Annotated in this window: 101 protein-coding genes, 6 tRNA genes, 1 other RNA gene and 1 other annotated feature (1 of these 109 running past the window's edge); of the genes, 30 read left to right on the forward strand and 78 right to left on the reverse strand. The window is 51.4% G+C overall.

Annotated elements, in window-relative coordinates; genetic code table 11:
• Positions 1 to 182: 182 nt before the first annotated feature.
• The gene (gene mltA, locus EHW58_RS03905; protein ID WP_370517824.1) at positions 183 to 1,262 is read right to left on the reverse strand and encodes a murein transglycosylase A; all 1,080 of its coding nucleotides are present in this window, start codon (positions 1,260 to 1,262) and stop codon (positions 183 to 185) included.
• Between the two features lie 235 nt (positions 1,263 to 1,497).
• Here mltA and EHW58_RS03910 point away from each other — a divergent pair, with 235 nt between their 5' ends.
• Entirely contained in the window at positions 1,498 to 1,722 is a 225-nt protein-coding gene (locus EHW58_RS03910) for a hypothetical protein (protein WP_152794895.1), read from the forward strand.
• A 30-nt stretch (positions 1,723 to 1,752) separates the two neighbouring features.
• Here EHW58_RS03910 and EHW58_RS03915 read toward each other — a convergent pair whose 3' ends face one another.
• The gene (locus EHW58_RS03915; protein WP_046074143.1) at positions 1,753 to 2,109 is read right to left on the reverse strand and encodes a DUF2850 domain-containing protein; all 357 of its coding nucleotides are present in this window, start codon (positions 2,107 to 2,109) and stop codon (positions 1,753 to 1,755) included.
• 252 nt (positions 2,110 to 2,361) lie between these two features.
• Here EHW58_RS03915 and argA point away from each other — a divergent pair, with 252 nt between their 5' ends.
• Complete coding sequence (argA, locus tag EHW58_RS03920; protein WP_370517825.1) at positions 2,362 to 3,687, forward strand: amino-acid N-acetyltransferase; 1,326 nt, start codon at positions 2,362 to 2,364, stop codon at positions 3,685 to 3,687.
• 15 nt (positions 3,688 to 3,702) lie between these two features.
• Here argA and recD read toward each other — a convergent pair whose 3' ends face one another.
• Both recD and recB read right to left on the reverse strand, forming a co-directional pair.
• The gene (recD, locus tag EHW58_RS03925; RefSeq protein WP_152794897.1) at positions 3,703 to 5,541 is read right to left on the reverse strand and encodes an exodeoxyribonuclease V subunit alpha; all 1,839 of its coding nucleotides are present in this window, start codon (positions 5,539 to 5,541) and stop codon (positions 3,703 to 3,705) included.
• Positions 5,538 to 9,119, reverse strand: a complete 3,582-nt coding sequence (gene recB, locus EHW58_RS03930) for an exodeoxyribonuclease V subunit beta (RefSeq protein ID WP_152794899.1) — start codon at positions 9,117 to 9,119, stop codon at positions 5,538 to 5,540. Before recB ends, recD begins: the two co-directional genes overlap by 4 nt.
• A gap of 247 nt (positions 9,120 to 9,366) precedes the next feature.
• Between recB and EHW58_RS03935 the strand changes: the two genes are divergently transcribed.
• Positions 9,367 to 10,977, forward strand: a complete 1,611-nt coding sequence (locus tag EHW58_RS03935) for a methyl-accepting chemotaxis protein (protein ID WP_152794901.1) — start codon at positions 9,367 to 9,369, stop codon at positions 10,975 to 10,977.
• A 130-nt stretch (positions 10,978 to 11,107) separates the two neighbouring features.
• Here EHW58_RS03935 and EHW58_RS03940 read toward each other — a convergent pair whose 3' ends face one another.
• From EHW58_RS03940 to EHW58_RS03950, 3 genes are all read right to left on the reverse strand, one after another.
• The gene (locus EHW58_RS03940; protein WP_152794903.1) at positions 11,108 to 13,354 is read right to left on the reverse strand and encodes a CehA/McbA family metallohydrolase; all 2,247 of its coding nucleotides are present in this window, start codon (positions 13,352 to 13,354) and stop codon (positions 11,108 to 11,110) included.
• A gap of 525 nt (positions 13,355 to 13,879) precedes the next feature.
• Complete coding sequence (gene recC, locus EHW58_RS03945) at positions 13,880 to 17,260, reverse strand: exodeoxyribonuclease V subunit gamma (RefSeq protein ID WP_370517826.1); 3,381 nt, start codon at positions 17,258 to 17,260, stop codon at positions 13,880 to 13,882.
• A gap of 134 nt (positions 17,261 to 17,394) precedes the next feature.
• Positions 17,395 to 18,078 (reverse strand): DNA-3-methyladenine glycosylase I, encoded by a 684-nt coding sequence (locus tag EHW58_RS03950; protein ID WP_152794905.1) that lies wholly within the window; start codon positions 18,076 to 18,078, stop codon positions 17,395 to 17,397.
• Between the two features lie 83 nt (positions 18,079 to 18,161).
• On the opposite strand from EHW58_RS03950, the gene EHW58_RS03955 reads away from it, so the two are divergent.
• From EHW58_RS03955 to pheA, 4 genes are all read left to right on the forward strand, one after another.
• Positions 18,162 to 18,470 carry a YebG family protein gene (locus EHW58_RS03955; RefSeq protein WP_046074135.1) on the forward strand — a complete coding sequence of 103 codons (309 nt, stop codon included), beginning with the start codon at positions 18,162 to 18,164 and terminating at the stop codon, positions 18,468 to 18,470.
• Between the two features lie 223 nt (positions 18,471 to 18,693).
• Positions 18,694 to 19,725 (forward strand): 2,3,4,5-tetrahydropyridine-2,6-dicarboxylate N-succinyltransferase, encoded by a 1,032-nt coding sequence (gene dapD / locus EHW58_RS03960; RefSeq protein ID WP_074213325.1) that lies wholly within the window; start codon positions 18,694 to 18,696, stop codon positions 19,723 to 19,725.
• A 394-nt stretch (positions 19,726 to 20,119) separates the two neighbouring features.
• A complete protein-coding gene (gene hpf / locus EHW58_RS03965; RefSeq protein ID WP_046074133.1) occupies positions 20,120 to 20,470 on the forward strand; it encodes a ribosome hibernation-promoting factor, HPF/YfiA family in 351 nt (116 codons plus the stop codon).
• Between the two features lie 259 nt (positions 20,471 to 20,729).
• Entirely contained in the window at positions 20,730 to 21,914 is a 1,185-nt protein-coding gene (gene pheA, locus EHW58_RS03970) for a prephenate dehydratase (RefSeq protein WP_152794907.1), read from the forward strand.
• 69 nt (positions 21,915 to 21,983) lie between these two features.
• Here pheA and EHW58_RS03975 read toward each other — a convergent pair whose 3' ends face one another.
• From EHW58_RS03975 to EHW58_RS03985, 3 genes are all read right to left on the reverse strand, one after another.
• Positions 21,984 to 22,673 carry a DUF3800 domain-containing protein gene (locus EHW58_RS03975; RefSeq protein WP_152794909.1) on the reverse strand — a complete coding sequence of 230 codons (690 nt, stop codon included), beginning with the start codon at positions 22,671 to 22,673 and terminating at the stop codon, positions 21,984 to 21,986.
• 418 nt (positions 22,674 to 23,091) lie between these two features.
• Complete coding sequence (gene tyrA, locus EHW58_RS03980) at positions 23,092 to 24,225, reverse strand: bifunctional chorismate mutase/prephenate dehydrogenase (protein ID WP_152794911.1); 1,134 nt, start codon at positions 24,223 to 24,225, stop codon at positions 23,092 to 23,094.
• Between the two features lie 3 nt (positions 24,226 to 24,228).
• Positions 24,229 to 25,305, reverse strand: coding sequence for a 3-deoxy-7-phosphoheptulonate synthase (locus EHW58_RS03985; protein WP_046074130.1), 1,077 nt, complete (start codon positions 25,303 to 25,305; stop codon positions 24,229 to 24,231).
• A 180-nt stretch (positions 25,306 to 25,485) separates the two neighbouring features.
• On the opposite strand from EHW58_RS03985, the gene EHW58_RS03990 reads away from it, so the two are divergent.
• Positions 25,486 to 27,183, forward strand: a complete 1,698-nt coding sequence (locus tag EHW58_RS03990) for a sensor histidine kinase (RefSeq protein ID WP_152794913.1) — start codon at positions 25,486 to 25,488, stop codon at positions 27,181 to 27,183.
• Positions 27,180 to 27,896, forward strand: a complete 717-nt coding sequence (gene btsR, locus EHW58_RS03995; RefSeq protein WP_152794915.1) for a two-component system response regulator BtsR — start codon at positions 27,180 to 27,182, stop codon at positions 27,894 to 27,896. Before EHW58_RS03990 ends, btsR begins: the two co-directional genes overlap by 4 nt.
• A gap of 13 nt (positions 27,897 to 27,909) precedes the next feature.
• Here btsR and EHW58_RS04000 read toward each other — a convergent pair whose 3' ends face one another.
• The 7 genes from EHW58_RS04000 to ffh all read right to left on the reverse strand — a co-directional run bounded on the left by EHW58_RS04000 (position 27,910) and on the right by ffh (position 33,641).
• Positions 27,910 to 28,296 carry a DUF2799 domain-containing protein gene (locus EHW58_RS04000; protein WP_077650551.1) on the reverse strand — a complete coding sequence of 129 codons (387 nt, stop codon included), beginning with the start codon at positions 28,294 to 28,296 and terminating at the stop codon, positions 27,910 to 27,912.
• 150 nt (positions 28,297 to 28,446) lie between these two features.
• On the reverse strand, positions 28,447 to 29,871 hold the full coding sequence (locus EHW58_RS04005) for a carbon starvation protein A (RefSeq protein WP_046074126.1): 1,425 nt from the start codon (positions 29,869 to 29,871) through the stop codon (positions 28,447 to 28,449).
• A gap of 214 nt (positions 29,872 to 30,085) precedes the next feature.
• A complete protein-coding gene (gene rplS / locus EHW58_RS04010) occupies positions 30,086 to 30,439 on the reverse strand; it encodes a 50S ribosomal protein L19 (RefSeq protein ID WP_046074125.1) in 354 nt (117 codons plus the stop codon).
• A gap of 28 nt (positions 30,440 to 30,467) precedes the next feature.
• Positions 30,468 to 31,223 (reverse strand): tRNA (guanosine(37)-N1)-methyltransferase TrmD, encoded by a 756-nt coding sequence (gene trmD, locus EHW58_RS04015; RefSeq protein ID WP_046074124.1) that lies wholly within the window; start codon positions 31,221 to 31,223, stop codon positions 30,468 to 30,470.
• Between the two features lie 25 nt (positions 31,224 to 31,248).
• On the reverse strand, positions 31,249 to 31,776 hold the full coding sequence (rimM, locus tag EHW58_RS04020) for a ribosome maturation factor RimM (protein ID WP_077666533.1): 528 nt from the start codon (positions 31,774 to 31,776) through the stop codon (positions 31,249 to 31,251).
• 28 nt (positions 31,777 to 31,804) lie between these two features.
• Complete coding sequence (gene rpsP, locus EHW58_RS04025; RefSeq protein ID WP_046074122.1) at positions 31,805 to 32,053, reverse strand: 30S ribosomal protein S16; 249 nt, start codon at positions 32,051 to 32,053, stop codon at positions 31,805 to 31,807.
• Positions 32,054 to 32,258: 205 nt separating this feature from the next.
• Positions 32,259 to 33,641 (reverse strand): signal recognition particle protein, encoded by a 1,383-nt coding sequence (ffh, locus tag EHW58_RS04030; RefSeq protein ID WP_046074121.1) that lies wholly within the window; start codon positions 33,639 to 33,641, stop codon positions 32,259 to 32,261.
• Between the two features lie 181 nt (positions 33,642 to 33,822).
• On the opposite strand from ffh, the gene EHW58_RS04035 reads away from it, so the two are divergent.
• Together EHW58_RS04035 and EHW58_RS04040 are read left to right on the forward strand one after the other, a co-directional pair.
• The gene (locus tag EHW58_RS04035) at positions 33,823 to 34,620 is read left to right on the forward strand and encodes an inner membrane protein YpjD (protein WP_152794917.1); all 798 of its coding nucleotides are present in this window, start codon (positions 33,823 to 33,825) and stop codon (positions 34,618 to 34,620) included.
• A gap of 101 nt (positions 34,621 to 34,721) precedes the next feature.
• Complete coding sequence (locus EHW58_RS04040; RefSeq protein WP_046074119.1) at positions 34,722 to 36,008, forward strand: HlyC/CorC family transporter; 1,287 nt, start codon at positions 34,722 to 34,724, stop codon at positions 36,006 to 36,008.
• Between the two features lie 149 nt (positions 36,009 to 36,157).
• Here EHW58_RS04040 and EHW58_RS04045 read toward each other — a convergent pair whose 3' ends face one another.
• From EHW58_RS04045 to EHW58_RS04095, 11 genes are all read right to left on the reverse strand, one after another.
• Positions 36,158 to 38,713 carry a LuxQ periplasmic sensor domain-containing protein gene (locus EHW58_RS04045; RefSeq protein ID WP_152794920.1) on the reverse strand — a complete coding sequence of 852 codons (2,556 nt, stop codon included), beginning with the start codon at positions 38,711 to 38,713 and terminating at the stop codon, positions 36,158 to 36,160.
• 3 nt (positions 38,714 to 38,716) lie between these two features.
• Positions 38,717 to 39,763 (reverse strand): substrate-binding domain-containing protein, encoded by a 1,047-nt coding sequence (locus EHW58_RS04050; protein ID WP_152795094.1) that lies wholly within the window; start codon positions 39,761 to 39,763, stop codon positions 38,717 to 38,719.
• 303 nt (positions 39,764 to 40,066) lie between these two features.
• Positions 40,067 to 40,585 (reverse strand): S-ribosylhomocysteine lyase, encoded by a 519-nt coding sequence (luxS, locus tag EHW58_RS04055; protein ID WP_046074117.1) that lies wholly within the window; start codon positions 40,583 to 40,585, stop codon positions 40,067 to 40,069.
• Positions 40,586 to 40,614: 29 nt separating this feature from the next.
• Positions 40,615 to 41,232 (reverse strand): hypothetical protein, encoded by a 618-nt coding sequence (locus EHW58_RS04060; protein WP_152794922.1) that lies wholly within the window; start codon positions 41,230 to 41,232, stop codon positions 40,615 to 40,617.
• A 14-nt stretch (positions 41,233 to 41,246) separates the two neighbouring features.
• On the reverse strand, positions 41,247 to 42,824 hold the full coding sequence (gene gshA / locus EHW58_RS04065) for a glutamate--cysteine ligase (protein ID WP_152794924.1): 1,578 nt from the start codon (positions 42,822 to 42,824) through the stop codon (positions 41,247 to 41,249).
• 97 nt (positions 42,825 to 42,921) lie between these two features.
• A complete protein-coding gene (locus EHW58_RS04070; RefSeq protein ID WP_077578926.1) occupies positions 42,922 to 45,771 on the reverse strand; it encodes a pitrilysin family protein in 2,850 nt (949 codons plus the stop codon).
• Between the two features lie 10 nt (positions 45,772 to 45,781).
• On the reverse strand, positions 45,782 to 46,204 hold the full coding sequence (locus tag EHW58_RS04075) for a YqaA family protein (protein ID WP_152794926.1): 423 nt from the start codon (positions 46,202 to 46,204) through the stop codon (positions 45,782 to 45,784).
• A 93-nt stretch (positions 46,205 to 46,297) separates the two neighbouring features.
• On the reverse strand, positions 46,298 to 47,254 hold the full coding sequence (locus tag EHW58_RS04080) for an NADP-dependent oxidoreductase (protein ID WP_077606151.1): 957 nt from the start codon (positions 47,252 to 47,254) through the stop codon (positions 46,298 to 46,300).
• 183 nt (positions 47,255 to 47,437) lie between these two features.
• A complete protein-coding gene (locus tag EHW58_RS04085; protein WP_152794928.1) occupies positions 47,438 to 48,568 on the reverse strand; it encodes a sodium ion-translocating decarboxylase subunit beta in 1,131 nt (376 codons plus the stop codon).
• Between the two features lie 9 nt (positions 48,569 to 48,577).
• A complete protein-coding gene (oadA, locus tag EHW58_RS04090; RefSeq protein WP_046074110.1) occupies positions 48,578 to 50,368 on the reverse strand; it encodes a sodium-extruding oxaloacetate decarboxylase subunit alpha in 1,791 nt (596 codons plus the stop codon).
• A 32-nt stretch (positions 50,369 to 50,400) separates the two neighbouring features.
• Positions 50,401 to 50,655: an OadG family transporter subunit gene (locus tag EHW58_RS04095; protein ID WP_077666525.1), complete on the reverse strand. Its 255-nt coding sequence runs from the start codon at positions 50,653 to 50,655 to the stop codon at positions 50,401 to 50,403.
• A gap of 210 nt (positions 50,656 to 50,865) precedes the next feature.
• Between EHW58_RS04095 and EHW58_RS04100 the strand changes: the two genes are divergently transcribed.
• Entirely contained in the window at positions 50,866 to 51,066 is a 201-nt protein-coding gene (locus EHW58_RS04100) for a hypothetical protein (protein WP_152794930.1), read from the forward strand.
• A 100-nt stretch (positions 51,067 to 51,166) separates the two neighbouring features.
• Here the strand turns inward: EHW58_RS04100 and EHW58_RS04105 are convergent.
• The 11 genes from EHW58_RS04105 to EHW58_RS04155 form a co-directional block, all read right to left on the reverse strand.
• Positions 51,167 to 51,243, reverse strand: a tRNA-Arg gene (locus tag EHW58_RS04105).
• A 26-nt stretch (positions 51,244 to 51,269) separates the two neighbouring features.
• A tRNA-Arg gene (locus tag EHW58_RS04110) sits at positions 51,270 to 51,346 on the reverse strand.
• A gap of 55 nt (positions 51,347 to 51,401) precedes the next feature.
• Positions 51,402 to 51,478 (reverse strand) — tRNA-Arg (locus tag EHW58_RS04115).
• A 31-nt stretch (positions 51,479 to 51,509) separates the two neighbouring features.
• Positions 51,510 to 51,602: transfer RNA gene (locus tag EHW58_RS04120), tRNA-Ser, on the reverse strand.
• A gap of 8 nt (positions 51,603 to 51,610) precedes the next feature.
• Positions 51,611 to 51,687 (reverse strand) — tRNA-Arg (locus EHW58_RS04125).
• Between the two features lie 24 nt (positions 51,688 to 51,711).
• Positions 51,712 to 51,804: transfer RNA gene (locus tag EHW58_RS04130), tRNA-Ser, on the reverse strand.
• A 199-nt stretch (positions 51,805 to 52,003) separates the two neighbouring features.
• Positions 52,004 to 52,201 carry a carbon storage regulator CsrA gene (gene csrA / locus EHW58_RS04135; RefSeq protein ID WP_046074107.1) on the reverse strand — a complete coding sequence of 66 codons (198 nt, stop codon included), beginning with the start codon at positions 52,199 to 52,201 and terminating at the stop codon, positions 52,004 to 52,006.
• A 442-nt stretch (positions 52,202 to 52,643) separates the two neighbouring features.
• Entirely contained in the window at positions 52,644 to 55,226 is a 2,583-nt protein-coding gene (gene alaS, locus EHW58_RS04140) for an alanine--tRNA ligase (RefSeq protein WP_152794932.1), read from the reverse strand.
• Between the two features lie 128 nt (positions 55,227 to 55,354).
• Complete coding sequence (locus tag EHW58_RS04145) at positions 55,355 to 55,822, reverse strand: regulatory protein RecX (RefSeq protein WP_152794935.1); 468 nt, start codon at positions 55,820 to 55,822, stop codon at positions 55,355 to 55,357.
• On the reverse strand, positions 55,822 to 56,871 hold the full coding sequence (gene recA, locus EHW58_RS04150; protein WP_046074105.1) for a recombinase RecA: 1,050 nt from the start codon (positions 56,869 to 56,871) through the stop codon (positions 55,822 to 55,824). Before recA ends, EHW58_RS04145 begins: the two co-directional genes overlap by 1 nt.
• Positions 56,872 to 57,003: 132 nt before the next feature.
• The gene (locus tag EHW58_RS04155; protein ID WP_046074216.1) at positions 57,004 to 57,489 is read right to left on the reverse strand and encodes a CinA family protein; all 486 of its coding nucleotides are present in this window, start codon (positions 57,487 to 57,489) and stop codon (positions 57,004 to 57,006) included.
• Between the two features lie 87 nt (positions 57,490 to 57,576).
• On the opposite strand from EHW58_RS04155, the gene mutS reads away from it, so the two are divergent.
• On the forward strand, positions 57,577 to 60,180 hold the full coding sequence (gene mutS, locus EHW58_RS04160; protein WP_227486508.1) for a DNA mismatch repair protein MutS: 2,604 nt from the start codon (positions 57,577 to 57,579) through the stop codon (positions 60,178 to 60,180).
• Positions 60,181 to 60,306: 126 nt separating this feature from the next.
• Here the strand turns inward: mutS and rpoS are convergent, their stop codons facing one another.
• From rpoS to rlmD, 13 genes are all read right to left on the reverse strand, one after another.
• Positions 60,307 to 61,281 (reverse strand): RNA polymerase sigma factor RpoS, encoded by a 975-nt coding sequence (rpoS, locus tag EHW58_RS04165; RefSeq protein ID WP_046074104.1) that lies wholly within the window; start codon positions 61,279 to 61,281, stop codon positions 60,307 to 60,309.
• Between the two features lie 101 nt (positions 61,282 to 61,382).
• On the reverse strand, positions 61,383 to 62,285 hold the full coding sequence (locus tag EHW58_RS04170) for a peptidoglycan DD-metalloendopeptidase family protein (RefSeq protein ID WP_152794941.1): 903 nt from the start codon (positions 62,283 to 62,285) through the stop codon (positions 61,383 to 61,385).
• Positions 62,286 to 62,319: 34 nt separating this feature from the next.
• Positions 62,320 to 62,940: a protein-L-isoaspartate(D-aspartate) O-methyltransferase gene (locus tag EHW58_RS04175; protein WP_046074102.1), complete on the reverse strand. Its 621-nt coding sequence runs from the start codon at positions 62,938 to 62,940 to the stop codon at positions 62,320 to 62,322.
• An 85-nt stretch (positions 62,941 to 63,025) separates the two neighbouring features.
• Complete coding sequence (gene surE / locus EHW58_RS04180; protein WP_046074101.1) at positions 63,026 to 63,763, reverse strand: 5'/3'-nucleotidase SurE; 738 nt, start codon at positions 63,761 to 63,763, stop codon at positions 63,026 to 63,028.
• A complete protein-coding gene (gene truD / locus EHW58_RS04185; RefSeq protein WP_152794944.1) occupies positions 63,747 to 64,781 on the reverse strand; it encodes a tRNA pseudouridine(13) synthase TruD in 1,035 nt (344 codons plus the stop codon). The genes surE and truD overlap by 17 nt, the downstream gene beginning before the upstream one ends.
• Positions 64,778 to 65,260 (reverse strand): 2-C-methyl-D-erythritol 2,4-cyclodiphosphate synthase, encoded by a 483-nt coding sequence (gene ispF / locus EHW58_RS04190; RefSeq protein ID WP_077578935.1) that lies wholly within the window; start codon positions 65,258 to 65,260, stop codon positions 64,778 to 64,780. Before ispF ends, truD begins: the two co-directional genes overlap by 4 nt.
• Positions 65,257 to 65,973 (reverse strand): 2-C-methyl-D-erythritol 4-phosphate cytidylyltransferase, encoded by a 717-nt coding sequence (ispD, locus tag EHW58_RS04195; protein WP_046074098.1) that lies wholly within the window; start codon positions 65,971 to 65,973, stop codon positions 65,257 to 65,259. Before ispD ends, ispF begins: the two co-directional genes overlap by 4 nt.
• 42 nt (positions 65,974 to 66,015) lie before the next feature.
• Positions 66,016 to 66,294, reverse strand: a complete 279-nt coding sequence (gene ftsB / locus EHW58_RS04200; RefSeq protein WP_046074097.1) for a cell division protein FtsB — start codon at positions 66,292 to 66,294, stop codon at positions 66,016 to 66,018.
• A gap of 157 nt (positions 66,295 to 66,451) precedes the next feature.
• Positions 66,452 to 67,750, reverse strand: coding sequence for a phosphopyruvate hydratase (gene eno, locus EHW58_RS04205; protein ID WP_046074096.1), 1,299 nt, complete (start codon positions 67,748 to 67,750; stop codon positions 66,452 to 66,454).
• A gap of 76 nt (positions 67,751 to 67,826) precedes the next feature.
• Positions 67,827 to 69,461, reverse strand: a complete 1,635-nt coding sequence (locus tag EHW58_RS04210; RefSeq protein ID WP_046074095.1) for a CTP synthase — start codon at positions 69,459 to 69,461, stop codon at positions 67,827 to 67,829.
• A 151-nt stretch (positions 69,462 to 69,612) separates the two neighbouring features.
• Entirely contained in the window at positions 69,613 to 70,410 is a 798-nt protein-coding gene (gene mazG / locus EHW58_RS04215) for a nucleoside triphosphate pyrophosphohydrolase (RefSeq protein ID WP_152794946.1), read from the reverse strand.
• A 50-nt stretch (positions 70,411 to 70,460) separates the two neighbouring features.
• A complete protein-coding gene (gene relA, locus EHW58_RS04220) occupies positions 70,461 to 72,677 on the reverse strand; it encodes a GTP diphosphokinase (RefSeq protein WP_046074093.1) in 2,217 nt (738 codons plus the stop codon).
• 76 nt (positions 72,678 to 72,753) lie between these two features.
• On the reverse strand, positions 72,754 to 74,085 hold the full coding sequence (gene rlmD / locus EHW58_RS04225) for a 23S rRNA (uracil(1939)-C(5))-methyltransferase RlmD (RefSeq protein WP_152794948.1): 1,332 nt from the start codon (positions 74,083 to 74,085) through the stop codon (positions 72,754 to 72,756).
• Positions 74,086 to 74,231: 146 nt separating this feature from the next.
• On the opposite strand from rlmD, the gene barA reads away from it, so the two are divergent.
• Positions 74,232 to 76,988, forward strand: coding sequence for a two-component sensor histidine kinase BarA (gene barA / locus EHW58_RS04230; RefSeq protein ID WP_152794950.1), 2,757 nt, complete (start codon positions 74,232 to 74,234; stop codon positions 76,986 to 76,988).
• 47 nt (positions 76,989 to 77,035) lie between these two features.
• Here barA and acpS read toward each other — a convergent pair whose 3' ends face one another.
• From acpS to rpoE, 11 genes are all read right to left on the reverse strand, one after another.
• Positions 77,036 to 77,416 (reverse strand): holo-ACP synthase, encoded by a 381-nt coding sequence (acpS, locus tag EHW58_RS04235; protein WP_046074090.1) that lies wholly within the window; start codon positions 77,414 to 77,416, stop codon positions 77,036 to 77,038.
• On the reverse strand, positions 77,417 to 78,148 hold the full coding sequence (pdxJ, locus tag EHW58_RS04240; protein ID WP_077638533.1) for a pyridoxine 5'-phosphate synthase: 732 nt from the start codon (positions 78,146 to 78,148) through the stop codon (positions 77,417 to 77,419).
• A 2-nt stretch (positions 78,149 to 78,150) separates the two neighbouring features.
• Positions 78,151 to 78,846, reverse strand: a complete 696-nt coding sequence (recO, locus tag EHW58_RS04245; protein ID WP_046074088.1) for a DNA repair protein RecO — start codon at positions 78,844 to 78,846, stop codon at positions 78,151 to 78,153.
• Between the two features lie 43 nt (positions 78,847 to 78,889).
• Positions 78,890 to 79,795 (reverse strand): GTPase Era, encoded by a 906-nt coding sequence (gene era / locus EHW58_RS04250; RefSeq protein WP_046074087.1) that lies wholly within the window; start codon positions 79,793 to 79,795, stop codon positions 78,890 to 78,892.
• On the reverse strand, positions 79,795 to 80,466 hold the full coding sequence (gene rnc, locus EHW58_RS04255; protein ID WP_046074214.1) for a ribonuclease III: 672 nt from the start codon (positions 80,464 to 80,466) through the stop codon (positions 79,795 to 79,797). The genes era and rnc overlap by 1 nt, the downstream gene beginning before the upstream one ends.
• 12 nt (positions 80,467 to 80,478) lie before the next feature.
• Positions 80,479 to 81,375 carry a signal peptidase I gene (lepB, locus tag EHW58_RS04260; RefSeq protein WP_046074086.1) on the reverse strand — a complete coding sequence of 299 codons (897 nt, stop codon included), beginning with the start codon at positions 81,373 to 81,375 and terminating at the stop codon, positions 80,479 to 80,481.
• A gap of 14 nt (positions 81,376 to 81,389) precedes the next feature.
• On the reverse strand, positions 81,390 to 83,186 hold the full coding sequence (gene lepA, locus EHW58_RS04265; RefSeq protein ID WP_046074085.1) for a translation elongation factor 4: 1,797 nt from the start codon (positions 83,184 to 83,186) through the stop codon (positions 81,390 to 81,392).
• Positions 83,187 to 83,264: 78 nt separating this feature from the next.
• The gene (locus EHW58_RS04270; RefSeq protein ID WP_077606142.1) at positions 83,265 to 83,762 is read right to left on the reverse strand and encodes a SoxR reducing system RseC family protein; all 498 of its coding nucleotides are present in this window, start codon (positions 83,760 to 83,762) and stop codon (positions 83,265 to 83,267) included.
• Entirely contained in the window at positions 83,759 to 84,742 is a 984-nt protein-coding gene (rseB, locus tag EHW58_RS04275; protein WP_046074083.1) for a sigma-E factor regulatory protein RseB, read from the reverse strand. The genes EHW58_RS04270 and rseB overlap by 4 nt, the downstream gene beginning before the upstream one ends.
• Entirely contained in the window at positions 84,739 to 85,371 is a 633-nt protein-coding gene (locus EHW58_RS04280; RefSeq protein WP_046074082.1) for an RseA family anti-sigma factor, read from the reverse strand. The genes rseB and EHW58_RS04280 overlap by 4 nt, the downstream gene beginning before the upstream one ends.
• Positions 85,372 to 85,403: 32 nt before the next feature.
• On the reverse strand, positions 85,404 to 85,985 hold the full coding sequence (gene rpoE, locus EHW58_RS04285; protein WP_046074081.1) for an RNA polymerase sigma factor RpoE: 582 nt from the start codon (positions 85,983 to 85,985) through the stop codon (positions 85,404 to 85,406).
• A gap of 332 nt (positions 85,986 to 86,317) precedes the next feature.
• On the opposite strand from rpoE, the gene nadB reads away from it, so the two are divergent.
• Entirely contained in the window at positions 86,318 to 87,934 is a 1,617-nt protein-coding gene (gene nadB / locus EHW58_RS04290; RefSeq protein WP_152794952.1) for an L-aspartate oxidase, read from the forward strand.
• An 81-nt stretch (positions 87,935 to 88,015) separates the two neighbouring features.
• Here nadB and EHW58_RS04295 read toward each other — a convergent pair whose 3' ends face one another.
• The 3 genes from EHW58_RS04295 to EHW58_RS04305 form a co-directional block, all read right to left on the reverse strand.
• Positions 88,016 to 89,848 carry a methyl-accepting chemotaxis protein gene (locus tag EHW58_RS04295; protein WP_152794954.1) on the reverse strand — a complete coding sequence of 611 codons (1,833 nt, stop codon included), beginning with the start codon at positions 89,846 to 89,848 and terminating at the stop codon, positions 88,016 to 88,018.
• Positions 89,849 to 89,973: 125 nt separating this feature from the next.
• Positions 89,974 to 90,282 (reverse strand): hypothetical protein, encoded by a 309-nt coding sequence (locus EHW58_RS04300; protein WP_152794956.1) that lies wholly within the window; start codon positions 90,280 to 90,282, stop codon positions 89,974 to 89,976.
• A gap of 52 nt (positions 90,283 to 90,334) precedes the next feature.
• Complete coding sequence (locus EHW58_RS04305; RefSeq protein WP_046074077.1) at positions 90,335 to 90,598, reverse strand: succinate dehydrogenase assembly factor 2; 264 nt, start codon at positions 90,596 to 90,598, stop codon at positions 90,335 to 90,337.
• A gap of 216 nt (positions 90,599 to 90,814) precedes the next feature.
• On the opposite strand from EHW58_RS04305, the gene ygfZ reads away from it, so the two are divergent.
• The 5 genes from ygfZ to EHW58_RS04330 all read left to right on the forward strand — a co-directional run bounded on the left by ygfZ (position 90,815) and on the right by EHW58_RS04330 (position 94,179).
• Positions 90,815 to 91,792 (forward strand): tRNA-modifying protein YgfZ, encoded by a 978-nt coding sequence (gene ygfZ, locus EHW58_RS04310; RefSeq protein ID WP_152794958.1) that lies wholly within the window; start codon positions 90,815 to 90,817, stop codon positions 91,790 to 91,792.
• Between the two features lie 3 nt (positions 91,793 to 91,795).
• Complete coding sequence (locus EHW58_RS04315; RefSeq protein ID WP_046074075.1) at positions 91,796 to 92,299, forward strand: aminoacyl-tRNA deacylase; 504 nt, start codon at positions 91,796 to 91,798, stop codon at positions 92,297 to 92,299.
• Positions 92,300 to 92,307: 8 nt separating this feature from the next.
• The gene (locus EHW58_RS04320; protein ID WP_152794960.1) at positions 92,308 to 93,279 is read left to right on the forward strand and encodes a LysR family transcriptional regulator; all 972 of its coding nucleotides are present in this window, start codon (positions 92,308 to 92,310) and stop codon (positions 93,277 to 93,279) included.
• Positions 93,279 to 93,815: a GNAT family N-acetyltransferase gene (locus EHW58_RS04325; protein ID WP_152794961.1), complete on the forward strand. Its 537-nt coding sequence runs from the start codon at positions 93,279 to 93,281 to the stop codon at positions 93,813 to 93,815. The genes EHW58_RS04320 and EHW58_RS04325 overlap by 1 nt, the downstream gene beginning before the upstream one ends.
• A gap of 118 nt (positions 93,816 to 93,933) precedes the next feature.
• Positions 93,934 to 94,179, forward strand: coding sequence for a DUF1107 domain-containing protein (locus EHW58_RS04330; protein WP_152794963.1), 246 nt, complete (start codon positions 93,934 to 93,936; stop codon positions 94,177 to 94,179).
• A gap of 99 nt (positions 94,180 to 94,278) precedes the next feature.
• Here the strand turns inward: EHW58_RS04330 and gcvH are convergent, their stop codons facing one another.
• From gcvH to EHW58_RS04350, 4 genes are all read right to left on the reverse strand, one after another.
• Positions 94,279 to 94,668 carry a glycine cleavage system protein GcvH gene (gene gcvH / locus EHW58_RS04335; RefSeq protein WP_321166657.1) on the reverse strand — a complete coding sequence of 130 codons (390 nt, stop codon included), beginning with the start codon at positions 94,666 to 94,668 and terminating at the stop codon, positions 94,279 to 94,281.
• Positions 94,669 to 94,830: 162 nt separating this feature from the next.
• A complete protein-coding gene (locus EHW58_RS04340) occupies positions 94,831 to 96,063 on the reverse strand; it encodes an FAD-dependent 2-octaprenylphenol hydroxylase (RefSeq protein ID WP_152794965.1) in 1,233 nt (410 codons plus the stop codon).
• Positions 96,060 to 97,250, reverse strand: a complete 1,191-nt coding sequence (gene ubiH, locus EHW58_RS04345) for a 2-octaprenyl-6-methoxyphenyl hydroxylase (protein ID WP_152794967.1) — start codon at positions 97,248 to 97,250, stop codon at positions 96,060 to 96,062. Before ubiH ends, EHW58_RS04340 begins: the two co-directional genes overlap by 4 nt.
• A gap of 57 nt (positions 97,251 to 97,307) precedes the next feature.
• Entirely contained in the window at positions 97,308 to 97,883 is a 576-nt protein-coding gene (locus EHW58_RS04350) for a UPF0149 family protein (RefSeq protein WP_370517827.1), read from the reverse strand.
• Positions 97,884 to 98,341: 458 nt separating this feature from the next.
• Between EHW58_RS04350 and zapA the strand changes: the two genes are divergently transcribed.
• From zapA to serA, 5 genes are all read left to right on the forward strand, one after another.
• Positions 98,342 to 98,647 carry a cell division protein ZapA gene (gene zapA, locus EHW58_RS04355; RefSeq protein ID WP_152794972.1) on the forward strand — a complete coding sequence of 102 codons (306 nt, stop codon included), beginning with the start codon at positions 98,342 to 98,344 and terminating at the stop codon, positions 98,645 to 98,647.
• Positions 98,648 to 98,650: 3 nt separating this feature from the next.
• A non-coding RNA gene (gene ssrS, locus EHW58_RS04360) (6S RNA) lies at positions 98,651 to 98,833 on the forward strand.
• 33 nt (positions 98,834 to 98,866) lie between these two features.
• Positions 98,867 to 99,466, forward strand: a complete 600-nt coding sequence (locus tag EHW58_RS04365) for a 5-formyltetrahydrofolate cyclo-ligase (RefSeq protein ID WP_152794974.1) — start codon at positions 98,867 to 98,869, stop codon at positions 99,464 to 99,466.
• Positions 99,467 to 99,522: 56 nt separating this feature from the next.
• A complete protein-coding gene (rpiA, locus tag EHW58_RS04370) occupies positions 99,523 to 100,182 on the forward strand; it encodes a ribose-5-phosphate isomerase RpiA (RefSeq protein ID WP_046074066.1) in 660 nt (219 codons plus the stop codon).
• 353 nt (positions 100,183 to 100,535) lie between these two features.
• Positions 100,536 to 101,768 carry a phosphoglycerate dehydrogenase gene (gene serA, locus EHW58_RS04375; protein ID WP_046074064.1) on the forward strand — a complete coding sequence of 411 codons (1,233 nt, stop codon included), beginning with the start codon at positions 100,536 to 100,538 and terminating at the stop codon, positions 101,766 to 101,768.
• Positions 101,769 to 101,839: 71 nt separating this feature from the next.
• On the opposite strand, the gene yaaA is transcribed toward serA, so the two are convergent.
• Both yaaA and EHW58_RS04385 read right to left on the reverse strand, forming a co-directional pair.
• Positions 101,840 to 102,613 carry a peroxide stress protein YaaA gene (gene yaaA / locus EHW58_RS04380; RefSeq protein WP_077666510.1) on the reverse strand — a complete coding sequence of 258 codons (774 nt, stop codon included), beginning with the start codon at positions 102,611 to 102,613 and terminating at the stop codon, positions 101,840 to 101,842.
• A gap of 94 nt (positions 102,614 to 102,707) precedes the next feature.
• Positions 102,708 to 104,132: a sodium:alanine symporter family protein gene (locus EHW58_RS04385; protein ID WP_152794976.1), complete on the reverse strand. Its 1,425-nt coding sequence runs from the start codon at positions 104,130 to 104,132 to the stop codon at positions 102,708 to 102,710.
• Between the two features lie 243 nt (positions 104,133 to 104,375).
• Between EHW58_RS04385 and EHW58_RS04390 the strand changes: the two genes are divergently transcribed.
• The gene (locus tag EHW58_RS04390; protein ID WP_046074061.1) at positions 104,376 to 104,555 is read left to right on the forward strand and encodes a DUF3545 family protein; all 180 of its coding nucleotides are present in this window, start codon (positions 104,376 to 104,378) and stop codon (positions 104,553 to 104,555) included.
• Positions 104,556 to 104,628: 73 nt separating this feature from the next.
• On the opposite strand, the gene ung is transcribed toward EHW58_RS04390, so the two are convergent.
• Entirely contained in the window at positions 104,629 to 105,312 is a 684-nt protein-coding gene (gene ung, locus EHW58_RS04395) for a uracil-DNA glycosylase (protein ID WP_046074060.1), read from the reverse strand.
• A gap of 597 nt (positions 105,313 to 105,909) precedes the next feature.
• Here ung and grcA point away from each other — a divergent pair.
• On the forward strand, positions 105,910 to 106,287 hold the full coding sequence (grcA, locus tag EHW58_RS04400) for an autonomous glycyl radical cofactor GrcA (RefSeq protein WP_046074059.1): 378 nt from the start codon (positions 105,910 to 105,912) through the stop codon (positions 106,285 to 106,287).
• 94 nt (positions 106,288 to 106,381) lie between these two features.
• Here the strand turns inward: grcA and thrC are convergent, their stop codons facing one another.
• From thrC to thrA, 3 genes are read right to left on the reverse strand one after another with little or no spacing between them, the layout of a single operon-like run.
• Entirely contained in the window at positions 106,382 to 107,665 is a 1,284-nt protein-coding gene (gene thrC, locus EHW58_RS04405; protein ID WP_152794978.1) for a threonine synthase, read from the reverse strand.
• On the reverse strand, positions 107,662 to 108,621 hold the full coding sequence (thrB, locus tag EHW58_RS04410) for a homoserine kinase (RefSeq protein WP_152794979.1): 960 nt from the start codon (positions 108,619 to 108,621) through the stop codon (positions 107,662 to 107,664). Before thrB ends, thrC begins: the two co-directional genes overlap by 4 nt.
• 2 nt (positions 108,622 to 108,623) lie before the next feature.
• Entirely contained in the window at positions 108,624 to 111,083 is a 2,460-nt protein-coding gene (gene thrA, locus EHW58_RS04415; RefSeq protein ID WP_152794982.1) for a bifunctional aspartate kinase/homoserine dehydrogenase I, read from the reverse strand.
• A gap of 24 nt (positions 111,084 to 111,107) precedes the next feature.
• Positions 111,108 to 111,224: a sequence feature (Thr leader region), on the reverse strand.
• A 165-nt stretch (positions 111,225 to 111,389) separates the two neighbouring features.
• Between thrA and aceK the strand changes: the two genes are divergently transcribed.
• The gene (aceK, locus tag EHW58_RS04420) at positions 111,390 to 113,129 is read left to right on the forward strand and encodes a bifunctional isocitrate dehydrogenase kinase/phosphatase (RefSeq protein WP_152794984.1); all 1,740 of its coding nucleotides are present in this window, start codon (positions 111,390 to 111,392) and stop codon (positions 113,127 to 113,129) included.
• A gap of 233 nt (positions 113,130 to 113,362) precedes the next feature.
• Positions 113,363 to 113,836, forward strand: coding sequence for a hypothetical protein (locus EHW58_RS04425; protein WP_046074054.1), 474 nt, complete (start codon positions 113,363 to 113,365; stop codon positions 113,834 to 113,836).
• A 13-nt stretch (positions 113,837 to 113,849) separates the two neighbouring features.
• Here the strand turns inward: EHW58_RS04425 and EHW58_RS04430 are convergent, their stop codons facing one another.
• Positions 113,850 to 114,332, reverse strand: a complete 483-nt coding sequence (locus EHW58_RS04430) for a putative 4-hydroxy-4-methyl-2-oxoglutarate aldolase (protein ID WP_152794986.1) — start codon at positions 114,330 to 114,332, stop codon at positions 113,850 to 113,852.
• 33 nt (positions 114,333 to 114,365) lie between these two features.
• Positions 114,366 to 114,788 carry a DUF3293 domain-containing protein gene (locus tag EHW58_RS04435; protein WP_046074052.1) on the reverse strand — a complete coding sequence of 141 codons (423 nt, stop codon included), beginning with the start codon at positions 114,786 to 114,788 and terminating at the stop codon, positions 114,366 to 114,368.
• A 434-nt stretch (positions 114,789 to 115,222) separates the two neighbouring features.
• On the opposite strand from EHW58_RS04435, the gene arcA reads away from it, so the two are divergent.
• Positions 115,223 to 115,343 carry the beginning of a two-component system response regulator ArcA gene (gene arcA / locus EHW58_RS04440; protein ID WP_046074051.1) on the forward strand. The gene runs 599 nt beyond the window's last position, so only the first 121 of its 720 coding nucleotides appear in the window; the start codon lies at positions 115,223 to 115,225; its stop codon lies beyond the right edge, outside the window.

Genomic DNA, 115,343 nt, shown 5'->3' on the forward strand with positions numbered 1-115,343 from the left:
TCTATCCGCCAATTTGGGCGTTGGTCGGTAGCGACCACTCTCTAACAAAAAAATATCGCGATCGCGGCCTACGGCCGCTTATCAAAAAGAACCCCGCCTAAAAAGGCGGGGTTCGTCAGCAATCTGAAGCGAGCGTTAGACGCTCGCTTTTTTATTTTCTAAGGGCCTCACCTAACCCGTTATTATGGCTGGCTCACCATTTGTGGCGCTAAGGCGTCCAGTTTCCAAACCCGACCAAAGTGCTTGTAATGCCCGGCTTGCTCGCCTGCTTTACGGCCCATACCATGATACAAGTCCAGATGATTCTCTTTCACCGCGCCACCGGTATCTAATGCCATCAGAAGCTTTAATACATGCTCGCCCGTCCATTTGCCTTGCTCATCCAACTGAGGCACTTCAGCCAGTAACACAGAGCCCATGGGTAAATAACGTCTATCCGCCGCCACTGACGCCCCGGCTTTCAATGGAATACCTGCCGTACCACTGACAGGATCAGCTGCCTTAGGGGTAAAGAAAACATAAGAGGGATTTTGCTCGAGTAATTCACGCACTTCATCTTTACGGTGGGCAGCCACCCACTCTTGGATCGCTTTCAGCGACATTTCTTCGCGCGGCACTTCCCCCCTCTCGATCAGTACTTTTCCAATGCTGACATAAGGGTGACCATTCTTGCCACCGTAGGCAAAATACTCCAGTTGGTCGTTATCGCCAAAATGCACAAAGCCGCTGCCTTGTACTTCCATAATAAAACTATCGATAAGGGAGGCGCTGTAGCCCAGCTCTAAGCCCTGCCCATCCAACGCCCCAGCATAGATAGCAGCACGGTCTGGACAGTCCTCACCACAAGGGGGCTTGGCGTAGACAGGATAGCGGAACAGGGCATCCGGTTGGTGACGCATCTCTATCACAGGAGAGAAATAACCGGTAAACATCACGTTACCAAAATCATCTCCCCCTGCCATTTGGTTCACCCCTAAGCCATAATCCGCAAGTGCCTCAATCTCGCCTCCCGCGTCCAACCAGGCTTGCAAACGCTGATAAACCGCTTGATGCTCCGCCACTAACGAGGGTGAGTTGGCAGTCACCTCCGCTAATTGCTCATTGAATAAACTAAAGTCTCGCGGGCTTTCAGAGACCACTTGTGGTACCGGGGTGAGTATCGATTCAAATCGCCCATCCACATATTGTTGGCCTCGGTCAGTGGGACGCATACACCCTGCGAGTGCCGCCACACACGCCATCACGACTAACGCTTTTTTCACACCATATTCCAATCAGTGAGTTAATAGCGCTAAGGCTCGCAAAAACCGCCCCGCTTCGCAATCAGTTCTCAACGTTAAGTTTGTAACTGTCTGCAAACCAATACAGATTTATTGTGACCCTATTCAGCTTACTTCCTTTACCAAAGCGACATTCATCAAAGTGTCATATAATTATTATGTACTATCCTTGCAACAAAACTGCATAGAAAGTGCAACATAAAGGAGTAAAGCAGCGATGGATTTAAAAGTTGGGCGTTCAACGCTACTTGATAGTAATGCAGTGGAGTACCAATGGATCCGGATGATGGCCAGCGAAGGCTGCACTCGCCAAGTGATTAATGCCAGTATTCAGCGTTGTCTGGGTGGTGATGCGCAAACCGCCGATCTCTTGCGAAAGGTGGCGACGAAACAGTGCTCGGTCAACGAGCTGCTCACCACGTTAGAATCACAGCACTACTGATCCAGGTCGCATTGGGGATAACACTTCCTCTTATGAGCGTTTATCTTTAGCAAAAAAAGATGTGTAGTGAGCAGGTTCAATACGCTCGAGCGTCTTTGCGTCTTCAACCCGATACAGGTAGGTTTCCGTTCCTATCGTGTATTTAAGCTGATCACCATCAAACTGGTACTCAGTGGTGGCGCGACTCCCATTGGTGTAGACACCATCAGGACGTATTTCAAATCGGTCGGCTGCATAAGGGGCCACATCTTGTTCTACCCATTCGCCATAAAGCTGTTTGTCTGTCATATGTGGCGCAAACAGCTCTGGGCGGGTGGCCACGGTAAAACTCACCCAGCCCAGTACGAGAACAATCACCAGCATGATAAATTGTTTGGTTAACCGCACGCTACAACCTCACTTATTGGTTTTATTGTGATTTTAACGAACTAACTGACCCACATTGATAAACCACTTGCGAATCTTGAGAGATAGTTCCCAAACATTGCGCGAATAATGATAAACGTAGAGCAAAAAACATCACGATGCAGAGTACATCCTTGCCTCTCCTCTGCAATTATCTACTTGCTTGGGGGTTGACACGCACCGAACAAAAAGAATAAAAAGGCAATATTAGTGAATAATTAAACGGATAAGCGCGTGAAAATAAGAAGTACCGCCCTGGTTAAAGGATTTCGCCAATCGGCGCCGTATGTCAATGCTCACCGAGATAAAACCGCGGTGATCATGCTTGGCGGCGAGGCCATGGCGGATGAGAACTTTCAAAATATCGTCAATGATATTGCGCTACTCAATAGCCTAGGCATGAAGCTGGTATTGGTCTTCGGCGCCCGCCCGCAAATCAATCGTGCTCTTAATCAGTACGGACTGGAAACGCCTTATCACAAAGGTATTCGCATCACCGACAGCCACGCGCTTGAAGTGGTCAAACAAGCGGCCGGTCAAGTGCAGCTCGACATTACGGCGCGTTTATCCATGGGGCTGAATAACACGCCCATGGCCGGCGCTCAGATCAATGTGATCAGTGGCAATTTTGTTATCGCGCAACCCTTGGGCGTCGATGAAGGAATTGATTATTGTCACAGTGGCAAAATTCGCCGCATCGATATTGATGGCATTCAGCGCCAGCTCGATCAAAACGCGATTGTGCTAATGGGGCCGGTAGCCAGCTCAGTGACGGGTGAATGCTTTAACCTCACCTCCGAAGAAGTGGCGACTCAAGTCGCGATTCGGTTACGCGCAGACAAGTTGATTGGCTTTTGCTCCGAACAAGGGGTCTTAAACCAAGACAATGAGGTGATTTCTGAGTTACTCCCTACCCAAGCCCAGCCACTTCTAGAAGCGAGAGAAGCAGCTGGCGATACTGGCTCTGGCACCAGTCGCTTTTTACGAGGCGCGATTGCCGCGTGCCGGGCGGGGATTACGCGTAGCCATTTGATCAGCTATAAAAAAGACGGCGCCTTGATCCAAGAGCTGTTCTCGATTGAGGGGATCGGCACCCAGATCGTGATGGAGCGTGCCGAAAAAGTGCGCCAAGCCCAGATTGACGATATCGGTGGGATCTTGGATTTGATCCGCCCGTTGGAGCAACAAGGGATCCTAGTGCGCCGCTCGCGAGAACAATTGGAGCAAGAAATCCCCCGCTTTACCATCATCGAACGGGATGGATTAGTGATAGGCTGCGCCGCACTCTATCCGTTTAGTGAAGCGCGCACCGGCGAGATGGCATGCGTCGCCATTCATCCGGATTATCGTGATGGTGACCGCGGCGTCATGCTCCTCAATCACCTCAAGCAACGTGCCAAAGCCAAAGGGCTCGAAACCATTTTTGTGCTCACCACCCACAGTCTGCATTGGTTTCTAGAACAAGGCTTTTTGCTCTCCGATGTATCAGCACTCCCCAACACTCGCCAAGAGCTGTACAACTATCAGCGTCGCTCTAAGGTGCTGACTTTAGCGCTTTAGCGGGTTTCGCGACGCTCAAGGGGCCAATAAGGCATCCGGCAAACCACTATAACGGGCGGTGCGTGCCCCCACACCGTGGCGCAGCACCGGCCAAGACGCGTAAAGATCAAGCTGGCGCTTCGCCCGCGTGATGCCGGTGTAAATCAGCTCGCGGGTGATCACCGGTGAAATAGTGGGCGGACACACCAGCACTGTGTGCGCAAACTCCGAACCTTGTGATTTATGCACCGTCATCGCAAATGCGGTTTGATGGGCGGGCAGACGGCTGGCAAGCAAATAGCGCACCTCGCCATCGTGGGTTTCAAACGCCACCCGGGTGATCCCCGCGTGTTGTACCGCAATCCCAATGTCACCGTTATACAGCCCCAGGGCATGATCGTTTTGCAAAATCATGATTGGTCGGCCGTGATACCAGGTGTCACGCTCTTTGGCGATCAGCCCTGCCGACTCCAAGTGCTGCTCAATGGCTTGGTTGAGGCCAGCGACGCCAAACGGACCTTCAGTCAATGCGCATAACAATCGAAATTGGCTAAAGGCACTCAGCACATCCACCATTGATGACGGAGTTTCGAGCCTCGCATTATCGAGTGTCGTTAAGTAATCGCGATATCCTGTCACCGCTTGTTGCATCAGGGTCTGATAGCTGTCATCACTCAACACATGGTGGATAATATCGCCATAGCCGCGTTTTAGCACCGCCCCCACCTCAGCCATTTCTCCTCGGTTCACCGCAAAGGCGAGCTGGCCAATGCCGGATTGGGCATCAAAGCGATAACTTTTGCGCAGCAGACACAGGGCACTGGCAATCGCTGGCGCGTGCGGGTTTTCAGGTACGTCAAAGCCTGTCAGTTGGCTTAAACGCGCGGCTTGCGCCGCTGGATAGCCCGCCTCGGCGTACTGACAAATATCCCCTAGCACCGCCCCCGCTTCCACAGAGGCAAGCTGATCTTTATCCCCCAGCAAAATAATGCGTGTTGAGGGCGCCAAGGCATCGAACAGCTGTGCCATCAAGGGCAAGTCCACCATCGAGGCTTCATCAACAATCAACACATCCGCATGCACGGGGTTATTTTTATGATGGCGAAACGCCACCCGCTGCGGAATCGCCCCTAATAATCGGTGAATGGTACTGGCTTGGGTCGGCAGCGCCGCTTTTACGTCATGATCAACAGGCAAGGCGGCAATCGCCCGCCCTAGTGATTCAGTCAATCGGTTAGCGGCTTTACCGGTCGGAGCGACCAGTTTGATGGTGAGCGCTGCAGACGTTGCGCGTTCAGCGTGGTGCGACGCCACCAGCGCCGCCAACAAACGGGCAACAGTGGTGGTTTTACCCGTGCCCGGCCCTCCCGAAATCACCGCAAACGGCTGGGTCAACGCGGTGGCTGCCGCCACTTTTTGCCAATCAATCTCCGCCTGTGAGGCGGCAAATAAGCTATCTAGGGTTTGTCTGGCCTCATTCGGTACCGATAGCGCCGTGAGGCGCTGGCGAATATGCCCCGCCACTTGCTGCTCGGCATGCCAGTAGCGATGCAAATACAATCGATGTCCGGCAAGCACCAAGGGCGTTGACTGCATCCCATCGGACACGACTGAGGCCTGCGCCAATTGCTCGCTTGGCGCTTGGCTATCAATATGTTCCAGCAAGGGCTGCCACGCGACATCGCTGGGTGGCTGCCACTGGTGAAAATCAAGGCAGACATGGCCTTTGCCCACTTCGCGACTCAACAGTGCCGCCCATACTGTGATAGCGGCCTTGTCTAACTGAGTTTCTTCTTCACCCATCAAACAAGCAAATTGCACATCAATCGCCCGCAATTCCCCACGCTGGTAAAGTGCCATTAATGCTTGCTTCATACCGACTCTCCAGCAAAGAGGTTGTCCAAGGCGTCAATCAGTGCCTTATCGGGACGGTGCGCGAATACGCCGGTCTCGCCGCTATCGCTGGCGCCCCGTAAAAAGAAATAAAACACGCCCCCCACATGGGTGTCGTAGTCATAATCTAGGATCCGCTGGCGCAAAAAGCGGTGCAACGCCAAGGTATAGATCTGGTACTGAAAGTCGTATCGGTGCGCGATCATCGCCTCTTTGAGCGCCTCAGGATGGTAATCGGCCACGCTATCCCCCAAATGGTTCGACTTCCAATCCAGCACGTAATACTTGCCATCGGCGCGGAAGGTTAAATCGATAAAGCCTTTTAGCATCCCGCGCGCCGTGTCAAAGGTGAGCTGGCCAGCGCGGGCAGACAATGCATCATACCGTGCGGCGAGTCGGTTCAGTCGCTGGCAGTCTAGTGCGGCCAAAGGCATCACGAACTCCATCTCAGTTAATCGACTGGCATTATCAATTTGGTTGAGCATCAACCCGTGCTCATTGAGCGGGTGTTTCAATACCTGTGTCATCCACTGCTGCAATATCGGGCACCACTGTGGGTCATAGTTTTCCAAGCTAAGATGATGGGTAATAAGCTCAGCGATTTCTTCACTCATCAAGTCGGCGGTAAAGTCCACTTCTTCAAATAAGGTGTGTAAAAAGGTACCGGCTCGCGCGCCTTTGGGAAACGCAAAAACCGACCAAGGATCCACCGCCACATCCGCCGTCTCCTCGTCAGCGAGATCATCGTCCGCGTCCAAGTCATAACTGGCCAATGTTGGTAAAGCGCTGATGTGATGGCTTTGTTTTAACAGCCCTGAGTAACTGGTTAAGCGCCACTGACGGTCAATCTTACCGTCGAAGTGACGCGCGCTTAGCGCTTCGTGCGCGCCCGTTTGAGGGGCATAACGGCTATCATCTGGCTCGGGTGGCGCGACCACAGCCACCGCATCGCTCGCGCTTGCTAATCCAGCCAAGCTCTCGGCCAGCAGGCTAGCATCACCGGCTTCTCCATGCTGGAGCAAATAGCCGAGGGCCGTTAAGTGCAAGGCCGAATCTTTTTGCCGACTGTTACCTTGTTTAAGAGGCGCACAGCCGATAAAACACCCATACACAGCGCGCGTGACCGCCACGTACAGCAAGCGGATATCTTCAGCCAGCCGCTCTTTTTCAGCCCGCTCTTTGCCTTCATCGACATTATCCAGCGCCAGCACCGGCTGATACTGTTCATCGTGATAAAACGGTTGGCTGCTTTCGCGATACTGACAAGCAAACGGCAAGTAAACCAGATCGTATTCCAAGCCTTTCGATTTGTGGATGGTGACGATTTGCACCAAATCACGCTCCGACTCCAACCGAACCTGCTGCTCTTCCGATTGTTGAGCCGGCTCGGCCATTCGCTCTTGTAGCCAGCGGATCAGCGCGTGTGGGTTGTCCAATTGCTGGCTGGCACTTTGCAGCAACTCCGCGATATGCAAAAAGTCGGTCACACAGCGCTCACCTTGCGGCATCGCCAACCAGTTTTCTGCCACTTGGCGAGCACTGGCGACTTGGCGAAGCATCGGCATCACGCCACGGCGCTGCCAGGTATCACGGTAATGGCTAAAGGCCACCACCTCTTGCTCCCACAAGGCTTCGTCTTGATTGAGTAACGCCAGCTGCTCGGCGGTCAAGCCAAATAAGGGGCTGGCTAGTGCCGCTCGCAACTTACGCTCGTTTTCAGGCTGCATCACCGCCACTAAGATGCGCTCAATATCGCTGGCGACGGGGCTGGCGAACACATTATCACGGTTGGAAAGATAGACAGACACCACGCCTTTTTCGGCCAGCGCTTGCTTGATCAGCTGTGCCTCGCGTCCGGTGCGCACCAACACAGCGATATTGTGCGGCTGAATGTCGGCTTGGCCGGAAGGCGTTTGTAGATAACTATTGCCCGCCACCGATTGGTTGAGCACTTGCGTGATATGCTGTGCGGTACTCACCGCTAAGGTCTGTTCAAAATCTTGCTTGCCACACAATTCATCCGGGCTGTGATGCCAAAAGGTGAGCGCGGGCTGCTCGTTTCCCTCCACCACCAGCGCTTTTTGTTTGGCGCTAGGCGAAGAGGCCACCGCTAAAAAGGGAATGCTGTCTTGATAGACAAACGGCGCCTTAGCACGTGAGAACAAGGCATTGACCCCGCGCACCATACCATCTGTCGAGCGCCAGTTAGTAGCAAGGTTGTAGTGATCACTCACCTGCGCACGGGCATGAATATAGGTGAAGATGTCGGCACCACGGAAGGCATAAATCGCCTGCTTAGGGTCGCCAATCATCATTAAGCTGGTGCGCTCCCCCCCTTCTTCTTGATCTTCGAATACAGGGGTATCGTCCGCCACTGGCGGCTGATAGACAGTGCTAAAAATCTGATATTGCAGTGGGTCGGTGTCTTGGAATTCATCAATCATTGCCACCGGATATAAGCTGCGAATACGTGCAGCCAACTGACCTTGGTTATCTTGGTCAAGTGCGCTGGCAAGTTGAGAAAGGAGATCGTCAAATGAGAGCCACCCTTGGCGGCGTTTTTCTTGGCGGAGCAGCTGCCGCACTTCTTTAATCGCCAGTGCGGTCAATCCCGGTTTTAACGTCGGCGGCTGATCAACCAATGCCTGAATGTGATCAAATAGCGCCAGACTCGGTGGCTCGGCTTTGCTCTTGGCCGCTAATGTCTGTTGGGCGAATTTTTCCAATTTGTCGGGTAATTGGTAATCAAGCGTCTCGGCATTGGCCCATTGTTCCATCGCATTAAGCCAATTCGCCAAATGATCTTTACGATAGCTACGGCCATCGAGCTTGGCGGCGCTGAGCTGGTCGGTGATCTGCTCCCCCGCCTCGCGCCATGCGCGCTTCACCGCATCAATCTTGGCAATCGCCGCTTGGTGTGCCGCCATGAGATCTTCGCCAAGATCAGGCGCCTTGACCGTGACAGCCGGTCCGGATAAATAGGGCGCAACCTCTTTTAATAAGGCCTCCGGCGCGGGCCAGTAGCTGCTCACCACACCGGCTAACGATTTAGGCAACGGATAAAAACGACGACGCCAAAAATCGGCCGCCGCGCGCGCTTTAATTTGTCGCTCGTCGGTGACAAATTCATGACTGAACAGGCTGCCCGATTCAAACGCATTTTGGGTCAGCATCCGCTGACAAAAACCGTGAATGGTATAGATAGCCGCTTCGTCCATCTGACGCTCGGCCTCTAACAGTCGCTGCGCCGCGGTTTTATGATCGCTTACCTCTGCAAGCAAAGGGCCAATGATAGGATCGCCACTCTCACCGCGCATAAAGGCAAAACGCGCCTCATGAATGCGACGCCGAATACGGTCTTTCAGCTCTTGGGTTGCCGCTTCGGTAAAAGTCACCACCAGTATTTGCTCGACACGGCACGGCGCTGCGCGGCCATGCCCAAGTAACAATCGCAGGTACAAGCCAGCAATCGTAAATGTCTTGCCGGTGCCAGCGGAGGCTTCGATTAATCGGACGCCATCAAGTGGCAAGGTGAGCGGGTTGAGGATCTGCGGTTCCATATCATTATTTCATCGCCTAGTCTGCCCGCTATTGTAGCAACCCCCTGGGGGAAAACATATTCTGACCGAGACAACCGTGCTGAGCTCGCTAAGATTTTCCTGCCCGACTCATTGACTTTTATTCATGCTTACACCTCTCAAATGATATTAATACTCATTATCATGACTTGATATTTAGTTTTAATTCTATTAATAATGGACTGCTTATAACTATCACTCATATAAAACTCATACAGGGAGTATCACCATGCCACTCATCCACCGACTCTCGGTGCGTAATAAGCTCTTACTTTTAGTTGGCTTAGCCGTATTAAGTCTCGTCAGTTTGGCCGCTTACCTTTCTTTTTCCCATTTTGAGGCCATCAAGCAAGAGCGCATCGCCCAGATGCACAAAAAGGTCGATATGGCATGGCACTATCTTGATGCTATGCACCGACAATACCCCAACCAAGACACGCCCCCCGAATCCGTTCTTCATGCTGTCAGCGCACTCAAATATGGCCAAACCGGCTACTTTTTTATCGTCGATCGCAATAATGTGATGATTGCTGGTGCCGAAAGTGCAGTAGGCAAAAACACGCGGCAAATTTTTGATGCCGATGGCCAATCGATTTTACCCGCTCTGACCCAGGCCGCTAATCAAGCTAATGGGGGGATCGCGCGGTATACGTTTCAAAAGCCCGGTAGTCATCAAGCGGTAGAAAAGCTCAGTGTGGTGAAGCGTTTTGGTCCTTGGGATTTAATGGTTGGTTCAGGGTTCTACTTGGATGACCTACGCGCACAGGCGTGGCAGCAAGCGCTCAACGCAGCAGGAGTGACAGCTCTGATTAGCGCGGTGATGATTGTACTTGCCAGTGCCCTTTCCCGAGCGATGCTGACACCGCTCATGGCGCTGCGCCATGTCATATCTTCACTCGCTGAGGGCGATCTTACTCAACGCGCGACCGTGTATGGTCGCGATGAGATTAGCGACATGAGTCAGCATACCAACCAAGCTTTGGATGCGCTGCAGCGGCTGATCTCGCAGGTAGATACCAATGTAAGCAAGCAGCATCAAGGTAGTGAAGAAGTCGCAAGCCTGGCTGCCAGCACCGCTCGTGCGGTTGAAGAACAAAATCGCACTCTCGACTCTGTGGCAAGTGCCGTCGAAGAGCTTTCTACCGCCGTACGTGACGTGCAATACCTTACCGAGTCGAATGCTTCTCAAACCGATAGCGCCACACAGCTCATCAACGATGTCGATAGCAGTTTGCAACGCGCTACCAGCGCGATGGAAACCGTGCAGCAACGCGTCGACGATACGTCTGAGATCTTACGTGAACTCGCCGACTCCACCCAACAAATCAGTGATGTGACTACCGTCATTAACACCATTTCCGAGCAAACCAACCTACTTGCCCTTAACGCAGCGATTGAGGCAGCACGAGCGGGTGAAGCGGGACGTGGATTTGCAGTGGTTGCCGATGAGGTTCGCCAATTAGCGCAATCCACGCAAGAGTCGACCACACGCATCAGTGATATTGTCGGCACGCTGCAAGCTCGGGCCGACAATGCAGTCAGCAGCATGGCGGATGGTCAACAACAAACACAAAAATGTGTCAATGACGCACAAGCGGCGCGTCGTGATATGGCCGCGTTGCAAACTCAGGTTCAAGAACTCGCCGCTTTGAATGGCCAAGTGGCGACTTCAACCACTCAGCAAGCAGCTGCCGCCGAGGAAGTGGCCAAGAACCTAGCAGCTATCACCGAAGTGTCTCATCAAAATGCCCAAGCCAGCGATGATACCCGTGAACTGACCGATAAAGCACTGTCACTCAGCCAGCGTGTAAAGCAAGGTCTCTCGCTATTTTCACACTGATAAAGCCCTAACAGTGAAAGGCTCACCAAGGCGACTTGGTGAGCCTTGGCGGTGAGCGATGACTCCCTAAAAAGCGAACATTAAAAAGGCCAGCATGGCTGGCCTTGGTTCATTGATTGAGACGTAACGCTTACGACTGAAGCCAAACTGGGTTGGTCCATGCCGTGCTGCCGTCTTTGTCTTCCACTTCTAGGTTGATCCAACCTTCTGCATCCGCAGGAATAGGCAGTGATAGCTCAAGGCGCTGTGTACTCTCTTCGGGGTTAATGGTGATGCTGTTTAGCACCTCACCACCTTGACCGATTAAGCGTACTTCTTTGAGACCATCCGCGGCGACTACATTGATATCCCATTTATCACCAGCCTTGGCGGTTTCACCAAACATGATGTTTTGTGGGTACAGAATGGGCCCCTGGGTGGCATAGCCGTGACCCGCTTTCAACGCTTTGGCAAAGGCGAGAGGCGTTAGCTCACCATCAACATTGGCCATCATACGAATACGACCGGTAAGCTGGTTCCACGCATCATGAGTATCAGTACCGGCTGTGAGGTACATGGCTTCGCCTTGATCCCAAAGCTTGTGCGCTTTTTCAAGGGTCGGCTCATTATCGACACGTGCGTTGAGCTCCATCAGGTCGAAACGATCGGTCTTACCACCCGGCACCGCATCCTTAGCGATATTGGTGAAGTAGCCATAATCGTTATATGGGTGGTTCATCGGCACCACTTCTGCACCCATCTCATGCGCAGCATCAATCAAGGTGTGCACGTCATCAGTACCCGGATCGACCGTCAGCGCAGCGCCATTGTCGATGGGGAATGGGTTCATGTGTCCCCACGATGGCGAGATCTCAATCGATGGAATAAAAGGTACGCCACGTTTTGCTGATAGGTCAGCAAACACTTTGTGATTAATGGTGGAGTCATGATCACTGATAAAGGTCAGATCCAAGTCAGTTGCCAACTGAGCACGCACTACGATTTCTGGAGGTGTTACCCCTTCCAGCACATTGCCGTGGTGGTGCAAGTCAGCGCCATACCAATGGTTACGGTTCGGGAAAGTCACCTGAGGCACTTTCACCACTTGTTGGTTGGTTTTGCCCGACTCGAGCGTTACCTCCAAAGTTTGTGATTCTGCAGTAAAGCCCGCACCGGCGTTAATGCCTAACTTGTATTCACCCGGTGCCAGTTTTAGCTCGGCATGGCCTGCAGGTAGTAAATCAGTGAAGAAGGTACGCTTACCCAAAAATTCAACCGGTGGCGCTTGGCCTTCAATGATAGTCACACGCGCATCTTTGGCGACACCAGAGGCCGCTTCTTCCACGTTAAGTGCAAGCGTCGCTGGGCTTTTCAGCGATGTGAAGTCCAATGTTTGTTCACTGTCAGCACTGACGGTAATGGATTGCGGTTGGCTATTCGCATGGCCTGTTGCCGTGCCATACACTTGGTACTTACCTTCTGGCAATGCCATGTTGTATTGACCCTCTTTAGCAAGGGTCCACGCGTATGGGTGACCGTCTTTTTCAATCATCACAATTGCATCGGCTGGCACGTTACCGTTGTCGGCGCGCAATTGGCCGCTAATGGTGCCCGTCGCTTCGCCATGACGCTCAGCTTCCGCTTTGACAATCGGTGCCATATCGCCGTTGGGAACAACCTGGAGCTTTGAGTCAAAGGTACGGGTCTCGCCCGCTTTAAGCGTGTGACCCAAATACATATCGCGGCCGTTATATTTGATGCGATCAAAATAAGGCGCATGCAGTGCGAACGCCCAATCACGGTCATACGCCACCATGCGATCGGCTAGGGCATTATCGGCCATCGCTTCTTCATTGCCTTCAAGGCCTGGTACCGCGAACTGATAGCCCGTATCCGGCCAAATCGTGTGGCCTGATTCTAGCTCAAGGTCGTCTTCGCCTTGGTTGCTCATCACGGTTTTGAGTCCAATCGAATCCGAGCCCGCTTCCAAGGTGTACCAAGTGGTAATGTCGACCTTGTCGAAGTTACGGCTCACTTTGATCACCGCTTTTTCATCGCTGTCTTCCACAATGTCAATCGACTTACGATCGTTCGGCCAAGCCGACCAGCTATTAGGGATGAAATCTGCAAAAGCGACTCGGTCTAGATCAATTTTGCCATTTTTCACCGCCGCGAGGTCCACCAAGGTACCACGTGGCACGCCCCATGGTGGCGCAGACTCAACCGCCAATGCGAACGCGACATGCTCATTTTTTACCGTGATGTCTTGGGCATGCGTTGCCTCGCCATCTGGGATTGCAGTCTTACCTTGAGTAATGCTGACGTCGGCGTGCGCTGAGGCACCCAACAAAAGGCCAGAGACTAAGGTTGCCACTGCGCTTTTTGAGAATTTATGCATGAAGGCACTTCCTTTTTTTCATGGTTTGTTATGTGAATTTTCGATGACATTGTGCGTTAAGTTAATTACACGTTCAAATAAAAAACATCGTAAAAACCCTACAAAACCACACATTTAATACGTCCACTAACAAATTAAAAAACCACAAGATACTGATATTGATATAACTTTTTCTGAAACCCACCATTCAAATGATCGTTTAAAAAATATTTAGACCCCAAATAGATTGACCCCTAACGAGGCGCAGGTCGCGCAATCTTTGACCAACAAATTGATAACAATTGTCGCACTAAACGCCGACGTATTGACGCACCTCCTGCTCACTCTTTAATGATATTTAGCGCGCACATTTAGATATTTACTCAACTATGATGAATAAAAACACAAGAAGAACATCAAAAATCATGCTTTTAAAGACAATCGATGCACAATAAAAAGCCAAGCATCAACTTGGCTAACAGGGGGAAGCGTGGAGAGGAAGAGACAGAGGCCACATCGCGCCTATGATGCGGACTTCACTGCATGCTAGTGTTTTTGTCGCTGCGCTAACATCGGCATTAAGTGGCGATCGCCTGTTGCTAACAGCGCTTGGCCGAGGCTTTCACGCCATTGCGGCCAAACACGGTAAACGTAAGGGTCTTGTCCTTCGCCAGGATTAAAGCCTCCCACAAAGGCATCGCGTATCGATTTCAGCGCTTTGTCTTGGCCGGTTTCACTGTTATCAAAGCCTTTTTTACTATCTCGAGCTTTTATCCCCGCCCCGACTGAGCTTGGCAGATAGGTAAGCGGCTGATTCAGTCCCTGTTGATAGTCTTCAACCAAGGCTTGTAGGTGTGCTCGCGCATCATCTTTGCTGAGTGGGGAAAACTCGATGGTTTCTTTCACTCCCACCAGCGTACTCGGCACGGCTTCGCCCATCGCGCATTGGCATAAATGATCAATCCATACCGCAAGCTGATGACGCACAGTCAGATCGCCACAATGAAAGCGAACCAAGCAGTCTTGATAACGCCGATTGAGCCAACCTTGCAGTTGTACCTCACCCAAGGCAGTAGGAAGGGTCAGATTGAGTTCAAGATCGGGGCGCGGCGCGGCGAGCAAAGGCGTCAAGCGTTGGTACATATCACGGATCACCATAACTTGCGTATCCAAGGTCAATTCGCCAAAGTACGCTAAGGGCAACTTGCCCTGTCCTCGCTGTCGGGCCATAAAATCCTGCACGCTTTGGGGGCTGTCATCGGTTTCAATAAAGTGGGCTAACAGCTGATCGCGCAGCTGAAAACGGTGCAAGGTATCTAAGCGAAAGGGTTCAAATTCTTCTAACGGCGCTTCTAACTGCTCAAAGAAGACTTTCAAGCGGCGTTGGAAAAAATAGCGCACGGGCAACCGCCAAAAGCGCTGCAACTCAGCCAACTCAATCACAGGATCGATATGGCTATCCGGATCAGGGCTTAATGCATCATCCATAAATGCCGGCAGTTGTGTCCCTTGCCCTTTGGCAGCCGGTAGCCACTCTTGCGCGTAGCTACCATCATGAGCAAACGCCTCTGGGCTAAAGGGAGTGAGTGGATGCGTCTGGATAAGCCTCTCTTCCAGCCGCTGACGTGACTGGACTTCGGGTAAGTCGCGGTCACCGGCCAAACAGTAGCCTTGGGTACAATATTCAAGCAGCTCGGTAACCAGCACCGACGGGACTTTTAAGCTGTTATCTTGCACTGAGCGCCCGACATAACTGATATATAAACGCTGCTGTGCTGACTGCAGCGCTTCTAAAAACAGGTAACGATCATCGTCGCGGCGCGAGCGATCTCCTGCCCGCGTGCGGCCCACCATTAAATCAAAACCGACGCTAGGCACAGTGCGTGGGTACACGCCATCATTCATCCCAAGCAAACACACCACATCAAAGGGAATGGAGCGCATCGGCATCAAGGTACAAAAGTTGACCTGACCGGCCAAAAAGCGCTGGCTGACTCGCTCGTTGTTGAGGCGGCCGTTAAAGTAATCGCGCACCACTGGCAAGGTTAGCGTGTGGGTAAAGGCAGCATCGCTAAGCTGTGTCAGCCAACTGTCTAACTGGGTACGGATCAATTTGACCGCTAACTCTTCATCCCCTTCAATGGCGAAGCAGTCATCCAGCATTTGGGTCAACCGCGCCACCCACGTCTTACCATCGCATTCAATCGCCAGTTGCTGCTGGTAGTGGATCAATGTGTCTATAAACAACCCTAACCGCCCTGCCAGCTCCGCATTAAGCCCTTGGACTTCATCATAAGGGACGGTGTCTGCAAACAAGCCGGCCTCACTCGGCATCGCGTAGCCGAGTAGCATACGTTTCAGGCCAAATAGCCACGTATTCTGATACTGCTCGGGCAAGGCAAATTGACTCGCGGTATGGGTATCAAGCCCCCAGCGAATGCCGGTTTCTTCCACCCACTGCTTAATCTGATCAAACTGTTGGCTGTCGATGGCAAAACGGCGCGACACCGCCGGCACCTCAAGAATTTCCAATAGTTCCGCCGCACTGCATCGACTATCAGGCAGGGTGAGCAGACGCAAAAAGGCGGCTAACACCGGGCTTTCTTGATCGGCGCTGCGATCTGAGATGGAAAAGGGAATAAAACGCTCACTCGGCGCATTACCAAACACCGCTTGAATGGCGGGGCTGTAGGCATTGATATCCGCCACCATCACAATCACATCGCGGGGGCTCAGTGATGGGTTGGCCTCAAACATCGCGAGTAGCTGATCGTGCAGCACTTCGACTTCGCGCATCGGGCTGTGACAGGCATGGATTGCGATGGAAGCATCATCTGGCTCGATTTCTGTTTTCGCCGCACTGGTTTCAGTCTGCTTGGGATCGCCTGGCTCATTCAAATCCAAAATATCGGCTTGGATGTGATGGAGTAGATTATCGCGGTTAATAGGTACAAAGCCGCTATCAATCTCATTACAGGCCATTTCCGAGAGCAGCAGTAAGTTATCGCGCCCTAGTTTTCCCATCGACGCCAGCAAGCTGTTCCCTACTTCACCGTGCTCGGGCTCATCAAGTCCCAGTGCCAATTGGCTCTCGGCGGGGATGTCTTCAATTCGGCTGATCTTATCCCGCGCCAATGCGGCACGTTTAGCCAGATAGCGCTTGTCGCGAATATCGCCCCAATAGTAACGGCATGGGTTGGTGAACATAAAATGCACCTCCACATGCTCGCCCAGTGCTTGCAACGCATCCAGATAGCGTGGTGGGAGCGCGGATATGCCAAATACAAACACCCTCTCAATATCAGCAAGCCCTTCAGGTTTGTGCTGATGGCTGGTTAAGGTATCGATAAACTCTTGATACAAGTTGGCGCGATGGTAAGGCGATTGGCCCAGCGCCAATGTGTGATCGTATAAGCGACGCCACAGTTTTTGCTGCCAAGGCTGCACATCGTCAAGCTCGGGTACCGGTTGCTCTTGCTCCCATGCCAGCACCCACTCGGGGCGATAGACCAAATACTGGTCGAAAATATCGGCCACTTTTTCGGCCAGCTGGTAGGCGCGTTGCTGATCCTGGCTATCTTCCAAATACGCGGCTAAATCAGCGAACTCTGGCGCATCCAGACAGCTGGGTAAGATGTCCATTAGCTTCCATGTCATCGCCTCTTTATTGAAATCACTGCGCTCAGGCACGCCATCCAACACCCGCACAAACAGCTGCCAGATAAAGGTAGCGGGAAGCGGGAATTCGACGTTCGCGACAATCTGCTGCTCATTGGCGAGTGCCATTTTTAACCACTGCGCCATGCCGGGGCTTTGCACCAGAATAAGTTCTTTTTGAAAAGGGTCAGACAGTGGTCGCTGTTGGATTAGGGAGACCAACAAGGACTTCAACAGATCGAGCTGATTAGAGTGATAAACAGTAAACACAAGGCGCTCACATGGGAAAGATAACTGGCATCGATTGTGGCCGATTGCCGTACTAAGCGCAAACCGCCATCGATACGCCGCGACCTCGCACACGACTTGTTAAGCGCGTGATGGCACAGCAAATCGCTGCGCGATTAAACGCGATTGTCACCCACACTGAATGCGATCAGCTGGCTGATATGGTTCAGTGAACGCCCCGACTCTTGCTGCCACTCATTAAATGCCTGTTGCGCTGCTTGCATCGCCCGCTTGGTCTCTCGACCGCTATCAACGATTTTAGTCGCGCGCAGGTAGTGCTCGATATCACGGGTGAACAAGAAGGTGTCCTTGCCCATTCGGCGCAAGGTATAAGCACCGGTATTACCGCCTAAACGCTTACCGTGCTTTTTTAAATACTGCCATAACCCGACAATATCTTCGCTGGGCCAATCGGCGACAAACTGGCTAAAACTGCCGTGCGATTGCTGCACGCGGTGGATCATTTCCGCGTTGTGCGGAATCGTCATCACCTTGGTAAGATGACGAATAATCGCTGGGTTGGTGGCTTTTTCTTCCCACATTTCCGGCGGCATCAGCAGCATTTTATCAATATCAAAGCCCCAGAACACCTCTTCAAATCCGGGCCATTTTTTACGCACTACCTGCCAACTAATCCCCGATTGAAACACCTTCTGGCTAAACGCTGCGAGCCAGCGATCATCTGGTATCTCACACAAGGCATGAGGCGCAAGCGGTGCCACCAACATGCGCTCTACCTCGCGTTGACCGCCTTTGCGCTCAGCGGCACGTTGATAAATGGTGCTAAATTTTTCTCTCATGTCACAATCATGGCCGGGTCAGTGGACAATGGCCCTTATCCTACTGTATAAAAAGACAGTAAATCAACGAAGAGAGGGTAATTATGGCCGTTATCGTCAAGTACGTGGTCGAACGCGAGGGAGAAGAAAAGATGACATTTACCTCCAAAGCTGAAGCCGACGCCTACGACAAAATGTTGGATATGGCGGATGCCATGTTCGATCTAATTGGAGAAAGCGAACTGGTAGACGACGAAGAAAAGCGTGAAGCCTTGTCGCTATACCTTGCTCAACACAAAGACTCGGTGCTTGAAGCACTGGGCGCAAAACGCAAGGCGGCAAAGAAAAAGCCGGCAAAAAGCGAGAACAAAGCGGACGAGAGTCGCGACGACAAAGACGCCGATGCGGCCTAAAGTTGTGATTGCTGACCCTTTTAGCATCCGCGAAAGAGCAAGCCCATTTGGCTTGCTTTTTTTATGCCTGTCTCCTGATGACTATGCATCAACATGAATCGGTGCGCTGACCTGTAACGGTTTTTGCCTCCGCCAGCCGTTAAGCGCTTCCAACCACCGCCGCTTGTCTTTAAGATGAAGTGTTTGATGTTTTAAGCCCAACGACACAAGGAGATTCCCCCCAATGGCAAGCTTTGCTCTGGCACTCGGTACCGCCACTCAAAACCAGGACGGTAAAATCATTGAAGCCTATTTCCCAGCGCCCCTGCTTAATCCTAGTGATGATCTGGTAAGTGCCCTAAGCGCGCTAACCGATTATAGCGCCGGTAATCAGGTACTAGAGGTTGCACCAGAAACCTGCGCTGCAATCAGTGAAGCCTTCGCCGCCGCTGGCGCTCAAAAGGCAGCTAACTTTGCGAGCAAGGCTCAACAAACCACACAGCCACTGGTGCTGGTTATTCTAGAAAACGACAGCAAACCCGCATCGGTGGCTGAAGGCTTCCTCAAGCTTCAGCTGATCTCGCACCGCTTAGTCAAACCACACGGTGTGGTGCTAGACGGACTCTTTGGCCTGCTGCACAACATCGCTTGGACCAACCAAGGCCCAATCGACTTGCCGGAACTGCCTGAGCGTCAGATGGAAGCGCGTCTGAAAGGCGAAACATTAACCGTTGAGTGCGTGGATAAATTCCCGAAAATGACCGATTACGTGGTGCCTGCCGGTGTGCGTATTGCTGATACCGCCCGTGTTCGCTTGGGCGCCCATGTGGGTGAAGGCACTACGGTGATGCACGAAGGCTTTATCAACTTCAATGCCGGCACCGAAGGCAAGAGCATGATTGAAGGCCGTATCTCTGCGGGTGTGATGGTCGGTCAAGGTAGCGATATTGGCGGCGGTGCATCCATTATGGGGACGCTGAGTGGCGGCGGCCAGATTGTGATCTCAATTGGTGAGAACTCACTGTTGGGTGCCAATGCTGGCCTTGGCTTCCCATTAGGCGATCGTTGCACCATCGAGTCAGGACTGTATGTCACCGCAGGCACCAAAGTCACCATGCTCGACGCTGACGGCAATGTGGTCGAAAGCATCAAAGCACGTGATTTGGCCGGTAAGTCGGACCTATTGCTACGCCGCAACTCAAAAACGGGAGCGGTTGAATGCTTAACCAACAAAACGGCGGTCGAGCTCAACCACGAGCTACACGCGAATAACTAATCAAGCCCGCTTTTAGTTCTTTTCAGAGGCGGCCAACTTGGTCGCCTTTTTTATGTCTACTTTGCTTGAATCACTATCGCGTCACCGCAATACGCCAAAAAGCACAAGCAGGTTTGTGGCACATTTTAACCACAAGCGAAAACGAGGAAAATAAACAGGCGCGAGGCGGCCCTGACTGGCGGGTAAATCAGCGTTCGTGACCTCTCCCAACGTAGCATTTTTGGCATTGAGTTCAAGGCTTTTCCGACCTTTTCGGTGTCAGGATTCGCAGGTGCTCACAGATCCTTCTATCGATATCCTTCCCCCCTTTAAACATGAGCTAAGTCACGTTATCAATAATGGAAAGCGGTAATCTGAAGATGAACCTAATACAGGGGAACAAAGAGGAAAGAGTATGAGAGTGGAAATTGCAGGCAAAAACATCGAAATCACTCCCGCCATCCGTGAGCGCATTGAAAGCCGCTTTGAAAAGCTGGCCAAGTGGCAGGTGGCACTCATCAATCCTCATGCTGTGATCAGTAAGGAGCCAAACCACCAGTTCAAAGTGGAAGCGAAAGCTGGGCTACCAGGTTCAACACTGGTTGCCTCTGCCGAAAGCGACGACATGTACAAAGCGATTAACGAGGTGGGCCAAAAACTCGAGAAGCAACTGAATAAGGTCCAACACAAAGGCGAAGCGCGCCGTAACGATAAGTCAGCCGCGACGGTTGCGATGGAAGAAAATCCAGCCGATGAGGAAATCTAACCCTCAGCGCAACACCTAACTCGCTAAACATGTTAGCCCCGGCCTCGCGGGGCTTTTTGATCCTTGACACGCCTGCCTGCGCCCCATATGGTTAATCCATGCGCAAACATAACAACACAACGCCCAATGCTGATTCTCGTTCGTTTTTTTCGCTTCTTTTTTATCTCGCCAACGCGGGAGGAAGCGTGCTAAGCCTAATCAGCCTGGCGCACTAACCTCCCAACCGGGAGGTTTTTTTGTATTAGAACAAGGATAATGTATGCCAGACACACCACGCCCACTGGATGAGATACGCACGCGCATAAGCCAGCTTGATCAAGAGCTGCTGACACTATTGGCCGAGCGCCGTCGCTTAAGCCTAGATGTCGCCAAAAACAAAGTCGCCGTGCAAAAACCGATTCGCGATCAAGCCCGTGAACAAGCCTTATTAGAAAAACTGGTGACCAAAGCGCAAGATCACCAGCTAGACGCCCACTATGTATTGAGTCTGTTTCACACCATTATCGAAGACTCGGTACTTATCCAGCAGCGCTATCTGCAAAACCTGGCCAACCCAGACAATCAGCGTCCAGTGGCACGGGTTTCTTTCTTGGGCAGCCAGGGCTCATATTCCTATCTCGCCGCGCGCCAATACTTTAGCCGCAAGCAAACCGAACTGGTGGAAATGGCCTGCGACAGCTTTAAAAAGGTGGTAGAAACGGTAGAAACTGGTCATGCCGATTACGGTATCTTACCCGTAGAGAACACCAGTTCTGGCTCAATCAATGAAGTGTACGATCAGCTGCAGCACACGCGTTTATCGATTGTCGGTGAGCTCACGCTGCCTATCGACCATTGCCTGCTTACCGTCGGTGACCAAGAGCCAAGTCAAATTGATACCTTGTATGCCCACCCGCAGCCGCACCAGCAATGCAGCGAATACATTGACACCTTGGGTAAAGTGAAGAAGATTTATTGCTCCAGCACCGCTGAAGCCATGCAACAAGTAGCGGATTTAAACCAGCCCAACGTCGCCGCGATTGGTCATGCGGCAAGTGGTGAGTTTTACGGTTTAACCGCGATTAAGAGCGAGATAGCCAACCAACAGCAAAATCACACCCGCTTTATTGTCGTGGCCCGCAAGCCGGTTAAAGTGTCGTCACTGACCCCTGCCAAGACCACCTTTATCATGTCGACCTCGCAGCAAGCTGGCTCCTTGGTGGAGTGTTTAATGGTACTGCGCGAGCGCGGCATCAATATGACCAAGCTCGAATCTCGGCCCGTGCTTGGCAACCCATGGGAAGAGATGTTTTACGTCGATGTTGAAGCTAATATGGCCAGCAACCTGATGCAAAGTGCACTGGACGAGCTCACCACCCTGACCCGTTACCTAAAAGTGCTCGGTTGCTACCCGTCAGAGACCATTTCCCCCACCGAAGTATCGCTGCCGGACAGCAACGAATAATCGCGAGTAGCCATTAACGCCAAAAGCCCACGATGTGGGCTTTTGGCGCTTTAATCATTATCATATCGCTTAAACCACCGTGTGAAGTCCATGCTGAACACCCCCAAAATAGTCAAATTTTCGCTCAATAAGGTCGAAAAACTGACCGTCCTTTTTTTCGTAATAACGAAACAACGCGTAAGCAATCAGGTCCGCGAGTTGAATCAATCTTGTTGCTTCAGAATCGATAAAGGCAGGGACTTCTGCCATATTCCTCAGCCGCCCCCAGTCATGACCATCGAGTTTAAACGCTTTAGCGAGTGCTTGAATCGGTGCTTCTTTGCTGCTCTTGTCAAAAAGAATCAGACCTCTTTGGGTATTATTGAAGTGAACATGTTGTCTGGCTAAGAAATGATCGAAGCGGGTTACAATTTGTTGAAAGGTATAATGAACCGGATCATTTGGAGAGATGGCACCTTTTCTTACAACTGATGCAAATATTCTAAATTTACGCCCATCAATTAAGCTAAGAGCCTGTTTGATCGCTTTTAGGCGCAACTCTTTATCAAACTTCCGCCAAAAGCCTCGCCCCGCAAGCATGGGGGCGCCGTGGAGTTCAACAGCGTGGGGGTCTTGTGGATTGAAGATTGCCGCGATTTTATCTAACTCAAGAGAAAGCCAATGTGCAGAGCGCTCGAACACACTAAAGCCAGCGAGAACAAAATGCTCTTGGTCTGCGCCACCAGGCGTGCCGGATTCATCTGCGTACAACAAAAACATATACGAACCCCTAAGATAATAGAGAGTCGCTACGAAAGGAAATGGGGGAAAGAAGGCGGCGGAAAGAGCTACGAGCTCAGCGCACTACAACAAGGCAGCACACCATAGATTGTTTCCAACCGCTCGATAACTATATCCCTAAATCACAGACTCTGCAACGATAGTTCTAATACGCTTTCGACCGCTTGCTGTAGCCTCAAACACGCAATAACCGTACATCTCATAGCGACGAAATAATACTTTCGAATCCGCTTAGACTACTACAAAGACTCACTTTTCCACGTGCGAGCCTGATTATAAATACCCTATCACTTTATCCATGCGATCCAGTTCTTAGTCCCTCATATCGATATACACGCTATCTCACTTTATCTGTGTGGCTCTCTACCCTCCTGCCCCCTTGAAAAGGTGAGCCTGACTAGGTCACGGTGCGGTGGGTGGCGTCGTTGGCTTGTCGCAACAAGCCTTGGCTTTCTTGTAAAAAGCGCGGGGCGTAGTCGCCAAACCAGTTTTCCACTTGCGCGAAGGCATCGACAAACGTGGACTTATCATGTTGTTCGAGCAAGTCAATCGCTTCCCCAAAACGCTGGTAAAAGCGTTTGATCATCGCCAGGTTTTGCGGCGAGGACATAATAATATCCGCATACAGACCCGCATCTTGGGCGAACAAGCGCCCCACCATGGCAAGCTCTAAGCGATAAATCGGTGAGCTTAGCGCGGTAAGCTGATCTAAATTGGGGTTTTCTTCTGCCAGATGGACCCCGTAAACAAACGACGTAAAGTGGCGCAGCGCTTGGATCAGCGTCATGCCTTCATCATGCTCGATGGCGCTGATCCGATGTAGCCCAGCGCCCCAAATCCGAAATTGCTCGAGCAACCATTGGTATGCCTCAGGATGTCGGCCGTCGCAATAAACAATCACCTGCTTGGCAAGGCTGGCCACATCGGGGCCAAACATCGGGTGTAGACCAACCACTGGGCCTGAATGCGCGGCTAACATCGCTTGTAGCGGACCTGATTTGATGGAGGTGAGATCCACTAATAAGCAGTCATCTGGCAGTTGGGTCAATTGATTAATGACCGCTTCCGTAACGTCAATGGGTACCGACACCACCACCATACCCGCGTCAGCCAGCAAGGTATCCGCATGCACCCAATCGTCTTTATCCAGCACAGTGACCTGATAGCCAGAAAGCGCAAACAAGCGCGCGAACAATCCCCCTAGCTGCCCTTTACCGCCAATGACTACGACCTGGCGTAAATCTGGGTTTAGACACTTAAAGCCAGAGTCGTTTTCACTGCTGTACGATTCGCGCATAGTACGACGCAGGACATCTTCAATTAAGTCTGGTGGCACGCCTTGCGACTGTGCTTCTTGACGACGCGAAGCGAGCATCGCTGCTTCACGGTCCGGCGCATAAATGGGCAAGCCATGTTGGCTTTTTACCTCTCCCACTTCTGCGACCAGCTCTAAACGGCGCGCGAGCAGGCTCACCATTTGTTTGTCGACATCATCGATTTGATCGCGCAATCGGCTCAGTTCTGCCACCATGATTTAGCCCTGTTGAATACGTTGTTGAAGAGAGGTTGCCAGCTCTTGGTGAGCATGACGCAACAATTGTTCGGTAGACGCCCAATCAATGCACGCATCGGTGATCGACACACCGTACGCCATCTCATCTTTCGGCAGATCCGCTGATTGGTTGCCAGCATTGAGGTGACTTTCGATCATCAAGCCAATCACAGAGCGGTTACCTTGTTTAATTTGATGGATCACATCTTCCGCCACCAGCGGTTGGCGACGATAATCTTTACGTGAATTCGCGTGGCTACAATCCACCATGAGAGACGGATTTAGTCCCGCGGCCTCCATTTGCTGCTCACATTCAGCGACGGAGACTGAGTCGTAGTTGGTTTGCTTGCCGCCACGCAGGATCACATGGCCGTTTGGGTTACCTTGGGTATTCAATAACGCTACTTGGCCGGCTTGGTTGATCCCCATAAACCGGTGCCCAGACGCAGCGGCTTTCATCGCATTGGTGGCGGTGGCCAGATTGCCATCCGTGCCATTTTTAAAGCCGATTGGCATCGACAGTCCACTGGCCATTTCACGATGGGTTTGTGATTCGGTGGTGCGCGCACCAATCGCCGCCCAGCTAAACAGATCGCCTATGTATTGCGGGCTGATCGGATCCAGTGCTTCAGTGGCCAGCGGGATCCCCATTTGCGCTAAATCCGTGAGCAAACCACGCGCTTGCTTTAAGCCAGACTCCACGTCAAAGCTGCCATCCAGATGCGGATCGTTGATTAAGCCTTTCCAGCCAGTGGTGGTGCGTGGTTTTTCAAAGTAAACCCGCATCACAATAAACAAATGATCACTCAGCTCATCCGACAAGGCTTTCAGACGACGCGCGTAATCTTTGGCCGCCTCAACATCATGAATGGAGCAAGGGCCACACACCACTAACAAGCGGTGATCGCGTTTGTGAATAATATCCGCCACGGTTTGTCGCGCTTGGCTGATCGCCGCACGAGTACTTTTTTCAATCGGGAACTGGGCACGGAGCTGCTCTGGTGTGAGAAGCACCTGCTCGTCACGAATGTGGATATTGGTTACCGAGTCTTGCTGCATAGCCTTGCCTTGAGTTGTTCATTAGGTTTTACACAGACAATACCAGGCTCTATTCTAAAAGCAATAGTGAGTGTATCATTTAATTTACTTAGTAAATTTAAGTTTACAGTCTAATTTAAGATAGAGTCTTAAACCGTCAATCGTTACTATAACCTATCCGTCATTTTTGTGTGGGTGGTTATGGCCCTGGTTCTTTCCCTCTTGCAGCAAATGAGCGTTTATCTAGTGATCGCCTATTTGCTGAGTAAAACGCCTGCGTTTATGCCACTACTGAGTATCTCAGGACGGCTGTCGCATAAAGTCGTTTGTTATTTCCTCTTCTCAGGCTTTTGTATTCTCGGCACCTACTTTGGTTTAAGTATCCAAGATGCGATTGCCAATACTCGCGCAATTGGCGCGGTGATGGGAGGATTACTGGGCGGGCCGGTCGTGGGGTTTTTGGTTGGGCTGACAGGCGGGCTGCACCGTTACAGTTTAGGCGGCTTTACCGATCTCGCCTGCGCTATATCGACGACCTCCGAAGGGTTAATTGGTGGTTTAATGCACCGCTACTTAGTGTCCCGCAACCAAACCAGCCGTTTATTTTCCCCTACCGTAGTGTTAGGGGTGACGTTTGTCGCCGAGCTGGTGCAAATGGCGATTATTCTCGCGGTGGCTGAGCCCTTTAGCCGTGCATACGAGTTAGTCAGCGCGATTGCTGCGCCCATGGTGATCGCTAACTCAGTCGGTGCCGCGATGTTTATGAGCATTATTGTCGACCGCAAAACCCTGTTCGAACGCTATTCAGCGGCGTTTTCCAGTAAGGCGCTAAAAATTGCTGAACGCTCGGTCGGTATTTTGAGTAGCGGCTTTAATCAGCAAAGCAGTGAACAGGTCGCCGCCATTATTCAACAAGAGACAGGGGTCGGCGCCGTTGCGATTACCGATCGCGAAAAGATCCTCGCCTTTACCGGGATTGGCGATGATCACCACCTGCCCGGTACACCCATTGCCTCAGATTACACCCGTCGCGCGATTGCCGATGATCAATTAATTTATATCGATGGCGCCGATACGCCCTACTGCTGTTCGCTATCACCTTACTGCAAACTCGGTTCAGTGCTGGTGATCCCTTTGCGCGGCGGTGATGGTTATGTGCTAGGCACGGTGAAACTTTATGAGCCTAAACGGAAACTCTTCTCGGCGATCAATGTCACCATGGGTGAGGGGATCGCGCGACTCCTCTCCAACCAGATTTTGACCGGGCGTTATCAGCGCCAACAAAGCTTGCTCACCCAAGCCGAGTTAAACTTGTTGCGCGCCCAAGTGAACCCGCACTTTTTGTTCAATGCCTTAAATACCATTAGTGCGGTGGTCAGGCGTGAGCCGGAACGTGCTCGCCAATTAATCCAGCACTTATCAACCTTCTTTCGCAGCAACCTCAAGCAAAACCGCGAAACGGTGTCGCTTGAGCAAGAGCTGAGTCATCTTGATGCGTACTTAGAGCTAGAACATGCCCGCTTTGCCGATCGTATGAGTGTTGAAAAGCAGATTGACCCGGCTATCTTACACGCGGTGATCCCAAGCTTTACCTTACAACCTTTGGTTGAAAACGCCGTGAAGCATGGGATCAGTCAATTGATGGCAGGCGGTAAAATTGTGATCCGTGGCTGGCAAGAAGGCGAATGCCTGTATTTACAAGTGGAAGATAATGCCGGGCTTTATCAACCGGCAGCACAACACTCAGGGCTAGGGATGCGTATTGTCGATAAGCGCGTGCGCGGGTTGTTTGGTAGCCAATACGCGCTGAAAATGACCTGTCAGCCCGATGTGTGGACGCGGGCAACCGTCACTCTTCCCTTAACCTATCAAGCCCCCAACAAGGAGAGACAGGGATGATCAAGGCATTGATTGTTGATGATGAGCTTCATGCGCGTGAAGCCTTGGAAGATGAGTTACTGGCACTCGGTGGCGTTGAGGTGGTTGGACAGTGCAACAATGCCATCGACGCGCTGAAAGCCATCAATCAAACCCGCCCCGATGTGGTGTTTTTAGATATTCAGATGCCTCGCGTGACCGGTTTAGAGCTACTCGCGATGCTCGACCCCGCCACCATGCCCAAGGTGGTGTTCGTGACCGCCTATGATGAATTCGCTGTACAAGCGTTTGAGGACAATGCATTCGACTATTTGCTCAAACCCGTCGAAACTGGACGATTGAAGAAATCACTGGAAAAACTCACCCGTGAGCTGAGCCAGAAACACGACTACCAAGTGATCACGCCCGCGTTGGATTTGCTCCCTTGCGCCGGACACAATCGAATTACGTTGATCCCTCACCAAGAGGTGGAGGTCGCACGTACGGCGCTAAGTGGGGTCGCGCTACTCACCGCAAAAGGCGAATCTACCACGCACCTTTCACTCAAGGTTTTGGAAGACAAAACCCCCTTAATACGCTGTCATCGCCAATACTTAGTGCATCCGGCCACTATCCGCGAAATCCAGTTACTCGACAACGGCCTTGCCGAAGTGATCACGCAATCTGCCTATGTGGTACCTGTGAGCCGCCGCTATCTCAAAACACTGAAAGACAAGCTGGGCTTATGCCAGTAACTCTCACCGCGCGTTAGTAGAAAAGCCCATTTGCTTGGCTTTGAAAGTCGTTGTAGCCGCGCTGCCACTCCATTCTAAAACGCTGAGAGCCAGGGCGACTTTCACACACGCCCATATAGGGGTTGCCATCTAATCCCAGTTGGTAGGCATGCTTGGGATCGCAATAGGCGTCAATACCATGAATATAGCCTTGCTCGTAATCGAGATAGTTGGCATTGATGGTCTCGCCAGCCTCAGAGGCTAACGTCCGCAAATCGCTTAACGAGCGCTGTGGCAACCCGCGCTGTCCATCTTGCTCGCCAAGTCCATACCAGTTCTGCTCATCAACCAAGCCTTGGGTAGTCGATGCGGCACATCCGACCAACAGTACGACACCCCATAGTGCAAAAAACGTTTTTATCATGCTAAACCCTTCCCCTACATAAAAAAGCCCCAGCAGAAGCTGAGGCTTAGATCTTAGCGTATTTGCGCAGATATTGCCGTAAGACCAATCATTTAGATAAAAATCAATCCATGGGCATACACGCTAGTCGCTCTGATGACATGACCATCATTTCTCATCCGCGATCAACTGTGGATTCGGTTTGTAGCCGACAAAGAAAGCGATAGTGGCAGCAATTGTCGCCCCCACGCCGATGATGGTAGCGATATTCATCGGTAGGCTAAACCCGATTTCAGCGTTAGCTAAGTAGGTAACAGTCACTGCGGTCATAAACATCGCCGGAATCGTGCACACCCAGTGCAACTTATCACGTTTAATCAGGTAAGCCGCCGCAGCCCATAGCATGATCATCGCGGTGGTTTGGTTGGCCCAGCCGAAGTAACGCCAAATCACGCCAAACTCCGCTTTGGTGATCAAAAAGCCCACCACAAACATGGGGATTGCAATCATCAGGCGCTTCACCATTGGTTTTTGCTGAATTTTCAGAAAGTCGGCGATAATCAGACGCGCAGAGCGGAAAGCGGTATCACCCGAGGTAATCGGCAGCACTATCACGCCTAAGACCGCCATAATGCCTCCCACGGTGCCAAGTAGCGAGGTAGAAACCTCATGCACCACCGCAGCCGGGCCACCGTTAGCCAGCGTTTGATTAAGCGCCTCACTCGACTCATAGAAGCTCAAGCCCAGGCTACACCAGATAAGTGCAATCACACCTTCACCGATCATCGCGCCGTAGAAGATAAAACGCCCTGACTTTTCATTTTGCATGCAGCGCGCCATCAATGGCGACTGGGTGGCATGGAAGCCGGATACTGCTCCACAAGCGATAGTAATAAACAGCAATGGCCACAGTGGTAGATCAGTTGGGTGGAAGTTAGTCGCAAAGTCTAGCCCTTGGCTGTAGAAGCTGTGATCGCTCACGGCCAAGCCGATAATCAAGCCGACCGACATAAAGACAAGCAAGGCACCAAACACGGGATAAAAACGGCCGATGATTTTATCAATGGGTACCACTGTCGCCAGCACATAATAGGCAAAGATAATACCCACCCACATCGCCACGCTCATCTCTGACAAGCTACCCAACAACTTGGCGGGACCGAGCACAAATACCACTCCGACCAACATCAAGAGCAACACCGCAAAGAAGTTCATAAAATGTTTAGCGAAGTTACCCAGATGCTCGCCGACCACAGAAGGCACAGAAGCGCCATTTGCGCGGACACTTAGCATGCCTGAGAAATAATCATGGACAGCCCCCGCAAAAATGCAGCCAAACACAATCCACAACATGGCTACAGGACCGTACAAGGCACCGAGAATCGGGCCAAAGATGGGACCTAACCCAGCAATATTCAAAAGCTGAATCAGGTAGACTTTTTTGTCCGACAGCGGCACATAATCCACGCCATCGTTCATGCTCATGGCCGGTGTCGCTTTTTGCGGCTTAGGCCCAAAGATTTTGGTAATGAAGGTGCCGTAAGTGAAATAGCCCACAATCAAGGTCACCACGCATAATAAAAACCAGGACATCGCTGTTCTCCGTGTCGTTAGCAGCTAAGCTGTCAATCTTTTAGTAGGGTACAGATGTCATTTTGCCTACATGGCCGCCACATTCATCTGCTTTGTCGGTGAGTGGTCGCATGGCCGAATAAACGGTTGTAAGAGCGGTTAAGCGGTTAGTTGAGGACAATAAAAAAGCCCGTCCAAGTGGACGGGCTTTTTGAGCAATAAACGCCGAGGGCGATTACTTCTTGTTAAGACGCTCTTTGATTCGAGCTGACTTACCAGAACGCTCACGCAGGTAGTACAGTTTGGCACGACGTACTGCACCGCGACGTTTAACAGTAATGCTGTCGATAACTGGCGAATGGATTTGGAAAGTACGCTCTACACCTTCACCGCTTGATACTTTACGTACGGTAAATGCAGTGTGTAGACCACGGTTGCGCTTAGCGATAACCACACCTTCATATGGCTGCAGACGCTCACGGTTACCTTCTTTTACTTTAAGCTGTACCAGGACAGTGTCACCTGCTTGAAACTCAGGCAGGTCTTTTTTCATTTGCTCTTCTTCGAGCTGCTTGATGATGTTACTCATTGTTTATAACCCTAGAATAAACTGAAACTCAATTTGATTCGGCACTTGCACGGTGTTCTTTTATGAACTCGGCAAGTAGTGATTCCTGTTCGTCAGTCAGAGCTAGGTTTTCCAGGAGCTCTGGTCGTCGTAGCCAAGTGCGACCTAGCGATTGCTTTAATCGCCAGCGACGAATGTCCTTGTGATTGCCGGATTTTAGCACCTCTGGTACCCCCAACCCGTCTAACACTTCTGGACGTGTGTAGTGTGGACAGTCTAACAACCCGTTAGCAAAGGAGTCTTCCTCTGCTGACGCCATGTCGCCGAGTACACCCGGTACAAACCGAGCAACCGCGTCCACCAGCGTCATTGCGGGCAGCTCGCCCCCACTGAGCACAAAATCTCCCACTGACCATTCTTCGTCTACATGGGTTTGAATAATGCGCTCATCTACCCCTTCATACCGGCCGCAAATCAAAATAAGTTTGTCATTGCTAGCCAGTGATTCAACCCCCGCTTGGTCGAGCTTGCGCCCTTGCGGAGAGAGGTAAACCACTTTCGCTTTATCGCCTGCGGCATGTTTGGCAGCGTGAATAGCATCGCGCAACGGCTCAACCATCATCAACATACCGGGGCCACCGCCGTAGGGTCGATCATCAACCGTACGGTGTCTGTCGTGGGTGAAATCACGCGGATTCCACGTTTCGACGTTTAACAGCCCTTTTTTTACCGCTTGGCCCGTGACTCCAAAATCAGTGACCGCTCGGAACATTTCAGGAAACAGGCTAATAATGCCAACCCACATATTTCCGCTCGCTTACCGTTGGAGTTTAAAAACCAGGATCCCAGTCAACTTCGATCCGTTGAGCAGTGCGATCAATTGACTTGATAACCTGCTCTTCAAGGAACGGAATTAAGCGTTCCTTTTTGCCAAAAGCATCTTTGAGGTTGGCTTTGACGACAAGTACGTCGTTAGAGCCGGTTTCGAGCATGTCAGTCACCGTACCGAGGTGGTAGCCTTTCGCATTCACCACGTCCATGCCAAACAGCTCACGCCAATAAAACTCTTCATCTGATAAAGCAGGCAGCGACTCAGTCCCTACTGCAATCTCAGCATTGGTCAGCATCTGCGCGTCTTCGCGCTGATCCAGCCCTTTGAGCTTGGCAACATACCCCTTGTTGTGGCGTTTCCAGTCTTCTAACTCGAAACGTTGCCACTGCCCGCGCACCTGGATAAACCAAGGAGAGTAGGCAAAAATGCTCTCAGCTTCTTCAGTGTAAGAAAAAATCTTGAGCCAGCCACGAATACCGTATGACGCGCCTAGCTTGCCAACCACGATAGTATCTTGCTCACTCATTTCTTCTTTTAACCCTGACACTGGAGACTTACGCTGCTTTCGCGGCGTCTTTAACTAGCTTAGCCACACGGTCAGAAACCGTTGCGCCTTCGCTAACCCAGTGGTTTACGCGATCCAGGTCAAGGCGTAGTTTCTCTTCCTGGCCTTGAGCTACAGGGTTAAAGAAACCGATTTTTTCGATGAAGCGACCGTCGCGCGCCTGGCGGCTGTCAGCTACAACGATTTGATAAAATGGGCGTTTTTTCGCGCCATGACGTGCCAAACGAATGGTTACCATATCGTCCTCATTTGCATTACTTAATAAAATTGGCCCCGTTTCGCGTAAGCAATGCGGGGCCTCGTGCCAAAATAAAGCTCGGGAATTTTACTCTTTATTGCTGTGAATGCAACTGGTTTAGTCAAATTTCCACCAGTTGTCCCAAGCCTCACAGCGAGTTGATCTGCCTGCCAGCACTGGGCTGACAGGCAAGTCCGCTATCTGATTAGCCCATGAATCCGCCAGGCCCACCTGGGCCACCACCCGGTGGCATCATGCCTTTCATTTGGCGCATCATGTTGCGCATGCCACCTTTTTGCATCTTCTTCATCATTTTCTGCATTTGGGTAAACTGCTTAAGAAGACGGTTCACGTCCTGTACTTGGGTACCTGAACCCGCAGCAATCCGCTTTTTACGCGACCCTTTGATAATTTCTGGACGCTGGCGCTCACGGGGTGTCATCGAGTTGATGATCGCTTCCATCTGCAAGAACATTTTATCATCAACGTTATCTTTCACGTTGTCGGGCACATTCGACATCCCAGGCAACTTATCCATCATGCCCATCATGCCACCCATGCCCTTCATCTGCTCAAGCTGGTCGCGAAAATCGGCCAAGTCGAAGCCTTTTTTCTGCTTAAACTTCTTGGCCATTTTCTCGGCTTTGTCTTTATCGACATTACGCTCGAGATCTTCGATAAGCGACAAGACATCGCCCATCCCTAAGATACGGGATGCCACCCGGTCAGGATGGAAAGGCTCCAGTGCGTCGGTTTTTTCACCCACACCCAGGAATTTGATCGGCTTGCCGGTGATATGGCGCACCGATAATGCCGCACCGCCACGGGCATCACCATCAACTTTGGTCAATACCACACCCGTTAACGCCAACGCGTCATTAAAGGCTTTGGCGGTATTTGCCGCATCTTGACCTGTCATCGCGTCAACCACGAACAAGGTCTCTACTGGGTTGACCGCACTATGAACGTCCTTGATCTCGTCCATCATGGCGTCGTCAACGTGCAAGCGACCCGCGGTATCGACAATCACCACGTCGTAGAACTTCAGCTTGCCGTGATCAACCGCCGCTTTGGCAATATCAACGGGATTTTGGTCAGCACTCGAGGGGAAGAAATCCACCCCGACTTCACCCGCCAAGGTTTCCAGCTGTTTAATCGCCGCAGGGCGATACACGTCCGCAGACACCACCAAGACTTTCTTTTTTTCTTGCTCGGTAAGCATCTTACCCAGCTTGCCCACACTGGTGGTTTTACCCGCCCCTTGCAAGCCTGCCATCAAAATCACTGCGGGCGGCTGGGCCGCGAGATCCAATTTTTCATTGGCATCGCCCATCACCGCTTCCAACTCGGCTTGGACAATCTTGATAAATTCCTGCCCTGGGGTCAGGCTTTTAGACACTTCAATGCCAACGGCGCGTTCTTTGACGCGTTTGACAAAATCACGAACCACAGGGAGCGCGACATCGGCTTCCAGCAGCGCCATACGCACTTCGCGTAGGGTCTCTTTGATATTGTCTTCCGTTAACCGACCACGGCCGCTCACATTTTTGAGCGTCCGGGATAAACGTTCTGATAAGTTTTCAAACATGCGTTACTCGCCCACTCGTCCTATTGGCCCATGATTTTTCATCTGGGTGCAATCGCTGTCGCGAAATTACTGAGATTATACCGCAATCCCCCCATCGCTTGCATGTATCGATAGCGACGAAGATTGAGGCAAGGTATACTCACACCTTCATTCTTATTGATTAACTGACTGATCGGTGACGATGGAAATTCTGACAGCCTTATTCGCATCAATGCTTTATCTGGCCGCCATTTTGCAGATCATCCCCGGCTTGTCCAGCAACAATCAAATTAGTGCGAAGCCGGTCTTTTTCACCGCCGTGGCTGCGCTGGCGCTGCATGCTTATTTGTTAAAAGACCTGATTTTATCCGGCACAGGACAGAATCTTAGCATGCTCAACGTCGCCTCCTTGGTGAGTTTTATCATTGCGATGATGACCACAGGGCTAATTTTTCGATTGCGGCTGTGGTTCTTGCTCCCGGTGGTTTATGCCTTCGCTGGGCTAAACTTGGCGAGCGCGACCCTGCTGCCCGGTGCCTTTATTACCCATCTCGAATCGCACCCAGAGGTGCTATTGCACATTTTTCTGGCGCTGTTCGCCTATTCAACCTTGATGATCGCTACGCTCTATGCGCTGCAGTTGGCCTGGTTGGATTATCAACTCAAACATAAAAAACGCCAGGTCATTAATCACAATGTCCCTCCTTTAATGATGGTGGAAAGACAGCTTTTCAACATCATTTTGGTGGGTCAGGTACTATTAACCTTCACTCTAATGACAGGATTTATTTTTGTCGATGATATGTTCGCGCAAGGGAAAGCGCACAAAGCCTTCCTTTCTATGGCCGCTTGGGTCGTGTATGGCGTTCTCCTTTGGGGGCATTATCAATCAGGCTGGCGTGGACGCCGGGTGGTCTGGTTTAGTATTGTGGGCGCTTTTCTACTCACTTTAGCCTATTTTGGCAGCCGTTTTGTCCGTGAGATTCTGATCGCGGGTTAAGGCAGCGCGCGCATCACAGAGGGCAACCGGCCCCAGCGCGTGACGGTAGTATACACTCGAGCATAGGCTCTGATTTTAAAACAAACGTAAGGAACAGTTCGTTGGACGACATATCGACGGGAATTTTAATTTCCCTTTTGGTATTGCTTATCGTCATTTCCGGTTATTTTTCCGGGTCTGAGACAGGCATGATGGCCCTTAACCGCTACCGGTTACGCCACCTTTCTAAATCAGGCCATAGCGGCGCTAAGCGGGTCGAAAAACTGCTCACTCGGCCAGACCGATTGATTGGGCTTATCCTGATCGGCAATAACCTGGTAAATATTCTTGCCTCGTCAATCGCGACCGTATTGGGGTTGCGTCTTTATGGCGATGCCGGTATTGCGATCGCCACCGGGGTACTGACGATGGTGATTTTGGTCTTCGCTGAGGTTACCCCTAAAACCCTCGCCGCCCTCTACCCGGAACGGGTCTCTTTTATCAGCAGTTTTGTACTGACCATTCTGATGAAAGTGTTCTATCCGTTGGTCAGCTTGGTGAACTTTATTACCAATGGCTTTTTACGGATACTGGGATTAGGCGCCAAGGCGGATGGCAAAGACAGCTTAAGCACCGAGGAGCTGCGCACGATTGTTAATGAGGCAGGGAGTCTGATCCCTCGCCGTCACCAGCATATGCTGCTGTCGATTCTTGAGCTAGAAGAAGTGACCGTGGATGACATTATGGTACCCCGTAATGAAATCACCGGGATCAATATCAATGATGACTGGAAGTCGATCATGCGCCAATTCACTCATGCTCCGCATGGACGGATGGTACTCTATCGCGACACCATCGACGAAGTCGTTGGCATGCTGCGCGTGCGCAAAGCGTACCGCTTAATGGTTGAGAAAAACGAATTTAACAAAGAAACGCTGCTTCGTGCCGCCGACGAGGTTTACTTCATTCCTGAAGGCACACCACTGAACGTGCAAATGCTGAAGTTCCAGCGCAATAAGCAACGTATTGGTTTGGTCGTTGACGAATATGGCGACATGATAGGTTTGGTGACCTTGGAAGATATTCTCGAAGAGATCGTGGGTGAATTTACAACATCATTGTCTCCAAGCTTGGCAGAAGAAATCACACCATTGACCGACGGTGGGTATCTGATTGAGGGCAGCGCCAATATTCGCGACTTGAATAAGAGCCTTAATTGGGCTTTACCAACCGATGGGCCGCGCACCCTCAATGGGCTCATCCTCGAACATTTGGAAGATATCCCTAACAACCGCTTAAGCGTGGAGATTGATGGCCACCATATTGAAATTGTCGATGTCGCAGACAATATGATTAAGCAAGTGAAGGTGTTGCCGGCTAAGCAACCACAAGCGAGTGTAAACAGCTAGTTGGGCACCTTCGCATCAGCCATATCACGGCACTAGCACGCTGAAAAAGCCATGCCATGAGATTAACGCACAAAAAAGGTGGGGTACTCCCCACTTTTTTGTGCTTGGCCCTTTTTAGGCCATCACCTGATCGCCCGTTACCACTGCCATCATGAAGAGCTGTTTTCCGTACAGGTATAATGCCGTAATGCTTCAATAAAGCTGGCCTCTTTGATCGGTTTCACAATCACATAGTCGGCACCTGCTTGATAAAAAGCCTCATGAACGTGACCGTACGCATCGGCCGTGCACGCATAAATGGGGACATCGAGGCCCAACGTTTTACGAATCGCTTTTGTCGCATCAATGCCGCCAAGCTTCGGCATATGATTGTCCATTAATACCAGATCATAATGCGCTTGTTGGAGACGCTCGAGGGCCTGCTCCCCATCTTTTACCCAATCAACATCAATCTGGTATTTTTTGCAAAAGGCTTGAGCCACCATGGCATTGATTTTGTTATCCTCGACCAGCAGCAACCGCTCTATGCCCAAAGACGCGGGGTCAAAAGGGTCGGCCTCTACGGTTTGCGCCGGTTTAGCGTGTGTCACAGCCACAGGCACAGTGACCATAAAGCGGCTACCTTTATCCGGCTCACTGGTCACATCAATCTCTCCCCCGAGCAAGTCGAGTAAGCTTTTCACGATAGATAAGCCCAAGCCACTGCCTCCGTATGTGCGCGTGACGCTGGAATCGGCTTGTACAAAGGGATCAAACAAGGATGATAGCGCTTGTTGGTTCATCCCCACCCCCGTGTCACTAACCTCTATATGTAAGCGTGTTTGCTCACCCGACTCGACTAATTTGATGGTCATCCCCACCTTGCCAACATGGGTAAACTTCACCGCATTGCTCATCAAGTTGAACAGGATCTGAGTCAGACGTGATTGATCAGAGCACACCATGGTGTCATCGGCGACGGGAGCATCAATGGTCAATGCAATTTGTTTGCTCTCACAAATCGGGGTATAGATATTCTCAACCGTGCGAATCATGTCGTGCAGATAAAAGTCGCCGTGCTCGATAGTCATCTTTCCTTGTTCAATTTTGGAAAGATCAAGCACATCATTTAACACAGTAAGTAAGTGCTCACCACTTTGATAGAGACTCCCTAGCAGCTCTTTTTGCTCTTTTTCTTTCGCCTTATCACTCAATATCTGGGTTATACCTAAGATACCATTGAGCGGCGTTCGAATTTCATGGCTCATCTTAGCCAAGAACTCAGACTTGGCACGGGCAGAGGCTTCTGCCGCCTCTTTAGCGCGTTGGCTTTGTTGCTCCGCCTCAATCAAAGAAGTGATTTCTTGCCCCTGCCCAATCACCGCTTTCACTTGGTTGTCGACCATTAACGGCGCTAAGTTCCAACGGTAAACTCGACGATCAATCTCGATATTCACCCCTTTTAAAATCGTCCCGTTTAATGCGCGTTGTAGGTGAGGGGTAATCGCATACATAAACTGGTCGTAGAGCCAACTAGAGGCATGGATTTGCTCGTCATAGTTAAGCTTTAGTTTGGCCGCGGGGTTAATACGTGTGATATCAAAGTGGGTGTCCCAAACGATGATGGGCGACAAGGCATAGTCAAACAGGTCTTGTAGGGAGCGCTCTTTTTCATACAAGGCATCAAATGTGGACTCCAGCGTCTTACCGATATGGTTAAACTCTTCAATATCCGAGCCCGCAAAAGGCAAGGTGCGCTGTCGCGAGCGCGCGCCTTGGGTATAACGCATCAATTTTTCCAATGAATCCGCGATGCGCGTTTGCACAAATCGGTTAACCCAGATCGCTGCCACGATAATCACCATCGTGGTCAGCAGCAGGTTAATCCCCATTTGCCGTTGCAGTGCCACCACATTGTCATTTTGCTGTGCCGACAACAGAGCAATTTTTGAAGGCTCACCGGCGATGCGTAACTTGGCTTGGCTCACCAAATAGTGGCGAAACGCCTGGCTCTCTCCTGGCGAGGGCAGCGTAAGGTCGCGACCAATCTCATCGTTGCTGCTCAGCGTCGAAGCGAGAGTGACATTATCTGCAGACAACCACACCGCTTGCGTGCCACTGGCGCGCTGCAAACTTTTGACAAACGAGAAGTTGCCATTAAGCATCACCACCACATATAAGTAGCCCCCCAACTTGCCGTTAGATTGAAACACAATCGGTGTGCGTCGCATTAACAGGTAGCTCTGCTCCATCTCTGTGGTGATGGTGGTTAACGCCCACCGATTAATCCCCCTTAACTGGAGGCGTAGCTGCTCTAACTGCTCACGATCAATACCATGAAAGAGGCTGCTACCGTCATGCCACAGCACCCGATCGTCTTTGGCGATAAAGCGGAAATCGGGGGTGTTGGCCACGTCTTGTTGCTCTTGTTCGATAAAATAGTCATCCAACGCCGCGCTGTTCTCATTCGCCACCATTGACTGCAGTGTCACACTCGCCGCATTGGTATTTTGATGAATTTGCAACGAGGTCAGGCGACTATCAAACACATTTTGCAACAGGCGAGACGTCTGCGTCAGCGTGCGGGTGATTTCTTGATTAATCCCCGCCAACGTCAGCTGATAACTCTGTATATACACCCCGGCCGTCACAAAGAGGAAGAAGACCACAATCAAACGGGTCAGTAATTGAGACAGTGACAGCTTCGGCGATCCCGATATGGCCATTTTTTAGTCCGAATACCTAAATGCTTTTTTCTTAAGTGCCTCTATTCGCTTGGGATCATCGTAGCGAGTGACCACTTCAAACCGCCCAGAATAGACCACAGGCACAGGTTGATGCTCAATGTCACGTTTGATCGCCTCGGCCATGGCGATACCTGTATCATCATTCATTCTCATCACAGTCACATCAAGTTGACCGGCGGCAATCGCGTCAAGCTCTGCTGAGCCACCTCCCCAGCCATTGAGTCCAACCGTGTCACGGCCTAGCTCATCGAGGGCCTGGACAGCGCCAAACGCGACGTCGGTTGCACACGCATAAATAAAGTCGAGCGTTGGATTATTGTTTAGCATCGCTTTGGCCGCCTGGTAACCCGACTCTCGGTCACCCTTGGTGTAATAGGCAGACAGCAAGTTGCTATCAGCGTGCGAGCTCATGGCTTCAATAAAGGTATCTCCCCGTGCATCACTGACATAACCTTGCGAAAAATAAAGCACCGAATAATTCACGCCTTCAGGATATCGCTCTTGGTAATAGGTTGCCAATGCACGGCTACCACGTTGGTGATCAAACCCCACATATAAGAATGGTTGATTATCTTGCCACGCTTTTACGGGCGTGGTGATGTTTTGCAAAATAAGCTTGGTTTTGTTCTGGGATAACACATGGTTAATAAACTTACGATGGCGCACACTGTTCAAGGTAAAAATGAGGTAATCGGCCCCATCACGCAGCGCCGCATACAACGAGGCACTTTGTTCACGAATATCGGTATTGGGGCGCGTCGTGACTTGTTGGAGCTGGTAAGGGATATTAAGTGCATTCAGCCGCCGCTCGAAGGCACGTACGTTACGTTGCCAGTAATCGGATATTTGCTCGCCTGGCACCACCACAGAGATTTTTATTGGCTCCATGGCACCTAAAAAAGGCACCGGCTCTGCTTGTACCTGAGCGTCCAATTCGGTGGTTAAGCTTTTTTGCTCAGGGTGCAGGGCAAGGTACTCATCGTAAGACCAAAAGCCATTGAGTGATCCGTGGGCACTGGACATCACCATCAGCAAGGTGAGCCCAGTCAACCAACGGAAAAAACGGATCGCGTCATTTAGGTGTCTGGTGCGTAAACTCACTTTTATCCCACAGCCTTTTTGTTTCCAAGTCAGTGTCAGCTTAGCGAAACCCGTGCACGGACGCAGCGAGAAAAGCGAGAAGCGTGCTTGATGAGGCAAAAAAGATGCAACAAAGCCTACACTTCCCAGGCATTTATCTAGCAATCAAGACAAAAAAGGGAGAAAGCCATGAATACCAAGAAAAACGGCAGCCCAATAAGGACTGCCGTTAACGTTCAAGACAGTGGCGCACTAGTCAACGCGCAACGTTTGTAGCATGGACTCAGGTAAGGAAAGATCATCGTTTTTATTCACGGTCACCCCTGCATCTATGATGGCTCGCGCGATATCTTTTGCCTCGCTGAGTGAGTGCATCTCATACGTCCCGCATTGATACTCGTTGAGCTCAGGGATCTTGTCTTGCGATGGCACAACCAGCACATCTTCCATCGCCAGTTCCCATGCTTTCGCCACCTCAGGCTCTTGGGGCTCCCCAATCAGGCTCATGTAGAAGCCAGTACGACACCCCATAGGAGAGATATCAATGATCTCGACCTTATCGCTGTTAAGGTGCTTACGCATAAAGCCGGCAAACAGGTGCTCGAGCGTGTGGATCCCTTTTTCCGTCAAGTGCTCTTCGTTAGGGCGACAAAAACGAAGATCAAAAACGGTAATCGTATCACCGCTGGGTGTTTGCATCGTTTTGGCGATCCGCACTGCTGGCGCATGCATACGTGTATGATCAACCGTAAAACTATCTAGTAGTGGCATCTTACCTCCTTTATTCCTCGCAGTGCCCCTTAAAATGGCCACCAGCTCAGATTATCCTCGAGTCGTTGTCGGCAACCTTTTAGCTGCCAACCGTAGTCCTTTGCTTGTTGTTCGACTTTACGCGCCACGCGTTTTAACCCGGGTTTCCCCTCAAACGAGCCGCGCTGAAATCCACCTCTACCTTCATGGTAAGCCAAATACTGGCGATACACATCCCATTTAGACACCCCGAGTTGGCGGTAGGTTGCATCGGTATACCAACCAATAAACTGCAACGCATCGGCAAAGTCAGTGCGGGAGCCGCCATTGTCTGTGGCTTTTTGATAATCAGACCAAGCCGGGTCTTGCGCCTGCGCATAGCCATAGGCACTGCTAACACGCCCCCACGGCAAGATGCCTAACACATAATCACGGGGTGGCAGGGCATCATGCACAAACGCGCTCTCTTGCTTGACGAACGCCATGGGCACTTGGATGGGCGTTCCCCAATCCGCTTCCATCTCAACCGCTGCTTCAAACCAATCTGGGTGTTGGTCGAAAATCTCACAGAGGTTATTGGGATTATCCGGTGGTGGCGTGGCACATCCTGATACCATCACCACGGTGAAAAATGCGCCAATATGACGGAAAAAGCGCTTCCTGCTCATCGTCGTCCGTCCAATTACCAGCTTTCGGCCATGGGCACGTCTTTAAAATAAGCATTCAAAAAAGCTTCAAAGCTTTGTGTATCGCTTTCTTCGACCGCTTTTTGACGCGCGACGCTCTCTTTGGCTTCTTGTAAAAACTCGGCATCACTGTGGATCTTGTAAGACACATCCGCTAGCGCCGCTTTATGGTCACGGGCAAGGCCTAGCCCTAGGCCGCCGATACCGCCTTGCGCGATCACGTCTGCCAGAACACGACCAGATAGCGTGAGTTCTGGGTTATCAAAACAGGCGATCATTTTATCACATACGGTTTCATAGCGATGGTCGTCGACCGCGCGATCCATGACTTTCGCCAACTGCTTAAGCTCACCCATCACTTGTAACCCCCACTCTGCTTGCGTCAGGGTCTCGCCCTCACATCCTGTTGTTAGGGTTAATCTTGGTTTGCGGCCTTCGAGTACAATCTTGTTCCAATTGTCACGCCAGCAATTGAGTTCAGGGTCGGTCATCGGCTCAGAAGGCGATAACGCACACCAGGAGACAAAGAGATCAAGAAAATGGATCTGATCCTCCTCAATCCCCACCGGGCTGTATGGGTTGACGTCCAAAGAGCGCACCTCAATGTACTCGACACCGCCTCGCTCAAGCGCTTCGGTCGGCTTTTCACCGCTGTCGGCATTCCGTTTGGGGCGTATAGGCGCATAGAGCTCGTTTTCAATTTGCAGCACATTGGTGTTGAGCTGACGATACGTATCGCCATCACGAATACCTAGCTTGGCAAACGCCTGTGAGGGAGTACGAATCGCGCTTCTTAAACCTTCAAGGTATTGTTCTAGGGTGTTAAAACCAATTTTCAGATCCGCTTGCGCATTATTGGTATACCCTAAATCACTCAAGCGCAGCGACGTTGCATAGGGTAAGTAACACGTACCTGACGGCATATGCTCAAAGGGCAACTGGCTTTGCGCATGCTTGATAAACGAGCCACATAACGCAGGTGACGCACCAAATAGATAAGGGATCATCCAACCATGGCGATAATAATTACGAATAAGATCAAAGTAACCTTGGGTGACTGACGCTTGGCTTACCGTGTCTGAGTGGTACAGATGCTGCCAAAATGTCTCAGGCAAAGAGATGTTAAAATGCACCCCTGAGATCACTTGCATCACACTGCCATAGCGATGCTTGAGCCCTTGGCGATACAAGGTCTTCATCCGCCCAATATTTGAGCTGCCGTATTGCGCTAAGGTGATATCGTCTTCGGATGCCACCACGCACGGCATTGACATAGGCCACAACTGTTCGTCACTCATTTGCTGATAGGTAAAGCGATGGATATCCTGCAACTCATCCAGCATCCCTTTCACCGACGTGTTAACAGGCGTAATAAATTCCAACAGTGATTCAGCAAAATCCGTCGTGATCCAACGGTGTGTCAGCGCGGATCCAAGTGTCTCTGGATGCGCCGTCTGCGCTAAATGGCCTGCTGGCGTAATGCGTAATGCCTCGCGCTCCAATCCGCGGCCAATCCCCTTTAATGCATCTGGGTTTTGCGCTAAACGCGCTAACCGTTGGGTAAAGTCAGTCAAAATGTATCTCTTATTTTTTTAAGCTGCGTGGCGGTCAATATAAACAAGCTATTACTCAAAAGCCATCACGCAGCGGAGTAAGTTTATCCAAATAGGCTTATCGGTAATCGAGCGCTAACGTGCGCACTGGCAAGCCAAGTTGACGTAAGCTATCACCAAGACGAGAAGCATCCCCGACCACAATAATTTGATAGTCGTTAGGATCAAACCAACGTGCCGCCTGGGCATTCAGCTGTTGCAATGAGATTGATTGCAATAAGGCTTTTTGTGCCTCTCGGTAGTTGTCGTCTAAATCAAAGGCTTCAATATGTGCTATCAAGCCTGCTTTTTCCCATGGCGTTTCATAACTCAGCGCATCACGCTGCCCACTCGATTGACGCAGATAGGCCAATTCTTGTGCCGAAAAGCCATTTTCTTGTGCATGCGCCATCTCTTGCCATAGCGCTTTAATCGCATCGTGCGTCGCATCAGCACGTACATCGGTACTGACTTCTATGGTGCCTGTCTGCCGGCCTCCATAAACACCACTGTGCGCACCATAGGTATAACCTTTATCTTGACGCAAGTTTTGATTCAGGCGCGCATTAAAATTGCCCCCTAAATTAAAGTTGGCCAAGCGGGTTTTAAACATCGGGCCGGTGGCATCGTATGGCATACCATGGCGCACCATACGAATACTGGTTTGTGGGGCTTGCGGTTTATCTACCAGCCAAATTTGTGCCTGGTCGTAGTCTTTCGGGACAGCACGCGCCACCTGAGCCGTAGGCTGCGTTTGCGCTTGCCACGGTGTGATCCGGTTAGCGAGATTGATCGCATGCTCACGAGAAAGGTCGCCCACCACAATCAATTGGCTGCCTCGCAATACGTAGTGCTGGCGATAGAAGTGTTTAACATCGTCAAGTGTCATCGCTGCAATATCTTCCGCGACGCCGCCCTCTGGCGCTCGGAAGGTGGCATCTTGATATAACAGCTGGTTTGTCGCTTGGCTGGCTAGCCAGCCTGCATCATCGGCGCGAGATGCCAGACCTTCCAACAACTGGGCTTTAACACGATCAAAATCTTCTTCTGCAAAGGTCGGCGCGCGCAAGGTTTTATTCACGAGTTTCAGGGTCTCACCCAGATGCTTTTTCAGTGATGTTACCGTGATTTGTGTATGGTAACTGTCCGCGTCGATATTGACTTGACTGCCCAGCTTGTCTAGGGCTCGAGTGAGCTCAGCAGCTGACATACCTGCCGCGCCCTCGGTCACCATGGTTGCCGTTAAGTTAGCGATACCTCGCTGATCGTTAGGCTCCATCAAGGTGCCGGCAGGTAAACGAAGCTGCAAGGTGACCGTGGGTGTCTCGCGACTCACTGTGCCTGCCAGATGCATCCCATTGTCCAAGTCGGCCCGATAAATGCGTGGCACATTAACCGTGACACTCCCATTAGGAGCCGGGATCTGGGTGCGATCGAAATTTTCTGGGGGTTCACGTCGTGCTAACGTGTCGTGCTGGCTTTGCGTCTGTGCCTGTTCATATTCTGGACGTTGATAGATAAAATTCGCGGGCGCAGCGACCAAGTCCGTCCGTCCAATAGGGACCACACTGGTGTTTACTGCGGGCTGATCTTTTATCCACTGCCGATAGCTTTCCATCACCTTGTCAGGGGTCACCGCATTCAGGCGTGAAAGGCGCTGATTCATACGGTTTGCATCACCGTAGAGCGTATAATCACTGGCCAGCTGTGAGACCTTACCGTCGACACTTTGTAGCGCAAAGATATTATCGGCTTCCACCATGGATTGGATTTGGTTGATATCCTCGTCACTGACGCCTTTTGCCTCAAACTGCGTCATGGTTTGCGCTAACAAGGTACGGATCTCAGCCAGAGATTGACCTTGGCGACCGACACCGTAGACCTCAAACGTACAAGCTAGCTCACCACACTGGTGCGATGCGCCTGCACTTAACAGCTGCCCCGTTTGTACCAGGGATTGATAAAGGACACTGTCACGCCCTTGCCCCAATACATTGGCCAGTACCCCCAGGCGCGTCGTGGTGTCCGTCTCAGGCACACTGGTAGGAAAGGTCATCACCAATACCGGTTGCGATACCTTATCTTCCAATGTCACAAAGCGAGAGCCGTCCAGCGTGACCGGTTGCGGTTTCGCCTCTGGTATTGATGGGCCTTGAGGAATATCACCAAAGTATTTTTTCACCCACGCTAAGGTTGTCTGAACATCAATGTCGCCACCAATGGTCAAGGTGGCATTGTTCGGCCCATACCAGCGCAGGAAGAATTGCTTGAGATCGCCAACATCGACACGGTTAAGGTCCTCAACATAACCAATCACCGGCCATGAGTATGGGTGACCCTCAGGGTAGAGTGCTTGATTAATGGTCTCGTTAACGCGGCCATACGGGACATTGTCTATCCGAAATGCCCGTTCGTTTTTCACCGTGTCACGCTGCACTTCAAATTTGCGCTGAGAGACCGCATCCAGCAAAAAGCCCATGCGATCAGATTCAAGCCAAAGGACACGCTCAAGCTCGTTGGCCGGTACGGTCTGGTAATACTGGGTGGTGTCGCGATTGGTCGAGCCATTGTTATAGCCCCCCACCTCTTTAATACGTTTTCCGTGATCATCTACGTGCTCAGAGCCTTCAAACATCATATGTTCAAAAAAATGCGCAAAGCCTGATTTTCCCGGCTCTTCTCGGGCAGAGCCCACATGGTAACGTACATCAACATTGACAAGAGGGTCGGAGTGATCCTCATGCAACAACACCGTCAGTCCATTATCTAATTCAAATTGCTGATACGGGACTTGCGCACTCCCTGGCGGAGGCGCGACGGTTTTAATCCAAGTGACGCCCTCAGGTGTTTGGGTTGGGGCTGAGCCAGTCAACTGGCATCCAGACAACACAGATAGAAAGAAAAACGTGGCAAGCAATAAACGTGGCATATGATAGTTCCTAACCCGCTACCCAACGGATTGAGATGACAATCACTAGGTAGCGCGATGCTTTTGCAACAAAGATAATCAGCCAGCACCAAGATTGCCGAAGGCGCAGCCAACCGGCAACCACGCAAAGCGGATCACCAACAATCGGTACCCAGCTTAATAGCAAGGCAGCATAACCATAGCGTTGCAGCCCAGCGAGCGCTCGGCGGTGCCATGATTGATGCGGTTGATAATCAGGCAGCCAACGCCCGATGGCGTAATTGGTCATGCCACCGAGTGTGTTGCCTACCGTGGCAATCGCCACAACGATCCCATCCGCGAATGAGTGCTGAGTTAATAAATACACCAAGTTGGCCTCAGAGCCACCTGGCAATAAGGTCGCACCTAAAAAGCTGGTGGCAAACAGCGTTGCCAGCAGCACCCAATCGTCCATTCGACCCCATGTATTATCATTGGTTCAGCGCGAACTCTCTACGACGCCACGGCCTCATCAACTCGACGAGAGCCGGAAGACGAAGCCCTGAGGTTAAGACGAAGGCATTTCCAACACACGTTTACCGCGAGTATGGCCTGCCTCGAGTGCGTAATGTGCCTGCGCGCCCTGCTCAAGCGGGTAGACCGCAGCGATATCGATCTTAAGTTCACCTTGGTCCAGCATATCGAGCAATCGCTGGGTCTGCCAAGTATTTGGATCAACCAACATACCTGTCGCCTTCAGCCCTCGCTCGGCAGCGGCGGAGGTAATGGTATCGCGCGTATTGGTGGGGACTGTGACGATACGCCCACCTGTTTTTAGGCTTGCTAATGCATCAATGGCGGTGTCTCCTCCCACCAAATCAATCACCAGATCAAATTCACCATTGCCGGTGGCCCAATGCGCTTGATGGTAATCGATCGGGGTCGCATCCAGTTGACGTAGAAAGGCATGATTGTTTTCAGAGGCAGTGGCATAAACCTGCGCCCCGAGACGCACGGCCAACTGCACCGCAAGGTGCCCGACGCCGCCGGCGCCCGCTAAAATCAATACTTTTTCATCACGCACCAGTTTGCCATGCTCAAGCGCTTGCCAAGCCGTCAGCCCAGCCAATGGCACTGCAGCGGCATCCACCATTGGCACACTTGGCGGTACTGTTGATAATAACCCGGCATCAGCGACCACATATTGGCTGTATCCCCCGCCTTCGGTCGGAAAGCCAATCATCCCAGCGACACGATCCCCAACATCAAACTTGCTTTCATTGGTGCCATTCGCCACCACAACACCTGCAACATCATAGCCAGGCACCCAAGGCAAATGATCGCGATTATGCTCAGCGGCCCAGCCGAGTCCGGCACGCGTTTTCGCATCAATGGGGTTAACGCCTGCAGCCTTCACTTGAATCAGCACCTGTTCTTCAGAGGGAGAAGGAATCGAACGGTTGACCGGGGTAAGTACCTCTGGTGCGCCAAATTCAGTGATTGCAAGAGAGAGATTGTTCGACATATTGACTCCTTTCGCATGCCATTGTGCTTATGCTGGCGTATACAGTAATGGTATTTGCCTTAACGAAGAGATTAAGCACAGAGCCATTGCAAAGCGTAAACCTCTAGTCTTAACAAAAAAAGCGGCAGACTCAATGCCTACCGCTATTTTCTTTTTATCTGCTTGGTGTCAAATCACTGACGGTTAGCCAACCAGCGCCAACAAAATACCGGCCGCCACCGCAGACCCCAGGACACCAGCCACATTTGGCCCCATCGCATGCATTAGTAAGAAGTTATGCGGGTTAGCATCCAATCCGACCTTGTTAACTACACGGGCCGCCATGGGAACCGCCGACACCCCAGCCGCACCAATCAATGGATTGATAGGGTCGCGGCTAAAGCGATTAAGGAGTTTAGCCATCAGTACACCTGTTCCCGTCCCGATGCTGAACGCGACTGCGCCCAATACCAAGATGCCTAGGGTTTCAAACTGGAGGAACTTGTCGGCTTCCAATTTGGAGCCCACAGCCAGACCGAGAAAAATGGTAACAATGTTGATCAGCTCATTCTGGGCAGTGCTCGATAAGCGATCCACCACGCCACACTCTCGCATCAAGTTACCGAGGCAGAACATACCAACCAGTGGCGTTGCCGAGGGCAAAAATAAGATGGTCATCATCAGTACCGCCAACGGAAACAGCACTTTCTCGGTTTTCGACACATGACGAAGTTGCTTCATCTCAATCTTGCGTTCACTTGCAGAGGTGAACAACTTCATGATCGGGGGCTGAATAATCGGTACCAATGCCATATAGCTGTACGCCGCCACGGCAATGGCCCCGAGCAAGTCCGGCGATAATCGACTGGCGAGGAAGATAGCCGTCGGCCCATCCGCACCACCAATGATCGCGATGGAGGCCGCATCTTGCAGGCTAAACGCCATGCCTGGCACCAAGTTAAGAAAAATGGCACCAAACAAAGTGGCAAAAATACCAAACTGTGCCGCCGCACCTAGCAACAAGGTGCGCGGGTTAGCAATCAGCGCGCCAAAATCGGTCATCGCCCCCACCCCCATAAAGATCAGGAGGGGGAACACGCCAGTATCAATCCCGACATGATAGACGTAGTAAAGCAGGCCGCCCGGCTCGTTAAAGCCCGCATTGGGAATATTCGCTAATATCGCCCCAAAACCGATAGGTAACAAAAGCAAGGGCTCAAAGCCGCGCCGAATCGCTAAAAAGAGTAATAGGCAGCCCACGGCAATCATTACAAGCTGTGGCCACTGGAAGTTTGCCAGTCCAGTTTCCGACCACAGGATCATTAATCCTTCCATGCTGCCCTCTTATCCTAAGTGCAATAACGGCATGCCAACGGTCACGGCATCGCCTTCTTTCACTTGTACATCTTGGACAGTGCCCGCATGGGCTGCCCGCACCTCGGTTTCCATCTTCATCGCTTCCAAAATGATTAGGACATCACCTTCCTGCACGTGCTCACCAGGGGTCACCATCACTTTAAAGATGTTGCCTGCCAAAGGTGCCGTTACCGGCTCAAGGTTGCTTGGTGCGGCTTGAGGGGCTGGCGCACTCGCCGACGCTGACACCTGACTCACTGGCTGAATGTCACCCAGCGCCCCATCTGGCCCTACATCTACCTGATAGACCTGGCCGTTAACACGCACACTATAGGTTTCCACGTCGCCACTGCCTGATGGCTGAGGAGCGGCGGACGCAGAGGCTGGCTCCCCGGTTGGTGCCGGTTCAAATGCTTCAGGGTTACCTCGGTTTTGTAAGAACTTCCATCCCACCTGCGGGAACAGGGCGTAAGTCAGCACATCATCAATGGTCTGCTCCGCCAAGGTGACATTCTCGGCCGCGGCTTTGTCGGTCAGTGTTTGGGTCAGGGCATCCATTTCCGGTGCCAGTTTATCGGCAGGACGACAAGTGATCGCCTCTTCGCCGTCTAACACGCGAGCCTGGAGGGTGGCATTAACCGGCGCGGGGGCTTTCCCATACTCCCCTTTCAAAAGGGCTGCCGTTTCTTTGGTAATGCTCTTGTAGCGCTCACCGGTTAGCACGTTAATGACCGACTGAGAGCCGACAATTTGCGAGGTCGGGGTGACTAAGGGGATATAGCCTAAATCTTCACGAACCCGAGGAATTTCCTCTAACACCTCGTCCATTTTGTCGGCCGCCCCCTGCTCTTTGAGCTGGCTCTCCATATTGGTCAGCATGCCACCGGGCACTTGTGCTATCAAAATACGTGAGTCGACCCCTTTGAGCTGCCCTTCAAATTGCGCGTACTTTTTGCGCACAGTACGGAAATAAGCCGCAATCGACTCTAGCTTGTTCAGATCAAGCTGCGTGTCACGCTCAGTGCCTTCGAGCATCGCCACCACGGTTTCCGTCGGCGTATGTCCGTATGTCTGGCTCATGGAAGAAATGGCAGTATCGAGTACATCCAAGCCTGCTTCAACCGCCTTGACGGCTGTGGCCGTCGATAGCCCCGTCGTCGCGTGGCAGTGCAAGGATAAGGGGATATCACAGGCTGCTTTGATGCGGCTTACAAGCTCGTGTGCTTCATAAGGTTTTAATAAACCAGACATGTCTTTAATGCATAACGAGTGGCAGCCAAGATCTTCCAACTGTTTGGCCAAATCTGTCCAAGTGTCCATGGTGTGCACTGGACTGGTGGTGTAGGAGATCGTGCCTTGCGCATGCGCACCGACATCCACCGCCGCCCCCACTGCTGCTTGGAAGTTACGGACATCATTCATGGCATCAAAAATTCGGAACACATCCATGCCATTTGCATGTGCGCGCTCGACAAATTTGTGCACCACATCATCAGCGTAGTGGCGATAACCTAACAGGTTCTGACCACGTAGCAGCATCTGCATCGGGGTATTTGGCATCGCTTTTTTGAGCTCTCGCAAGCGTACCCAAGGATCTTCACCCAGATAGCGAATACAAGCATCAAAGGTCGCCCCACCCCAGGTTTCCAATGACCAAAAACCAATTTGATCCAGCTCGGCAGCAATTGGCAACATATCGTCCAAACGCAGACGTGTGGCAAACAACGACTGATGGGCATCGCGCAATACCACATCGGTAATAGCTAACGGCGTAGACATAACAAACTCCTTTTTTATATGTGCCTGACCACTCAACGGTGACGTTGGCGGTACTGCTGAACAGCCACAGTAATAGCGGCAATCACATCCGATGACGGCTGTGATGCGTCAGGTGCAGCTTGGGCTTTGGGCTGAGCGGCCGCGTTCGCCGCGGCAGGTGGGATAGGGTCGCCAAAACGTTCCAGTTGGCGGACCAAAAAAATTAATATCGAGAGAAATACAAACACAACAACCATGCCAGTTAACATCAGCATCATTGCCTGTTCTAAAAGCGGGCCTAAATCCATGATTTTCTTCCTTGTCACACTCACTCTTGCTTACATCGAAGCAGTGATTGCCCCCGTTATTATCCATTTATCTTGGTGGCAAATTCATCATCGGCGTTCAAAATACTAACAATTCGCATAAATGACAATCTGACTATTGCGTTTTTGTTACCTCATAGCGTCCGTTAATGGGCCTTTTCACTCACTGATTAAAAAAGACGGATCAACGGGATGTTTATGCAAACTCACGGTCAGCAGGCGAATAACAACGGCGAGCGGCTGCGCGCGACTGTCGAGAAAAGCAATGCCAGCCTCACGACTGTGGCACTTATGGAAAAAGCGTTTTTCCGAAAGCGACCAAGATCGTTGATAGCCGGGCACGACAAACATTCCGGGACGATAAACAGCCAGAAGGTAAACGTGTTGAAATAAGAGGACGTCACAGAAACGAGGATGAAGACGCGAAAACGGTCGGTTTTGCCCGATTGGCGACAAGTCATGTCGCGAGGCGATGTGCGAAGGGGAGCCAAAATGGCGCGTCCGGGAGGATTCGAACCTCCGACCGCCTGGTTCGTAGCCAGGTACTCTATCCAGCTGAGCTACGGACGCGCTGACGGATTGGCTAAGATTGAAGATGGCGCGCTCGGGAGGATTCGAACCTCCGACCGCCTGGTTCGTAGCCAGGTACTCTATCCAGCTGAGCTACGAGCGCGTGTCGTCAATCTTACGTTCATCATGAACAATCTTGCGGGTCTTCCGTGAAGAGATGGCGCGTCCGGGAGGATTCGAACCTCCGACCGCCTGGTTCGTAGCCAGGTACTCTATCCAGCTGAGCTACGGACGCACATCTTACTACAAGGCAGGCTTGTAAATCATGGCGGTGAGGGAGGGATTCGAACCCTCGATACGGCTACAAACCGTATACTCCCTTAGCAGGGGAGCGCCTTCAGCCACTCGGCCACCTCACCACAAGTAGTGGCGCGTCCGGGAGGATTCGAACCTCCGACCGCCTGGTTCGTAGCCAGGTACTCTATCCAGCTGAGCTACGGACGCGCATCTATCTTGCTTGCAACAACATGGCGGTGAGGGAGGGATTCGAACCCTCGATACGGCTACAAACCGTATACTCCCTTAGCAGGGGAGCGCCTTCAGCCACTCGGCCACCTCACCGTCGCTGCGGGTGCACATATTACTTTGAGCCACATATATGTCAAACACTTTTCTGGCAAAAATCGTCTTGCCACCAACAAATGGACAATTATCACCCACAGCCCGATTTTATTGTTGGATTTATCGCCGTTTCATTCTGATTTTATGGGAAAAGCGGCGATAAAAAAGGCCGACCTGTGGTCGACCTCTTCTTGCCTTGTTAGTAGTCGCTCTGACCACCTGAAGGCGCGCCTTTTTCGGCCTGAATACGCATGTAGATCTCTTCACGATGAACCGAAACATCTTTCGGTGCATTCACACCAATACGGACTTGGTTACCTTTTACACCCAATACAGTGACAGTGACTTCATCACCAATCATCAAGGTTTCGCCCACACGGCGAGTTAAAATCAGCATGCTTCTACTCCTTGAGTATCAATCTTTTACTTATTCAATTAGTGTCTGAGCCAGATAACCCGCCAGCGTATCGGCCCGTTACCTGTGATCGTTGGATTCTTTCCCTGCTCATGATGCCAATACGGGCGCTTACTCGCGTCCGTATTCCACACTATGGCCGAATTATCACACCATATCCAGAAAAGGGCAGAGAAATTTACTGTTTTATCATCATGCCGTTAGCCGTGGAGGCGATTGACCTGAGATAACAGTGTAAGAGAAATCTGTACTGCATTGGCCAGCGTGGCGACAAAATCTAACCAATATCACGTCTTACCGCTGACACAGCGCTTAAGGCGTTGCACTATACAGAATCAGAAAAAAAGTGCAATTATTAATCTAGATCACAAAAAAGGGTCGCAATACGCGACCCTCTTGAGTTTTCAATAAAAACAAAAGTGTATTACAACTGCTCAGTGAGCCATGTCTCTGCTGAGGCTAGCGCGCTAGGCAGTGCACTCACATCACTGCCCCCCGCTTGCGCCATATCAGGACGACCACCGCCTTTGCCACCCACTTGTTGCGCGACAAGGTTGACCAGTTCACCCGCTTTTACCGTGCCGGTCAAATCCTTGGTGACACCCGCAATCAGGCCGACTTTGTCATTGGCCACATTGCCGAGCAGCACGATACCGCTACCCATTTGGTTTTTCAGATCATCAACCATACTACGTAGCGCTTTGTTATCCGCGCCATCAAGTTGGCTAATCAACACTTTTACCCCGTTTAGCTCACGGACTTGATTGATCAACCCAGCACTTTCTTGTGCGGCCAATTTCTGCTTAAGCTGCTGAATTTGTTTTTCTAACGCTTTCGCTTTGCTCTGGGCATCGTCAAGTTTGGCTTCATAGTCCGCCTGTTGCTGATAGACGCTATCAATGGCCGCTTGCCCGGTAATGGCTTCAATACGACGCACACCGGCCGCGATACCCGCTTCCGAGACGATTTTAAACATCCCAATGTCACCCGTACGCGTCGCGTGTGTCCCGCCACACAGCTCGATAGAGAAGTCGCCCATGCTTAATACGCGCACTTGGTCATCGTACTTCTCACCAAACAGTGCCATCGCCCCTTTTTGCTTGGCAGCTTCGATATCCATCACCTCAGTCTGCACGGGGCTATTTTCACGGATTTGCTGATTCACGATCCGCTCAACCGCTTTGAGTTCGTCAGCGGTGACAGGTTCAAGGTGTGAGAAGTCAAAACGCAAACCATCAGGCCGGACGAGCGAGCCTTTCTGCGCAATGTGCTCCCCCAGTACCTCACGCAGCGCGGCGTGCAGTAAGTGGGTGGCGGAGTGATTCATCGCTACCGCGTGACGACGCTCTGCATCGACGCGGGCGGTTGCTTGTGTCCCGACACTCAGTTGCCCTTCCGACAAGCTACCGTAATGCGCAATGGCTTGCCCCGCTTTTTGGGTATCCGTCACGGTAAATTGCCCTTGGTCTGTTTCTATCACCCCTGTATCACCACACTGGCCACCAGCCTCGGCGTAGAAAGGGGTGTGGTCAAGGATCACGACCGCTTTATCGCCTGATACCAGGCTATCAACGGTGTCTCCGTCGACAAAAATCTCAGTGATCTGACCGCTGCCTTCTGTCCCTGTGTAACCACAAAAATCCGAGCCATGCTCCACTTTTATCGCTTGGTTGTAGTCAGTGCCAAACTGCCCGGCTTCCCGCGCGCGCTGACGCTGGGCTGCCATCGCCGCTTCAAAGCCGGCTTCATCAATACGATAACCGCGCTCACGCGCAACATCGTTAGTTAAGTCTGCTGGGAAGCCGTAAGTGTCATAGAGTTTGAAGACAGTTTCGCCATCCAACTCGTCACCCTTAACCTTGTCCAAAGCCTCTTCCAACATCAACATGCCACGCTCAAGCGTGCGGCCAAAGTTGTCTTCTTCAATCTTAAGGACTTTTTCCACCATGGTTTGCTGCGCACGCAAGTCTTCACCTGCCGTCCCCATGATGGTGGCGAGAGGACCAACCAACTTGTAGAAAAACGCGTCTTTGCTGCCGAGCTTGTTACCATGACGAACCGCGCGGCGAATAATACGGCGCAACACATAGCCCCGCCCTTCGTTCGATGGCATCACACCATCAACAATCAAATACGCACAAGAGCGGATATGGTCTGCCACCACGCGCAAAGACTGGTTAGTCAGATCTTCAACCCCGATGATCTCCGCGACTTGCTTAATCAATTGCTGGAAAACATCAATTTCATAGTTGGAATGGACGCCCTGCTTGATGGCCGCAATCCGCTCAATCCCCATGCCGGTATCCACTGATGGCTTAGGTAAGTTCTCCATCGTACCGTCAGCTTGACGATTGAATTGCATAAAGACGATATTCCAGATCTCAATGAAGCGATCTCCGTCTTCTTCTGGCGTGCCTGGAGGACCGCCCCAGATATGCTCACCGTGATCATAAAAGATCTCACTGCATGGTCCGCATGGCCCAGTATCGCCCATTTGCCAAAAGTTGTCTGACTCGTAAGGCTTACCGCCTTCCTTATCACCAATACGCACAATGCGATCCGCAGGCACGCCAATTTGCTGGTGCCAAATATCGAACGCTTCGTCATCGGTTTTGTAAACAGTCACCAGTAGCTTTTCTTTTGGCAAGCCAATCGTTTCAGTCAAAAACGTCCACGCGTACTGAATCGCATCTTGCTTGAAGTAATCACCGAAGCTGAAATTGCCGAGCATTTCAAAGAAGGTATGGTGGCGCGCGGTAAAACCGACGTTTTCAAGGTCGTTGTGTTTGCCGCCCGCCCGCACACAACGCTGTGCTGACGTTGCACGCGTGTAGTCACGCTTTTCAACCCCTAAAAAGGTGTCTTTAAACTGGTTCATTCCTGCGTTGGTAAACAAAAGCGTTGGGTCATCGGCAGGCACGAGCGACGAGCTAGGCACAATCTGGTGCCCTTTGCTTTCAAAGAACTTGAGAAACGCTGTACGGATCTCATCAGTGCTCATATACATTGGCTAATCCTGATAATCGAATATTGCGTTAGCAACCAGATATGGTCGTGACGCGATGGAAGCATGGTTTTATTTACGCCATTGTAAACAACCGATCGCGTGCGGAAAAGAGACAGAGTGGGATTGGTTTAGAAATGCGTGTCCGGATCGTCGTGACTGAGTGCGTATTGGATTTGATCAAAGTTAAAGCCACGTGACTGTAAAAAGCGCATGCGTTTGGCTTTTTCCTTTTGCTCGGCAGGCGGAAGGCGACCATCGAGATCGGCATATTTACGCTCTGCGGTCTCTCTGGCTAGCGCATACCAGTCAACCTCCTGCTCCTGTTCGGCGCGTGATAATAACTCAGTGTCGATACCTTTTCGCTTGGCGTCTTGGCAAATACGTAACCAGCCATGGTGTTTACTCACACCTTGGCGCAACAAGCTGGCCGCAAAGCGGGCATCATCCAACCACCCACGCGCCAGACACTGCTCCAGCGTGATGTCGATGGTGTCTTGGTCAAAGCCGCGTTGCGACAGTTTTTGCTGCAGTTCGTGAACAGAGTGGTCACGGCGGGCCAATAAACCCACCGCGACCTCTTGGCACGACGCGGCCATTACAGCTGGTCGTCCTCGGTTTCTGCTTCCGCGTTCGCGTCTACCGCTTCGTTATTTAGTGCGGTTTGCAGTAGCATCTCACGCAAGGTGGTGTCGATTTCTTCAGCGACGTGCGGGTTTTCTTTTAGGTATTTACATGCGTTTGCTTTGCCCTGGCCAATTTTATCGCCTTTGTAGCTATACCAAGCACCAGCTTTTTCTACCAGCTTGTGTTTTACGCCCAAGTCCACTAATTCACCTTGCAAGTTAATGCCTTGGCCGTAAAGGATTTGGAACTCAGCTTGTTTGAAGGGTGCAGCGACTTTGTTTTTTACTACTTTGACGCGGGTTTCGTTCCCCACCACTTCGTCACCTTCTTTAATCGCACCAATGCGGCGAATATCCAGGCGAACCGAGGCGTAGAATTTTAACGCGTTACCCCCAGTCGTGGTTTCTGGGTTACCAAACATCACACCAATTTTCATGCGAATTTGGTTGATGAATACCATCATGGTATTGCTGTTTTTGATGTTGGCTGTGAGCTTACGCATCGCTTGTGACAACATACGCGCTTGCAGACCCATGTGTGAGTCGCCCATCTCGCCTTCAATCTCAGCTTTAGGTGTCAATGCCGCTACCGAGTCAATGACGATCATATCGACAGCGCCCGAGCGTGTCAGTGCATCAGCGATTTCCAACGCTTGCTCACCGGTATCTGGCTGAGAGACCAAAAGGTTATCGATATCCACACCCAGCTTGCGCGCATAAATAGGGTCAAGGGCATGCTCAGCGTCTATAAAGGCACAGGTCTTACCCATTTTTTGTGCTTCGGCAATCGCTTCTAGCGTCAGCGTCGTTTTACCTGATGACTCTGGGCCATAGATTTCGATAATACGACCAAAAGGCAGGCCACCTGCACCTAGGGCGATATCGAGAGACAAAGAGCCGGTCGATACGGTTTCGATGTCCATAGTGCGGTCATCACCCAGACGCATGATTGAGCCTTTGCCAAATTGCTTTTCGATTTGTCCGAGTGCGGCTGCGAGCGCCTTTTCTTTGTTATCGTCCATTTCAGTCTCCAGGAAATAAAACGCTATCGCTATGCGATGAAAGCTATCAGTAATTGGGGCTAAGTATACTGTCCATTTATACAGTGTCTAGCCCTGTATAGAAAAAATCTTTGTGATGCGACACGCCTCCAGTTACGGAGACAAGCGCATGAGAGCATGTGACAACGCGTGCACGACCGTTTGTTCACGGACCGCGCGCCTATCACCCTCAAAATGACACACTTCAGTGTCGGTTTCGCCGCCATGCCAAGCCCATGCGAACCACACGGTGCCAACAGGTTTATCCGCACTGCCACCACTCGGGCCGGCGACACCGCTAACGGCAATCGCCAAGTCAGCGGCAGCCTCATTAAGTGCGCCCTCTGCCATGGCCGTTACCACAGGCTCACTGACCGCGCCGTATTGGGTCAATAAATCGTCTGGCACATGCACCTGTTGATGCTTAGCCTGGTTGCTATAGGTGACCCAAGCTTGCTGAAACCACTGCGAGCTACCCGGCACGTCCGTCAAGCAGTAAGCAATACCGCCACCGGTGCAAGACTCTGCGGTGGTCACCGTTAAGCCCGCATCCAATAAGGCGTCGCCGAGTTGCTTTGCTAGCGAGAATAACTGTTCCACCATTCACTCCTTTTGTTTAGGGTGAAGAAACCGGTACCGCAACTTTACCCTTTGCCGTACGATCACGTATTCTACCTACCCTTTTCAATGTTCCATTTTGCAGGTCTAGTCGTGACAGTACAAGCGCTCGAAAAGCACACCCCTATGATGCAACAGTACCTCAAACTCAAGGCGCAGCACCCTGAAGAACTGCTGTTCTATCGCATGGGGGATTTTTACGAACTCTTTTACGACGATGCCAAACGTGCCTCTCAGCTTTTGGATATCTCGCTGACTAAGCGCGGCAGCTCAGGCGGTGAACCGATCCCCATGGCGGGTGTGCCCTTTCATGCCGTAGAGGGGTATTTAGCCAAGCTGGTGCAGCTGGGAGAGCCGGTGGCGATTTGTGAACAGATCGGTGATCCCGCCACGAGTAAAGGCCCGGTTGAGCGCCAGGTGGTGCGAATCGTCACCCCCGGTACGGTATCGGATGAAGCGCTGCTTAGCGAGCGGGTTGATAACTTGGTCGCCGCACTGACCTGTCATAACGACCAATTTGGTTTTGCCACGCTAGATATCACATCAGGGCGCTTCGTGCTGACCGAACCTGCCACCTACGAGCAAATGCAAGCGGAGCTGCAACGCACGCAACCGGCAGAGCTGCTTTACCCCGAAGACTTTCCCTACCCTGATTTACTTGCGGTGAGCCGCGGCGCAAGGCGTCGCCCCATTTGGGAGTTCGATCTCGACACTGCTCGCAGTCAACTGACCGGTCAATTTGGCACGCGCGATTTAGTCGGTTTTGGCGTGGAAGACTGTACGCTGGGGCTATGTGCCGCTGGCTGTGTGTTGCAGTACGCCAAAGAAACCCAACGCACCGCGCTCCCCCATATTCGTGCCATCATCAAAGATCAGCAAGACACCGCTGTGGTGTTAGACGCTGCCACACGGCGCAATTTAGAGATCACCCAAAACCTCGCTGGCGGCACCGACAATACGCTGGCTGACGTTTTGGATCGGACGACGACGCCGATGGGCAGTCGCTTACTGAAGCGCTGGCTCCATCAACCTCTACGCGATAGCCATGTACTCAACCAACGTTTGGATGCAATCGGGGCATTGCTTGATAGTGGCCTACACTCGGAATTAAGTGCAGCACTCAAACCTGTCGGCGACATTGAACGTGTACTGGCTCGCTTGGCAATGCGATCCGCCCGTCCGCGTGATATGGCAAGGCTGCGCACCGCATTAGCACAGCTGCCCGAGGTACAGACATTGCTTACCGAGCTGGATCACGGTGCGTTTTCCGATTACCTCACTGCCACCACACCGATGCCAGAGCTGCAAGATTTGCTCACCCGTGCAGTGGTCGATAACCCGCCGGTGGTGATCCGTGATGGCGGTGTGATTGCGCCAGGTTACAACGCGGAACTAGATGAATGGCGCGACTTATCGGAAGGCGCATCACGCTACTTAGAAGAACTAGAAACCCGCGAGCGCGAGCAATATGGCATCGATACTCTGAAGGTGGGTTATAACCAAGTCCATGGCTTTTACATCCAAATCAGCCGCGCGCAAAGCGATCGGGTGCCGACACACTATGTCCGCCGGCAAACGCTTAAAAATGCAGAGCGTTACATTATCCCCGAATTAAAAGAGCACGAAGATAAAGTCTTAAGCTCTCGCTCTAATGCGTTAGCGTTAGAGAAGCGTTTGTGGGAAGAGTTGTTTGATTTGTTACTGCCACACTTGGCCCAGCTGCAACATGCCTCTGAAGCGCTCTCTGGGCTCGATGTACTATGTAACCTCGCCGAGCGAGCAGATACACTCAATTATCATCGCCCCACCCTTGGCGACAAACCGGGGATCAATATTGAAGCCGGTCGCCATCCTGTGGTTGAACAAGTGATGACTGACCCTTTTATTCCCAACCCCATCACCTTAAGTCCTGAGCGCCGAATGTTGATCATTACCGGTCCTAATATGGGAGGTAAATCCACTTATATGCGCCAAACCGCGTTGATCACCTTGCTGAGTCATATTGGTGCTTATGTGCCCGCCGATCGTGCAACCATTGGGCCCGTCGATCGCATTTTCACTCGTATTGGTGCCTCTGATGATCTCGCTTCCGGCCGCTCCACATTTATGGTGGAAATGACAGAAACCGCCAATATTCTCCACAATGCAACTGCTAACAGCTTGGTGTTGATGGACGAGATTGGCCGCGGTACCAGCACCTACGATGGCTTATCTTTGGCGTGGGCCAGCGCGGAATGGTTGGCAGAGAAAATCCAGGCAATGACCTTATTTGCCACCCATTATTTCGAACTCACTGAACTGCCAGGGCAAATGGAAGGCTTGGTGAATGTGCACCTTGATGCCATGGAGCATGGCGATGACATTGCGTTTATGCACGCGGTTCAAGAAGGGGCAGCCAGTAAGTCTTATGGTCTGGCCGTGGCGAGCCTCGCTGGCGTTCCCAAGCCGGTGATTCGGCGCGCCAAGCGTAAACTGGCACAACTAGAGCAAAGCGGCCAACATACCATTAATGCTGAACAAACGGTCGGTGATCCAGCCCCCGCTCAGCTCGCCTTACTGCCTGAACCCAGCGAGCTGGATAACGCAGTCGATGCGTTAACCCCTGATGAGATGACCCCGCGGCAAGCCTTAGACGCCCTCTATGCCCTCAAGGCGTTACAGCAATCTCGCTAATCAGCCGCGCCGTCATCTTGCGAACCATCATGACCGCCAATAAAAAGGGACAGCCATCGCTGTCCCTTCATTTGCGTCTATGATTGTCAGTCTAGCGCTATGACTGATGCGAGATTGACAGCGCGTTTATTGCTCAACGTTAAAGAGCGATTCAATGCTCAGTCCTTGATGCGTCAGCATGTCGCGCAAGCGGCGTAGCCCTTCCACCTGGATTTGACGTACTCGCTCGCGAGTCAAACCAATCTCACGCCCCACATCTTCCAGCGTTGACGCTTCGTGACCCAAAAGCCCGAAACGACGTGATAACACTTCTCGCTGCTTAGGGTTAAGCTCTTGTAGCCACTGCACAATCGACTTTTTCATGTCATCGTCTTGTGTGGTGTACTCTGGGCCGTCTTGCTTCTCATCTGGAATGATGTCTAGCAAGGCTTTTTCTGAATCGCCGCCAATTGGGTTATCCACAGAGCCAATACGCTCGTTAAGACGAAGCATCCGGTTCACGTCTTCCACTGGCTTATCAAGCTGCGCCGCGATGTCTTCAGCGGTCGGTTCATGGTCAAGCTTTTGCGCCAGCTCGCGCGCCGTGCGCAGATACACATTCAGCTCTTTCACCACGTGGATAGGCAGGCGAATGGTACGCGTTTGGTTCATGATGGCACGTTCAATGGTTTGACGAATCCACCAGGTTGCATAGGTTGAAAAGCGGAAGCCGCGTTCAGGGTCAAACTTCTCCACCGCACGGATCAGGCCGAGGTTTCCTTCTTCGACCAAATCGAGCAGCGCTAAACCACGGTTAGAATAGCGACGTGAGATTTTCACCACCAAGCGAAGATTACTCTCAATCATACGCTTGCGAGCAACCTCGTCACCGCGCAGCGCTCGACGTGCGTAGAGCACCTCTTCTTCAGCGGTAAGCAGCGGTGAAAAGCCAATTTCGCTGAGGTAGAGTTGGGTGGCATCAGAGGCCTTTGAAGTGGCCGCTTGTTGCTGTACTGCCTCTTCGACTTCTTCGAGCACCTCGTCAGCTTGAGCTTCCACGGTGTCGAATTCAACGTCTTGGTTCAAGCCGTCCAGTTTCTTTGCGGTATTTGTTTGGCTCATAGCGCCTCCCTTATGACGTAGCAGCTAAGCAGAACGCATTTCTGCTTATACCGGCCCCGTCACATTGGTGGCTGCGGCGATATCACCTTGGTTACCCTGTGCTACCGCTTTGGCAGATAATGTAACGGATTGACCGATTTTCCTTTGTAGCGAATTTCAAAATGCAACCGAACACTGTTTGCACCAGAACTGCCCATGGAAGCTATTTTATGCCCCTTTTTGACAGCTTGGCCTTCTGAAACGTAAAAACTATCGTTGTGCGCATAGGCGCTTAGATAATCATCATTGTGTTTCACTATTATTAATTTACCGTAACCCCGAAGCGCACTGCCGGCGTACACGACTTTTCCATCTGCCGCTGCCTGAATGCCCTGTCCTCGTTGTCCAGCAATATCTATGCCCTTATTGCCTCGCTCTGTGCTAGAAAATCGGGACACCATCCGGCCTCTGGTTGGCCATTGCCAGCTTATCTGTTGGTTAGATGGGCTGGCGGTCCGCTTGTTAACAGCTTGTTTACTTTTTTCTTTCGTTTGACTGTACCTCGACGATGACCCCGATTCAACGCCTTTTGTGCGTTCAGTCGCGGTTTTAGACTTCTTTTTTTCCTCGAATTTGCTAGGGTTGGCGCTTTTTCTAGAAGATGCTGCTGCCACGCTCGCGCTTGCAGCTGACGTTGTGGCAGAGGCCACATTTGTCGCGCCTGATGTGGATTGGGCCACGTCAGGGCGTTGGTAGGCGGGCTTCCACAAAGCCAGTGTCTGCCCGGGATAAATGGTATAGGGAGGCTGTAGATTGTTGTGTTCGATGATGTCGTCGATATCACGATCCGTGATATAAGCGATATAGTAGAGGGTATCGCCTTTCTTCACTTCGTAATAACTGCCGCGATAGCTGCCTCTATCAACGCTGGTATAGTCTGGTGTCACGCTGGATACCGGTGCCGGCCCTCGCCAGGAACAACCAGATATAACCACTAACAGTGACAGAAAAAGCGCGATTTTCATCTGTTTTTAAACACAGCTCCATCTCTGAGACAGTTTATGCCAGCTCACCTGCCACCAGGGGAACAAATTTAACCGATTCAACCGTCTCGGTGTGAAAAGTGGTGCCTTGGCGAGTGACGCGCATCAATATTTGCTCATCATCACCAATCGGAATAAGCATCACGCCGCCATCATTGAGCTGATCGCACAGCGCGTCGGGCACGTGGGCCGCGGCCGCTGTTACCATGATCGCATCATAAGGGCCCTTCGACGGCCACCCTTGCCAACCATCTCCATGTTTTGTCGACACATTATAAATATCTAGCTGCTTTAAGCGCCGTTTGGCCAGCATTTGTAATGGTTTGATCCGCTCGACAGAATAAACATGATCAACCAAGTTAGCGAGGACCGCTGTTTGATAACCCGATCCGGTGCCAATTTCCAAAATGCGACTATCGCGTCGCAAATTGAGCAATGATGTCATCTTAGCCACGATATAAGGTTGTGAAATAGTTTGTCCCCATCCAATAGGTAACGCATTGTTACCATAAGCTTGGTGGGTCATGGCTTCAGAGACAAATAAATGCCGAGGCACCGCCTGCATGGCGTTTAGCACATCGGTGTCAGTCACACCTTGTTGCTGCAAAAATTGAATAAGTGATTGCGCTTGACTCAACGTCTGCTTCCTTTATCACTGAGTATAAGTCTATTGAAAAGGTTGCCGCCTCAATGCGGCTCACCAACGATGACGTGTTTGCCGCCTACTCACTTAACCATTGTGAAAACACGCCTAGGGTATCATGGGCGGTTAAGTCTACCTGCAGTGGCGTAATAGAAACGTACTGCGCCGCAATGGCGTGAAAATCGGTTCCCGGCCCTGCATCTTGGGTTTGACCTGGCGCACCGACCCAGTATATCGGTTTGCCCCGCGGATCGCTTTGTTTTATAACGTCTTCGGCATGATGACGGGCGCCAAGACGTGTCACTTTCCACCCCTCTAGGCTATCGATTGGCACATCGGGCACATTAATATTAATGAGGCGGTGACTGGGCGCGGCATGGCGCTGGTTCTTGGCTAAGAATTGTTTCACTACATGTGCAGCTGTCTCAAAGTGTTGGTGACCACATAGTGAGACTGCAATAGCTGGCGCGCCCAGGAAAAAGCCCTCTGTCGCCGCGGCCACTGTCCCCGAGTAAAGCACATCATCACCGAGGTTAGCACCATGGTTAATCCCAGTGATCACAAAATCAGGCTCCCAGGGTACCAATTGCCGTAGCGCCAAATGCACCGAGTCTGTGGGGGTCCCCTGAACCGCATAACGCTGAGGTCCAAGTTCGCGCACGCGTAAGGGGTTTTCCAATGTGAGTGAATTTGACGCGCCTGAACAATTACGATCCGGCGCGGCCACCACCACATCTGCGATGGTCGATAACGCTTCGGTCAAGGTTTGGATCCCTTGAGCATGGTAACCGTCGTCGTTACTAATCAATATTCGCATTGTGCTCTCCTTGTGGGCTCGCGACGACTAACTCTCGCATCACCGCGGTGGCAAATGCGCCCGCGGGTAAAAAGAAACTCACGGTTAAGGTGTCAGCATCGTGTGTCCAAGTCATCTCTTGCGGCAGTAAACACAACACACGACGGTCATGACGCATGCGATTATCACGGATCACGGCTAATAGCTCAGGCTCTTTGTCGACCACCGCTTGCTCAAAGTGCTGTGCTTGCCCCTCAGTGGGCAACGCATTATCGCCGGTCAGAGGGCCGGTGATCGCAGAATGACACTGCCCTGCCTGCTCAACCAAGTACGTTTGCTGCTGCGTGTCGAGACACAGGTCACCCGCCAAGGTAGAGGTAAAGGCATCCGCCTCTATTCGTGCAGAGACGACTTGATTAAACAGCAGCGACCGGGCTGCTGAGAGATAAAAACTACGTTTGCTTTTGTCACGGACTTTTTTCTCTCCACGTCCCCAAGCGCGTGCCATCTCAACATTATTGCCATCACGGCCAAAGCGCTGTGCACCAAAGTAATTGGGCACGCCCTGCTCGGCTATCGCGGCTAAGCGCGGCACTAAAGCCTGTGGCGACGCCAGATCACGAATGCAGAGCGTGAACTGATTGCCGGTCAGATCGCCAGGACGCAATTTATGCTGATGCCGGGCTGTCCCTTCAATGCTCACAACGCCTGGATGATTTTGGACAAACGCCGCTAAATCCGGATCCGCTTTGCCTGGCAAATGAACACTGAACCATTGCTCTGTCACGGCGTGACGATCTTTAAGGCCCGCCCAGCTCACTTGCCGCGAGCTAACCCCACAGGCTTTTGCCAGCTCATTGGCGACGTATTTGGTATTTTCACCACGCTTTTTAATTCGCACTAAAAAGTGTTCACCTTGACCTGATGGGGTGAAACCCAGGGATTCTGAGACAATAAAATCGTCCGGTGACGCTTTTAACGTTCCTGACTGTGTCGGTTGGCCATGTAAGTAAGCCAAGGGCGCGAGTAAGTCTGTCATACGGCCTCTTTGTTTAATAGCACCACCGCCTCACAGGCAATGCCTTCTTTGCGTCCGGTAAACCCCAAACGCTCTGAGGTGGTGGCTTTGACGTTAACCGCATCCACCGTCACACACAAATCACTGGCGATGGTTTCACGCATTGCGTCGATATGTGGGCCCATTTTAGGCGCTTGCGCGATGATAGTGATATCTGCATTGCCCAAGCAATAGCCTTTGTCTTGTACTTTGCGGTAAACGTCGCGCAGCAGCATACGGCTGTCGGCGCCTTTCCACTCATCACTGGTGTCTGGGAAATGCTGGCCAATGTCACCGGCAGCAATCGCGCCCAACAGGGCATCACACAGTGCATGGAGTGCCACATCACCGTCCGAGTGCGCAAGCAACCCTTGCTCATAAGGCACAGCCACACCACCAATGATCACCGGGCCATCACCACCAAATTTGTGTACATCAAACCCATGTCCAATTCGAATCATGATTTGCCTTCTTGTTGTGAAAGGTAAAACTCGGCCAACCACTTATCCTCAGGGTGGGTGACTTTTATGTTGCTGGCACTGGCAGGGACCAGCACAGGCTTCCCCCCAAGCGCTTCAACGGCAGACGCTTCGTCAGTCACCTGATCGCCTGCCACATTAAGTGCCTGGATTAGCGTTTGGGTTAAAAACATTTGTGGGGTCAATGCATGCCAAAGCGCCTCACGCTCGACAGTGTGAGCCACCTGCCCTTGCGCGTCCGCACGCTTCATGGTGTCTCTAACCGGCGCCGCGAGTAAGGCGCCATCAGGGTGAGATTGCGCCTGTCTAATCAAGGCGTCGATATCGGCATGCGACACACAAGGGCGTGCGGCATCATGCACCATCACCCATTGCGTATTGACCACATCGAGTCCAGCTTGCACCGACGCGGCACGCGTCGCTCCACCCAAGACCACACGCACATTCGGACGCTCACTCAAGCGAGTGTGCGCAAAGTAGCTATCGTCAGCACCAATGGCGATGATCACGTCAGCCACGGCAGGGTGAGAGAGTAAACGCTCAACGGTATGCTCAATCAACATTTTGCCGGCTAGAGGGAGGTATTGTTTCGGGCAGCTAGCTTGCATCCTGCTGCCGACACCTGCGGCAGGTACCACGGCGCTTATTCCGGGCTGTAAAGCGGTGTTGTGCTGCAAAGGGGGTTGTTCGACCACAAGTTATCTTCTTTGGTTGTACCGCCAGTCAACGGCTGTCAGTTACTGGGATTTATCGACTAATCGGAAAAATGTCTCGTCCGGCTTTATCATGCCCAGCTCGTTGCGTGCGCGCTCTTCAATCGCTTCTTGCCCACGCTTCAAATCCGCAATTTCTGCGTACATTTGCTGGTTACGCTTAACGAGTTTTTGGTTGGCTTGTTGCTGTACGGCGACATTGGCTTCAATTTGCCAATAGTCTGTCACGCCATTTTTACCCAGCCACAGTTCGTACTGCAGCCACACGAGCGTGAGAAACAGTGCAACCGATAGCAGCCTCATACCTGTACTCCTTCCAATATCGGCTCAGGGTATTCACACCCTGATTGACTAACCGCATAGGCTAGCGGATCCGCTGGCTGGTGTCATGGTTTTCCTAAATGAAAAAAGCCGCCCCGTTAAACGGGACGGCTTTTGGCAAAAAGTGCTTAAGTGCCGATTATTGGCCTTTCACTTCTTTTAGACCATTAAATGGTGCTTTTTCACCCAGCGCGTCTTCAATACGGATTAGCTGGTTGTACTTAGCCACACGATCAGAACGGCTCATCGAACCGGTTTTGATTTGGCCTGCAGCCGTACCAACCGCCAAGTCAGCGATGGTGGCGTCTTCTGTTTCACCTGAACGGTGAGAGATCACGGCTGTGTAGCCTGCGTCTTTCGCCATCTTGATCGCCGCCAGCGTTTCGGTCAGAGAACCGATCTGGTTGAACTTGATCAGGATAGAGTTCGCCACACCTTTGTCGATACCTTCTTTGAGGATCTTGGTGTTGGTTACGAACAGGTCATCACCCACTAGCTGAAGTTTATCACCCAGCAGTTCAGTTTGGTGCTTAAAGCCATCCCAATCTGACTCGTCTAGGCCATCTTCGATAGACACGATTGGGTATTCTTCAGCCAGTTTTGCCAAGTAATGGTTAAACTCTTCTGAAGAGAAGGTTTTACCTTCACCTTTCATGTTGTAGATGCCTTGCTCTTTGTCATAGAACTCAGACGCCGCACAGTCCATCGCAAGAGTGATGTCTTTACCCAGCTCGTAGCCCGCTTGCTCAACCGCTTCTTTAATCGCAGCCAGTGCAGCAGCGTTTGATTCTAGGTTCGGTGCAAAACCACCTTCGTCACCCACGGCAGTGCTTAGGCCTTTGGCTTTCAGTACTTTTGCGAGGTTGTGGAATACTTCCGCACCGATGCGCAGTGCTTCTTTCAGGGTTTTCGCGCCAACAGGCTGGATCATGAACTCTTGGATATCAACGTTGTTATCCGCGTGCTCACCACCGTTAAGGATGTTCATCATTGGCAGAGGCATTGAGAACTGACCAGCTGTGCCGTTTAGTTCAGCAATGTGTTCAAACAAAGGCATGCCTTTCGCAGCCGCGGCTGCTTTTGCGTTAGCAAGAGACACCGCCAGGATAGCATTCGCACCAAATTTAGATTTGTTGTCAGTGCCGTCGAGATCGATCATCACTTGGTCGATATCGGCTTGGGCTTTCGCGTCTTTACCTTGTAGGGCTTCGGCGATTGGGCCGTTAACCGCTTCAATCGCTTTTAGAACGCCTTTACCCATGAAACGTGACTTGTCACCATCACGCAGTTCTAGCGCTTCGCGAGAACCCGTTGATGCACCTGAAGGTGCTGCCGCCATACCAACGAAGCCACCTTCTAGGTGTACTTCAGCTTCAACGGTTGGGTTACCGCGTGAATCGATGATTTCACGGCCTAGAACTTTAACGATCTTAGACATTGTGATTCCTCTCGTCTGTCATTGTTTTTAAAAATAAAAGCGGCTGCCTACGTTCAGGCGACCGCTCGAATCTCGTTTATAGCTCACCGCGCTGTTTTTTGCCTGCCGCCGCAACAAACCCGGCAAACAGTGGGTGACCATCACGTGGTGTCGACGTGAATTCTGGGTGGAACTGGCACGCAACAAACCATGGGTGCTCAGGGTTCTCGATGATCTCCACCAGCTTTTTATCTGCAGACAAGCCTGAGATTGAAAGCCCCGCTTTTTCTAGCTGCGGACGCAATAAGTTGTTCACTTCATAACGGTGGCGATGACGCTCGTGGATCTGCGTGTTGCCATAAAGCTGGTGTGCTTTAGACCCTTCCGTAAGATGACAAAGCTGTGCGCCAAGACGCATGGTACCGCCCAGATCAGAGGTTTCACTGCGCTCTTCCACTTTGCCTTCTTCATCCACCCACTCGGTGATCAGACCCACCACTGGGTATTTACTCTCTTTGTTAAACTCGGTCGAGTTTGCGCCTTCCATACCCGCGACGTTACGCGCGTATTCAATCAGGGCAACCTGCATTCCTAGGCAAATGCCGAGATACGGCAGTTTATTTTCACGCGCATATTGTGCCGCCAGGATCTTGCCCTCTACACCTCGGTCACCAAATCCACCTGGTACCAAGATAGCATCCAAGTCTTGCAGCATTTCCGTGCCACGTGTTTCAAGATCTTGCGAGTCTACATACTTGATGTTGACGGTGAGACGGTTTTTCAACCCACCGTGCTTCAACGCTTCGTTGACAGATTTATACGCATCCGGCAACTCGATATATTTACCCACCATACCAATGGTCACTTCGCCCATTGGGTTGGCTTCTTCGTAGCTGACCTGTTCCCACTCTGACAGGTCAGCTTCCGCCGCTTCAATGCCAAAGCGGCTGCAAACCAGATCATCCAAGCCTTGAGAGCGGATGAGTGATGGGATTTTGTAGATAGAGTCTACGTCTTTCATGGTGATCACGGCTTTTTCTGCCACATTACAGAACAGCGCAATTTTCGCGCGCTCATTGGCCGGGATCGGGCGCTCACTACGACACACCAGTACATCAGGCTGGATACCAATCGATAGCAGCTCTTTCACCGAATGTTGCGTTGGCTTGGTTTTCACTTCACCCGCGGCCGCCAAATAAGGGACCAGAGTCAAGTGCATAAACATGGCATGTTCGCGGCCGACTTCAACGGTCAGCTGACGAATCGCTTCTAAAAACGGCAGCGACTCAATGTCGCCCACTGTCCCGCCGATTTCGACAATGGCAATATCGTGACCTTCACCACCGGCGATGATGCGGTCTTTGATCGAATTGGTGATGTGTGGAATCACCTGAATGGTGGCTCCCAGGTAATCTCCACGGCGCTCTTTGCGCAGTACATCCGCATACACACGACCGGAGGTAAAGTTATTACGCTTGGTCATTTTGGTGCGGATAAAGCGCTCGTAGTGGCCGAGATCAAGGTCGGTCTCTGCGCCGTCTTCCGTGACGAATACTTCCCCGTGTTGGGTAGGGCTCATTGTCCCTGGATCCACGTTGATATAAGGGTCGAGTTTCATGATGGTGACGTTAAGGCCACGCGCTTCAAGAATGGCTGCCAATGAGGCTGCAGCAATACCCTTACCGAGGGAGGATACAACACCGCCCGTAACAAAAATGTAGTTCGTCGTCATGCTAAACCTGAGAGTTGGATTTAGAGGAAATTAATGAAGTTCTGGACGGGACATTATGATACCAGACCCCATTGACTCCCACAATGTGAAAGCTACCACACACCCTGGTGTTTTTAATTGTCACAAATCAATTATGCCAATTACAGGATATTTACTTATTCGCCTTTTTGACGGCCTGCCATGCCGATTCTAGTTCATCTAGCTGACATTGTTGAATGTTTTTTTCATTATCACGTAAGTGGTTTTCAACCTTACGAAAGCGAGATTCAAATTTTTGGTTGGCACGGCGTAGGGCTTGCTCGGCATCTGTCCCTAGGTGGCGAGCCAAATTTACCACCGCGAATAACAAGTCCCCGACTTCTTCATCCACACGCGCCTGATTGACAGAAGTTTGCGCCAGCTCTTGCTCGACTTCTTCAATCTCTTCCCGCACTTTATCTATCACAGGGGCGACAGTCGGCCAATCAAAGCCCACACGTGCACAACGCTTTTGCAATTTATACGCTCGTATTAAGGCGGGTAAGCCTTGTGTCACCCCATCGAGCACACTTTCCGGTTGCACAGAGGACGATTTCTCGGCGCGCTCTTTCGCTTTGATACCTTCCCAATCTGGTGCCATTAAAGGCTTTCCCTGCGCATCTTTGGGACCAAAAACATGAGGATGACGACGGATGAGTTTGTCGCAAATGCCGCGCACCACATCCTCAAAATCAAAATGGTTTTCTTCCCGCCCCAATTGACTGTAGAACACAATTTGAAAAAGTAGGTCACCGAGCTCATCTTTTAGGTCTGACCAGTTTTCACGTTCAATGGCATCCGCCACTTCATAGGCTTCTTCTAGCGTATGAGGCACGATGGAGGCGAAGTGTTGCGCGTTGTCCCAATCACAACCTTTGTCGGGATCACGTAAGGTAGCCATAATGGTCAGTAATTGCTCGATAGGAGCCATAAAAGCATTCCTTCTAAAAAAACGCCCTGTCGAGACAGGGCGAAGGATGATTAGCGAAGACGTTTGGCCTCGACCACATCTTTTACTTGTTCAAGCCGGTTAACCACGCGGCTCAGGGTGTCGAGATCGGAGATTTCTAAATCAAAATCCATAATAGACATTTGTTTTTTGTAATCCACGCGACTTTGCATGCCCGCTACGCGTGCTTTTTCATTGCTGAGCACGGTATTGATGTCTTTGACCAACCCGGTACGCTCATTGGCAGATAAGCGGATCCGCACATGGTACTGACCAATGTGCCCTTTACCCCAAACCGTGGCAATAATGCGCTCGGGCGCGTGATGACTCAGTTCGTTGAGTTGCTCACAATCAGCGCGGTGCACAGAGATACCCCGCCCTTGGGTGACAAAACCTTTGATCTCATCACCGGGTAATGGCTGACAACAACGCGCAAGGTGAGTCATTAAGTTATCAACCCCCTCCACAACCACTGCATCACGGTGCGCCTTGCCCGTATTCGGCTTTTGCTCACTTTGTTGCAGCTTCTCTAAAAGCTGTTGCTCTTCTTCTTCAAGACTTGGCTTGTTAATCAGGCCATTGATATGGTTAACCACCTGATTAATACGCAAATCACCGCTACCAACTCCCGCGTAGAGCTCATCCAGTGTATTCACATTAAAGCGTTTGAGCGCGAGTTGAGCGTCTTTGCTGGTACCACCGATTTTTTGCAGCTCGGTATCCAAAATCTCTTTACCCGCGGCAATGTTCTTATCTTTATCCTGTTTGCGGAACCAAGCATTGATTTTGGCGCGTGCCCGGCTCGAATTCACAAAGCCATGGCTGGGGTTTAGCCAATCTCGCGAGGGGTTGGGCTCTTTTTGGGTAATGATTTCTACCTGGTCGCCCATTTGAAGGTGATAAGTGAACGGGACAATACGCCCTTCCACTTTCGCTCCGATACACCGATGCCCTACCTCGGAGTGAATATGGTAAGCAAAATCCAACGGCGTGGCGCCGCTGGGTAAGTCCACGACATCGCCGCGCGGGGTAAAGGCATAAACCCGGTCGTCAAACACTTGGCTGCGCAGCTCATCGAGCATTTCACCCGAGTCTGACATTTCTTCTTGCCATGCCAACAGTTTACGCAGCCAGGTAATTTTCTCGTCGTACCCACTGCGCCCACTGGCCGCCCCTTCTTTATACTTCCAGTGTGCAGCGACCCCAAGCTCTGCATCATCGTGCATTTGTTTGGTGCGGATTTGAATTTCTACCGGTTTACCTTCCGGCCCCAGCACCACAGTATGAATGGATTGATAACCATTGGGTTTCGGGTTGGCGACGTAATCATCAAACTCTTTGGGCAGATGGCGGAATTTGGTGTGCACGGCCCCTAACGCGGCGTAACAATCTTGTAGCTCTTCTGCGATGATGCGTACCGCACGCACGTCAAACAACTCGTCAAACTGCAGGTTCTTTTTCTGCATTTTACGCCAGATGCTGTAAATGTGTTTGGGGCGACCATAAACTTGCGCATTGATGTTGGACGCTTCCATCGCCTGCTGCAGATCGTCGACAAAATCAGTGATGTAATTTTCGCGATCAATCCGTCTTTCCGCGAGTTGCTTGGCGATTTGTTTGTAGGTTTGCGCATGCTGGTAACGGAACGCGTAGTCTTCCAACTCCCACTTTAACTGACCAATGCCTAACCGGTTAGCCAGGGGGGCATAAATGTTGGCGCTCTCTTTTGCCGCTTGTTGGCGGACAGATTCCTCCGCCTCTTTCACTTCGCGTAAATGGCAGATGCGCTCCGCCAGCTTGATCACCACGCAGCGAAAGTCTTCGACCATCGATAACAGCATACGACGTACGTTATCAACCTGAGACGAGGTCGCTTCTGTCTCGGTTTGGGTATTTAAGTGGCGAATGGCCGCCGTCTGTTGTACCCCTTCTATCAGTTTGACGATAGAGGTTGAGTAAGCGTCCGCAAGGGTATCGAGGCTGATAAGCTCCGCCTCAACCACGGGGAAAAACAGGGCTGCCAATAAGGTATCAGCATCCATGCTCAAGGTGACGAGGATTTCAATCATCTCCCGGCCACGCCATAGTGGCTGGCTGAGCACGGCTTCATCGTCGCTCAATGTTCGGCAGTATTGATAACCATCTACCAACGCCTGAGTGGTTGAGGGATCTTGCCCTAACCGTTGAACCCAGGTATTGAGATCAAACGCTTCGTCTTCGTGTAGGTGGGCTTCTCGTACCGCAACCATAACCGTTCCTATCCTTATCTCTCGAGTGACAAGAGAGGCGTATCCGTATCGACAGGCCACGAGGGCCAAACTTGTATTATGCCAACCGTTTGGTGACAGGCATGAACAAAGCCATCGACTCCATGTGTCCTGTTTGTGGAAACATATCCAACATACCAAGCGTGACCAGCTGATAGCCATTATCGAGCAATACGCGCGCATCACGTGCTAGCGTGGCAGGGTTACAAGACACATACACAATATGTGAAGCCTTAGATTGTGCCACAAAGTCTATGACACCAGCAGCCCCCGCACGTGCCGGATCGAGTAAGATTTTGGTAAAATCCTGTTGCGCCCATTCACCCATCAGCGCGTCACTGTTCAAGTCAGCTTGGTAAAACTCGGCGTTCTCACAGCCGTTTTTTGCCGCGTTATTCGCTGCTTGGTCCACCATAGCTTGCACACCTTCAATGCCTACCACATGTTTCACACGCTTAGCCATTGGCACGCTAAAGTTACCCAAGCCACAGAAAAGATCCAACACGCGATCGTCTTGCTCAAGGGCGAGCCAGTCAAGTGCTTGCCCTACCATTTCTTGGTTGACCTTCGCATTGACTTGAATAAAGTCACTGGGCGCAAACGCCAATTGACAACCTGCCACATTATAATAGGGCGCAGGCCCGACAAGGCGCTCCGGTGCCATGTCGCCTTGATACAAATACAGTGTGCAGTCTTGCGTCTGTGCCCACGCCATTAACGCGTGGCGATCGTCGTTGTGCAAGCCCTTAGTGGTACGCAGTGAGACCACTGATGTGTTGTCAGCGTCAATGACGTCTAAGTGTCCCAATACACGACGGCCACGCAGGCTTTCTAAACAAGGGCGTAAGCTAGACAGGAGGCGGTTGAGTGGTGCGCTTAACACCGGGCACTGATTCACTGTGATGATCGCGCTTCGTTGACGGGCGCGAAATCCCATCGCCAATGCCCCTTTTTTATCCACCTGCAAGCTGATCCGCGCACGACGACGATAATGCCAAGCCGCATCTTCTATCGGCGTTGACAGCGTTATCTCATCACCTGCAAATTTTTGCATCAACTCATTGAGCGTTTGCTGCTTGTGTGCGACCTGTGCTTGGTGATCCAAGTGTTGAAGACTACAGCCCCCACACTGTTGGTAAAGAGGACAACCAGGCTCAATACGCTGCGCGGCCTGGTTATCCAACTTAATTAATTGACCGCGCGCATATTGACGCTTTTGTTCGGTCAATTGCACCAAGGCTTGTTCGCCGGGCAAGGTTCCCGGGACAAAAACAGGTTTTTTCTGCAAAAAACCCACTCCGTCACCATGATGGTCCAAGCGTTCTATGGTCAGCAGTTGATGCTTTTGCTCAACCTTTTTCTTTTTCTCAGGCTTAAAAAAGCGCGCCATTATCGATTCCAGTGTTAAAAGCTTGTCGCCAAGCCAGTCAAGAGATCCTGCCAGTGGGAGTTGTGATAGTTCGCTGACTATTTTGTGATTGAATCATGTACACTGACGGCTAAATGTCGTGATTATTTTCCCATAGTTTATCTAGCATGACCAAATATGGCCTCCGCACCCGTGTCTCTGTTCTGACCATTGCCCCAACGTTGATTGTCGGCCTATTACTGAGCGCGTTTTTTACCAGCACCCGCTACCAAGATCTTGAACAGCAACTGACGGTCACCGGCTCTGCGATCATCGAGCCACTGGCGATTGCCAGCGAAGTCGGATTGAAAAATGATAGCCGTGAAAACGTACGCCGGCTAATTGGCTTTGCGCACCGCCAGCACTCACAGTTTGTGCGCAGTATTGCCGTGTTCGACCGACGTAACGAGCTATTTGTCACCTCGAACTATCACCGCGATCTTGCCATGCTCTCGGTTAACAGTGGCCAACCTATCCCCACACAACTGCAGATAAGCCAACAGCAGGATACCTTGATTCTGCGCGCCCCTATTTTGGAGATTGGTCGGTTTACCCCTGGCCTCAATGTTGAGCGACCGCTGGGCTATATTGCCATGGAGCTAGATTTGAGCTCGGTGCGGTTAAAGCAATACCAGGAGATGATCACCGCACTGGTGATGGTTGCTTTGGGCGGAATATTGTCATGCTTCTTTGCCTATCGCTTAATTGCGGATGTCACCCATCCGATTGGTAACATGGTGACCTTAGTCGATAGAATTCGGCGCGGCCATCTTGATGTCAGGATTGAGGGTGAGTTACTCGGTGAGCTCGACACCTTGAAAAACGGTATCAATGCGATGGCTATTTCGTTGTCGGAATACCATTTAGAAATGCAGCAAAGTATTGATCAGGCGACCTGTGATCTGCGCGAAACCCTCGAGCAATTGGAAATTCAGAATGTTGAACTCGATATCGCCAAGAAAAATGCGCAAGAAGCGGCGCGGGTTAAATCTGAGTTCTTGGCCAACATGTCGCACGAGCTACGTACCCCACTTAACGGGGTGATTGGCTTTACGCGTCAAATGCTCAAAACCGAGCTCAGCAGCAGCCAGCGTGACTATTTGCTCACCATTGAAAAGTCGGCTAATAACCTGCTCACCATCATTAATGACATCCTCGACTTCTCTAAGTTAGAAGCAGGCAAACTGCTGTTGGAAAACATCCCGTTTGATGTTCAAGACATGCTCGATGAAGTGATGCGACTGCTTGCGCCGATGGCGCACGAGAAAGGACTAGAGCTCACCTTGCGGACCGATGCGCGTATTCCTGCAGGGGCCGTGGGCGATCCACTCCGTATCCAACAAGTGCTGATAAACCTGATTGGGAATGCCGCCAAGTTTACTGAGCGCGGGAATATTGATGTCAGTGTCGATCTCAAGCAGCTTCACGATGAAACCGTTGAGCTACAGTTAATGGTTAAAGATACTGGCATTGGCATTTCCGAACGCCAGCAAGCACAGCTTTTCCAAGCCTTTAGGCAGGCGGACGCCAGCATTTCGCGTCGCTATGGTGGTACTGGCCTTGGCCTAGTGATCACACAGAAACTGGTCCAACAAATGGGCGGTGACATTGGTTTTACCAGTCGCCTTCACCAAGGCTCAAGTTTCTGGTTTACCCTGCAGCTCACGCAGACCGATTTGCCAGTTTCACAACCGCTCGACATTGAACCTTTGGTGGGTCGCGACATCGTGATCGTTGAGCCGAATGCGCGCACTCGCGAGATTTTGCGTAAGCGGCTGACGCAAGTGGGGCTGAATGTCGACACTGCATCTGGCACCAATGTGCTGACGGACCGTCACTATCACTTTGCCTTGCTCTGTTTCGACGCGGGAAGCATGCCGAGTCTTGATGCCATGCAACAAGCGGTGCAGGTCTGCGAGCAGCAAGCGCAATCAGTGGTAGTGTGTTTGCCAACCACTGAGCTAGAAGCGTCTGAGCATCTATTAAAAGCCGGGGTCAGCGCCTGTATTGCCAAGCCTATCCCTCAACGTAAACTGCTGGAGGCATTAATCGGGTCCCCTGAGGCGACGCCTTTACCCTTGCCTAAGCCAAGTGCATCACAAAAAGCGCCTTATACGGTAATGACCGTCGATGATAATCCAGCCAACTTAAAGCTGATCACTGCCTTGCTGGCCGAACGGGTCGAGAAGGTGATCACCGCAGAAGATGGGGTGAAAGCGGTCGCGCTTGCCCACCAACAAGCGTTTGATATTATTTTGATGGACATCCAAATGCCAGAGATGGACGGTGTCACCGCTAGCCAAGAAATTCGCAAAGCGGGATTCAATCAGCAAACACCGATTATTGCGGTGACCGCCCACGCGATGCCCGGTGAACGTGAGCGTCTCCTTGAAGCGGGGATGGACGATTACCTGACCAAGCCAATTGAAGAAGCCATGTTAGAGAGTACCCTCGCACGCTGGCTGCATCTTGATGAGGCGGCCTCTCAAGCGCAAAGTATCCCATCGCCAAGCCCGTCAGCCAACCAAGATCAAAGTGTGCGACACCTAGATTGGCAGCGCGCGCTCAATCAAGCGGCAGGCAAAACGGATCTGGCGAAAGAGATGCTAACCATGTTATTGGCCTCGTTTGACTCGGTGAAAGAGGCCGTTGAGCAAGCATTGGCCGGAGAGTTAGAGAGTGATCAGTTATGGCACGCTATTCACAAGCTCCATGGGAGTTGCGCGTATAGCGGTGTCCCGCAGCTAAAAAGCTTGTGTCATGAGCTCGAAACCCAACTAAAAGCAGGCGCGGATATGGCTGCTATCGAGCCAGAGCTGTTAGAGCTGCAAGATGAAATTGCGCACATTGAGCAATTGGCACCACAATACTTGGGTACCTCATAAAACATCGAACGCCACACCGCGTGAGGTGCAGCCATACAGCAGTAAGCTTATGCGGTTTCTAGCACCACATACGCGATGGCATACGCTTTTTCATCAGAGAGGGTGAGCCAACACTGTGTAATGCCACGCACCTGCGCCAGTTCCGCGGCTCGGCCCGACAAGCGCAAGGTAGGTTGGCCCGAGGCCTGGTTGGTGATAATAAAGTCGTGGAACGTTACCCCGTTGGCAATGCCGGTTCCAAGCGCCTTGGCGGCGGCTTCTTTGGCGGCAAAGCGCTTGGCGAGGAAACGTCCAGGCGCGTGATGGCGCGCCAGATTGGCTTGCTCAGGCTCGGTTAAGATCCTGGCAGCAAAGCGTGGTTGGCGCGCGAGGGCTTTTTCAACACGCGCAATCTCAACAATGTCAGTACCAATTCCAGCAATGGCCATTTAGCGACGCGCCGCTTCCATGATCGCTTTCATATCCGCGACGGCTTTTTGCAAACCATCAAACATGGCACGGCCAATGATCGCGTGACCAATATTCAGCTCATGCATTTCTGGCATCGCCGCTATCGGCGTGACGTTATGATAGGTTAAGCCGTGGCCCGCATTCACTTTGATACCCAAATCGACCGCATAACTGGCCGCCGCTGAGATTTTCTTCAACTCGGCTTGGCGATCATTGTCATTGGCGGCATCGGCGTAATGCCCGGTGTGCAGTTCAATAAACGGTGCGCCACATTGGTGAGCGGCTTCTATTTGTGTGCGGTCGGCATCGATAAATAAGGAAACCTTAATCCCCGCTTCGCTCAACGTTTGCGTGGCGGCTTTGACTTTATCCAGCTGGCCCGCGACATCGAGGCCCCCTTCGGTCGTCAGCTCTTCACGCTTTTCTGGCACCAAACATACAAACTCAGGCTGCGTCTCCAAGGCTATTTCGACCATTTCATCGGTGACCGCCATTTCCAAATTCATCCGGGTTTGCAAGGTTTCTTTAAGCAAGCGAACATCACGATCAGTGATGTGGCGGCGATCTTCACGCAAATGAACCGTGATCCCAGCCGCGCCTGCACGCTCTGCCAACTCAGCGGCATGAACAGGATCCGGATACGCGGTGCCACGCGCATTGCGCACTGTCGCGATGTGATCGATGTTCACACCTAAGTAGATTTTATCCATGATTATTTCCTTCTAAACAATTCTCTGCTTTTGAGCGGCTTGGGGCCAAGATATGGCTTGAGCGCCATACGAGTAAAACGCTTTGCGGCACGTAACTGAGCGACCGTCTCAAAGTGACGCGTCGCCAACGCACGCAGATCGGCCCCCGTAAATTGTCGGTGTTGGCTTTTCATGATCGATGCCACAAAGCCTTGCTGCTCGCGATACAAGTACGTCATGTTATCGTTAATCGGGTCACCGCTGCCAGCACAATGAAGAAAATCAACCCCATAGCCCAAGGCTTCTAATAACGCGAGTTCAAAACAACGCAGGGCTGGCTCAGGATTATTGTAGCGAGCCAGCTGGGTCAATGCGGTCACATAGTCATGAAATAACGCCGGGTAAGGCGTGTGAGGCTCCAGCACACGCATCACCAGCTCATTGAGGTAAAAACCGGAATACAGGGCATTGCCTGATAGCGGCAGGGCGAGGCCTGTGGCTTCGGCACTGCGTAAAGTGCGCAGTTCACCACGTCCCCCCCATTTGAGCAGCAAAGGGGTAAAAGGCTGCAAGGCACCTCTTATCGCCGAGCGTGGCCGACGCGCCCCTTTGGCAAGCAGAGTCACGCGCCCCTCGTGCTCAGAAAAGATATCCAAAAGCAGACTGGATTCACTGTAAGGGCGCGTATGCAATACAAAGCCGCGTTGAAACCCGTCCACTCACTCTCTCCTCCTGGCATGGGTACCTGAATCAGTGGGTCACTTAGAGATCGTCGATATAACCGAGGCTGCGTAGCGCGCGCTCATCGTCGGCCCAACCTGACTTCACTTTTACCCAAAGCTCAAGGTAAACCTTGCGCTCATACAGCTCTTCCATGTCTAGACGCGCTTCACGGCCAATGCGCTTGATCTTTTCGCCGCCTTTACCAATGACCATTTTCTTTTGGCCATTGCGCTCAACCAAGATCAAACCATTGATATGAAACCCGTCCGTTTCTGGGTTGTAGTCAAAGCGCTCGATTTCGACGGTGACCGAGTAAGGCAGCTCCTCACCGGTAAAGCGCATCAGCTTTTCGCGGATAATTTCAGAGGCCATAAAGCGCTGAGAGCGGTCTGTGACGTATTCTTCAGGGAAGTAAAACTCACTTTCCGGTAACGCGTCGCGTACCTTCTGTTCAACCACATCGATATTGGTGCCGTGTTTCGCGGACACCGGGATCACGTCAACAAACTCCATCTTTTCCGACAAGGTTTGAAGGTGTGGAAAGAGCTCGGTTTTCTCTTTCACATTATCGACTTTATTGACCAACAAGACCGTTGGCAGACCAGAGCGCGCTAACTTGTTGAGCACCATCTCGTCGTCTTTGGTCCAATGGGTGCCATCGACCAAAAATAACACCAGTTCGACATCGGTTAATGAGCTGTTCGCCGCACGGTTCATCAAGCGGTTGATCGCGCGCTTTTCTTCGATGTGCAGCCCTGGGGTGTCCACGTATACCGCTTGATAGTTATCACGGGTATCCACCCCCATGATGCGGTGACGTGTGGTCTGCGGTTTCCGCGAAGTGATCGACAGCTTTTGCCCCACTAAGCGGTTCAGTAATGTTGATTTGCCGACGTTCGGACGGCCTACAATGGCAATAAAGCCACAGCGCTGTGTATCAGTCATTATGTTAACTTCTGTAATGCGAGTTCTGCAGCCGCTTGCTCTGCCTTGCGACGGCTGCTGCCTTTTCCAATCACAGAACTCTCCAGTCCTGATACTTGGCACTCTACCGTAAATTCTTGGTTGTGTGCCTCACCACGCACTTTCATCACCGTGTAAGACGGCAAGGGTTTGCGTTTACCCTGTAGGTGTTCTTGCAGTCGGGTTTTCGGATCTTTTTGACTCGCGCCAGGCTCAATGGTCTCGAGGCGGTGTTGATACCACTGCAGGATAATCTCCTGCACTCGGTTGATATCACTGTCCAAAAAAATCGCGCCAATCAAGGCTTCGACGGCGTCAGCGAGAATCGAGTCACGACGAAACCCGCCACTTTTAAGTTCTCCTGGGCCAAGGCGCATCACTTCGCCCAGAGAAAACTCACGTCCGATCTCCGCCAAGGTGTTACCACGCACCAAGGTAGCACGCATTCGGCTCATGTCGCCTTCGTCCACTTTCGGAAAACGGTGGTAAAGATCCTCGGCAATCACAAAGCTCAAAATCGAGTCGCCTAAAAATTCGAGACGCTCGTTATGGGTGCCATTGGCACTGCGGTGCGTTAACGCCAATTCGAGTAATGCAGCGTTGCTAAATTGGTAGCCGATATCACGCTGCAACTTATCTGTTAGTTTTGTCATCATAGTCCAGAATTAATCAATTCCACCAATACGGTTAAAGCGAATGCCTGTCGGTACCCACGATGGTAGCCAGCTATCATTGGGGCGCTCAAATTCAAAGCTAACCCAAATAGCAACCGCTTTGCCCACGAGATTGCGTTCAGGGACGAAGCCCCAGAAGCGGCTATCCGCGCTGTTATCACGGTTGTCACCCATCATAAAATAGTGCCCGTCTGGCACGACCCAGCGGTTGACGCCCGGACGTGGCTGATACGCGCTCACCCGATCTTGCTTTTTAGGGTGCACCAAAATCTGATGCGACTGCTCCCCTAACTGCTCCTGCGCTTGCACAAGGTTGATGCCCGCTTGAATAAACTGGCTCGGCTGAATATCGTCAATCGGCACCGGCTGACACTGAGATTCGCCCTTGGGCTGAATACATAGGCGCTTATCTTCATACACAACCGTATCGCCCGGCAGCCCGACCGTGCGCTTAATGTAATCGATATTGGGTTGAGGCGGGTATTTAAATACCACGATATCACCGCGCTCTGGTTTACCTGTCTCGACAATTTCAGTGTGGAAGGCAGGATCACGTAAGCCATAGGCAAACTTTTCCACCAAGATAAAATCCCCGACCAATAAGGTCGGCATCATCGATCCGGATGGAATTTGAAACGGCTCATAAATAAATGAGCGCAGCACCAGTACCACCGCGATCACTGGAAAAATAGACGCCATGTTTTCAACCCAACTCGGTTGAGGCGCCACTTTAGCAACTTGTTCGGCATCCAGTTCACGCGCTGACACCTTGAGGGTTTCCCCTGCCGCTTGGCGGCGGCGCGGTGCCCAACGGTATTTATCTAACGCCCAAACAATGCCGGTGACCAAGGTCACCAGCACTAAAATCAAAGAAAACGTATTGGCCATAATGGAATCCGTCGTTATTTATCTTTGCCCACGTGCAAAATGGCCAAAAAGGCTTCTTGCGGCAGCTCGACATTACCGACCTGCTTCATTCGCTTTTTACCTTCTTTTTGCTTTTGCAGAAGCTTTTTCTTACGGCTCACGTCACCGCCGTAACATTTCGCGGTCACGTTTTTACGTAGCTGTTTCACCGTCGAGCGCGCAATAATGTGATTACCAATCGAAGCTTGGATGGCAATATCAAACTGCTGACGAGGAATAAACTCTTTCATTTTTTCCACCAGCTCGCGACCACGCGGCTGTGCATGAGCACGGTGAGTGATAATCGCCAGCGCATCGACGCGTTCACCGTTTAGGAGGATATCCACCCGCACCATGTCAGATACTTCATAGCGCTCGAAGTTATAATCTAACGACGCGTAACCACGTGAGGTCGATTTAATCCGGTCAAAGAAATCGAGAACCACTTCGGCCATCGGAATGTCATAGGTCAGCGCAACTTGGTTGCCGTGATAGACCATATCGACTTGCACACCACGCTTTTCCACACACAGTGAAATGACGTTACCGACAAACTCACTCGGCACCAAAATATTACACCGCGAGATCGGTTCACCAATGGTTTCTATGTCATTGATAGGTGGCAGTTTGGATGGGCTGTCGACGTAAATGACCTCGCCATCATTTTGGGTCACCTCGTACACCACGGTCGGAGCAGTAGTGATCAGATCGAGATTATACTCGCGCTCCAACCGCTCTTGGATGATTTCCATGTGCAGCATGCCAAGGAAACCACAACGGAAACCAAAGCCCAGTGCCGCAGAGCTTTCCGGCTCAAAGAACAAGGAAGCATCGTTAAGGCTCAGCTTATCCAAGGCATCACGAAAACTTTCGTAATCATCCGATGAGATGGGGAACAGACCCGCATAAACTTGCGGCTTCACTTGTTGGAAACCTTCAATCCGCTTTTCACAGCCGTTTTTAGCATGGGTGATGGTATCGCCCACTGGCGCGCCGAGGATATCTTTGATCCCACAGATCACCCAACCAACCTCACCGGTTTGCAGACCATTGAGCTCTTTACGCTTAGGCGTGAAAATACCAATACTGTCCACGTTCCATTCTTGGCCCGTGCTCATGATTTTCACTTTGTCGCCTTTTTTCAGCGACCCTTCACGGATGCGCACCAAAGAGACCACGCCGAGGTATTTATCAAACCAGGAGTCAATAATCAGCGCTTGCGTTGGCGCGTCAGGATCGCCTTCAGGTGGCGGGATCTGGCGTACAATGTCTTCAAGGACATCATCAACACCCATGCCGGTTTTCGCCGAACAGCGAGTGGCGTCAATGGCCTCAATACCGACGATGTCCTCAATTTCTTGCGCGACGCGATCTGGATCAGCAGCCGGCAAGTCAATCTTATTCAGAACAGGAACCACTTCCAGATCCATATCAATGGCGGTGTAGCAGTTGGCGAGCGTCTGTGCTTCAACCCCTTGTCCTGCATCGACCACCAGCAAAGCACCTTCACACGCCTTGAGCGAGCGTGACACCTCATAAGAGAAGTCAACGTGTCCTGGCGTATCGATGAAGTTGAGCTGATACACTTCGCCGTCTTTGGCTTTGTAGTTCAGTGTCACACTTTGTGCTTTGATGGTGATACCGCGTTCACGTTCCAGATCCATTGAATCAAGAACTTGATCTGCCATTTCCCGGTCAGTTAGGCCGCCACATACTTGAATCAGTCGGTCAGAAAGTGTCGACTTACCGTGGTCAATATGGGCGATGATCGAAAAGTTACGAATATGCTTCATGTGTTGGTGTGACTTACTCGTTATCAATAAGAATGGGATCCTAAGATCAAGTGAGCGGGATTCTACCGAAAATAGTGGCTAGTCGCTATCCTGCTGTGTGGTATTTATTACCGCCAAGTCAGAGACGGGCTCCCCCATCACGCGTAACAGTTGAGGCTGTTGCTGCTCTTGGGTACCGATACGCGGTGCAAGATGACGCGCAAGGCCGACGCCAACCGCTCCCAGCCCTAGGCTTAGCGCGATAACGCCACCCTCCCCGCTGCCGGCGAGCGTGGCGAACAAAAATTGCCCGAGCAGTGCCCCCGTTAGCATCATGACTAAAGGAACCATGTAGACCAATAACGCGGAGCGTAATAAGGTCGCCTCACCTAAGCCGATTTCAACTAAGGTGCCGGCCGGCAGGGGTTTTGGGGCACGTACTTTAAGGTGTTTCACCTTACCAGGAAGGGCTTTGGACACAATACCAGTGCCACATTGACTTTGTGACTGGCAGCTACCGCAACTGGTTTGCTGCTGGCAGGCCAATGACAACCAACCATCTTGGTAACCGGTAACTTCTGCCAATGCTTTGATCATGGTTCAACCTTCTGTTCTGACTTGCTCGCAGGCATATCAGTAATACGGACAGACTCCGCCACTCGTTTAGCTGTCTCAGGAGGAATATCGCCGACCACCGTGATTTCTGCATTGCCACTGGTCACGCTATGCAGTGTGCGCCGACCTTGGCGAACAATCTGCTTACGCACCGAGACATCATCGGCTTTGGCAAGATACACAGAAAAGCTGAACAGACCATCACTAAACATCTGACTCTCGACCGCACGTTTAGTCATCATCAAACGGTGACGATTGCTGTATACAGGTTCAAACCCCTCAGGTAACGCGGTGACCTGCCAATCTAAGTCGGAGCGCTGCGTGGTTTGTGGCAAGGTCAGTACCGGTGGCAATGCCAGCTCAGCCAGCTTTTGCATTGAGGTACTGATTTGTGAAGAGACGACCAACGACAACGCACGATATTGCTCAAGCGGATCGCCATCACGGTCGAGCAAATCCGCCCTGACAGGCAGTTTGCTGTTCTCATCTAACCATAATACATACGAATAACGCTCTCCGTCTTTCGGGGTAATCCGAACCACTTGGCAATCCATCCCCGCTTCACGCGCGTGCCCCATAGAGACAAAATCATAATGGTTAGCCAGCACATCGATATCGGCTTGGATAAGCGTTGGCAAAGGCGCAACCATATGATCACTGGCAATGGTGAAAGGGTCGTAGCCTGGTTCAAAATAGCTGATTTCACCGCCTCGACGGATGACTTCTCGCGGCGGGCCACTTAAATACATGAGGTGGCCGTAGGCATCATCCCCAACTTGGGCATGACGAAAGCGAAGGGGTTCGAGACTATTTTTACCTACCAAGATGTAGGACACTTCATAATCTAGGGTGTCGCTTGCGGTATCCATTTGATGTAACAAAGCCTCGGCAGAAGGTTCGGCCGAGGCTTGCGCAGACATCAAACTGACCAGCGCAAGCGCACCGATCAGAATTTTTTTCATTGATTATTACTGCTTGTCGACGGTGCCATTGTCTGATGGTTAGACAGCCTATCCTTATTCAAGCGCAGCTGCAATTCATAGTCTTTGAGCATGGCATTGACGCGGCGACGCTGCTCCATCAACTCGGCCTCAGAAGGTGTGGCACGTAGATCGTCACGGCTTAAGCTGACCGGCTCCGCAGCCCCTGCAAAAGGAATCGTTTCTAGTACTGGCGGTTGGGTTTGCGTGCTGGCCACCGGCGAACTCGCATCAGACTGATTATATTGCTGCACACCCACGATCACGGCCAACGAGACACACGCGGCAACGCTTACCTGTGTCAGCTGCTGCAGCCACCCTGGTAAGTGACGACGCGCCTTTTCAGGACGCGGCTGTGCTTCGTGCATGGGGAGCACGTTATTATCAAGGTGATCGCCTTGATAAGCAGGTTCTGCTTCCAGCGCGGACGCTACAGAATCGGCAATGTTCCATTGCAACGAGCTGGGTGCCTCACCACGCATCACATCGCGAATGGTGCTAAAACTCCCCCAAGCCTGTTGCGCGTTATCATCTCGCTCAATCTCGTGGATGACTGCCGTATCCACCAGTTCGCCATCTAACAACGCTGAAATTTTTTCTCTATCCGTCATTCAAGTCACCGTCATGCAGCCAGTAAAACTCGTTACCGTTTCATCAGTGGCCGGATGCGTTTTTCAACCGCTTCACGCGCTCGGAAAATACGCGACCGCACCGTACCGACTGGACAATCCATTACCTGTGCAATTTCCTCATAGCTGAGCCCATCGAGCTCCCGTAAGGTAATTGCGGTTCTTAAGTCGTCAGGCAGTGTTTCTATGGTCGAAAATACCACCTGTCTCAATTCATCTGACAACATCAAGTTTTCAGGGTTCGATATTTCTTTTAAAGAACCCCCACTTTCGTAATTTTCTGCTTCGTCGGCATCAATATCACTGCCTGGCGGACGTCGTCCTTGTGCCACCAAATGGTTTTTCGCGGTGTTCACAGCAATGCGATACAGCCAAGTATAAAACGCACTCTCGCCACGAAATCCCGGCAATGCGCGATACGCTTTGATAAACGCCTCTTGCGCAATATCTGGAATATCACCACTGTGTGTACCGACATAGCGGGCGATAAGGTTACATACCTTATTCTGATATTTGACGACTAACAGATTGAAAGCTTGCTTGTCACCATTCTGTACACGTTCTATTAGAACCTGGTCGGTTAGCTGCTCGCCCATTCGAGCGTTTACTCCTTGGTTGATCTTTCCGCCCGATTATCGAAATTCTAGGCCCGACGTTGTCAGAGCGCGGTTAAACCCGCTTGCGAGCTTTCGCACACGATTCGATAACCCAGCCGGCGAAAAGTTCCTCACCATGTTGGTTTTATTATGCGTTGAATCACATTACTGTGACGGAATGGTCAAAGAATGTCTCTTTGACTGAGGGCATTGTCGCCCGAACCATACCATGGTTGCAAACTTTCACCCAAGCGAGACGGGATTTGATCTTACCGCGCGCAGCCACGTCAAATTGGTGTAACATTGGGGGCGCAGAAAGAGGATTAGGGATCATGACGACCACAACTCAGGAACATCAATGTGACGTGCTAGTCATCGGCAGTGGTGCCGCAGGCTTGTCACTGGCGCTCCGCTTAGCGCCGACCCACAAGGTGATTGTATTAAGTAAAGGCCCGCTCAGCGAAGGGGCAACGCTTTACGCACAGGGCGGTATTGCCGCGGTGTTTGACGAACAAGATTCGGTAGAATCTCATGTCGAGGATACCCAAATCGCGGGCGCAGGTATCTGCGATACCCAGGTCGTGGACTTTATTGCCCGCAATGCTAAAGATTGTGTGCAGTGGTTAATTGATGGCGGTGTCCCGTTCGATCAAGAAGATAGCGACGACGACACCCCTCGGTATCATTTAACCCGTGAAGGCGGCCATAGCCACCGCCGTATCTTGCATACCGCCGATGCGACCGGAATGGCCGTGCAAAACTCGCTTCAAGACAATGTGCGCCAACACCCTAATATCACCCTGCTTGAACGACACAATGCGCTGGATATTATCACCCGTAAAAAAGTCGGATTAGGTGGTCCAAACCACGTCCTCGGCGCCTACATCTGGAACCGAAACCAAGAAGTGGTTGAGACCGTGCGCACCAACTATGTGGTACTCGCCACCGGAGGGGCCTCGAAAGTTTATCAATACACCTCCAATCCCGATGTGTCATCCGGTGATGGCATCGCCATGGCATGGCGCGCAGGTTGTCGTGTCGCCAACCTAGAATTTAATCAGTTTCATCCAACGTGTCTGTACCATCCAGACGCGCGCAACTTTTTGCTCACTGAAGCACTGCGCGGTGAAGGCGCTCACCTTAAACGCCCAGATGGCTCGCGCTTTATGGCGGAATTCGATTCACGCGGCGAGCTTGCCCCGCGTGATGTGGTTGCCCGTGCGATTGACTACGAAATGAAGCGCCTTGGCGCCGACTGTATGTATCTCGACATCAGCCACAAAGACCCTGAATTTGTGATCAAACACTTTCCCACCATCTACGAAAAGCTCAAGCAATACGGCATCGATCTGACTAAAGAGGCGATCCCTATTGTCCCAGCCGCCCACTATACTTGCGGTGGCGTGATGGTGGATAAAAACGGCACCACAGACTTACCCGGCTTATACGCCATTGGGGAAGTGAGCTACACCGGCTTGCATGGCGCGAACCGTATGGCATCTAACTCGCTACTCGAATGTGTGGTTTATGCATGGTCAGCCGCTGAGCATATTAAAGCACACTCAGGCCATATCGAGCCGCATACTGCGCTCCCCCCTTGGGATGAGAGCCAAGTAATTTGTTCCGACGAAGAAGTGGTGATCCAGCATAACTGGCATGAGTTACGCCTGTTTATGTGGGATTACATGGGCATTGTCCGCTCAACCAAACGGTTGGAGCGTGCGCTACGCCGTATCGAACTGCTCAAGCAAGAAACACATGAGTATTATGCTAATTTCCGGGTCTCAAACAATCTACTGGAGTTGCGTAACCTTTTACAGGTGGCAGAGCTCATGGTTCGTTGTGCCATGCAACGTAAAGAAAGCCGAGGCCTTCACTACACCATTGATTACCCTGAGCCTAACGAGCAATCCGGCCCTACCATATTAACGCCGGATCAGCCCTGTTAGCGGGTTTTGATTGCTCCCTCAGCCCTGAAATGAAGAAGGCCAGCCTCACGAGGCTGGCCTTTTTACTGGATATCATCGCGGTTATTCGCTTTTAAACTCGCTCACCGCACGCTCAAGGTGTGCGGCTTCTTCGGCCACCTTGTGTGCCGCTTCGCGGTTCTGGTTGGCGCGTTCAGTACTGTTTTGCGCAATATCTTGAATATTGTGCACGTTTTGATTGACTTCTTTTGCCACCGAGCTTTGCTGCTCGATCGCCGTGGCAATGTGGGTGCTCATATCCATGATGTTTTGCATATCTTCCATGATCTGCGAGAGCTCTTGCGAAGCCGCTTCCACCTTACCCACGGATGTTTCCCCGTCTTCTCGGCTTTGCTCCATGCGTTCGGACACCGACTGGGTTTGCTCTTGCAACGAGGTGATAATACCAGAAATTTCATCAGTCGATTCGCGAGTACGTGTCGCCAGCTGTCGCACCTCATCAGCGACCACCGCAAAACCACGCCCTTGCTCGCCGGCGCGCGCCGCTTCAATCGCCGCGTTAAGCGCCAGCAAGTTGGTTTGCTCGGAGATATCTTTAATCACGTCCAGCACCGAGCCAATGGTCTCAGACAGCTTACTCAGTTCAAGCACCTCGTTGCTGGTATTACTGAGGGTTTCTGCCAGTGTCATGATCATCGCTTTAGTGTCATCCACCACTTTTTGTCCGTTCTCCGCACGGCTTAAACTGGTGCGCGCATTCTCCGCAGCCTGATCGGTATTACCCGCAATATCGCGAATGGTGCTTTCCATCTCATTCATCGCAGTCGCGGCATGAGTGGTTTCATCTAACTGGGTAGCCATGGCGGCCCCAGTGGCTTCAGTACGGGATTCAACTTGCTCTGCACTTTGATTAAGCGCTTGTATGGCGCGACTCACATCCAAAACCATGGTTTGGATACTGCCGAGCATCTGGTTAACGTCTTTCGCCATGAGGGCAATCTCATCACGACCGTTTTCGTCAGCTCTCAAGGTCAGATCCCGCTGCTGTGTAATGGCGGCCATTTGCTCACTAAATCGGTAAATACGCTGTTGAATGCCACGGTTCATCCACAACGAAATCGCTGTCATCACCAGTGCCAGTATCACCACCACCGATCCGGTCATCATCACGGTCTGTCTTAAGGCTTGCGAAATGGCCTGCTCATACTCTTTACTGAGCACATCGAACATTTCCTCAACTTGGTGGGTTTTCCCCCGGATTTGCCCCAGTAGGCCTTTGTCTGCCGCTAGCCCTAATGTCTTTTTCTGCGCGACAATCTTGTCCACTTGCGCCTGATGCGCTTGAAATAAAGCGAGCAGGTCACCGCGAAGGTAATCTTCAAGCTCTTGCATTTGGCTTTGATATTCATCGATGTAGTCAAGGTTACTGCTTTGCACAAACAGTTTGGCATCTGCGGCTAATAAGCGGGCGCTACTCTCAAGCACAATGTCATTTTTGGTCGCTGCCACCATTTTCTTACTCGCGTTTTGCATCTGTCCTCGGATCCCCTGCTCAGGGGTTAACCCCAATGTTTGGTAACCCTTACCCAGATCGCGAAAGCCGTTGGCATACGCTGTCATTGCTCGCTGCACTTTATCAATGGTCGCAGTCTCTAGCCCCAACGAAGCACTGCGGGCGCGAAAATCACTCAGCAGCTGATCGAACGCGTCGACATTGTTATCAAAACGGGAGAGATATTTGGGGTCCATGCGCGCGAGAAAGTCTTTCTCATTGCGGCGTAGATTGAGCAAGATCACCTCAAGATCAGAGACCGTGGTTAGCTGACTGTGCATTTTTTGTAGCCGCGTTTCCGCTTTCCATGCAACGGCGGCAACCGCAAGTAGCGCCAACACCGACATCAAGGTGAGTGACAAGAGTTTTTGTTTAATATTCATAGCGACCCTACAGCGTTATCTGAGCAGAATGGATTGAACCCGTGTTCCTTGAATATCGGAGATAACGTGAAAAAGTAAAGCCACGCAATCGGTTTGTCACAAATATGTCACATGCTATCCCAGCCTTACTGACAGCAATGCCGATAAATCAGACGAAAATGATAGTCTGGAAGGCCATAACGCCAAATATAAAGGTATTGGGCATCCGCACGCGCGGAGAGCACCAGCAGCCATGGGGTCGCATAAACACAGGTCAGTTTTCGATACTGCCCATTAGGCATGACCGCCCAAGCGTCAGATGAAAAGCGAAAGGGGCCTTCGTTAGCGATGAGGTGCGCATGGAAGCGGAGCAAGTCTCGTACCGCCCAAACGGTTAGCACAGCACGAGCACTCAAAGGAAGGGAAACATGCGACACGGCCAGCCAAGCCACCATCGTTCCTAGCAAAAGCAGACAGACAGTGACATAACGCGGGCAATGTAGGTGACTATGTACGTAACTTACTGCGGTTATAAGCGACAACCTTATCGACAACAGATTTCATCTTCGGGTCGTCAGGTTTACCATGCCCCATCAGCCAGGCAAACAAGTCAGGATCCGCGCTTTCCAAAAATGCGACAAAATCCTGTTTTTCTTTTTCATTAAGCGTGTCGTAGCAGGCTTCAAAATACGGCATAACCAACACATCCAGTTCCAACATGCCGCGACGACATGCCCAACGAACCCGCGCTTTATCCTCGGTATTAACCATTGTTTACCTCTATCGATGATGTCAGTACTCGCATACTATCAATGCCGTTATCGGGCGACTACTTTTGCTGAGCAACAAACCACGAATCTGAGAGCTCTCTAGCGTTAATTCGGTTTATACAGCAATCCCCCGACAAGACAAAGGCTGACAAGCTTTATGCTCCCTATTAGTATACGGGGCAGAGTCTATGTTTTCTCAACAGAGAGCGTGAGTGTTATGAGTGAATGGTATCAAACCGTAGCCTTTGAGCCTGCGGATACACACCCCAGTGATCCACAACCTGAACTGGCGATGGTTGCCCTTGATAACTGGGCAATCACTAAAGTGAGCGGCAATGATACGAAAAGCTACTTACAAGGCCAGCTCACTTGCGATATTGCGAACCTCGCAGAAGATAAATCGACCCTCGCCGCCCATTGCGATCCAAAAGGTAAAGTTTGGTCAGTACTGCGTTTTTTCCATTACCAAGACGGGCTCGCCATGGTGCAACCGGCGTCGATTGAAGCCACCCAGCTTCAAGAAGTAAAAAAGTACGCCATTTTTTCCAAGATTGCGTTTGAAAAGGTCGATGCCGTGTTGCTCGGTGTCATTGGTACACAGGCAGACAAGGTAGTGGCTGATCACTTCGGCCCGCACGGTGACGTTCGCCAAGGGCAACAAGGCACCGCTGTATACATTGAACCACATCGCTGGTTACTGGTGGTTGACGCGGCCAAAGCCACAGAGCTTACCCATCAATACTCAGCCACATTGCTCACCCATGAGTATTGGGATAAGTGGGATATTGACGCGGCATTACCCCGCATCGAGCAAACGACCAGCGGTGAATTTATCCCGCAATCGCTAAATCTTCAGGCGCTGGACGCGATCAGTTTCACCAAAGGCTGTTATACCGGCCAAGAAACCGTGGCACGCGCCAAGTATCGAGGCATGAATAAGCGCGCCATGTACACGCTCAGCGGCCACGCCGAGCACACACCTGTTGCGGGCGACAAAATCGAACGTGCGGTGGGTGATAATTGGCGCGCAGGCGGGACAGTGATCGCTGGTTATCGCGATGCTAACGGCAATGCGAGCGTATTAGCCGTGCTGCCAAACAACTTGGACGACGACACCGCTTTCCGCCTTGCTGAGTCTCCTTCGTACGCATGGCAGCGTGAGCCACTTCCTTATTCACTTGAGGACGATGATTGAGCCGTGTACGCGGATCCTAATTGGCAAACCCCGGTGACTGCCGCGCTCGATAGCGCCCATATTCGCTACCAAATACTGTGGCAGTCACGCGCGACACAATCGATTGAGGAAACCGCGAAACAACGTGGTATTGATCCTTCTCAAATGCTCAAAACCATGGTGTTGCGTGATATGGGAGGGCGCTATGCAGTGGCTTGTGTCCCAGGCGATCAGCAAGTCAGCCCACCCAAAGTGCGCCAACGACTCGGCTGGCGACGGATGACACTTGCCAGTGCCCAACAAGTGCAAAGCACTACCGGCTACGCACGCGGTACTGTCGCGCCACTAGGGCTCTCACCAGATCTGGCCTTGGTCTTTGATGAGCAGATCTGGGACTATGAAACTGTCACTATTAGCAGCGGTGACCCCCATGCCGGATTATGGGTGCGCGTGAAGGATCTTCTCGCGCTTTGCCAGCCGCTGCGTGCCGAGATATGTCGTAATCGGGCAAATCAAATGAAGGAATGACCCAACGGATGGCACAAAAACACTGGCGGAAATACGATCTCAACTTGTTGGTGACCTTTGTCACTTTAATGGAAACACGCAGCGTGACTGGGGCTGCGCAGCGCCTATCTCTGGGTCAGTCAGCCATGAGCCATAGTTTGGCTCGTCTGCGTACCATGCTTGACGATCCCCTTTTTGAGCGGCGTGGACACCAAATGGTACCCACTGCTCGCGCACTGGATATCGCCCCTAAAATTGAGGCGCTACTCGACACCCTCGCCACGGACGTGCTGACCCCGCCCGCTTTTGAGCCTGTCCTGTTTGATGGTCAGATCCGCCTTGGGCTCACCGACTACGCTGAGCTTATCTTCGCCCCTGCACTGTTCGACACCCTCAACCAGCAACTTCCTTTAGCTCAACTTAGCTTGCGCCCGGTTGACCGTCGCCACTGTCTGGACGCGATTAAAAACGATGATGTCGACGCGGTGATCGGCGTGATCCCCGACAACACCGAGATTCTTGATAGTCAGGTATTATACCATGAGCAGCATGTGTGCTTATTTGATCCACACAGCACCGGGCTCGGCACACCCATCACCCTCGCCGATTTTGTCGCTACACCGCATGCACTGGTTAGCACATATGGCCAGCTCTCCAGCCCGATAGATGCGCGTTTGGCAGCACTCGGCTATCATCGACAAGTGGTGATGGGATCGCAGCGGTTTCTCACGGTGAGGCAACTGCTCAAAGGGCGACAGCTGCTTTGTACCGTCCCAGAGCTTATGGCGCGATTAGATACCTTTAACGATGCTAACCATCTGGCATTCAGCCCTCCCCCTATTGATGTTCCAGGGTTTGATATTGGCTTGGCATGGCGACATCAAGCGAGCGGTCACCCCAAAATGCAGTGGCTCATTGACCAGATAACCACCATTGTCGACAAGCGCGTCGCTTCCCTGAAAGCGTTATCTACCCAGCCTCACGCGCAAGAGGAAACCTAATGAACATCGTCTCTCTGTCGATCCTTAACCCTGCTTACGTTGCTCAACGGGTCAGTGAAACGTTCACGCACAGTGAGGGGGCCGACACCGGCGAAGTCATTCATCACTTGATCGATAAGCTGCTCGGTGAAACGCCTCGTGAAGACTGCCATGGCTGGGGGATGCTTGACGGTGAGCAGTTAGTGGGGGCTGTCTTTTTCTCACGATTGACCTACCCACATACGGACAAGATTGCACTGCTCTCTCCGATGGCTATTTACCCTGATTATCAGCGCCAAGGACATGGAAAAGCATTAATCAACGCTGGACTCGAACAGCTACGTACATTGGGTTATCAAGCGGTGGTGACCTATGGCGACCCCGCTTTCTACACTCAGCTTGGGTTTCACCCAGCCGATCATATCGAGGTGGTGCCACCACATACATTAAGCTACCCACACGGTTGGCTGGCCCAGTCGCTTACTGACAGTGACTTGCCGGCATTAGGCTCCAAACCGTGCTGCGTCGATGCCTTCAACCAGGCGGATTTATGGTAAGGATAAAGTGAATGTTTTTTTAGGCATTGTCATCACAGCGACATAAACCCACTTCACAATCGGTGCCGTTTTCACACCCCTACCGGGTGACAACCACCAATATTAGTAAGAAGAGGTTATGCGCGTTTTTAATCGCTATTCCCCCAAGCTTGTCGCCAAACATGTCACACGCTTATTCTCAGGGCGCCTATATATCGCCGGACGCGGTCGGTTTGATTTTAATAATGGTTGGTTAAGCGCCCCCGATCACGCCACTATCTGTCACTACCAAACCGTGAAGGAAGTTAACGGTTTGATTCGAGATGTGTATCAAGAAGGGCTGCGAGAACCAGAACAAGCTGACTCGTTGCGGACCACTTACTGACTTGGCCGCACAATACAAACAGGGGTCCGTTGGATGGGCCCCTGTTTGTTATCGGGAGCAAAAAGACACGGATAGCACAGGTGCTACCCCCTGACCGTTTTAGTCTGCGTCTTGATCGCCTAACGTTTCTTCATAGCTTTGCGCATCAAGCAGGCTATCGATTTCAGACTCATCTGTCGCTTGAATCTGGAACAACCAACCATCACCGTAGGGATCGCTGTTAACCAGTTCAGGGGCACTGTCTAACTCTTCATTGACGGCCACGACCTGACCAGAGATGGGCGCATAGATATCCGACGCCGCCTTTACCGACTCTGCGACCGCACAATCGTCACCCGCATCAAAAGTGTCATCTTCATCAGGCAAATCGATAAACACCATATCCCCCAGCAGCGCCTGGGCGTGGTCAGAAATGCCAATGGTAAATAGGCCTTCCCCTTCAGGGCGAACCCATTCGTGTGTCGCGGTAAATTTTAATTCAGATGGGATATCACTCATAATCTTGTTCCTTGTTACACCCAATGACAACTCACACCGTCAATCGGTACATTCAACATCTCTCACAACCTGATCGCATGCCGACTCGGCAATGGTCTTCGTGCTATTTAGCATATTCTCTGTTTTTCGCCAATTTCAGCCATCACGCAATCATCAAAAAGTGGTCGTGCGCGTCGTAGGCTTTGCCAGATCAGGCAGGTTCCCCTCCAACCCTAACGCCCGCGACATAAATGGCTGCTTGGCGCCAGGCAAATGATTGACGGCGCGCATGCCCACGCCACGGACGAGCTTTTTCATCGGATTATCGCCTGCGAACAAGCTGCGGAACCCTTGCATCGCCGCAATCATCTGCACCGCTTCCGCTTTACGCCAACGCTCATACTGGCGCAAACCGGCATAATGCCCGATGTCTTTCCCTTTATCGGCGAGTGAGGCCAATGTTTGCGCCAAGGCGGCCGCGTCGAGCATCCCTAAATTCACCCCTTGCCCAGCCAAAGGGTGGATGGTGTGCGCCGCATCACCGACTAAAGCCAGGCGCTCCGCCGCAAAGTGTTGAGCATAACGCATGGTAAGCGGGTAGCTGGCGCGCGGCCCTACCACCTCACAAAGGCCAAGTTGCGCATCAAACGCAGCGGTTAGGGCGCGGTTAAAAGACGCTGATTCCATCGCGACATAATCCGTCGCTTGTTCTGGGGGGATAGACCAAACAATCGAGCACAGATGCGAGTCGGAAAGCGGTAAGAATGCAAGCGGCCCGTCCGGCGTAAACACTTGACGCGCAACGCCCCGGTGCGGCTCCACCGTGCGCACCGTCGCCACCACCGCATTATGGCCATAGTCGCGCTGTACCAAGGGGAAATGTGCTTGCTCACGCACCCAAGAGCGCGCCCCATCGGCCCCCACGACCAGTTTCGCCGTCACACCGCCCCCAGATGCGAGCTGTAACCAAGTTTCGCTCTCTCCTTGTAGCATGGATTGGCATTGCTCCGGCATCAACACAGTCACATTGTCCTGCTTTTGTACTTTATCGAGCAAAGCCAACTGAATCACACGGTTTTCAACAATATGGCCGAGGTTTTGCTGGCCAAACGCCTGCGCGTCAAAGTGAATATCGGCAAAACTGTCTTTCTCCCACACCCGCATCTGCTGGTAACTGGCCGCGCGACGTGAGGCGATGCCCGGCCATACATCCAGGGTGCGCAGTATGTTCTCACTCGCTCGGCTCAACGCCGAGACGCGATTCTCTGGTATGTCGTTTAAGGTCGTTTCAGGCGATTTACCTTCTATCACCACCACCCGTAAATCCGTGTCGGCAAGGGAGGCGGCGAGTGTCAGCCCCACCATGCCGCCACCGACAATGGCCAAGTCGGCATTGATCATTTTCATCTCGGTTCTACCCATCCTATGGTGCGTTGCACAAGCGGTTGCTTCATACTCTCTAATGCTGACATCAGCCCTAACCCGGCATTACGTGCCCCCGCCAGAAGCGGACTATCATTGGAAAAGAGGTGAACCAACCCTGATGTCAATGCCACTGTGGCATCTCGGTCTGGTGTTCGTTGTTTGGCGTACGCCATCAATGTTGGCATTGCACCGATATCATCGCCACGCCTTGCCGCCTCCGTCAGCGTGTGCGCTAACGTCATTACATCTCGCAAGCCAAGGTTAAATCCTTGCCCGGCAATAGGGTGTAAGCTTTGTGCCGCATTACCCACCACGGCCACACGATGACTGACCGGACGAACCACTTGGTTAAGCGTCAATGGATACGCATGGCGCTCTCCAACATGCAGCAATTTGCCCAAACGCCAGCCAAACACCTGCTGCAGGCGCTGAAGAAAGGCGTCATCGCTGATTTGCATCAGCGCATCAGCTTGCTCCGCGGTGACACACCACACTAACGAACACCGTCCTTGCGACATGGGTAACAGCGCCACAGGGCCTGTTTGCGTGAAGCGCTCAAAGGCGTGTCCTTGATGAGGAAGTGCGGTCGAGACATTGGCAATCACCGCCACTTGGCCAAAATTGTGTTGCTTGCGTGGCATCTTCAACTGCGCGCAACAAGACGAGCGCCCACCGTCAGCCGCAATAAGTAACGAAGCGGTCAGTGACTCCCCCTGTTTTAATCTCACCGTTACCGCCGCCGGCGTTCGCTCAATCGCCATCACGGCATCTGGGCAAAACACATCGATCGCCTCGCGGTGTTGTAACTTTTGGTGAAGCACCGCACCGGCATCCGCTAACTCGATAACTTGGCCAAGATAAGGCACTCCCTGCGACTGTGCGTCAATATGGGTTTGTCCGGCGTGGCCACGATCAGACACATGAATGTGCTGAATCGGCGTGCCAAAAGGGGCGAGTGAGTCCCACAGCCCCAAGCTCGCAAAGGCTGCACAGCTGCCTTGTGCTAATGCGATACTGCGTGCATCGTAACCCGGGTGTTCGCGGTGATCGGGCACCATTGCCTCGACCACGGCAATACGCAGTGTGCCGCCACTCAATGTGTCTAAGGCCAATGCGGCAGTCGCACCGGCCATTGCGCCGCCTGCGATCACTATGTCATAGGCTTTCATCCCACTTTTACCTCACCCTGAGTCACTTAACGCCTCAATCTGAACGCGTCATTGAGATTAATGCAATGTTTTAGGCGTATCGTCACGGTCCGGACGCGCCCCAAGTTCTGCGTGCACCACCATGCTGCATACGCGTACATGCTCGACAACCTGCTCAAGTAATTCGGCTTGCTCTTGCATGTCGCCATCTTCATCGACACCCAGCTGCGCAACATCTTTGAGATCGCCCAATGCTTCTGTCACATCCTTAGATAAGGTACGCCCTTTGGTTCCGATCAGTCCCACCCCCGCTAAAAACGCGTTAATCCACTCCACCAGCGCTTCGGCACGGGCAACGACACCCGACTGCTCGTCGTCAGGGGCATAAATATCTAAATCAAGATCACTGCCGGTAAGCTGCGCTTTTAGCTGGTGATAGCTTTGCAAGGCAAGCGTCTTAGACTCTGTTGGCCACCCCATCCCTTGGTGGGTGTAATCATAAAGCATGGTTAACCAGCTACCATCTTCCAGCTCTAGTCCACCACTGAGCATGCCTGCGATTAAACCGTGCATCTCTGCAGGCGTCACCGCCAAACTGTCAGCCCTCAGTGTGTCTGCTGTTGTCGCATAAGCGGGTAAACGGGTATCAGTCACAATCTTGCCCCTTGCTGTGCCATCAAAATAAGAAGCACAGTCTAGCATTTCACACCATCAGGCTGAATCACCGCGATAAAAAACGGTATGATGCCCCACCACGCATGACTGATGACGCAAGACAGTGTATAAGTGCAGATGACGCCCTCACGATGACAAGGATCAACCCTGGCCGCGAGAAGCCACTGTCGCAAGCGAGCCGCCTCACATTTGTGTCTAAAAATGTGCGCCCTTGGTCGTGAAAAGGAGCAAACTTCACGACGCCTCTAGCGCTGCGCCCTAAGTACCGCTTTACCGAGACGCGATGTCGCTGTCGTGTTTTGGTCAAATTCCCTGCACCAGTAGCAGAGATGATTTTCGATGTAGTGTATTCACCAGAATAATTGCTAGAATAGCGCCATATTATTGTGTACTGGGCCCTCGACAAATCGGGCCGGATGAGGAGCCAGCGTGGGACTATGAGCACACAACCGGTTGAAATCAAAATTCTAGATCGTCTTGTTCGCGTCAATTGCCCACCTGGGCAAGAGCAAGCGCTTAAAGATGCAGCAAGCGAGTTCGATCAACGGTTGCATCGGCTGGCTGAGCGCACTAAAGTAAGCAATACAGAGCAGCTAATTGCCATTGCCGCTCTCAATGTTTGCCACGAATTAAATGATGCCAAACAGTCGTTAGAGACATTGCAAGATCAGGTCACGCAACGGACCGCCCTGATGACGTCACAACTAGACAAAGCAATGGCAGCGCAAGGAACGCAAGAATAACCCAATTCCCTGGGGTGTTTGTCAGCGGATCTACGTCCCTGAGCCGATAAGCAAAACTAAGGGTGCGTTGTTATAGGCTACTGAGCAAGCTCGGCATGCACCGAGAAGCCTACGGCTTATACTACCCACCCGCCTTGAACCAGCGGGTTCAAGGGCCATCGATCCCAACGGCACCCCGGGGTCCTCTTCTCTACCCTTCGGCTAGCATCAAGGACAGTTATGCAGCCTAGACAACAAATACGACACGCTATTCGCGAAGCACGTCGTCAGCTTTCTCCAGAGCAACAAACGTTCGCCGCAGACGCGGTTGCCAAACGATTTACGGCGCTTGCTGATGTTGAGCAAGCCAAGAACATCGCCCTGTACCTCTCATTTGATGGCGAGCTAGATACAACGCCTGTCATTGAGGCGTGCTGGAAAGCGAACAAAAATGTCTACTTGCCCGTCATTCATCCCTTTAGCCGTGGTCACTTACTGTTTCTTCACTACACCCCGACCACCCCAATGCGGGTTAATGGTTATGGTATTGCCGAGCCGACACTCAATATCAATGCGTTAATCCCAACTGCAAAGCTGGACGTGATTGCGACGCCGCTGGTGGCGTTTGACGCAAAAGGACAACGCCTAGGTATGGGAGGCGGCTATTACGATCGCACGCTCGGCTTATGTGCGCCTGATGCGGTTGCGGTTGGGCTCGCTCATGACTGCCAGCAATGGCCAGCGTTACCTACCGAACAGTGGGATGTGCCTTTGCCACATATTTTGACCCCCAGCCAACATTGGCAGTGGCCGACGCGTATTTCGCGACCTAAACCCTGACGCCATCTATTGGCTTCGCTATAATCACGCCCATTCCCCTAGATTCAGGAGTTATCATGACCCAAGACGAAAAGAAAAAAGCCACGGGCGAAGCCGCGGTGGAATATGTCAAGCCGGGCAGTATTATCGGCGTGGGAACCGGTTCTACCGTTAATTACTTTATTGATGCCCTTGCGCCCATTAAAGAGCACATCAAAGGCGCGGTCTCTAGTTCAGAAGCCTCCACCGAGCGACTAAAAGCGTTGGGCATTGAGGTACTCGATGCCAATGAAGTGGCAAGCTTAGACATCTATGTGGATGGTGCGGATGAAATTAACGCGCGTCATCATATGATTAAAGGCGGTGGTGCTGCCTTGACGCGTGAGAAAATCGTCGCGGCGATCGCAGATAAGTTTGTGTGTATTATCGACGACACCAAACATGTGGATGTACTGGGTGAGTTTCCACTTCCCGTTGAAGTGATCCCCATGGCACGCTCTTATGTCGCGCGTGAATTACTCAAACTAGGGGGCGACCCGTGTTACCGTCAAGGGGTGATCACGGACAATGGCAACGTGATCCTCGACGTACACAATATGAAAATCCAAGATCCCAAAGGATTAGAAGATGCCATCAATGCCATTCCTGGCGTCGTCACCGTTGGACTGTTTGCCAATCGCGGCGCAGATATTGTGTTAACCGGTACCGACACCGGTGTGAAAAAAGTAGCAAACTGAGTGCATAATACCGCAAATCAGAGGCTTATACGCGGTGGTGAGTAACCAGAAAAGCCAAACGTTTGCGTTAAGTGTAATCAATAAGTTAAAAGCACCTTTTTTAAGGTGCTTTTTTTATGGCCTAGAACGGATAATTCTTACCCCTTATGTGAATTTTTGTTATCTTGGTCACTGTTCTGATACCGGCACATCGCATGCCCAGCGGTCTTTTGACGTAAAAGATCAACCTAATGACCAGGTCAATCAACCGCATCTCCTCGTCGCCATCGTGCGCGGGAATAAGGTACGATGCGCCCCGGCACTCAGGCGCAACATTGCTACCATTATTGTTTCTAAGGAAGAGAACAGCCCGCATGTCACACTATTCACTGGACAAGAATAAAATCAAAATCCTATTACTCGAAGGCGTCCACCCCACTGCTGTTGAAGCCTTCAAGCAGGCCGGATATACCAACATCGAGTACCATAAAGGCTCACTCACCGGTGAGGATCTCGAAGAAGCTATCCAAGATGCACACTTTGTGGGACTACGCTCTCGCACCCAGTTAACGGAAGCCGTCTTTGCAAAAGCGAAAAAGTTGGTCGCGGTTGGCTGTTTTTGTATCGGCACCAATCAAGTGGACCTCGATGCGGCGGCCAAGCGCGGGATCCCCGTTTTTAACGCACCTTTCTCCAACACCCGCAGTGTCGCAGAGCTGGTTTTAGGTGAGATCCTACTGCTCCTGCGCGGGATCCCCGAAAAAAATGCCAAAGCGCATCGCGGTGAATGGCAAAAATCCGCTGATCGCTCCTTTGAGGCTCGCGGTAAGGTGCTCGGCATTATTGGCTATGGCCACATCGGCACCCAGCTAAGTATCTTGGCAGAAAACTTGGGGATGCGAGTGTATTACTACGATGTTGATAACAAGCTCTCGTTAGGGAACGCCATTCAAGTCAACTCGCTCACAGAACTGCTTAATCGCAGTGATATTGTCTCGCTTCATGTCCCCGAGACGCCAAGCACGCAGAATATGATTGATGCTGAGGCCTTTGCCCGCATGAAACCAGGGGCGATCTTTATTAATGCCTCACGCGGTACGGTGGTCGATATCGATGCTTTATGCGGCGCGCTAGAAAGCAAGCATTTGGCTGGGGCGGCAATCGATGTTTTCCCCGTTGAGCCAAAAACCAATAAAGACGCATTTAGCTCTCCGCTACAAGCGTTTGATAATGCGTTACTCACACCACACATTGGTGGCTCAACCCAAGAAGCACAGGAAAACATCGGCCTGGAAGTAGCCGGTAAGCTGGTGAAGTATTCTGACAATGGCTCGACGCTGTCGTGCGTCAACTTCCCTGAAGTGTCATTGCCAGAACATCAAGGCCGCTCGCGCTTACTGCATATACACGCCAACCGACCTGGGGTGCTGACCAAAATCAACACCACCTTTGCCGACGAAGGTGTCAATATCGCCGCACAGTACTTACAAACATCGTCGCAAATTGGTTATGTGGTGATTGATGTTGAAGACAGTGATCATGCCTACAAGGCACTGAAAAAGCTTAAAGCGATCGAAGGCACCATCCGCGCGCGGATATTGCACTGATTCGAGCCAGAAATGAAAAAAGCCCCTGTTGGGGCTTTTTCGAATTGTTCGCGTTTTATCACTGGCGCCGCTTATTGCTCGTCGCGCAGAAATACCAGCTCATTGCCTTTCGAGTCGGCTTCACTAAAGTAATAGCCTGCCACATTAAACGCTTTAATGTCCGCCACTGAGCTCGCGCGCTTATCAATCAAATACCGCGCCATCATGCCACGGGCTTTTTTGGCATAGAAGCTAATCACCTTGTATTGACCGTTTTTATAATCTTTAAACACCGGGGTGATGATGTCGCCTTTAAGCACCTTCTTGTTGACCGCTTTAAAGTATTCATTGGAGGCAAGGTTGACTAATAGCTCACTGCCCTGTGCCGCCAAGTCATCATTCAGTGCCTCTGTGATGATATCGCCCCAGAACTGATATAAGTTGTCGCCTCGTGGTGTCGACAACTTGGTCCCCATTTCCAACCGGTACGGTTGCATCAGATCGAGCGGCCGCAATAGCCCATACAAGCCTGATAACATACGAAAATGATCTTGTGCCCAATCAAAATCTTGCTCGGACATCGAATTGGCATCTAACCCTGTGTACACATCCCCTTTAAATGCAAGCGCCGCAGGTCGTGCATTATCTGGGGTAAAAGAAGGAGACCATTCAGAAAAACGCACAGCATTAAGACTGGCGATTTTATCACTGACTTTCATAAGCGAGGCAATGTCTGCCGGTGTAAGCTGACGGCAAACCTTAATCAACGCCTCTGAGTGTTCAGTAAGCTGAGGTTGGGTATAACGGTCTGTCGGCAATGGCGTTTCATAATCCAAGGTTTTTGCAGGAGAAACCACTATCAGCATGTTGCTCGCCCTTTTGTTATTTATCTTTTGCTAAGCCTATCATTCCCGCATAAAAAAACCACCGCCCGCCACCACACATCATGCGTATCAGTGACTAACGTCTGGGGAGCGGCCACGCCTTATCGTCAAGCTGACTGTGCAGCTCGGGAAAGCGGCGACTGTCGAACACAGGTACCCGCCCCAATGAGCGCTGAGTGTGATAGTCCTCTGCCAGCCGCTTGACGATGCCCGAAAGTAAAAAAATCGCAATCATGTTTACCAACGCCATCATTCCCATAGACGCATCCGCGAGAGTCCAAACCAGCGGCAGTTCCGCCAGCGCCCCAAACATGACCATACCCAAGACTAAAGCACGGAAGTACGGCAATGCCGGACGACACCGATGATTGATAAACAACAGATTGGTTTCTGCATACGAATAATTGGCAATGATCGAGGTAAAAGCGAAAAAGAAAATGGCGACCGCCACAAACTGCTCGCCCCATTCCCCAACTTGTGCGCTTAACGCCCGCTGAGTCAACTCAACCCCCGTGATTTCGCCGCCGGGAATGTACTCACCTGATAGCAGAATAATCGCCACGGTAGCAGTGCAGATCACCAAGGTATCCACAAACACGCCAAGCATTTGCACGTACCCCTGAGAAACAGGATGAGGAGGATAAGGCGTCGCTGAAGCCGCCGCATTAGGCGCTGAGCCCATGCCTGCTTCGTTAGAGAATAATCCGCGTTTAATCCCCTGAATCATGCCTTGTGCCAAGGTGTAGCCCAAAGCGCCTGATGCCGCTTCGTGGAGACCGAATGCACTTTCTATGATCAAAGAAAATACCGCTGGCACTTTATCAAGATGGGTTAACACCACATACAAAGACAAGGACAAATATAACAGCGCCATCACGGGCACAATCACTTCTGCCGTACGCGCTATCTGACGTAAGCCACCATAAATGATTAACCCGCTAACCAGCACCAACCCCGCGCCGACATAGGCCGGTGGCCATGAAAATGCCACTTGTGCCGCTTGTGAGATAGAGTTGGCTTGAACCGAATTAAACACTAGCCCAAATGCCAAAATCAGTAATAGGGAGAAGAGTACCCCCATCCAACGCATTCCTAGGCCATGTTCCATGTAATAGGCAGGACCACCGCGAAAATAGCCGTCCGGATCCCGTACCTTATACACTTGCGCCAGCGTACTCTCTGCAAAGGCCGTGGCCATGCCGAGAAATGCCATTAGCCACATCCAAAAGATTGCCCCCGGGCCACCTAATGACAGAGCGACCGCCACCCCGGCCATGTTGCCCGTCCCTACTCGCGCGGCGAGCCCGGTACACAAGGCTTGGAAAGAGGAAATGCTGCTCCCCTCACGGCGTCGGCTATGACGCATGACAGAAAACATATGAGAAAAGTGACGAAACTGAATGCCGCCTAATTTTAAGGTAAAAAAGATCCCGCCACCGATGAGCACATAAATGAGCACCGACCCCCAAATCAGATCATTAATAAAAGTGAGTAGGCTCAATGGACTGTCCCTCGTCGTGATTAAGTAAGGATAATGATCAATGCGGCGCAATCTTCGCGTGAACCACCTTCTAGGTCAATTCAAACCCATCACGGCTGGGGCAACAGTCACTCATTTTAAAAATCAGTGATTGCGGTCTCATAAAAACTTCATCGGACTGCCACAAATGAGAAATACTTCAATTTTACGTTAGGGGTAGCTGTGGTATTTAAAATCTGACCGCAAGGTGAAAAAGAGGTGACTATGGAAAACATTGCCTTTAACGATCTGTTCGAGCAAGACAAGCCACAACGCAACGGACGCGCGAAACCAGTCAAACGTAAATGGAGAGAAATTGAAGCGCTGAAAGACAAACAGCGGCTAAAAAAAGAATTGGAAGAAATCGATATTTTTGGCGATTTCTCTCAACTGGACCTCGATTAACTCACCCTCAACATAGGATTGCTAAAAGGTGCTCACCGAGCACCTTTTTTTCATCGCTCCTCAGCGACTGAGCCTACTCCGCCTCGAGATAAGGCTGCCAATCAATGGGCGTCTTCCCTTGCGCCTGAAGCAACGCATTGGTTTGTGAAAAGTGCTGACAACCAAAAAAGCCACGATGCGCTGACAGCGGTGACGGGTGAGGCGCGGTGAGCACATGGTGGCGCTGACGATCGATCGCTTTACCTTTTTTCTGGGCGTGCGCGCCCCATAATAAGAACACCACGCCTTGGCACTGCTGGTTTACCGCATCGATGACACGATCAGTAAAGGTTTCCCAACCCAGTTTGGCGTGTGAGTGCGCTTTTCCTTGCTCAACGGTGAGCACAGTATTAAGCAACAACACACCTTGTTCCGCCCAGCTTTTCAAGTAACCGTGAGAAGGTGGCGTAAAGCCTTCAATATCGGTGGCAAGCTCCTTGTAGATATTGACCAATGACGGTGGTGTTTTCACACCCGGCCGCACAGAAAAGCACAGCCCGTGCGCTTGGTTCGGCCCGTGATAAGGATCTTGACCCAGAATCACGACTTTCACCTCGCCCAACTCGGTGTAACGAAAGGCATTAAACACATCTTCCTTCGGAGGAAAAACCGTCACCCCCTTGGCACGTGCTTGTTCAACATAGGCAAGGGTTTCTCGGAAATACGCTTGTTGTTTCTCATCAGCCAATACTTGCTGCCACGTTTGCGCCTGAGTCATGGTTGCTCCTTTTGATTATATTGGCGCTATTCTAACGAGGCAGCATGGCAAAATCAGTGTGTGCAACGATCTTTTGTTCGTTCGGTGTGTGAGTGGTAATGACGCTGACAGCGGCCTTGTACCGCGCGGTTAGGGGTCGGTAAGCTCGCACGCGTCATGGTTGGCTTAATCATGGGGCATTCCTCATCATTGTGGATTCATCATTAGCAATGAAATTTTAATGCCAACTTTATAAAAGCAACAAATTCATGGTGTTAGCCTATAAGCTGATCAGCCTAAGTCACACAATGAGCACAAGTGGTGCAAATTTGCCTCTTTTTTGCGCACACTTGTTTGCGCACACACCACTTTCATTTGTAATTTAATTACTACACTTTAAATCAAAAAATCCCCGTAAGACTCGCGGTGCGGAAGCGGCCGTGCTACAGCCCTCACTGTAGTTCAAAAAAGATTGATATAAGATAAATATCATAATGTTAATTATGAGGTAAACTTGATTTATGTCAATAAAACCCCACTCTTTAAAGGGTATATATAGGCACTCTAAATGATGAAATCTTACATCATAAAAGTCACTATCATAAAAGGGGATAGGCCATGATCACTGGTATTCAAGTAACCTCAGCGGCCAATGATGAACTCGTTAATTCTATTTGGTTGATTGATAAAGACACCGATCAAGCGCGTTGTGTTTGTGCTAAACAAGGCTTTGAAGCGGATCAGGAAGTTGCCCTATCTTCTTTGGGTGAATTCGATTACCGCGAGGTGAATATCGAGACACAAGCGGTCAACGAAGGCGGCCAGCATCTTAACGTCAACGTATTGAAGCGTGAAACGCTGGAAGATGCAGCAAAGCACCCAGAGAAATACCCACAGCTGACCATTCGCGTCTCCGGTTATGCGGTACGTTTTAACTCACTGACGCCTGAACAGCAGCGCGACGTCATTACACGTACCTTTACCAGCTCACTATAAGCGCATTGCTTTTCGCAAGAGCGCTTACACTGAAACAGCCCGCTATCGCGGGCTGTTTTTTCAGGCATAGGCTGGAGTGCGTTGCTTCTACCCGTTAGCCATTAATGTCTAATAGGTAGTCTCGTAGCACTTGGAAATCCGCCTCTTGCTCACGAGAAAGCAGCGTCATTTTCGCGTGTTTCGCGAGCGGCCCAGGCAGGGGGATATCTTTATCCAAAATGGCATCCACCGACTCTTTAAATTTCGCCGGGTGGGCGGTGCACAAGAAGATCCCCTCTTCTCCTGGTTCAAGCTGCTCAGCCAGCAGACGGTAAGCAATCGCACCATGCGGTTCACACAAATAGCCCGCGTGAGAGAGCGATTTTAAGCTCTCAGCCGTTTCCTCATCGTCAGCACGCCCTGAGGCAAGTTCACTCAACGTCCACTGCTCTCGGCGGAAAAGCTCTTCGATACGTGGCCAGTTGTTAGGCTGACTCACGTCCATGGCATTGGATAAGGTAGCGACCGTCTGCTGCGGAGACCATTCCCCCGAGTCCAAATAGCGCGGTACCGTGTCATTGGCATTGGTTCCCGCAATAAAGCGCTTAATCGGCAGTCCCATCGCTTTAGCAAGCAAACCGGCCGTGAGGTTACCAAAGTTACCACTTGGCACCGATATCACCACCTGATCGCGTTTATGCGCAGGAAGCTGCGCCACCGCCTCGAAGTAGTAACAAATCTGGGCCATTAAGCGGCTAATGTTGATGGAGTTAGCCGAGTTAAGACCAATGGCCTGACGAAGCTCGCTATCATCAAAGGCTTGCTTGACCATGCTTTGACAATCGTCAAAGGTGCCATTAATCGCGACCGTATGGATATTGCCGCCGAGTGTGCAAAAGAGTTTTTCCTGCAGCGGGCTGATTTTGCCTTTCGGGTACAAGATGACGACATCGATATTATCAATACCGTAGAACGCATGGGCAACAGCCGCCCCGGTATCCCCAGATGTTGCCGTGAGGATGGTGATCTTTTTGCCATCAGAGACCGCTGCCAGCGACTGCGCCATAAAACGGCCACCAAAGTCTTTAAAGGCGAGCGTCGGGCCATGGAAAAGCTCTAGCGCGTGAATATTATCTTTCACCTGGGTAAGCGGTGCGGCAAAGCTAAATGCGTTTTTAACCAGTTCACTCACTTGCTGTTTAGGCAGCTCATCGCCAATTAATGCAGATAAAATTTCGCTACTGCGCGCCACCAAAGGCATGGCCAGTAATGCCTCGATGTCGTCGAAGTGGGGCAAGCTCTCGGGAAAAAAGAGCCCTTGGCCACGACCTAAACCTTGCTGGACCGCCTGAGAGAATGACACGGTTTCACTGTGATCTTTGATGTTATAAAGCTTCATGCCTGACTTCCTATTTCTTTCGCGCCCTGTCCATCAATGCGACATACATGAACAAAGCCATCATCATTTTGTATATAGTGCTCGCGTAACCATTGCGCGACACGCTCTGCCACCTGTCTATCGTCACAAATGCTAAATAGGGTTGGCCCTGAACCGGAAATCCCCGTCGCCAATGCGCCACAACTGGCGGCATACTCGCGCGCTTCAACAAACCCCGGCAGCAGTTTTTGTCGGTACGGTTCAGCAATCACATCGCAAATTAAACTCGCCGCGAGCTTAGGCTGTTGCGTGTGACACGCATGAATAAAGCCGCCGAGATAGCGCCCATGGGCGATCACATCTTGCCGGCGATACTGGGCGGGCAAGATGGTGCGTGCTTCTGCCGTCGACACCTTGATGCCCGGATACGCCATCACCCAATACCAGTTTTCAAAGTGTGGCACCGCTTGACTGATTACCCCTTGGCTTTCCAGCATGAGCTGCACGCCACCAAGATAACAAGGCGCGACATTGTCATAATGTAAGCTACCGGAGATGGACGCTTCCATCTCTCCCATCAGCGCTAACATGCGAGTCTCATCGAGCGCATGGTCATGAAAGCGATTCAACGCATCGAGCGCGGCGACAATCGAGCATGCACTAGAGCCAAGTCCTGACCCAATAGGCATATTCTTTTCAAGCACCATCGCCACCGGCTTCACCGTCAAGTCATGGCTTTTAAGCGCCTCGGCATAGGCCAAGTACGCCTGATAAACGATATTATCCTGCTGATTAGCGGGTAGCTTATCGATAAAGCGGCCTTGGCAGCGCAATGAAAAAGCGTGGTTTCCACCGTCTGCCACTTCCACCACATCGCCCAGTAAACTACCGTCGACAGGACTCACCGCTGCCCCTAAGACATCGAATCCCACACTGACATTACCAATCGATGCAGGTGCATAAACACGGACTGCCATAACTAGACTCCTAACTTCCAACCCAGTGTACGCATTAAGTCCGCAAACACCCCGGCGGCGGTCACTGCGGTTCCCGCGCCATAGCCTCGCAGCACCAAAGGAATCGGCTGATAGTACCGGCTATAAAAAGCCAATGCGTTCTCACCCTCTTTGATTTTGTTCATGGGGTCATCGTCAGATACCGCTTGGATTTTGACGAAACAGCGTCCGTCTTCGATACCACCAATATAACGCAATACTTTGCCTTCTTTGGCGGCAGCCTCGGACCATTGTTTAAAATATTCATCGGCTTGCGGCAAACGCGTCATAAAGGTTTCCACATCACCGGACTGATCAAAGCCAGGCGGAAGCGCAGGTTCGACCTCAACATCATCAAGCTCAAGCTCCATGCCAGCTTCACGTGCCAGAATCAACAGCTTACGTGCCACGTCCATGCCCGACAGATCGTCACGCGGATCCGGCTCAGTAAAACCGTTTTCACGCGCGACCTTGGTCGCCTCACTAAAGCTGGCGCCGTCATCTAACTTGCCGAAAATGTGGGAAAGCGATCCCGATAAGATCCCAGAAAAGCGTGACAGCTCATCCCCTGCCGCAATCAAGTTTTGCAGGTTTTCAATCACCGGCAGGCCTGCGCCCACTGTGGTCTCATACATAAATTTGCGGTGCGTCGCGCGGGCCGCCTGACGCAACTGGTGATAGTAAGCCATGCTGCTGGTATTGGCTTTCTTATTAGGGGTAATCACGTGAAAGCCTGCACGCAAGAAATCAGCATATTGATCGGCGACCTGCTGATCGGCGGTGCAATCGATCAACACAGGGTTAATGATATGATTACGCTGAACGAGCTGGATCATCCCCGCTAAGCTGAACGTAGACAGGTGGTTGGGGAGTTCATCACGCCAGCTATTTAGATCAATGCCTTGGCTGTTAAGCCACATCCCTTTGCTGTTCGCTAAGCCACAGACCCGCATCACAATGCCTTGTTGCTGGAGCTTGGCTTGTTGGCGGCGGATTTGCTCAATCAGCTCACCCCCCACACCACCGACACCGACGATAAACACATCCAAATGATGCTGGCTATTAAATAAGTTCTCATGACAGGCTTTAACCGCCTCAGAGACTCGCTCTGAAGGCACCACCGCAGAAATAGCGCGTTCCGATGAACCTTGAGCAATCGCAACGATATTAACATTGACTTCTGCCAACGAGGTGAAAAAGCGCGAGGCAACACCTTTCGACGTGCGCATGCCATCGCCCACCAAAGAGACAATCGACAAATTATCCATAAACTCGACAGGCTCGAGCAGACCATCTTTCAATTCAAGCTCAAAATGGTTACTCAGCACCTTGTCGGCTTTTTCTTTGTCCTGGCTTTGAATACAAAAACTGATGCTGTACTCAGAAGAGGATTGGGTAATCAACACAATCGACACCCCCGCCGATGACATCGCACCAAATACGCGTGATGCCATCCCTACCATGCCTTTCATACCCGGGCCTGATAGGTTGACCATGCTCAAGTCGCTTAAGGTGGTAATGCCTTTAATCGCAAGCTTGTCCTCCCCGCTATCCTCACCAATTAAGGTGCCTTCTGCTTGCGGGTTCGCCGCGTTTTTAATTAAACAAGGGATATGAAAGCGCGCAATCGGTGCGATGGTTTTGGGGTGTAACACTTTCGCGCCAAAGTAAGACAGCTCCATCGCTTCTTGATAGCTCAGCGATTTTAGCAAGCGCGCATCCGGTACGAGGCGAGGGTCACAGTTGTACACCCCATCGACATCTGTCCAAATCTCGCAACACTCGGCACGTACACACGCCGCGAGTACCGCGGCAGAGTAGTCTGAGCCATTCCGTCCTAGGGTCACCAGCTCGCCATTTTCATTCCCCGCCATAAACCCTGGCATTAGACCAATGTGTTTCGCCGGGATGGGCGATTGTTTGAAGCGTTGCGATGAGACTTCGATGTCGACTTCAGCACTTAAGTGACTGCCCGACGCGGCAAAGTATTCCACCGGGTCAACATCGAACACCGCGTACCCACGCGCCTCGAGTAGTGCATGCATCGCTGCGACCGACAAACGCTCACCTTTACTGACGACACGTGCGTAGGTGCTATCTGGGCATAAGCCCAATAAGCTCATGCCATGCACATATTGGCGAAGCTGGCCGAGACTGCGCGTTAATTTATCGAAAAGTGGCTGAGTATCGAGGTTGGGTTGACGCTCCGCTAGGCCATGAAACAAGCCGACGAAAAGCTGCTCTAGCTCTTTAAGCGGCAATTCCGCTTCACCATGTTTGACCGTGTTCTCAACCACTGAAACGAGGATGTTTGTCACCTTCGCTGGGGCGGATAACACGGCAGACACCTCGCTCTGCCCCTGGTTACTGACAATGATATCGGCAGCGCGACTGAAGCGCTCAGCATCGGCCAGCGACGTGCCACCAAATTTTAAAACTCGCATCCGTTTGGGACCTCTCTTTTAAGATAAAAAAAAGCCCGTACCTGGGAAGGTACGGGCTTTTTTGGAAATTCTGTGCGTATCAGCCCGCACCAACACATGATGTGCCAGTAATAATAATGGTGGTTGTGGTGGTCTGGGTGCTGATCGTTAGTTGCATGTGTGTTGCGTATATCATTTGTTTTGTTTGATTCTCTCTAGGTGTATCGAATCATGTTGCTTAGGTCAACAAAAAAGTGATCCTGATTGCTTTTTCAACAAAACTCTGCGAGCTTGAACAAGGGAGCAACCAGATCGCAAGGAGCGCGAATGACCCAAGAAGCGATGGCCCAATTAGTCGCCAATACCATACTACAAGGCTCGGATGCTATGTATGGCCGGTTTCTCGATGTCACCTCCGGTGCGCAGGAGCGCTTTGAGCAACAAGACTGGAAAAGTGTTCAACAAGCGCTTAAAACGCGTATTCAGTTCTACGACCATCATGTTGGTTTGGTCAGTCAACAACTAGGAGCCATGCTCGGCAAAGCGCACGCCACACGCTCCTTTTTGATGGCAGTCAAAGCGGCTTATGTCACCTTGCTTGATGACTACCCGCGTTACGATATCGCCGAGAGTTTCTTTAACTCTGTGTATTGCCGGATCTTTGAACACCGCAATATCCGTCGCGATAAGCTGTTCGTGCAAAGCTCCCAAGGGGGACGGATCCCCAAATATCCAACCCCTTTATTAAGACGCTTCCAATCGCAAGCCGGCATTTACGCCACCTTAGAGCGGATGCTCGATAGCACCCCGTTTACCCCACCTTGGCGGGATAAAAGCGGCGATCTCAAACGTGTGACACAAACACTCCAAGCGCGGTTTGGCCCGCAACTTACCATGAGCTTTACCCTCGAAATGGTTCGTCAGCCTTTTTTCCGTAATAAAGGCGCTTACCTTATCGGCCGACTCGATATGGCTAACCAGCGCCGGCCTTTGGTGCTGCCGCTCGCGATCTCCGAGCAAGGGGAGCTGTACATCGACGCCTGTATTACCGACAGTGATGATGTCAGCATCGTGTTTGGTTTTGCCCGCTCGTACTTCATGGTCTACGCCCCTGTGCCGGCGGCGTTGGTGGACTTCCTTAACCAGCTGATGCCCAACAAAACGCCCGCCGAGCTCTACACCGCGATTGGCTGCCAGAAGCACGGAAAAACCGAGTTATACCGCGAGTTTCTTTACCACCTGGATAACTCGGATGACTTGTTTGATATCGCGCCTGGGGTCAAAGGAATGGTGATGTCAGTATTTACTCTGCCTTCCTATGGGTTTGTGTTTAAGATCATCAAAGACAAGTTTGCTCCGCAAAAACAAATGACCCACGCCCAAGTAAGGGAAAAGTACCGCCTGGTTAAAGAACACGATCGGGTTGGACGCATGGCCGATACTCAAGAATACCGTAACTTTATTTTTCCCCGTGACCGCTTTAGTGACGCCTTAATTGATGAACTCCTCGAGGTTGCCCCCTCCTGCGTTAACGTCACCGACAACGAAGTGCGCATTCGCCATCTCTACATGGAAAGGCGCATGATCCCGTTAAATATTTATCTCGAACAAGCCGAGCCGGACGCGATCACCCAAGCCGTACAAGAATATGGCGATGCACTCAAAGAATTAGCCGCCGCCAACATCTTTGCCGGCGATATGCTGTTTAAAAACTTTGGGGTCAGTCGTCACAATCGGGTCATTTTCTATGATTACGATGAGATAGCGTATCTCACTGAGGTAAACTTTCGCCATATTCCGCCACCTCGCTACCCAGAAGATGAACTGGCTGCAGAGCCTTGGTACAGCGTGGGCGAAAATGACGTATTCCCAGAAGAATTTCGCACATTTTTACTGGTTAATCGTACCGTTGCCGACGAGTTTGATCGCCTCCACCCAGAGCTGTTTGAAGCTGGTTATTGGCAGCAACTGCAAAGCCAGGTAAAGGCCGGGCATTTTCATGATGTGCGTCCCTACAGTGAAGAAAACCGGTTAGGACACGCGACGCTCTCACCAAAAACGGCCTAATATTTGCTCAGTCATCATGTGTTAACCGCACACTGGCGATTTACCGCCTTTTTGCGCCAATAAAGTGGCAAATCGTCAATATATTGGCAGTTTAGTCTATCGACCGTTATCGGCACGCGTGAGGAGAGAGACAAAATTCGGCAGTAGTATCTATTTTTTGTCTACACTGATCGCAACGCATCAGCGTCTTCTAAGACTGAGCTAAGCCTAAAAAGAACAATGAGGCACAGGATTTGAGTATAAAACAACTAGGACTGTTGACCCTCGTCTTACAAGCTGTGGCAGCGCCTGCGTGGGGCCAACCGTTAACTTGGCAAACGCTGCCAGCTGGGACAGCTGATCATTTTTTTATTCAGTCTATCCCATCAGCCACACAAGGTTTTGACAGTTGGACCATTCAGTCAGGCTATCGTTACCCACTCAGTAATGTATCTGTTTATATGGGCACGCAACTGAAAAGCGAAAACGACCAACACACCACGCAACAAGGGTTGTTAAGCGGGATTGAATACCGTTTTACCGACAAGCTGCGTCTTTCGAGCCAAATTAGCCGCGATAATGACGATACCCTGATCAATCAGTGGGGCGTCAGCAGTCGCTACCAGTTGAGTGAGTCAATTGATGTGAATGCCGGGCTAGATGTCGAGTTTCGTCCCGAAACCTCCCCCGAATCGATTTATCAACTCGGGGTTGGGTTGCACTTTTAACCCGCCGCCCAGATTAACTGATCAGTGGCTCTTCACACACAATCACGCCATTTAGATCGGCATACAGATAATCACCTGCCGTCACAGACACGCCGTTTAACGCTAACGCGACATCCACATCGCCCTGATCGCGTTTTTGCGTTTTAATCGGACAGACACCCAGAGCCTTAATACCGATAGGCAAGGTCGCTAGCGTCGCCGCATCGCGAACCGGCCCAACGATGACGACGCCTGCCCACCCATTATCAACAGCGCTTTGTGCGATAAGATCGCCCAGCAAGGCTCTATCCATCGCACCAGAACCATCCACCACCAGCACCTGGCCCTCACCTGGGGTAGCCAGCATCGCCTTCACTTTGGAATTATCGTGATAGCAACGTACTGTACGAACTCGGCCTTCAAAGCAGCAATGAGCGCCATAGTTCTGCCACTGCAGTGGGATCCATTGCACCGCCTCCGGGTGGTTGTCACATAAGTCCGGCAATTTATCGTCCATGATGCCTTTCTCCTTTTTCGTTGTGGGAAAGAGTTAGCGAGTGGCTGCCGTGAACAAGGATGAAAAACGCACGTTCAGTGATTGAGGTGTGAACGCATCCATCAAAACAGGCAACAACCATAAACTATCATTCTCTACCCAATAGATGGCATTTTGTTGCCATTGTTGCGCCAATAACATGGCTTCGTGCTTATCCACAGCAACCGCAAAACCCGGCTCATACCAACTCCCATCCGGCGCCCCACCATTCATTGGCCAATAGCGTATCCCTTGTTGTGTCATTGCACTTTCAAGCTGAGCATTGCGCGATTGATTCTCTTTCTCAGATAAAGGTTGGCTACGCGGATTAAATGCGGTAAGAATAGCAAATGCTTCGGCATCTGGCGCTTGAGGAGCGTGAAACGCGATCGATTGGTAAGTTTTCCACAATTCTTGCTGGTTATCAGGATCACACATTGTTTACACCTACTCGTAATGCATACTATGCTTAGTGACTAATTATGCGTCATTATTCAGAAAGTTAAGTTAAAACGCGTCGCTAACTGACATTTAACATGCTTTTGATTGGGGTCAATAAAGGATGAAAAAAATCATCAACCCTTATCCTAATATATTGTTAGCGTGCTGTTAAATGAATACAATTGGCGATAATTAATGGATATCAGAGTGATTGGCTTGGTGGTGCACTCATACTGCCACGCCCCGTCTTAAGCTGGAACTCACGGTGCGTTGTCTAGCATCGACGAACACTTCTCTATGGATGGCGTGCCATATGTTAGTTGCGAGGTTCGCGGTAGACACTCCTCGCATTTTTGTAAATTTTTTTCACAGGCTAGACGGTCTAGACTGTGAAGTGCAACCGGATTCTATTTAGATATTAGGTATCGCCAATGCAAACCCCGCAAATTCTGATTGTAGAAGATGAACAGGTCACACGTAACACGCTGAAAAGTATCTTTGAAGCGGAAGGTTACAATGTGTTTGAAGCCAGCGATGGCGACGAAATGCATC

The sequence above is a fragment of the Salinivibrio sp. VYel1 genome (assembly GCF_009377945.1).
Classification (GTDB): domain Bacteria; phylum Pseudomonadota; class Gammaproteobacteria; order Enterobacterales; family Vibrionaceae; genus Salinivibrio; species Salinivibrio siamensis.

Coding starts and splice junctions, on each gene's coding strand:
- truD (WP_152794944.1), bottom strand. CDS start 64,781: ATGACAGACTTACTCGCGCCCTTGGCTTACTTACATGGCCAACCGACA.
- EHW58_RS04210 (WP_046074095.1), bottom strand. CDS start 69,461: ATGACGACGAACTACATTTTTGTTACGGGCGGTGTTGTATCCTCCCTC.
- EHW58_RS04045 (WP_152794920.1), bottom strand. CDS start 38,713: ATGGCCATATCGGGATCGCCGAAGCTGTCACTGTCTCAATTACTGACC.
- rlmD (WP_152794948.1), bottom strand. CDS start 74,085: ATGGCGCGCTTTTTTAAGCCTGAGAAAAAGAAAAAGGTTGAGCAAAAG.
- rseB (WP_046074083.1), bottom strand. CDS start 84,742: ATGAAAAAAATTCTGATCGGTGCGCTTGCGCTGGTCAGTTTGATGTCT.
- ispF (WP_077578935.1), bottom strand. CDS start 65,260: ATGATTCGAATTGGACATGGGTTTGATGTACACAAATTTGGTGGTGAT.
- EHW58_RS04390 (WP_046074061.1), top strand. CDS start 104,376: ATGGAAAACATTGCCTTTAACGATCTGTTCGAGCAAGACAAGCCACAA.
- rnc (WP_046074214.1), bottom strand. CDS start 80,466: ATGACAAAACTAACAGATAAGTTGCAGCGTGATATCGGCTACCAATTT.
- EHW58_RS04035 (WP_152794917.1), top strand. CDS start 33,823: ATGGAAATTCTGACAGCCTTATTCGCATCAATGCTTTATCTGGCCGCC.
- lepB (WP_046074086.1), bottom strand. CDS start 81,375: ATGGCCAATACGTTTTCTTTGATTTTAGTGCTGGTGACCTTGGTCACC.
- EHW58_RS03955 (WP_046074135.1), top strand. CDS start 18,162: ATGGCCGTTATCGTCAAGTACGTGGTCGAACGCGAGGGAGAAGAAAAG.
- rplS (WP_046074125.1), bottom strand. CDS start 30,439: ATGAGTAACATCATCAAGCAGCTCGAAGAAGAGCAAATGAAAAAAGAC.
- EHW58_RS04340 (WP_152794965.1), bottom strand. CDS start 96,063: ATGAAAATGATCAATGCCGACTTGGCCATTGTCGGTGGCGGCATGGTG.
- EHW58_RS04365 (WP_152794974.1), top strand. CDS start 98,867: ATGCAGCCTAGACAACAAATACGACACGCTATTCGCGAAGCACGTCGT.
- tyrA (WP_152794911.1), bottom strand. CDS start 24,225: ATGGTGGCAGAACTGAGCCGATTGCGCGATCAAATCGATGATGTCGAC.
- rpoS (WP_046074104.1), bottom strand. CDS start 61,281: ATGAGCCAAACAAATACCGCAAAGAAACTGGACGGCTTGAACCAAGAC.
- hpf (WP_046074133.1), top strand. CDS start 20,120: ATGAGAGTGGAAATTGCAGGCAAAAACATCGAAATCACTCCCGCCATC.
- EHW58_RS04435 (WP_046074052.1), bottom strand. CDS start 114,788: ATGTGTGATCCTGATAACCAGCAAGAATTGTGGAAAACTTACCAATCG.
- lepA (WP_046074085.1), bottom strand. CDS start 83,186: ATGAAGCATATTCGTAACTTTTCGATCATCGCCCATATTGACCACGGT.
- rpoE (WP_046074081.1), bottom strand. CDS start 85,985: ATGGGCGAGCAGCTAACCGACCAGGTTCTAATAGAACGTGTACAGAAT.
- ygfZ (WP_152794958.1), top strand. CDS start 90,815: ATGAGTGAATGGTATCAAACCGTAGCCTTTGAGCCTGCGGATACACAC.
- EHW58_RS04270 (WP_077606142.1), bottom strand. CDS start 83,762: ATGATCAAAGCATTGGCAGAAGTTACCGGTTACCAAGATGGTTGGTTG.
- recB (WP_152794899.1), bottom strand. CDS start 9,119: ATGGAACCGCAGATCCTCAACCCGCTCACCTTGCCACTTGATGGCGTC.
- EHW58_RS04100 (WP_152794930.1), top strand. CDS start 50,866: ATGTTTATGCAAACTCACGGTCAGCAGGCGAATAACAACGGCGAGCGG.
- era (WP_046074087.1), bottom strand. CDS start 79,795: ATGACTGATACACAGCGCTGTGGCTTTATTGCCATTGTAGGCCGTCCG.
- EHW58_RS04330 (WP_152794963.1), top strand. CDS start 93,934: ATGCGCGTTTTTAATCGCTATTCCCCCAAGCTTGTCGCCAAACATGTC.
- EHW58_RS04075 (WP_152794926.1), bottom strand. CDS start 46,204: ATGGACGATTGGGTGCTGCTGGCAACGCTGTTTGCCACCAGCTTTTTA.
- EHW58_RS04095 (WP_077666525.1), bottom strand. CDS start 50,655: ATGGATTTAGGCCCGCTTTTAGAACAGGCAATGATGCTGATGTTAACT.
- luxS (WP_046074117.1), bottom strand. CDS start 40,585: ATGCCACTACTAGATAGTTTTACGGTTGATCATACACGTATGCATGCG.
- rpsP (WP_046074122.1), bottom strand. CDS start 32,053: ATGGTAACCATTCGTTTGGCACGTCATGGCGCGAAAAAACGCCCATTT.
- trmD (WP_046074124.1), bottom strand. CDS start 31,223: ATGTGGGTTGGCATTATTAGCCTGTTTCCTGAAATGTTCCGAGCGGTC.
- EHW58_RS04070 (WP_077578926.1), bottom strand. CDS start 45,771: ATGCCACGTTTATTGCTTGCCACGTTTTTCTTTCTATCTGTGTTGTCT.
- EHW58_RS04060 (WP_152794922.1), bottom strand. CDS start 41,232: ATGAGCAGGAAGCGCTTTTTCCGTCATATTGGCGCATTTTTCACCGTG.
- ffh (WP_046074121.1), bottom strand. CDS start 33,641: ATGTTTGAAAACTTATCAGAACGTTTATCCCGGACGCTCAAAAATGTG.
- thrC (WP_152794978.1), bottom strand. CDS start 107,665: ATGAAGCTTTATAACATCAAAGATCACAGTGAAACCGTGTCATTCTCT.
- EHW58_RS04325 (WP_152794961.1), top strand. CDS start 93,279: ATGAACATCGTCTCTCTGTCGATCCTTAACCCTGCTTACGTTGCTCAA.
- pdxJ (WP_077638533.1), bottom strand. CDS start 78,148: ATGGATAAAATCTACTTAGGTGTGAACATCGATCACATCGCGACAGTG.
- zapA (WP_152794972.1), top strand. CDS start 98,342: ATGAGCACACAACCGGTTGAAATCAAAATTCTAGATCGTCTTGTTCGC.
- recA (WP_046074105.1), bottom strand. CDS start 56,871: ATGGACGATAACAAAGAAAAGGCGCTCGCAGCCGCACTCGGACAAATC.
- EHW58_RS04295 (WP_152794954.1), bottom strand. CDS start 89,848: ATGAATATTAAACAAAAACTCTTGTCACTCACCTTGATGTCGGTGTTG.
- rpiA (WP_046074066.1), top strand. CDS start 99,523: ATGACCCAAGACGAAAAGAAAAAAGCCACGGGCGAAGCCGCGGTGGAA.
- oadA (WP_046074110.1), bottom strand. CDS start 50,368: ATGTCTACGCCGTTAGCTATTACCGATGTGGTATTGCGCGATGCCCAT.
- EHW58_RS04005 (WP_046074126.1), bottom strand. CDS start 29,871: ATGTCCTGGTTTTTATTATGCGTGGTGACCTTGATTGTGGGCTATTTC.
- relA (WP_046074093.1), bottom strand. CDS start 72,677: ATGGTTGCGGTACGAGAAGCCCACCTACACGAAGACGAAGCGTTTGAT.
- aceK (WP_152794984.1), top strand. CDS start 111,390: ATGACCCAAGAAGCGATGGCCCAATTAGTCGCCAATACCATACTACAA.
- EHW58_RS03910 (WP_152794895.1), top strand. CDS start 1,498: ATGGATTTAAAAGTTGGGCGTTCAACGCTACTTGATAGTAATGCAGTG.
- serA (WP_046074064.1), top strand. CDS start 100,536: ATGTCACACTATTCACTGGACAAGAATAAAATCAAAATCCTATTACTC.
- btsR (WP_152794915.1), top strand. CDS start 27,180: ATGATCAAGGCATTGATTGTTGATGATGAGCTTCATGCGCGTGAAGCC.
- ftsB (WP_046074097.1), bottom strand. CDS start 66,294: ATGAGGCTGCTATCGGTTGCACTGTTTCTCACGCTCGTGTGGCTGCAG.
- acpS (WP_046074090.1), bottom strand. CDS start 77,416: ATGGCCATTGCTGGAATTGGTACTGACATTGTTGAGATTGCGCGTGTT.
- thrB (WP_152794979.1), bottom strand. CDS start 108,621: ATGGCAGTCCGTGTTTATGCACCTGCATCGATTGGTAATGTCAGTGTG.
- EHW58_RS03990 (WP_152794913.1), top strand. CDS start 25,486: ATGGCCCTGGTTCTTTCCCTCTTGCAGCAAATGAGCGTTTATCTAGTG.
- EHW58_RS04170 (WP_152794941.1), bottom strand. CDS start 62,285: ATGAAAATCGCGCTTTTTCTGTCACTGTTAGTGGTTATATCTGGTTGT.
- EHW58_RS04320 (WP_152794960.1), top strand. CDS start 92,308: ATGGCACAAAAACACTGGCGGAAATACGATCTCAACTTGTTGGTGACC.
- EHW58_RS04085 (WP_152794928.1), bottom strand. CDS start 48,568: ATGGAAGGATTAATGATCCTGTGGTCGGAAACTGGACTGGCAAACTTC.
- EHW58_RS04300 (WP_152794956.1), bottom strand. CDS start 90,282: ATGGTGGCTTGGCTGGCCGTGTCGCATGTTTCCCTTCCTTTGAGTGCT.
- alaS (WP_152794932.1), bottom strand. CDS start 55,226: ATGTATATGAGCACTGATGAGATCCGTACAGCGTTTCTCAAGTTCTTT.
- EHW58_RS04145 (WP_152794935.1), bottom strand. CDS start 55,822: ATGGCCGCGTCGTGCCAAGAGGTCGCGGTGGGTTTATTGGCCCGCCGT.
- EHW58_RS03935 (WP_152794901.1), top strand. CDS start 9,367: ATGCCACTCATCCACCGACTCTCGGTGCGTAATAAGCTCTTACTTTTA.
- surE (WP_046074101.1), bottom strand. CDS start 63,763: ATGCGAATATTGATTAGTAACGACGACGGTTACCATGCTCAAGGGATC.
- EHW58_RS03985 (WP_046074130.1), bottom strand. CDS start 25,305: ATGCAGCAAGACTCGGTAACCAATATCCACATTCGTGACGAGCAGGTG.
- barA (WP_152794950.1), top strand. CDS start 74,232: ATGACCAAATATGGCCTCCGCACCCGTGTCTCTGTTCTGACCATTGCC.
- EHW58_RS03940 (WP_152794903.1), bottom strand. CDS start 13,354: ATGCATAAATTCTCAAAAAGCGCAGTGGCAACCTTAGTCTCTGGCCTT.
- csrA (WP_046074107.1), bottom strand. CDS start 52,201: ATGCTGATTTTAACTCGCCGTGTGGGCGAAACCTTGATGATTGGTGAT.
- ubiH (WP_152794967.1), bottom strand. CDS start 97,250: ATGAAAGCCTATGACATAGTGATCGCAGGCGGCGCAATGGCCGGTGCG.
- EHW58_RS03975 (WP_152794909.1), bottom strand. CDS start 22,673: ATGTTTTTGTTGTACGCAGATGAATCCGGCACGCCTGGTGGCGCAGAC.
- mutS (WP_227486508.1), top strand. CDS start 57,577: ATGTTCCATTTTGCAGGTCTAGTCGTGACAGTACAAGCGCTCGAAAAG.
- eno (WP_046074096.1), bottom strand. CDS start 67,750: ATGTCTAAGATCGTTAAAGTTCTAGGCCGTGAAATCATCGATTCACGC.
- EHW58_RS04430 (WP_152794986.1), bottom strand. CDS start 114,332: ATGGACGATAAATTGCCGGACTTATGTGACAACCACCCGGAGGCGGTG.
- dapD (WP_074213325.1), top strand. CDS start 18,694: ATGGCAAGCTTTGCTCTGGCACTCGGTACCGCCACTCAAAACCAGGAC.
- thrA (WP_152794982.1), bottom strand. CDS start 111,083: ATGCGAGTTTTAAAATTTGGTGGCACGTCGCTGGCCGATGCTGAGCGC.
- yaaA (WP_077666510.1), bottom strand. CDS start 102,613: ATGCTGATAGTGGTTTCTCCTGCAAAAACCTTGGATTATGAAACGCCA.
- ung (WP_046074060.1), bottom strand. CDS start 105,312: ATGACTCAGGCGCAAACGTGGCAGCAAGTATTGGCTGATGAGAAACAA.
- EHW58_RS04080 (WP_077606151.1), bottom strand. CDS start 47,254: ATGTCGAACAATCTCTCTCTTGCAATCACTGAATTTGGCGCACCAGAG.
- EHW58_RS04280 (WP_046074082.1), bottom strand. CDS start 85,371: ATGACGGATAGAGAAAAAATTTCAGCGTTGTTAGATGGCGAACTGGTG.
- EHW58_RS03950 (WP_152794905.1), bottom strand. CDS start 18,078: ATGAGAGAAAAATTTAGCACCATTTATCAACGTGCCGCTGAGCGCAAA.
- rimM (WP_077666533.1), bottom strand. CDS start 31,776: ATGAGTGAGCAAGATACTATCGTGGTTGGCAAGCTAGGCGCGTCATAC.
- pheA (WP_152794907.1), top strand. CDS start 20,730: ATGCCAGACACACCACGCCCACTGGATGAGATACGCACGCGCATAAGC.
- nadB (WP_152794952.1), top strand. CDS start 86,318: ATGACGACCACAACTCAGGAACATCAATGTGACGTGCTAGTCATCGGC.
- recD (WP_152794897.1), bottom strand. CDS start 5,541: ATGAAGCAAGCATTAATGGCACTTTACCAGCGTGGGGAATTGCGGGCG.
- grcA (WP_046074059.1), top strand. CDS start 105,910: ATGATCACTGGTATTCAAGTAACCTCAGCGGCCAATGATGAACTCGTT.
- mazG (WP_152794946.1), bottom strand. CDS start 70,410: ATGGCTCCTATCGAGCAATTACTGACCATTATGGCTACCTTACGTGAT.
- EHW58_RS04050 (WP_152795094.1), bottom strand. CDS start 39,763: ATGGTGATGTCCAGTGCCCACGGATCACTCAATGGCTTTTGGTCTTAC.
- EHW58_RS04305 (WP_046074077.1), bottom strand. CDS start 90,598: ATGGTTAATACCGAGGATAAAGCGCGGGTTCGTTGGGCATGTCGTCGC.